Consider the following 112,057-nt stretch of genomic DNA (forward strand, 5'->3'; position numbering starts at 1 on the left):
GCGGGCGAGGGGGCGGGGACAAAGCGATCGAGCTGCATCGCCAGCAGCAGGGTCGCTGCCGTCAGCGCCGGACCGGAGATCGCACGCCATCCGAACCGCATGGACCTGTCTCGCTCCTCCCGAAAGAGGTAAGGCCGCAACACTGGCTGATTGTTGCGTGACTGCGATGCGATTTCGTGCGGCGTGCTTAAGGCGCGCTTGCGTGCAAGCGTAAGGCTTTCGGATGATTTTAAAGCATGATCCGGAAAAGTGTGAAGCGGTTTTCCGAAAAGATGCTCAAACAATAACCTAAAGCGCGATGACGATTCATCCTAATCGCATCGCGCTTTAGACCATGTGCGCGCGCTGCTGCAGCGTCGGCGCATGCAGCGTCGACGTGCCCGTGCCCTTGCGCGTGCCGACGATGATCAGCAGCGAGGCCGCGACCAGGATGGCCGCAGTCAGGGTGATTGCAACGACTACCACAGGTGATTTCATCGACGTCCTGTCGCGATGCCGGTCGGCGCGGGCCGCACGGCGCCCTGAAGGCTGGTCCAGGATGAAACGGGAATCAGACCGGCAGGCCCATCGCCATGGTCGCCTTGGTCGACAACACCGTCAGGGTGACGATCAGGCACAGCGAAAGCGCGGCGACGGCGAGCGAAGCCGCGACCGCATGGGTGAGCCGGGAAGACGCGACGGTAGCGGATGGGCTCTGAAACCCCGCTGTGCCGGACGCCCGCATCATGGTCTAAATCCTTCAACACGCGAGCGAATCACCCGCGACTTTCCAGAATTTCCCAGTTTCAACCGGCAACATTGCGGCGGCGACCGCGCCGAAAGTGGCGGGATTGCGGCAAAGGCGGCCCTTATGCCCGCTATTCGCCGCGGACGCGCCTCAGGCGCTCGCGGCGATGCTGGCGGGGTCGTCGATGTCGGCCGGGCGCCAGTCCATGGTCACGAAGCCGGGCGCGGCTTCGACGCGTTTGAGCCAGTCCCGGATCGCCGGGAAGGCCTGGAGGTCGAAGTCGCAGCGGTCGGCGAGGTGGGTGTAGCCGTACAGCGCGATGTCGGCGACCGTGAGCTGGCGCGCGGCGAAATAGGAATTGGTCTTGAGGTGATTCTCCATCACCTGGAGCGCGCCATAGCCGCGCTCCATCCAGTCCTCCAGCGAATGGGTCTGCAGGTCGCGGCCGCCCTTGACCAGCGACAGCCAGAAATAGGCCGCGCCGATGTTCGGCTCGAGCGCGTGCTGCTCGAAGAACATCCATTGCAGCGCCTCGGCGCGGTCGATGCGGTTTTCCGGCGCGAGCGGCGTGCCGACGGCAACGTACCAGAGGATGGCGTTGGACTCGGCGAGATAGCGGTCCTCGCCGACCTCGAGCAGCGGCACCTGCCCCGACGGGTTCTTGGACAGGAAATCCGGCGTGCGGCTCTCGCCGCGCAGAATGTCCACCTCCACTGCTTCGTAAGGCAGGTTGAGCAGCGCCAGCGCAAGGCGGACCTTGTAGCTGTTGCCCGAGCGTTGCATCGAATAGAGCTTGTACATTCTGGCGTTCGAAATCCGAGGACGAGAAGACGCGGCGCCCGTTGCCCCGCGAGGCGGTTAAACAATGATGCCGATGCGAATCCGCCGCAAGTGCCGGCCGATAGAAAAACTCGAAAACCCTACCGCACTGCAATGGAGGGGAAGATCATTTTCGCGACGATGCAGTTCAGTTCACATGTACGTCAATCTGCGGACACATCGCTCTACGTAGGCTACCGCATAGACGATCGAGATTAGGACGCCAGTGTTTCCGCATCGTCATGGCCGGGCTTGACCCGGCCATCCACGTCTCACTTGGCGCACGAAGAACGTGGATGCCCGGGACAAGCCCGGGCATGACGACGAGCGGTTTCCTGGAGACGTGCACCATCCAGAATTGCTCCGAGGACAGGCCTTGTCGGATATGAGCAATTCCGGAGGCAAAAGTTACGGAATATTGCGGGAAACCGCGCCTCGCAGCGCTCCAAATCGTAAACTTTTCCGGGATCGGGCCGAAGTTTCTTGCGGCCCAGCGGCACACGTTTTAGGGTGGCTCATTCCCACAATCAGAGTCGTGAGGCGAAGGGCTTCACGACGCTCGCCAGGAGATGATGATGTCCTTCCTTGCCGCTGCGCTCGACCGTGTGAAGCCGTCCGCGACCATCGCGGTCACGGATAAAGCACGCGCGCTGAAAGCGGCGGGCCGCAACGTCATCGGCCTCGGTGCCGGCGAGCCCGACTTCGACACGCCCGCCAACATCAAGCTGGCGGCGATCCGCGCCATCGAGGCCGGCAAGACCAAGTACACCGCGGTCGACGGCATTCCCGAGCTGAAGGAAGCCATCATCGCGAAATTTCAGCGCGAGAACGGCGTCGCCTACAAGCCGAACCAGATCATCGTCGGCACCGGCGGCAAGCAGGTGCTCTACAACGCGTTGATGGCGACCATCAATCCGGGCGACGAGGTGATCATTCCCGCGCCCTATTGGGTCAGCTATCCCGAGATGGTCGCGCTCGCGGGCGGTGAGCCGGTGCCGGTGGTCTGTACCGCCGCGACCGGCTTCAAGCTCCAGGCCGAGGCGCTCGAGCGCGCGATCACGCCGAAGACCAAATGGGTCATCCTGTGCTCGCCGTCGAACCCGACCGGAGCTGCCTACACGCGTTCGGAACTGAAAGCGCTCACCGACGTGCTGGTGAAGCATCCCCACGTCTGGGTGATGACCGACGACATGTACGAGCATCTCGTCTATGACGACTTCCAGTTCACCACGGTCGCGCAGGTCGAGCCGAAACTCTACGACCGCACGCTCACCGTGAACGGCGTCTCGAAGGCCTATTGCATGACCGGCTGGCGCATCGGCTACGCCGGCGGTCCCGCGCAGCTCATCAAGGCGATGTCGACGATCCAGTCGCAGTCGACCTCGAACCCGTCGTCGATCGCACAGTGGGCCGCGGTCGAGGCGCTGAACGGTCCGCAGGACTTCATCCCCGCCAACAACAAGGTGTTCAAGGAGCGGCGCGACCTCGTCGTCTCCATGCTCAATCAGGCCAAGGGAATCGAGTGCCCGCGTCCCGAAGGCGCGTTCTACGTCTATCCGTCGTGCGCCGGCACGATCGGCAAGACCGCGCCGTCGGGCAAGGTGATCGCCAATGACGAGGACTTCGTCACCGAGCTCCTGGAGACCGAAGGGGTCGCCGTGGTGCAGGGGTCGGCCTTCGGCCTTGGACCGGCGTTCCGCATATCCTACGCGACCAAGACCTCGGACCTCGAAGACGCCTGCAAGCGCATCCAGCGCTTCTGCGGCAATCTGCGGTAAGACGGTCGCGACAAGAATCGGAAAGGCCCGCTTCGGCGGGCCTTTTTTGTTGTTTTTCGATAAGAGGAGTCGGATGGACTTTTTGTTTCTGGTCGGCGTTGTGCCCGGCCCCTAACCCGGATCACATCTGCGATGTGATCCGACCTCTCCCCGCGGAAGAGCGGGGAGAGGTTAAGCAAGGCCGGCGACGTTGCATTGTGAGGGACGCACGGCTCTCTCACTCCCTCGCCCCGTTCTTACGGGGAGAGGGTGGGGTGAGGGGTCTCTCCGCAAGTTCGATTCTAAACGCGCGCGAGCTGGCACGGCCGCGGCTCTTGTGGCATAGACCCGCAACACGGGTGGGGCGCTCTCTCTGCTCGCATCACATTTTTCGCCGGAGACTTTCATGCGCCGTTCGTTCCTCTTCGCCGGACTCACCGCTGCCAGCCTCATCGCGTCCGTCGTGAACACCGGCGCGCAGCAGCGGATGGCGCGGGTCGGCGTGCTCGAATGCCGCGGCGGCGCCAGCGTCGGCTTCATCGTGGGGTCGGTGACTCATCTCGGCTGCGTGCTGCGCGCCGACGGCTTGCCCGACGACCGCTACGTCGCGACCATCCGTAAAGTGGGCCTCGACATCGGCATCACCCAGGAGACGGCTTTGGCCTGGGGTGTGTTCGCGCCGGTCGACCGGCTCGGCCCCGGCGACCTCTCCGGCAATTACGTCGGCGCGCAGGGCAGCGCCTCGGTCGGTGTGGGCTTGGGGGGCAACGTGCTGGTCGGCGGCTCCAACAATTCGATCGCGCTGCAGCCGCTGAGCGTGCAGGGCCAGGTCGGCCTCAACATCGCCGCCGGCCTCGAGAGCCTGGAACTCCGTCCGGGCCGTTGAGATATACGGGCGAAGCTCTCTCCTTACCTCTCCCTTCGGGAGGGGTGGAACACCGAGCCTGCAGTCCGTGGAATTATAAGACTTGATCCAACTGACGACGCACCGCAGCGACGTTTGATGCTTGCCAAATCTCGGGGAGGGGCAGAGCATCGGCGTTTGCCGACCCAATCACGGGCCGAGCTCCACACCAAGGAGGCGGCGAAATGGGACAAGACGTCAGAAGTCCCCGAGGTCCACGGTGCATCGCGCTGGTGGGCCCTTTCCAAAGCGGTAAAACCACACTTCTGGAAGCAATATTGGCGCGAACGGGTGTAATCCCGCGCGCCGGCAGCGTCGATGCCGGAACGTCCGTCGGCGACGCCACGCCCGAGGCCCGTCATCACAAAATGACCGTCGGCCTCACTGCCGCCACCACGAGTTTCATGGGCGACAGCTACACCTTCCTCGATTGTCCCGGTTCCGTCGAGTTTGCCCACGACATGCGCGCCGCGTTGCCGGCGGTCGACGCCGCAATCGTGGTCTGCGAGGCCGACGAGAAGAAGCTGCCGCAGCTTCAGATCATCCTGCGCGAGCTGGAAGAGCTGAAGATTCCGCGTTTCCTATTCCTCAACAAGATCGACCGCGCCAGCCAGCGCATCCGTGAGACGCTGGCGATGCTGCAGCCCGCCTCGCGCGTGCCGCTGGTGTTGCGCCAGATCCCGATCTGGAAGGGCGAGCTGATCGAGGGCTTCGTCGATCTCGCACTGGAGCGCGCCTTCATCTATCGCGAGCACAAGGCCTCCGAGGTGATCGCGCTCGAAGGCGGCAATCTCGATCGCGAGAAGGAAGCCCGCTTCTCGATGCTGGAGAAGCTCGCCGATCACGACGATGCGCTGATGGAGCAGCTGCTCGAGGACATCCAGCCGCCGCGCGATGCCGTCTTCGACGATCTCGCCCGCGAACTGCGGGAAGGGCTGATTTGCCCGGTGCTGCTGGGCGCCGCCGTGCGCGAAAACGGCGTGTTGCGCCTGATGAAGGCGTTGCGTCACGAGGCGCCCGGCGTTGCGGAGACCGCAAAACGTCTTGGCGTACCCGAGACCAGGGACGCGCTCGGCTATGTCTTCAAGACGCTGCATTCGCAGCACGGCGGAAAGTTGTCGCTGACGCGGCTGCTCGCCGGCCATCTCGACGACGGCGCCACGCTGCAATCCTCATCCGGCGGTGCCGGGCGCATCTCCGGCATCCTCGCCGTCAACGGCGCCTACGACACCAAGCGCGCCTCGGCCGAAGCCGGCGAGACCGTGGCCCTCGCCAAGCTTGATCCGGTCAAGACCGGTGACACGGTTTCGAGCGGCAAGACGGCGCCCGCGGCATTGATCACGATCGAGCCGACGCCGCCGGTGCTCGCGATCTCGGTCGCGGCCACCGACCGCAAGGACGACGTCAAGCTCGGCCAGGCGCTGACGCGCCTGCATGAGGAGGATCCCTCGCTCATGATCGTGCAGAACGCCAAGACTCACGACACTGTGCTGTGGGGCCAGGGCGAGATGCATCTGCGCGTCGCCAGCGAGCGCTTGCGCGACCGCTTCGGCGTCAAGATCACCTCGCATCCGCCTGCGATCGGCTATCAGGAGACCATCCGCAAGCCGATCACCCAGCGCGGCCGTCACAAGAAGCAGTCCGGCGGCCACGGCCAGTTCGGCGATGTCGTGCTCGACATCACGCCGCTGCCGCGCGGCGACGGCTTCAAGTTCGCCGAGAAGGTGGTGGGCGGCGCGGTGCCGCGCAACTACATCCCGGCGGTGGAGGAGGGCGTCGTCGATGGATTGGCGCGCGGTCCGCTCGGCTTCCCCGTCACCGACGTGCAGGTGACGCTGACCGACGGCTCCTATCACAGCGTCGATAGCTCCGATCTCGCCTTCCGCACGGCCGCGCGGGTCGGGCTCAACGAAGGCCTGCCGCAATGCCAGCCGGTGCTGCTGGAGCCGATCCACATGGTCGAGATCGTCTGCCCGACCGACGCCACTGCCAAGATCAACGCGATCCTGTCGGCGCGGCGCGGCCAGATTCTCGGCTTCGACACCCGCGAGGGCTGGACCGGCTGGGACTGTGTCCGTGCCATGATGCCGGAAGCGGAGATCGGTGAGCTGATCGTGGAGCTGCGCTCGGCCACCGCCGGCGCCGGCAGCTTCACGCGCCAGTTCGACCACATGGCCGAAGTCACCGGCCGCGCCGCCGACCAGATCATCGCCGCACATCAGCACGCGGCGTGATCGGGTAGGCGATCTCGTGCCCCGGACGCAGCGCAGCGCTCCTTCAGCGGTGCGCTGCAGAGCCGGGGCCCACGTATCAGCGTGCTCGGAATTTCTGGGTCCCGGCTCTGCGCAGCAACGCCAAGAGCGTTGCAGCGCGTCCGGGACACGAGATTCTCGTATGCCACCGCACCACACTCCGTCATTGCGAGCGCAGCGAAGCAATCCAGAAATCCCTCTGCGGAAAGATTCTGGATTTGCTTCGCTACGCTCGCAATGACGGAGGCTATGGACGACGCCTCCCTTGCTTTCGCCACCGTATGATCTATTTTACATCATTGTATATGTTCCAGATATCACTTATAACTGCTCGTAAGTGAGGCCAAGGTGATCACCTCGTTCCAGATGCGGGCAGCCCGCGCGTTGCTCGGCATCGACCAGAAAACCCTGGCCGAGCTCGCCGGCGTGTCGCTGCCGACCATCCAGCGGATGGAGGCCTCCACCGGCAATGTTCGTGGCGTGGTCGAGACCTTGATCAAGGTGGTCGAGGCGTTCGACCGGGCCGGCGTCGAGTTGATCGGCGAGCAGGCCCGCAGCGACAGCGGCGGACGTGGCGTTCGCTTGAAGGAGCCGGGGCCGCCGCGCCGTGTCGGAGCATGATCGCGCGTTGATCGTGCCCGGGATCAAGATGGGCTAGCGCATCGTCGCACCTTAGGACGCACGATGCTTCGGAGCATTGTGGGGCCAGCGGAGCACTTTGCTGACATGAGCATCACGAGCGATCAGGCAGGCCGGCTGCACCAGCTGCGTCAGCCGACCTTTGCCGAACTGTATCTGCCGAAGCTCGTCACCGTCTTTCGCGAAGGCTACGGCCTTGCGGATTTCCGCGCCGACGTCTTCGCCGGCCTCACGGTCGCGATCGTCGCGCTGCCGCTGTCGATGGCGATCGCGATTGCCTCGGGCGTGACGCCGGACCGCGGCCTCTACACCGCCGTCGCCGGCGGCTTCATCGCCTCCTTGCTCGGCGGCAGCCGGTTCCAGATCGGCGGCCCTGCCGGTGCCTTCATCGTTCTGGTCGCGGCGACCGCGGAGCGGCACGGCGTCGATGGCGTCATTCTCGCCACCATGATGGCCGGCCTGCTCCTGATCGCCGCGGGCCTGCTGCGCGTCGGCACCTACATCAAGTTCATTCCCTATCCTGTCACCGTCGGCTTCACCGCCGGCATCGCCGTCATCATCTTTGCCAGCCAGCTCCGCGATCTCTCCGGCATCACGCTCGTGGGCAAGGAGCCCAGCGAGTTCGTGCCCAAGCTCGTCGCGCTCGCCGGCGGCCTCAACACGATCAATCCGTCCGCCGTCGCGGTCGCCCTGGTCAGCATCGGCATTATCGCCGCCTTGCGCCGCTGGCGGCCGTCCTGGCCCGGGATCCTGATCGCGGTCGTGTTTGCAGCCGTCGCCAGCGCGGTGCTGTCGTTGCCGGTCGAGACCATCGGCTCGCGCTTCGGCGGCATCCCGCGCGAATTGCCCTCGCCGGCGCTGCCCGCATTCTCGCTGGAGAAGGCAAGGGCGGTGCTGCCGGATGCGATCGCCTTTGCGTTGCTGGCGGCGATCGAATCGCTGCTGTCGGCGGTGGTGGCCGACGGCATGACCGGCCGCCGTCATCGCTCCAATTGCGAGCTGGTGGCGCAAGGTGCGGCCAATATCGGCTCGGCGCTGTTCGGCGGCATCTGCGTCACCGGGCTGATCGCGCGCACCGCGACCAACATCCGCGCCGGCGCGCGCGGGCCGCTCGCGGGCATGCTGCATTCGGTGTTCCTGCTGCTGTTCATGCTGGTCGCGGCCCCGCTCGCGAGCTACATCCCTCTGGCTGCGCTCGCCGCGGTGCTGGTGGTGGTGGCCTGGACCATGGCGGAGAAGCATGAATTCGCAACTCTGCTGCGCTCGTCATGGGGCGATGCCGTGGTGCTGCTCGCGACCTTCCTGCTCACGATCTTTCGCGATCTCACCGAGGGCATCCTGGTCGGCTTCGCGCTCGGCGCGGTGCTGTTCATCCATCGCATGGCGGAGATGACCGGCATCGAGGAGCGCTCGCCGCTGGTTGCGGATGATCGCCCCGACGACGGCAACGGCGACCGTGTGCGTTACGATCCCGCGCTTGCGGTCGACCGCGACGTGCTGGTCTATCGCATCACCGGCGCGTTCTTCTTCGGCGCGGCCTCGGCGATCGGCGGCGTGCTCGACGGCATTGCCGACCGGCGCAAGGCCTTCGTGGTCGATTTCGCCGCGGTGCCGTTCCTGGATTCGACCGCGGCCAACGTGATCGGCCGCGTCGCCGCCAAGGCGCACCGCCAGGGCATCAGGCTGTTCATCACCGGGGCCTCGCCCGCGGTCCGCCGCGCGCTGCTCACCCATGGCGTCACGCCGCCGCGCGCGCGTTACCGCACGAGCCTCGAGCGCGCCATCGCCGACATCAAGGGCCGGGCCGCCGACGAGACCGCTGCGAGCTGACCGCGCGCGCTTGACAGAGCGGGCGCGACGCGAAATGGATCGCCTCGGAAACGACCCGAGGGAAAGATGACCGCGCCCAAGCCCCCTGCAGCCTGTCTGATCGGATGGCCGGCCGCGCATTCGCGCTCGCCGCTGATCCACCATCACTGGCTGCGCACGCTCGGCATCGAGGGCGGCTATGTCATCGAGGCGGTGCCGCCCGAGGATTTGCGCGATTTCGTGCTGCGGCTGTCGCTGCGCGGCTTCGTCGGTGCCAACGTCACCATCCCGCATAAGGAAGCCGTGCTGGCGCTGTCGACGCCCGACGCGCGCGCCAGGGCCGTCGGCGCCGCGAACACGCTGTGGTTCGCCAACGGCGAGCTGCGCTCAACCAACACCGATGTCGAAGGCTTCATCAACAATCTCGACGCCAGCGCGCCCGGCTGGGACATGGCCGAGGCTGCGCTGGTGCTGGGCGCCGGCGGCTCCTCGCGCGCGGTCGTGTTCGGCCTCCTGGAACGCGGCATCAGCTGCGTGCATGTCGCCAATCGCTCCATGGCGCGGGCCGAGACGCTGGCACAACAGTTCGGATCGAACGTGCATCCGCTGCCGTGGGACGCGATCGGCGACGTGCTGCCGCGCGCAAAGCTTCTCGTGAACACGACCTCGCTCGGCATGCATGGCCAGCCGTCACTCGACGTCGACCTCGCGCGTCTGCCGCAAGACGCGGTCGTCGCCGACCTCGTCTACGTTCCCCTGGTGACGCCGCTGCTCGCCGCAGCGACGGCGCGCGGCCTGAAGACCGCCGATGGGCTCGGCATGCTGCTGCATCAGGCGGTGCGCGGCTTCGAGCTGTGGTTCGGGCGGCGGCCCGAGGTCACCGCCGAGCTGCGCGCATTGGTCGAAGCCGATCTCACGAAGACTTGAGAGGGGCGCGGCGAATAGCACACCATCTCTGGAGTTCTACGTCGTGGGACAATCGGAGACCGCCATGCCTGTTCAACGTGCAACTTTCACACGCCCCCTGATCGCCGTCGCGATGGTGGTCGTCTCGACCTACTGCGCCTTCGCCCAGAGAGCGCCGGTGCCGACGCGCGTGCGCGGCACCATCGAAAGCGTCAATGGCGACACCATGCAGGTCAAGTCGCGCAGCGGTGAAGAGCTCAAGCTTCGCCTCGCCTCCGACGTGAACGTGTCGGGCGTTACCAAGATCTCGCTCGCCGACATCAAGCCGGGCTCGTTCATCGGCGCCACCACCGTGCCGGGACCGGATGGCAGCCAGAACGCCCTCGAGGTGCACGTGTTTCCGGAAAGCATGCGCGGCACCGGCGAAGGCTCGCGACCTTGGGACCTCAAGCCCAACTCCAGCATGACCAATGCGACCGTCGCGGAGAGCGTCGTCGGCAATGACGGTCACACGCTGCTGGTCAAGTACAAGGACGGCGAGAAGAAGGTGTTCGTCGCCGACGACACGCCGGTCGTGACCTTCGTGCCCGGCGACAAATCCGAGCTGAAGCCCGGCGCCAAGGTCATCGCCTTCATGAAGCAATTGCCCGACGGCTCGTTCGAGACCAACCGCGTCAGCGTCGGCCGCGACGGCCTGACGCCGCCGATGTGAGGGGCTGTGAGACGCGCACCTGACGCCTGAAATGCCGCCGTCGTCCCGGACAAGCGTCAGCGCAGGTCCGGGACCCATAACCACAGGGAAAAGTTGTTGCGCGAAGCAGGCCACTCCGAGCCCCCATAGCCACACCCTTCTGTGGCTATGGGTCCCGGATCGGCGCGCGCTTTGGGCGCGCTTGTCCGGGACGACAGTGATTATTGCTGCGGCATCCCGGCAGACGCACTCACACCGCAATCACGTGATCGTCGATCTCGTCCACCCGGTTGACGCCGCACAGGCCCATCGTGGTGAGCAGCTCCTTCTGGATGATGTCGATCGCCTTGGCGACGCCGGCCTGGCCGCCGGCACCGAGGCCATAGGCATAGGCGCGGCCGATCATGCACGACTTTGCGCCGAGCGCCAGCGCGCGCATCACGTCCTGGCCGGAGCGGATGCCGCCGTCGAACATGATCTCCATCCTGTCGCCCACCGCGTCCGCGATCTCGGGCAGGACCTCGATCGAGGACGGCGCGCCGTCGAGCTGGCGGCCGCCGTGGTTGGAGACCACCAGCGCCTGCGCGCCGGTCTTGGCGGCTTCCTCGGCGTCCTCGACGTCGAGGATGCCCTTGATGATCAGCTTGCCCGGCCAGATGCTGCGGACCCACTCGACGTCCTTCCAGTTCAAGGAGGTGTCGAACTGCGAGGCCGTCCATTCGGCGAGGCGGTTGAGATCTTCAGTGTTCTTCACGTGGCCGGCGATATTGCCGAAGGTGCGGCGCTTGCCCTGCAGCACGCCGGAGACCCAGGCGGGCTTGCTGGCGAAGTCCAGCAGCTTCGACAGCGACCATTCCGGTGGCACCGTCATGCCGTTCTTGATGTCGGCGTGGCGCTGGCCGATCACCTGCAGGTCGACCGTGAGCACCAGCGCGCTGCACTTGGCGGCCATCGCGCGCTGGATCAATTCCTTGATGAAGCCGCGGTCCTTCATGACGTAGAGCTGGAACCAGAACGGCTTCTCGACACTGGCGGCGATGTCCTCGATCGAGCAGATCGACATGGTCGATTGCGTGAACGGGATGCCGGCGGCCTGCGCGGCGCGGCAGGCGTGGATCTCGCCGTCGCCGTGCTGCATGCCGAGCAGGCCGACCGGCGCGAGGATCAGCGGCATCGTCGACGGCTCGCCGAGGATCGTGGTCGAGGTGTCGCGCTTGGAGACGTCGACCAGGATGCGCTGGCGGAACTTGATCGCCTGCATGTCCTCGCGGTTGGCGCGCAGCGTCTCCTCGGCGTAGGAGCCGCGGTCGCAATAGTCGAAGAATGCCTTCGGCACGCGGCGCCGATGCAGCGTGCGAAGATCGTCGATACAGGTAATATGCTTCATGTCGTTTCCCCGGCCCGTCACGTATCAAACAGTCTTGCATCGGAAGATTTCGGGGTCATCTAGCATGGTTGGATGCACAGCCAAATCGTTTGCAGAACGTTTTGGAAGGAGAGTGCCAAGGAGAGCGCCATGACGAAGCCGCACGCAGGACCTTCGCCGGAAGAGATCAAGGAGAAGCATGATCTCGAGGAGGCGCTGGAAGAGGGACTTGAGGAGACCTTCCCGGGCTCCGATCCCGTCAATGTCACCCAGCCGGCGCCGAGCCGCGCGGACGGCCATGTGAAGCGCTCGGATTAAGGCGAGTTCCACCCCTTTTCGCTGGTCACGCCGGAATTGCAATGGTAACAATGTGTTATCGGGGGCGGTCGCGGCGCCGGTTCCGTAATGATTCATCATATTTTTTGAAGCCAAGTTAGCCGCGATAGCTTTATAAGACCTCGGCAAATCAGGGATGCGGGTCCCGTTGGGGCAGCCCGTGGTTGTAGAGGGGAGTCCCTGGTTGTTGCTTGGGGGACGATATGAGCCGCAAATATTTCGGGACGGACGGGATTAGGGGCCGCGCCAACGGACTGATCACGCCGGAGCTCGCGCTCAAGGTCGGCCAGGCCGCGGGCCTTGCGTTTCAGCGCGGCGACCACCGCCACCGCGTCGTGATCGGCAAGGACACCCGTTTGTCCGGCTACATGATCGAATACGCCATGGTCGCAGGCTTCACCTCGGTCGGTATGGACGTGCTGCTGGTCGGCCCGATGCCGACGCCGGCGGTCGCGATGCTGACCAAGTCGATGCGCGCCGATCTCGGCGTGATGATCTCGGCCTCGCACAATCTGTTCGAGGACAACGGCATCAAGCTGTTCGGCCCGCAGGGCTTCAAGCTCTCCGACGATGTCGAGCGGCAGATCGAGCAGCTGCTCGACGAATCCCTCGACAAGCGGCTCGCCCAGAGCGCGAGCCTCGGCCGCGCCCGCCGCATCGACGGCGTGCATGACCGCTACATCGAATTCGCCAAGCGCACGCTGCCGCGCGACCTTTCGCTCGAGGGCCTGCGCGTCGTGATCGATTGCGCCAACGGCGCCGCCTACAAGGTGGTGCCCGAGGCGCTGTGGGAATTGGGCGCCGACGTGGTGCCGATCGGCGTCGAGCCCGACGGCTTCAACATCAACAAGGATTGCGGCTCGACCTCGCCGGAGGCGCTGTCGAAGAAGGTGCGCGAGATGCGCGCCGACATCGGCATTGCGCTGGACGGCGACGCCGATCGCGTCATCCTGGTCGACGAGCGCGGCCATGTCGTCGACGGCGACCAGCTGCTCGCGGTGATCGCGCAGAGCTGGAAGGAGGACGGACGCCTTTCGCGTCCCGGCATCGTCGCCACCGTGATGTCCAATCTCGGGCTGGAGCGCTTCCTGCAAGGGCAGGGCCTCGAGCTCGTGCGCACGCCGGTCGGCGACCGCTACGTGCTCGAGCAGATGCTGAACGGCGGCTACAATCTCGGCGGCGAGCAGTCCGGCCACATCATCCTGTCCGACTACGCCACGACCGGCGACGGTTTTGTCGCCGCATTGCAGGTGCTCGCCGTGGTGCAGAAGCTGCGCCGCCCGGTGTCCGAGGTCTGCCACCGCTTCGATCCGCTGCCGCAGATCCTCAAGAACGTCCGCCACAAGGGCGGCAAGCCGCTCGATGATTCCGACGTCAAGTCGGCGATCTCCGACGGCGAGAAGCGCCTCAACGGCCACGGCCGCCTCTTGATCCGCTCCTCCGGCACCGAGCCCGTGATCCGCGTCATGGGCGAAGGCGAGGACCGTCACCTCGTCGAGGACGTCGTCGACACCATTGTTTCGGCATTGGGGCAGGCCGCGGCTTGAGTCCTTCCTTCTCCCCTTGCGGGAGAAGGTGGCGCGAAGCGCCGGATGAGGGGTTCTATCCGCTCGCAACACAGCTCGTGAGGATAGAAACCCCTCACCCGTCTCGCCGCTAATGCGGCGAGCCACCCTCTCCCACAAGGGGAGAGGGTAAGAGGCGCATCCCAGCCATTTGCGATTGACGCTGGTCCCACCGTCGCTTGCGTCGTAATCAGCACCTCGCGGCAATCTGCCGCGCCGGATTGCCGCCTTGAACAAGCCTGTCGTCGTCTCAGAGGAAACGCTGACCGAGCCCGTCGTCGTCGCCGAATTGGCGCCGGCCGCCGCCAAGGGGCCGGCCTATATCGTGCTCGCCGGCATCAGCGTCTCGCACTTCCTCAACGACACCATGCAGTCGCTGATCGCCTCGGTGTACCCGATCCTGAAGGACGCCTACGCGCTCGACTTCGCGCAGATCGGCATGATCACGCTGGCATTCCAGTTCACGGCCTCGCTGCTGCAGCCGGTGGTCGGGCACTACACCGACAAGAAGGCGCAGCCCTATTCGCTCGCGGTCGGCATGGCCTCGACCTTCTTCGGCCTGCTGCTGCTTAGCGTCGCGCACCAATATCTCGTCATCCTCGTCGCCGCCGCGCTGGTCGGCCTCGGCTCGGCGGTGTTTCACCCGGAATCGGCGCGCATCGCGCGGCTCGCCTCGGGCGGACGCTACGGCTTTGCGCAATCGGTGTTCCAGCTCGGCGGCAGCTTCGGCACCTCGATGGGGCCGGTGCTCGCCGCGTTGATCGTGGTGCCGTTCGGGCAGGGCAGCATCGCCTGGTTCTCCTCGATCGCGTTTCTCGCCATCCTGATTCTCTGGCGCATCGGGCGCTGGTACGCGCCGCAGATCGCGACGAAGAAAGCGGCGCCCGTCCACACCCAGCCCGGTGCGCCGAGCTCGCGCCGTGTCGCGGTAGCGCTCGCAGTGCTCGTCGTGCTGTTGTTCTCCAAGCAGCTCTACGTCTCGAGCCTGTCGAGCTATTACATCTTCTACCTGATCGACCGTTTCGGCGTCTCGACGCAGGCAGCCCAGATCTATCTCTTCGTCTTTCTCGCGGCGAACGCCGTGGGTGCGTTTCTCGGCGGTCCGCTGGGCGACCGCTTCGGCCGCAAGATCGTGATCTGGATCTCGATCCTCGGCGCGCTGCCGTTCACGCTGGCGCTGCCCTATGCCGGGCTCGTTGCGAGCGCGGTGCTCAGCGTCGCCATCGGCCTGATCATCTCCTCGACGACGTCGTCGATCATCGTGTTTGCGCAGGAGCTGGTGCCGCACCGCTTCGGCATGATCTCCGGCGTGTTCTTCGGCGTCGCCTTCGGCATCGGGGGCCTGGGCGCGGCCGTGCTCGGCAAGCTCGCCGACCACACCTCGATCGAGTTCGTCTACCAGGTCTGCGCCTGGCTGCCGGCGATCGGGCTGCTCGCGGTGTTCCTGCCCAAGCTGCCGCGAAACGCGCGTTAACGCATCCTCTCTTGCCGCGTTGCGGCTTCACACATCGTTAGGGAATGCGGCGCCGATGTCGCATTTGGCGCGGCATTTTTGCAACGCTCGCACGGCGCGCGCGTGTAGGGTGAGAAAAAATCAACCTTAAAAATTAGGGTTAAGTGGCGCTTAAACATTTGCTGGCATCGTCCCCCCGTGAGTTTCCAGAACGTGAGGCGCTCGTATTCAGCCTCACCGGCCATAAGGACGAAGCCAATGCGTAGCGTTAAGTCTCTCCTTGCCGCGGGTGCGGCAACCCTGATCTCGTCGATGGCGTTCGCCGCCGATATGCCGATCGCCGCCCCCCCTCCGATGTACGCGCCGCCGGCTCCGCCCGCCGACTTCGGCGGCTGGTATCTGCGCGGCGACATCGGCATGACCAACCAGAGCGCGAAGCGCATCGAGAGCGCCCTGCCGGCCGGGTACTCGAAGACGACGGAAGGCCTCGGCTTCGACTCCTCGCCGCTGTTCGGCCTCGGCGTCGGCTATCGCTTCAACAACTGGTTCCGCGCCGACGTCATCGGCCAGTACCGGGGCAAGGCCAATTTGCACGGTAGCGACAATGTCGTGGGACCCGGCTTCGTCGGCGTCAACAACTACAGCGGCAGCAAGTCCGAGTGGCTCGTGATGGCCAACGCCTATGTCGACCTCGGCACCTGGTGGTGCGTCACTCCGTTCATCGGCGCGGGCGTCGGCGGCTCCTACAACAAGCTCAGCGGCTTCCGCGACGACGGCGTGTCCTACAGCCCGCTGCTCAACAACAGCGTCGCCTACTTTGCCGACAACGGAAAGTGGAACCTCGCCTGGGCCGCTCACGCCGGTCTTGCCTACAAGGTCAATCCCGGCTTCACCGTCGAACTGGCCTACAGCTACATGAACCTCGGCGATGCCGCGCCCGGCAACTACCGTTTGTTCGACAACAGCGCTTCCGGCCCGACCTCGATCAAGGTCAGGGACATCACCTCACACGACGTCAAGCTCGGCGTGCGCTGGGATCTCAACAGCCCGCCGGCCTACGTGCCGCCGCCGCTGGTCACCAAGGGCTGATCGCAACCTGATCGGTTAGGACTCCTTAACGGCGCGGGATCATCCCGCGCCGTTTTGCTTTGCGTATTTTTCATGGCGAGGTGCGGCGAAGGCGCCTGGCGCAACCATTGGTTAAGGTTAACAGGCGATGATCATCGCAACAGTTCGAGTCCGATGGAGCGTGGTGATGCGTAGGCTGGTGTTGGCAGCGGCGATGTTGGGGACGGTGTCTGCCGCGCAAGCGGCCGACATGCCGGACCTGCCCGTGCTGCGCGGCGGCTTCGCCGACGGTCTGTCGAAGACCTCCGTCAATTGGAATGGCTTCTATGTCGGCGGTCATGGCGGTTATACCGCAGATGCCACGGATTTCAGTCAGAGCGTGGTCGGACTGACCAACTACATCTTCCGCGACAGCGTACTCCAGGGGCCGACCTCGACGTGGTCGCTGCTGAACAAGACCAACACTCAAAGCACCAATTTCGGTGGCTTCGTCGGCCGCAACTGGCAATGGTATGATGCCGTTCTCAGTCTCGAGGGCACTTACAGCTACTTCAACGATATGGCGACATTGACGTCAGGAACCAACTCGCTCGTCATCGTCAACCCGCCTGGTGAGGTGCGGGCGCCCGGCGTCACCAACAACTATGCCGTCACGCTGACGGGTGCCGCGGCGGCACAGGTCAAAGACATGGTGACGCTCCGCGGCCGCGTGGGTTGGGACGGCGGCAGCTTCATGCCTTATGCCTTCATGGGCGCTGCCGTCGGGCGAATGGACGTGTCGCGCACCGTGACCAGCAGCGTCTCGATGCGACAGGACACGACGACGACGGATTTCTTCGGCAACACCACGACGATACTTGGAACGTGGGGCCCGGTTCCTGCGCAGTCGGGCACGCAAGGTCAGCACAGGACCAACACGTACGCAGTGGGTTGGACCGCCGGCCTCGGGCTCGAATACTGCGTTTGGGACGGCTTGTTCGCCCGCATCGAATACGAATATGTGAGATTCTCGCCCGTCATGAACACGCAGGTGACGTTGAACAACGCGCGCCTCGGCGTCGGCTACAAGTTCTGAGCCGTCCGCTTCCTGTTGACAGCTGCGCTTCGTCCTGATGCTCTCTCGTTCCGAAAGCGGGGCGGCAGCGATGAAGATCTACGGCGACAGCAATTCCGGCAATTGTCTCAAGGTGAAGTGGGTCTGCGACAAGCTCGCTGTGCCCTACCAGTGGATCGAGATCGACACCCGCAAGGGCGAGACGCGCACGCCGCAATTCCTGAAGATGAACGGCGCCGGCCAGGTGCCGACCGTCGCATTCGACGACGGCCGTACGCTGGCGCAGTCCAACGCCATCATCCGCTATGTCGCCCGCGACAGCGTGCTGGTTCCGCGCGACGCCTTCACGGCGGCCAAGATGGACGAATGGCTGTTCTGGGAGCAGTACAGCCACGAGCCTTATATCGCCGTGTGCCGCTTCCTCATGGTCTATCTCGGCAAGGATGCCTCCGAGCTCGATCCTGAAAAGGTCAAGCGCGGCTATGCGGCGCTCGACCGCATGGAGCAGCATCTCGCCGCCAGCCGCTTGTTCGCCGGCGAGGAGGTGTCGCTCGCCGACGTGTCGCTGCTCGCCTATACGCGCCTCGCGCATGAAGGTGGCTTCGACCTCGGTCGTTATGCCTCCGTCCGCCGCTGGATCGGCGACGTCGAAGCGTTTCTCGGCCTTCCGCCGGCGCGCTGAGGTGCGGAGTCGCCTGACATGAATGCCGAAGCCGTCTCTATCCGTCCCGCGCGCCGCGAGGACGTCGTCGCGATCGTGGCGATGCTCGCCGACGATCATCTCGGCCGCGCGCGCGAGCGCGTGGAGGATCCGTTGCCGTCCTCCTATTACGACGCATTCGCGCGGATCGCGCGCGATCCGAATCTGACGCTGGTGGTTGCCGAGAGTGAGGGCAGGGTGGTCGGCTGCCTGCAACTCGCGATTCTGCCGGGCCTGAGCTCGCAGGGCGGATCCCGCGGACTGCTCGAGGACGTTCGCGTTGCCACCGAGTGTCGCAGCCGCGGCATCGGCGAGCAATTGGTGCAATGGGCCGTGACGGAAGCAAAGGCGCGCGGCTGCAATCTGGTCGAGTTGCTCACGCATCAGACGCGCGTCGATGCGCAGCGCTTCTACAAGCGGCTCGGCTTTGCGGCGAGTCACGTCGGCATGACTGTCCGCTTTTGAGGCAGCGCGACGCGAGCGCTTCGCAGCCGGCGAAAAGCGGGCTTTTCATTCGGTCGTGTTAAGAGCCGGTAAACTACCGCTCCGTCGTTCACATTGATGAAGGAACGAAGGGTGCTACGGGGGCATCTGACACCGGGCTCGCTCGGTTCGGGACATTTCAATGACAAGCTATTCGATGATCAAGGTCGGCAACGACTACGTCGTGCAGGCCAATGACAAATGCATTTTGAAGGTCGGAAGCCGCCGCAAGGCGGCGCAATTGATCAGCGATGCCACGGACTTGCTGAACGCGCTCACTGTTGTCGAATCCCCTGATATTGCACCGGAAGCGCCATCACTGGCGCGTGAGGCCCCGGAACTTCCTTGACGGACCTTCCCGATTCCCGTATCAGCCGCGGCGGGACACCTCCCCCCAACGGGAGGCTTACTATCTGGAAGGGTAGATCATGACTGTAGCGAAGCCCGCTTCGCGGCCGACCGTGCCGCATTTCTCCTCCGGCCCCTGCGCCAAGCGCCCCGGCTGGAACGCCCAAAATCTCAAGGACGCAGCTCTCGGCCGCTCGCATCGCGCGAAGATCGGCAAGGCCAAGCTCAAGCTAGCGATCGACCTGACGCGCGAAGTGCTTGAGGTCCCCTCCGATTACCGCATTGGCATCGTGCCGGCCTCCGATACCGGCGCGGTCGAGATGGCGCTGTGGTCGCTGCTTGGCGCACGGCCGGTCACCACGCTCGCCTGGGAATCCTTCGGCGAGGGCTGGGTCAGCGACATCGTCAAGGAATTGAAGCTCAAGGACGTCACCAAGCTCAATGCGGGCTACGGTGAGATCCCCGATCTGTCGAAGGTCGATCCCAAGAGCGACGTCGTCTTCACCTGGAACGGCACCACGTCGGGCGTGCGCGTTCCGAACGCGGACTGGATCAGCGCGAGCCGCGAAGGCCTGACCATCTGCGATGCGACCTCCGCCGCATTTGCGCAGGCGCTCGACTGGGCCAAGCTCGACGTCGTCACCTTCTCCTGGCAGAAGGCGCTCGGCGGCGAGGCCGCGCATGGCATGCTGATCCTATCGCCCCGCGCGGTGGAGCGGCTCGAAACCTACAAGCCGGCCTGGCCGCTGCCGAAGATCTTCCGCATGACCAAGGGCGGCAAGCTCAACGAAGGCATCTTCGTCGGCGAGACCATCAACACGCCGTCGATGCTCTGCGTCGAGGATTATCTCGATGCGCTGAACTGGGCCAAGTCGATCGGCGGTCTCAAGGCGCTGATCGCGCGCGCCGATGCCAACACCAAGGTGCTGGCGGACTGGAAGGGGAAGACGCCCTGGATCGACTTCCTCGCCAAGGACGCTTCGATCCGCTCCAACACCTCGGTGTGCCTGAAGTTCACCGATCCCGCGATCACCTCGCTCTCCGAGGACGCGCAGGCGGAGTTCAGCAAGAAGCTGGTGGCCCTCGTCGAGAAGGAAGGCGCGGGCTACGACTTCGCCTATTACCGCGACGCGCCGGCCGGCCTGCGCATCTGGTGCGGCGCCACGGTGGAAGCAAAGGACGTCGAGCTGCTGACGCAGTGGATCGACTGGGCCTTCGCCGAGACCAAGGCCACGCTCGCGAAGGCGGCGTAAGCAAACCTAATCCTCGTCATGGCCGGGCTTGACCCGGCCATCCATCAATCAAGAGAGATGGATCCGCGGGTCAAGACCGCGGATGACGTGCCGTAAATGCAGCACGCACAACGGATCATCCCATGACCAAACCCAAAGTTCTCATTTCCGACGCGCTCTCGCCCGCTGCCGTGCAGATCTTCAGGGATCGCGGCGTCGAGGTCGACTTCCAGCCCAATCTCGGCAAGGACAAGGACAAGCTGGCCGAGATCATCGGCAATTACGACGGCCTTGCGATCCGCTCCGCGACCAAGGCGACCGCCAAGATCCTCGAGAAGGCGGCCAGGCTGAAGGTGATCGGCCGCGCCGGCATCGGCGTCGACAATGTCGAGATCCCGGCCGCGACGGCCAAGGGCATCATCGTGATGAACACGCCGTTCGGCAATTCGATCACGACCGCCGAGCACGCCATCACCCTGATGCTCGCGCTCGCCCGCGAGATCCCGCAGGCCGATGCCTCGACGCAGGCCGGCAAGTGGGAGAAGAACCGCTTCATGGGCGTGGAGATCACCGGCAAGGTGCTGGGCGTCGTCGGCTGCGGCAATATCGGCTCGATCGTCGCCGACCGCGCGCTCGGCCTGCGCATGAAGGTGATCGCGTTCGACCCGTTCCTGTCGCCGGAGCGCGCCAAGGACATCGGCGTCGAGAAGGTCGATCTCGACGATCTGCTCAGGCGCGCCGACTTCATCACGCTGCACACGCCGCTGACCGAGAAGACCAAGAACATCATCGACGCGGCCGCGATCGCCAAGATGAAGAAGGGCGTGCGCCTGATCAATTGCGCCCGCGGCGGTCTCGTCGACGAGCAGGCGGTGGTCGATGCGCTCAACGCCAAGCACATTGCCGGCGCCGCCTTCGACGTCTTCGTCGAGGAGCCCGCGACCAAGAGCGTGCTGTTCGGCCATCCCAACGTGATCTGCACGCCGCATCTCGGCGCCTCCACCACCGAGGCTCAGGAGAACGTCGCGCTGCAGGTTGCCGAGCAGATGTCGGATTACCTGCTCACCGGCGCGATCTCGAACGCGGTCAACTTCCCCTCGATCACGGCGGAAGAAGCGCCGAAGCTGAAACCGTTCATCGCGCTCGCCGAGAAGCTCGGCTCGTTCGCCGGCCAGCTCACCGAGAGCGGCATCCTCAAGGTCGAGATCACCTATGAGGGCCACGTCGCCGAGATGAAGATCAAGGCGATCACCTCCGCGGTGCTGTCGGGCCTGCTGCGGCCCATGCTGGGCGAGGTCAACGTCGTGTCCGCGCCGGTCGTCGCCAAGGAGCGCGGCATGGTGGTGGACGAGATCGTCCGCGCCGCGCAGAGCGATTATGAGAGCCTGATCACCGTCACGGTCACCACCGAGCGGCAGGAGCGGTCGGTCTCGGGCACCGTCTATGCAGACGGCAAGCCGCGCCTCGTCGACATCAAGGGCATCCGCGTCGACGCCGAGTTCGGCAAGTCGATGATCTACGTCACCAACGAGGACAAGCCGGGCTTCATCGGCAAGTTCGCGGGGCTTCTGGGCGACGCCAAGATCAACATCGCGACCTTCCATCTCGGCCGGGTCGCTCCGGGCAGCGATGCCATTGCGCTGGTCGAGGTCGACGGTGTGGTGCCGGCCGACGTGCTCGCCAAGGTGCAGGCCCTGCCGCAGGTCAAGCAGGCCAAGGCGCTGACGTTCTGAGCGGCTCCCACCGGCGTCATGGCCGGGCATAGCAGTCCGAAGGACGGCGTCGCTTCCGCTCGCCTATGACCCGGCCATCCACGTCTTGCCGCTCGGCGCGAAGAACGTGGATGCCCGGCCCTTCGCCGCGCCGAAGCGGCTTCGGCCGCGCAGGCGGGACAAGCCCGGGCATGACGTGTGGATAGAGCGGGCGCGCACGCCCCGGAATGACGATCATCATATCATATATTCCGACACGCGGAACAACGCCGTCTCCATCGCGGGAGGCGGCGTTTTCATTTTCCCCACCCCCAATCTTTGTGTACCAATGGCGTCAGGACGCTCCGTTCCAAATCGTTCGACAAGGGAGAAAACAATGCGTGAAGCCGTCATCGTTTCCTATGCGCGCACGGGCCTGGCGAAATCCGGCCGCGGCGGGTTCAACATCACGCCGCCGATGTCGCTCGCGGCCCACGCCATTCATCACGCGGTGGACCGCGCCGGCGTCGAGAAGGACTATGTCGAGGACTGCTATCTCGGCAATTGCGCCCATGGGGCGCCGAACATCGGCCGCCAGGCCGCGCTGCTCGCGGGGCTGCCGAAGACCACCGCCGGCGTGTCGGTGAACCGCTTCTGCTCGTCGGGCCTGCAGACCATCGCGATGGCCGCCAACTCGATCCGCTCCGACGGCGCCGATTGCATCGTCGCCGGCGGCGTCGAGAGCATCTCGATTCCCGGCGGCGGCACGCCGAAGGAATCGGTCGATCCGGAACTGCTCAAGGTCGCCCCCGACATCTTCATGGCGATGATCGACACCGCCGACATCGTCGCCGAGCGCTACAAGCTCAGCCGTGAATATCAGGACGAGTTCTCGCTGGAATCGCAGCGCCGCATGGCCGCGGCCCAGCAGGCGAACAAGTTCAAGGACGAGATCGTCCCGATGAAGACCAAGATGAAGGTCGTCGACAAGCAGACCAAGGCCGAGTCGATCGTGGACTACACCGTCGATCGCGACGAATGCAATCGTCCCGAAACGACGATGGAAGGATTGGCAAAACTCGAGCCGGTGAAGGGCCCCGGCAAGTTCGTCACCGCCGGCAATGCCAGCCAGCTCTCCGACGGCGCCGCCGCGGTGGTGCTGATGGAAGCCAAGGACGCCGAGAAGCGCGGCCTCAAGCCGCTCGGCCGCTTCGTCGCCTGGGCAACCGCCGGCTGCGAGCCGGACGAGATGGGCATCGGCCCGGTGTTCGCGATTCCGAAGCTCCTGAAGCGCACCGGCCTCAAGATCGACGACATCGATCTGTGGGAGCTCAACGAGGCCTTCGCCAGCCAGTGCCTGTATTGCCGCGACCAGCTCGGCATCGATCCCGCCAAGTACAACGTCAACGGCGGCTCGATCGCGATCGGCCATCCCTTCGGCATGACCGGCGCCCGTCTCACCGGCCACCTCTTGCAGGAAGGCGCCCGCCGCAAGGCCAAGTGGGGCGTGGTGACGATGTGCATCGGCGGCGGCCAGGGCGGCGCCGGCCTGTTCGAGATCTATCACTAAAGGCCCAAGTCTCGCGCAGACAAGGAAGCACGGCGCTGGTGAAGCGCCGTGCTTCTTTTTTGGAACTGTGCCTGTGCACGTCACCGTGCACAGCGGCGAGCATTGTAGCGAAATACACGTATTAATACGTGCCCGCAAATTAACGGAAGCTTTCACCGAATATCGCTTCATCAATGGCATCGCTCACCACCAGCTTGGTTCACGATGCGGCTCCTCTCCCTGCGACTCACTCACAAGATCACCGCGATCGGCGTCATTGGCGTCATCGGCGTCGTCCTGATCGGCGGCATTCACCTCTACGGCGAGCGGAGGATGGGCGTCTATCGCGACGCGGCCGAGGATGCGCGCACCGTGTTCGAGCTGAACAACAGGATCGCGGTCGAGCTGCTCGAGGCGCGCCGCGCCGAGAAGGATTTTCTGCTGCGCAGCGATCCGGCCAGGGCGCAGCGACAGGTCGAGATCAGCCGGCAGGTGGCGCTCGACATCGAGACGCTCCGCGGCAAGATCGCAGCGCTCGGCCAGCCCGAGCTGGCGCACAAGATCGACGCGATGAATGCGTCGCTGAAGACCTATCAGGCCCGCTTCGCCGCGGTGGTCGAGGAACGGCAGCGGCTCGGCCTCGACGAGAAGTCCGGGCTCGAAGGCCGCCTGCGCGCTTCCGTCCACGGCATCGAGAGCCAGGTCGACCAGTTCCAGTATTCCGAGCTCAAGGTCATCATGCTGATGATGCGCCGGCATGAGAAGGATTTCATGCTGCGTCGGAACGCCAGATATGGCGAGGAGATGAAGAAGCGCGCGTCCGAATTTGCCGCAGGCCTCGACGCGGCAGCCATTGCCGACGGCGCCAAGGCCGAGCTGCGCCAGAAGCTCGCCGATTATCAGCGCGACTTCTCCGCCTGGATGGAGACCGCGCTGAAGCTGGCGGCCGAATCGAAGGCGATGTCCGAGGCCTTCGCGTCGGTCGAGCCCGTGATCGAGCAGGTCTCGACATCGGTTGACCGCATCCGCGCCGATGCCGACCGTCTCAACGAGGCCGAGCGCACCAGCATCCAGTTCTGGATTTCGGTGGCGATCGCGTTGATTGCGACGGGCGTGCTCGGCCTCGGCATCTTCATCGGACGTTCGGTCTCGAGGCCTTTGACCGCGATGCGCGCGGCGATGATCGAGCTTGCCAACGGCAATTTCGCCATCGTTCTTCCCGGCCTCGGCCGGCCCGACGAGATCGGCGAGATCGCGCAAGCCGTCGAGACATTCAAGATCAACGCCGAGCGGAAGGCGCAGGAGGAGGCCGAAGAGAAGATCAGGCAGGACAAGCTCGCCGCCGAGCGCCGCCGCGCCGACATGATCAGGATGGCGGACGATTTCGAAGGCGCGATCGGCGAGATCGTCGAGACCGTGTCGTCGGCGGCCAATGAGCTCGAGGCGTCGGCGACGTCGCTGACCACGACCGCCAGCCGCTCGACCGAGCTTGCCACGCTGGTCGAGGCGGCGTCCGAGGAAGCGGCGACCAACGTGCAGTCGGTGGCGTCCGCCGCCGAGGAGCTGACCGCCTCCGTGAACGAGATCAGCCGCCAGGTGCAGGCCTCCGCGCGCATGGCGGGCGAGGCCGTCACCCAGGCCGGGCAGACCAATGACCGCGTCAGCGAATTGTCCAAGGCGGCCGCGCGCATCGGCGACGTGGTCGAGCTCATCAACGCCATCGCCGGCCAGACCAATCTCTTGGCGCTGAACGCCACCATCGAGGCCGCGCGTGCGGGCGAAGCCGGACGCGGCTTTGCCGTGGTGGCCTCGGAAGTGAAGGCGCTGGCCGAGCAGACCGCGAAGGCGACCGGCGACATCGGTCAGCAGATCTCGAGCATCCAGGTCGCGACGCAAGATTCCGTCGGTGCGATCAAGACCATCGGCGGCACCATCGAGCGTCTGTCCGAAATCTCCTCCACCATCGCGGCCGCGGTGGAAGAGCAGGGCGCCGCGACCAGCGAGATCTCGCGCAACGTCCAAAGCGCCGCCGCCGGCACCACGCAGGTCAGCGCCAACATCTCCAGCGTGCGCCAGGGCGCGACCGAGACGGGATCCGCCTCCTCGCAGGTGCTGTCCGCGGCGCAATCGCTGTCGAACGACAGCAGCCGGCTGAAGATCGAGGTGAGCAGGTTCCTGGAGACGGTGCGGGCGGCGTGAGCCCCCGCCGTCGTTCCGGGGCGTCGCGAAGCGACGATCCCGGAATCCATTGCACCACCATTGATGCGGATCGATGGATTCCGGGCTCGCGCCAAGAGGCGCGCCCCGGAATGACGGCTTGAGCGTGCCGCGCCCTACGCCCCCGCCAGCGCTGGCGCGAGCACCACCTCGATCAGCGTGCCGTGGCCGGCGCTCTTGATGTTGAACCGGGCGCGGTTGGCTTCGACCAGCGCTTTGGTCAGCGACAGGCTCAGCGCCGAGCTGTCGGCGGCATCGCCCGGCGGCGGCGTGCGGAACGGCTCCATCGCGGCGGCGACTTCGCGCTCGGAAAGGCCATGGCCGGTGTCGCGGATGCGCAGCGCAATCTCGCCGCGATCGGTCAGCGCGGTCGAGACGATGACCTGGCCGCCGGCGCTGGCGAGCCGGATCGAGTTCGAGATCAGGTTCATGGTGATCTGCCGCATCGCGCGCGCGTCGACGCTCACCTGCGGCAGCGCATGGGCGAGCGAGGTGCGGATGATGATGCGCTCGCGGTTGGCCTGCGGCTGCATCACCGTCACGCAGGCCTCGACCAAATCGTTCAGGTTCAAATTCGCGAAATTCAGGTCGAGCTTGCCGGTCTCGATCCGCGACAGCTCCAGGAGGTCGTCGATGATGGCGATGACACGCTCGCCGGAAGCGCGGATGTCCTTCATGTATTCGCCGTAGCGCTCGTTGCCGAGCGCGCCGAAGCGCTCGGAGATCATCACCTCGGCAAAGCCGATGATGGCGTTGAGCGGCGTGCGGATCTCGTGGCTGATCCGCGCCAGCATGTCGGCCTTGGCGTTCGCCGCGCCGTCGACGAGGCGGCGGGCCTTCGTCAATTCGCTCTCGCCCTTCTTCGCGTGCGAGAGATCGCGGAACACGGCGAAGAAGTTCGGCCCGTCGGGGCGGGTGCGGCCCATGATCATCGCAAGCGGAATGACGCCGCCCTTCTTCTCGCGGCCCAGCACCTCGCGGCCGTGATCGAGCAGGCTGGAGATGTCCTGGCTCTTCAGGCTTTCCAGATAATCCGCGACGATCTGCTGGCTCTCGGGGGCGAACAGCGTCAGCAAATTCTGCTGCAGCAGCGCCTCGCCGTCATAGCCGAACAGCGCCTCCGCGCTGCGGTTACAGGCGTGGATGTTGCCTTCGGCGTCGAACATCACGATGCCCTCGGCCGTGGTGTCGAGGATGGCGGCGAGATCCTCGGCATCGGCATCGCCGGCCGCGGGCTCCGCGTCCGCGGCGTCAGGCTCTGCGGCCACCACGGTCTCTGCGACGGCAGCCGCCGCGATCGGCGCCGCCTGCGGCAGCGCGCAGATCAGCGCATGCGCGCTGTCGCCGTCCCACTCGATCGTGTGCAGATGCGCTTCCGTCGCGGGCGGCGGCGTTTCGCCGTTCGCGATTGTCGCGCTGATCGTCACAGGCGTGCCGCCTTGCGTGGTGCTGCTGGCCGCCGACACGCCCGGCTCGACATAGAGCGCATCCAGCCCGCCGGCATGCTCCAGCGCGTTCAGGCCGTCATAGCCCATGCGCGCGAGGAAGGCGGGATTGGCGTAGAGCAGGCGGTCGAGCCGGTAGATCAGGATGCCCGTCGGCAACAGGTCGAGCAGCGTGCGGTCGCGCGCGCTCATCCCGCGCGGCGGCGGTGCGGGCTCGGTCAGCCATTCGGCGGCGGCCTGCGGCGGCTCCGGCTCCGGTGCTTCGGCGCTGGTCTCCGCCACTGGTCCGGCCGCGTCGGTCGTGATGGTCTCGCGCTCGCGTTCGAGCCGCTCGGACAATTGCCGCGCGAGCTCGTTGAACGCGCTGTTCTCGACCGGCGTCAACGTCGGCGGCCGCGTATCGCCGGCGACGCGGAACGGCACGACATTGGGAGGCGTTTCCACGGGCGTGTCCAGTTGGGTTGGGTGTGAAGTCTCGCTTGTGGGCTCTGGCAGGTCGGGTTCGGCTTGCGGTTCAGGCTCGGCTTGCGGCTCAGGCTCGGATGGCGCGATCGGCGGTGCCTCTGCTTCGCCCTCCGCCTCAGCTTCCGCCGCCGCTTCAGGCTCGGGCTCCGCATCGAACGCGACGGCCTCAGTGGAGCGATCCTGTGCCGGCGGCTCGACGAGCAGCTCGAAGCGCCTGAGCGCCTCGAGCCGGTTGAGCGCGTCGAGATCGCGGCAGACGCCGAAGCCGCGGAAGCCGGCGAATTCACGGTTGTGGTCGTAGACCGGCAGGCCCGCGAGCTCGACCGGAATGTGCTCGCCGCCGTCGGCCGGCCAGTTCACTGTGATGCCGGCCCAGGTATCCTTGCTTTCCAGCGCCTTCGCCACGCGGCCCTCGGGATCGAGCGAGAATTCCGCGGCGATCTCGCGCCAGGGGCGGCCGAAGCCGGCGGCCGTGTGCGTGCCGATCAGGCGGATGAATTCATCGGAGCCGAGCACAAAGCGGCCCTCTTCATCCATCTGCCAGAGGAAGCGCAGCGGATGCTGACGCGGTGCGGGCGGCTCTGGGTGGCTAGAAGAGTCCTGGCCCGAAGTCGGCTCGACCATGCCCGCATTGATCGGCGCGGGCTGCGGCGACACAATGGCTTGCGGCTGGTTTTCAACCGGAGTTTTGGCCGCCGCGGGGACGACCGGCTCCGGCGTCGGCGCAATCGTCTCGGCGGGCGGTTCGGCCGGCTCAGTGAATGCGTCGAACAGCGCAATCGCAGACGGTGCCTCGTCTGGCGCAGGCTGTGCGTCCTCCGGCACCGCGGCCGGAGGCTGCGCGGGCGTGACGTCGGGCGCGGCCTCGTGCGCCGCCGTGGAGGCGGCCGGCTCGATCAGCGCGACCAGGCCGATATCGGCGCCGCTGCCGACCCGCTGCAGAACCATCTGGCCGATGCCGATCGGCGTCGCAGCGCGGCCGGTTGCCAGCGCATCGCTGCGGGCGCGGTCGAGCCCGGCCTCGAGCAGATCGCGGAAGCCGAGCAGGGGGCGCGCGGCCTCGCTCGCGCCGACGAACAGCCCGTCCGGCGCGAACGCCGCCATCGGCACCTTCGCGCCGGCGACCAGCCGATGCAGCCGCTCGACCAGCGGCATGGTGCGCAGCGTCGGGTCCATCGCGATGACCAGCACCGCATGGCCGCCGTCGGCAAAGTCGAGCCGCGCGCAAGCACAGGTCATCAGCGCCCCTAACCGGGCGCCGAAGCCGCGCAGCCGCTGCAGCCGCATTGCGCCGTTCGCCGGCAGCTGGGGGGCGAGCCTGACGATTTGGCGGCGATGGCTGTCGGCGGGGCCGAACACCTTGTCCGCAAGGCCGGCGCTGTTGGCCGCGCCGAACAGTTTTGCGCCGACCGGATTGGCCCACAGCACGCGCGCGCCGTCGGTCGACCATAGCCAGGCCGGCAGGGCAGAGGTCGCATGCACGGCCAGCCGCGGATCGCCCACCCCTCGCAACTGGAAATCCGAACGCGTCATCAGGCCGGCTGCATCTCACGCTTCACGAGTGGCGGCTGCCGGGAATGACAGCCTTAAGAAAGGGTTAGTATCGCCCGGAAGCCGCGACCAGGTCCACGGCCCAAAGCCCGCGATGGATTCCCAAGCGGCGATAACCTTAATCCCGCCAACCCCGCAAGCCGAGCCGACGTTGCATCCAAGGGATTCAAGGCGTGGGCGCTTGCGAAGAGACGCAGGGCTCGCGGCATCTACGGCGCCCATCCTCCCCTGGAGGGCCCGGGACGAGCGTAGCTCGCCCGTGGATCGGTTCGCACGCAGCGAAGCGGAGAGCGAACCGAGGTGGGGTGACAGTCTCTCCCCACAGGCGGTCCCCGAGCGGAGAGATCACCCCACCCGGCTCGCGCTGCGCGCGATCGACCTACGGGCGAGCTACGCTCGTCCCGGACCCCTCGAGGGGAGGGTAAGAGCGCGTGGGTTGCCGGGCGCATCCCACTACCTCACCCCCGGTTCCCCCGCCTGGGAACCTCATCCTCCCCGAGATTAAATTTCGCATCGCACCCCTCTGCCGCGTTGCGATGCACAATGTTGACATGATAGGCAGCCATAATTCTGGCGCTGGGCGAGCCATCACCTTTGTTTCGCGTTTCCAGTCTTCGTACCCGCTCAATGCGCAGGGCCCATGGTCGGGGCCGGCGGGCGCGCCAGAAAGGCTCACTCCATTTTTTCAATTAGCGTGAGGGACCAACATGACAGGTGCGACTGATCCGTTTTCTGCCTCGATCATCCCGTTCGAGGTTCCCGAGCAGGTGCGTGCGTTCGCCGAGAAGGGCGCGGCGCAGGCCCGCGAGAACTACGCCAAGTTCAAGGACGCCGCCGAGACCCACAACGGCACCGTCGAGGCCGTGTTCACCTGCGCTTCCAAGGGCGCGAGCGAGTACACCGCCAAGCTGGTCGAGTTCATGAAGGCCAATTCGAGCGCCCAGCTCGACTTCGCCCAGCAGCTGTTCGGCGCCAAGTCACCGACTGAAGCGATGGAGCTGTGGACCGGCCACGCCCGCAAGCAGCTCGAGACCTACCAGGCCCAGGCCAAGGAGCTGGTCGAGCTCACCCAGCGCGTCGCCAACGAGACCGCCGAGCCGATCAAAGCCAGCGCCTCGAAGTACTATCCGTCCGCCGCCTGAGCGGAGCGGTTCGGTGTGAGATGCGAAACCCGGGCCCGAAAGGCCCGGGTTTTTTCTTCGCCTCTCCCGCTTCCCCATGTGGAAATCCAAGAATGGTCGTCATCCCCGGGCTTGTCCCGCCTGCGCGGCCGAAGCGCTTCGGCGCGGCGAAGGCCCGGGCATCCACGTTCTAGGTGCCCCGGGCAGAAGCCGTGGATGGCCGGGACAAGCCTGGCCATGACGATGTGGAGACGAAGCGCCATAACCGCGTCATATGCGGCCGCGCTAGCGGCACAGGGGAGCGCAACTCTCCGAGCCCGCCACCCCGCCCGATTTCCCCGCACCGACGATGATTTCACCCGGTTTTTCACCCCATTGCGGCCTTGCCAAACCGGGCCGTTGCACCTAGTTTCCGCCCCGTCCAGCCCCCTCAGGCATCAAGCCTTTTCAGGCAGCCCAAGGCGCGGCTCGCAAGGATGCAGTTGTAGCTCAGTTGGTTAGAGCGCCTGTCTGTGGAACAGGAGGTCGGTGGTTCGAGCCCACCCAACTGTACCAACACAGTTGAATTGTCCTGCAATCCCGGCATCTTACTGATGGACCTCACGTATTTGCGCCGCCTAAAATACAAAAGGCGTCACAAATGGCATTGCGGATGGCTGCGTTAACTCGTGCTTCGGATGGGCGATGGTTTGCCCGCAAAGGCATCCCCGAGGATGTTCGTGTCGAGTACCAGCGCCTCTACGGCGTCAAACGTGAGGCTCACCTCAAGCTGCCTGCGGACACTCCTTGGCACGAGGCAAAGACGCGCAAGGCCGAGTGGGAAGCGGAGGTAGAGACGCGCATTGCCACGCTGCGAGCCCAGCGCAATGGCAAGGGCCAGCCACTCACCAAGCTCAACGCAATCGCGCTCGCTGGTCGATGGTACAATTGGTTTGTCGCCCAGTACGAGAATGATCCCGGCCCTGCGAAGGTCTGGCGGGAGTTGAGCGACCTGTTCGTATGGGAAGTAATCGCTCCCGAGGCACCCGACAGTTACGAGGAGGACCCAAGGTCTGATCCTCATTGGGATTGGGCCAAGGAGCCTGAAGTACGCGAAGCGGTGCGACCCCGGGTCGCCGAGCAGGCGCGGGTCGCGACCTTTCTGGCCAGCGAAGGCATCGCCCTGAACGCTACAGCGTATGCGCTCTTTGTGGATGCTGTCAGCGACAACCTCTTGCCCGCGTTCGCGGTGCTGGAGAAGCGCGCGAATGGCGACTACTCACGCGATGAAAACCCCAGCACTTTCCCAGAGTTCAAAGATGGTCCCGCGCGGCCTTCCGGCGTGAGCTGTTGGGAATTGTTTGAGGCGTTCGTGCTTGCGGTCAAACCGGCTCCTAAGACGGTGAGCCGATGGCGCTCGGTGTTCCTCGAAATGCAACGCGAGTTTGCCGAAGTGGGAGCCGATGGCATCACCGAGGATGCTGCCCGCAGATGGGTGCACGGACTGATCAATGAAGAGCGAGCTGCGATCACCGTGCGCGAGATTTGGCTGTCTGCCTCACGTCGCGTATTTGGTTGGGCGCGTGAGCACAAACGCATTCGGCAAAATCCCTTCAAGGAGGTGAAGGTAGACGTTCCTCGCAGGGTGCAGACCAGAGAAGATGGACGCAGTTTTACTGCTGCCGAAGCGAGCATCATTTTGAAAGCGAGCCTTTCATACGAAAAGCCCACCACCCCCACGGAGAGAACGCGCCGATGGGTGCCGTGGTTATGCGCCTACTCCGGCGCGAGACCGGGCGAGATCACTCAGTTGCGCGGCAGCGACATCGAAGACCGCAACGGCCTTCTCGTGATGAAGCTGACGCCAGAAGCTGGAACTATAAAAACGAGTAAGGCGCGTGTTGTGCCGCTTCACGAGCATATCATCGCTCAAGGTTTCATGGAGATGGTGAAGCGGATCGGGAAGGGGGCGCTGTTCTACAATGACAGTTCTCCTCAGCGGGTGAGCACTGATCCTCTCAAACCTTCGCGGGACCGTGCTGACACCGCGCGCGCACACTTGGGAACGTGGGTGCGTGGACTTGGCGTCGATGATCCTGAGCTCAGCCCGAACCATGCTTGGCGACACACGTTCAAGCGGATTGCTGATGAGATTGGGATGCCCGAGAAAATGAACGATGCGATCACGGGACACACGCAAGCCACCGAGGGCCGGAAGTATGGAGCGCCCACTGTAGTCACAATGGCTGCTGCGCTCGCGAAATTCCCGCGCTACAAGCTGGATTGATCTCCGCTGAACGACGCGCGTTTGCCCTTGCGGCGAGCAGATTGACAACGCGCCGCTCTGACGCTCCGACGACCATGCACAAGGCGGACGAAGTCTAAGGAGGTGGGAAGGTCGCGTTTGGGACTGCTCAAACCACAGAAAACAAGATGTCTATGCTATACTGCGTGCGCTCTCAGGGAGAGGGGGACGTAGGCCATGTTGCACATCAAGACTACTCGCGGATGGCGCCTATTGCACAAACGGCACTATGAGATTGCGAAGTATTGGCGAGAGAAGGGCTGGGGGGTCGAGGAAAAGGTCGCCAGGTTAAAAGACTCAGACTTTTGGGTTAGTGAGCGCAGCTACGATTATTGGGATGTGAAGACCCGCCTTGTCTATGGCGCAAGACAACGAGCTAAGAAATTTTCCATTGAGTTCAGCATCAGTCTTACGGATTTCGAGATTCCAGATGTTTGCCCCCTCCGTCGCGTTCCTTTCAAAGTCGGCACAGGGCAGCACACCGACGACTCCCCCACGCTGGATCGTAAAGATCCTCGCCTTGGCTATGTGGAGGGAAATGTCTGGGTCATTTCACACAAGGCAAATCGGCTCAAGGGGGACTTCACGCCAAATGAGTTGAGGACATTCTGCGAAAATGCGTTGGACTTGGATTGGGTCACTTGGACCAGCGACGATGATGATGCCTTCCGGCGGCAGGACGCGGAATGGAAGCGCAAAATGAATGAGAAGCACAAACCGAGATGGTGGGCTCTCTGGGGGCGCCCGAAATCGGAGGGTGAGCTAACTCCCGTTTCCGCAACAATTCAGGAAAACGGCCGCACCTAAGGCTCCGATGGAAAACCTCGGGTGCGGCTTGGCATTCTTACGCAACTTTCACGAGGTAGCCTTTGGTGGCGGAACCTCGCCCCTCAACCTTGTAGAGCACTCCCAATTCACGAAGTGCGGCTGATAGGTTGCTGGCGACTTTCGCAAGGTCTTCCTTGAGCCTTCCGAACTGTCTGCCGGTCAGCGATAGCTGAGTGCGAACATACGACAGAGGCGTTTGCCCCGGCTCGCGTGTCCGCATCAGCTCGATGACGGCTTGAGCGACGGAGTTGCTGCGCGGTGCATAGACCTTGGGGCCATCAGGCTCAAAGTCCCACGCAACCTGCTTCAGGCCGGGCATGTTGGTGTGGATGTCTCTTAGGATGGCGTCTCCACGCCAGTCCTTCGGTAGGACAATGTACACGTCCGCCTCCGTGCATCGCCCCTCAGCATCGGTCACACGCCTGATGCAAATGCGGTTGATGGCTTGGATCACGGATGCCGAGACGTCCTTCTGAGAGATGACAGCCAAGATGTTCTCGTGTTCGCCGTGGCGGGGAGCCTTGAGCCACGAGGCATCCTTTGGCCCGTCGATGGCGAACACGTTGTTGATCGGCCGCGTCGGATCTTGCCAGTAGAGCCCGAAGATCACAGCCGCGTTGCAATGTTGCCAATCATTCTTCCCGTCCACAGCGCCCCAGTAGCCGACGTGCAACGGCAGTTCTTTTGTGCTGTATGTGCCAGCCAGGTCTTTCGCGCACTTGTGGACGCACAGGAACACCTCTCTTCCCTCTGGCAGTTGCTTTCGCAGTTCAGCGGCAAGGCGGGGCAGGCGTGTATGCTTCGTCTTCTCCATCTTGGTTTTGCCCATGCCCGAGGCCGTGCGCGCGACGTGCAGTGTCACGTTTTCGTAGTTGCGGATGCCGCGAGGTACATCGGCGATCATGACACCTCCGCCCAGTAGCTCGTACGTTACGTTGGAGCGAGCTGTGGCATCCAGCACCAGAACTCCCGGCAGGCCTTTGGGAATGATGTAACGAGCAGAATTGAGAGTGTGTTGAGCACCGCTGCGGTGATAGTAGGCGAACTCTTCCAGCATGACCTGCACCGCCTCAAGCACGGTTGACACGTTGTGTGCAGCATCCTCAGCGAAGAGGTCAGGATCGAACTCGACGGAGCCCAAGGCCTCGTGGAGAGCTTCAATCTCCGAGGCGTGCTCGGGGGAGCCCTGAGCCCACAGAGGCACCGTCTGCGCATCGCCGCGAGCGTGCTCTTGTTCCCTCTTGTCGAGGTAGCCCTGCAGTTTTGTCAGTATGTTGATGGCACCTCCGAATTTGTCTCTGTCCTCGTGCGGGATCGCTCGCAACACCAATTCAATGTCCTTGCTGCTGATCCGATGGTGGCTAACTGAGTTCAACAAAGCCTCGTCCACCACAACGAGATGGCGCTTGCCTCCAGCCCACGAGTAGAACGAGTTCCAACGCTCCTCTGAGCCCGCCCCGAAGGACCAGCAGGCGCGCATGAAGGCGGCGTGGGTGATCACCAGAATGTCCGCGTCCGCCATTTCGTGGGCCTTGAGCTTACCCTCGGTGTGACTAGTGACCGCTACGGTATGTCCAGCGATTGCGTTGATCTTCTGCACCAAGCTTTCAGCATCCTTGATAAGCCGGGTGACGATCAGAGCGCCGATTGGTGTCCCTTCGCCCTTTGCGTTGGCCTCCGCTTGGAGAGCTGCGTAAACACAGGTGCCCTCGGTCTTACCCGAGCCGGTCGGTAGGGGAAGCACCACAGAAGGCTTGAATAGACTGTCACTCGCATTGTTGATGATCAGTTCTCTGGACCTGCCCTCGAAGACGCACCAAGCCTCCTTGAGGGTCGGTGTGGCTGGCATGTTGCCGTCGGAGATTTCGGACCAGTGTTGAACCATACGGTTCAGGAAGATTTGCGACGGCACGAGAGCAAGCCCGTGCTGGTCGATAGAGGTCTGCAAAGCAGAATTGTCCTTGAATTGAACACGACCCCTCATCCGGCCAAAGGACGGTCAGGAAGTGTCATGTTTGATGATTGTTAAGACCTCCCCCTTTTTCTCCTAAGAGAACAAACAAGGTGGAGCTTGAGGGGGAGATTGGAGTGTGAGAAAGTTGACGGTGAAAAGCTCGAACCGCAGCGGTCTCGGAGCCTGCCTTGTGGGCCATAGGGAGCCCGGAGGGTTCGTTTGAGCGTCTTGGTGCGGCATCAGCCATCACCCATCAAGAACGCCTCAATGGAGTCCCCTGAGCCCTTACCGGGTATGTCGTGGTTTGGGTTGTTTGTTGGTGTTACTCTAAGGCGTCCAGAAGCTCAGAAGTCGTCAGCTATAGGATGTGGTCCGCAAGAGAACACCTAAAAGTAGAGATAAGTTGATCTCGGTATACGGCGTTCCGCTCTCGTGCAGGCCAGCAGGCTTCCGGCCACCAACCTGTCGGTCGCCCAAGGCTCACCAGAGGCTTCCAAGGTCTCCCAATGTGCCTCTGGTGCTCGCCCTGCGCGGTTGGTGCCGCTCGCGCCTGCTCAGTCGCCCGAGGCGATAAGCGTGTTCAGAAAGTCTTCAGGCCTATCCCCCAAAATCGCCTCTTTGCTGGTTGGCTTGGCCTTGGTGTACGTGAGGACGATGTTGGCGGCTTGAGCTTTCACTCGTGGGGTCGATGGTCCGACAGCGAGCACGAAGGCTTCCCGCAGGGCACCCTCGGCCTTTCCTTCGTCAGTAGGCGGCACGAAGATCCCACCGTCGCTGTTGTTAGCAACCTGGCGGGGCAGGTCAGGCAGTTCACCTTTCGCCTTCAGGCCTTGGATGAACCTATCGGCAAGTTCGTTTGCTCGTGCCCACAGGTGTTCCGCTTCGGCGCGGCGCATCCCATCGGGCACACCGTATCTGTAGAACTTGGTCGGGTCGGCCTTCGCAGCCGCGATCCGCGCTTGATCCCGACGCTTCATGTTCTCGCGAAACTCAGGAGTAGCCCAGAGTTCCTTGAGGCGCGCCGATGTAGCTTGAGTGGCCCTCGGGGCGCCCTTGCCCCGTGCAGACTTCTTTCGTGGGCGAGATTTGGTCGTGGTTGTCATTACTCTTTTTGATTTCTGCATTGGTTGCTTAGTGCAGGGTTTCGCTCGGGTCGCGCCCGATAAGGTGCGAGAAGAAATCGCGAAGCGCGGTTTCGTAGCCAGCCTGCCATTCGTTCTCGGCGGGATCGCACTCGCAGAGTTCAAGCTCCCCGTAGAGCCAATCGAGTGCTTCATCCCAGTTCAGTTCTTCTTGCTCGAAGTCGGTGTCGTTCATCGGAAGTGTCATTTGAGTTCCTTGCGTAGTCGCGTTGTGGTGGGACAGGAATTTCCGCCTCGTGCCGTTTTTGGGGCTTTGAGCGCGCGTTCTCGTCAGAGAGGACGGAGTAATGGCCGAAAAGCTGTCTATCTTATTGATTTGCCAGCATTCGCTGAAAACATTAGTGGACTTAACAAAACGGGCGCCATAGTACCTTCCACTATGAAGTCTTTTCCTTCCGACAATGCGGTGTTCCATGATGAACACGCGGCGCGGGCCGCTGTAGAAGCCTTGAGGTGGCCAGACGGCCCTGTCTGCCCGCACTGTCACGCGAAGGCGCAGAGCTTCGAAATTGGGGGAGAGAAGCAATCCCATCGCGCTGGGCTGCGTCATTGCCGAGAATGTCGCCGACAATTCACGGCCACTGTTGGCACCGCGCTCGAACGGACTCGAGTGTCTTACGTGAACTGGATGCGCTTGGCTTACGTTCTTAGTCAGAGCAACGGTCGCAACCTGAGTGTGCCCGAGGTGGCTGAGGCGCTCGACGTGCCTTACAAAACCGCCGCCCGCATGTTGGAGCGCGTGGCCGATACGCTGGTCACTTACAAGGGATCGCTGGACAAGAGAAGGTTTGGGCCGCCAGTCACTGAGTTCGTCGTGAAAGCTCGGGGGCCTCAACCTCGACTTAGATTTCCGAAGCACCCCAGCAACGCGAAGCACAGAGCGGATGTGGGGCAAAGATACGTACGATGGAAGGAGCGGTTGAAGCTGGACGCAGCGGCTACACCCATGCCGACCGGCGTTCTTCGTTCGAAGGACAAGGCTTCGGTGTCACAGGAAAATCTGGATAGGGTCGAGAGGCTGCTCATGGTGGTTTTAAATGCTGACCACACCGAAGCCAAAGCGGCCAGGAAGAAACGGAGTGGATGGGAGTGGGGGCGGCGACGTTTCCAAAAGGTCCGCATCCGTCGTCCAAATAGTGCAAGATACGTAAATGGCTAACTCCTTCGGCGTCCCCTTCGAGAAATGGAGAGCCGTGACCAGAGAAGGACTGATTGCAGTTCAAGCATGCTGCTGCGATAAGTCTGGCGGCGGCTTGCCCCTTGAAGCCGAACAGTTTGAAGTCAGGGTGGCCGGGTTGGTCAAATTAGGATCCATCGCGTTGGGAGAGGCTCATTTTGGGAGCCTCAAGCGTAGACTACCAGCCGTGCCCGCCGAAGCAGAATGCCAGCGCACCGAATGCCGCAGCGGCCATGGGTGCCTCGAATGACACCGCGACGGCCGTGAACAAGGCAAAGAAAGCCTTAGTTGTCATTGGTTTTCTTGCTTGGCTGCGTTGCCGACCGCGCGCCCCGAAGCCCGAGCTAACATCAGCTTGATTGCTGTTGGGGCGTACGGCTTACCTGTTTTTGTGGAATGTCCTGCTTCGGCGAGCGCTGCAGAGATTTCCCTTAGAGACCGTTTGCCCCCCTTGGGCCTTGCGCGTGCCAGCGTGCGAGCAAGCTCAACTGTCTCAGGACGCTCTTCACCGATGGACTTTCGCCCTTCCACCTTCACCCCCAAGCGCCGCTTGCGGTCCCGAGCGCCCTTCAGCTTCGCCACCAGCATGGCCTTCTCAAATTCTGAGATGGCTCCGAGCACCTGTCTGATAAGCCGCGCGGTTGGGGTGTCGTCCAGGAACGACGTTGGGCTATCAGCGGCGATCAAGTCGAAGCCCCGGGCCTTCAGCATCGCGAAGCCGACCTCTTGAACCATCAGGTCGCGCGCGAAGCGATTGGCGGTCTCAACGATAATGGTCTTGGTGCCGTTTGCCTCTAATGCCTCAAGCATCTCAGCGAACCCGGGGCGGGTATCTATGGGATCAGAGCCTTTCACCGCTTCATCATGGTAGACGCCCGCCAGTTCGATCCCGGCGCGCTTGGCGAACCCTTCGATGGCTTGGAGCTGCCTACGGCCGCTATCCTTGTCCTCTCCAATGTTCGCCGCTGAGGACGTCCTTAGATAAGCGAATGCCTTGATAGATTTCGCTGATTTTACCATACTTTGCCGCCATTTGTCGTATCTTATTCCTGAGAAATAGATACAATCTCGTCGCAAAGCAACGCGCGTTTGAGAATCCCAGCGATTCGTTTTTGCATGAGCAAGTGGTCGGCGGCCCGCCCATAGTCACTTCGGGTAAGGCTGTTTAACGGGTTGTTGCAAGCCGCAGTTGTAACGTATCTAAACGAAACGATTCACCTGTAGGGGCGAGCATGGTGCGACTGCCAGCAAAGGCCGAAGCTAATCCGACGAAGGCATTCTTCGTCAGAATGATTACCCGAGACATCTCTTTGGCCGACTGCATCTTGGACCTGATTGACAACAGCGTTGATGCTGCGTGGCAATCAAAGGGGGGGAGACCGAACTCCTACTCCAACAAAACCAAATTGACGGAGTTTCACATCGATATTGTCGCCACCGCCCTGAAATTCACCATTCGGGACAACTGCGGCGGGATCACTCTGGATAACGCAGCCAAGTACGCCTTCACCTTCGGTAGGAGCGATGAGGTCGAGCACGACCCCTACAGCATTGGTGTCTATGGGATCGGCATGAAGCGCGCCGTTTTCAAACTGGGTACCAAGATCATCATTCGAAGCACCTACGAGGTGGCCAAGGCTAAGTCCAAAAAGGAGTCCTTCCATGTGCCGATTGACGTCTCAAAATGGTTGGCTTCAAAAACATGGGACTTCGACCTTGAGACTGATCCAGGATTGGAAGAGCCCGGTATCGAAATCTCGGTGAGCAAACTCAACGAGAGCACGTCTCGCTCATTTGGCAGCCCGGAATTCTTGCGAGACCTGCGGCGAACGGTCGCTCGCGACTACGCCCTTCATCTTCATCGAGGCCTTCGCATCAAGATCAACGGGGAAGACGTCAAGGGGTGGGACATCGAGTTGCGACAATCCAAGAATTTTCAGCCCCTGCGCCATTCGTTTAAGGATCGCGACAGCGGGGTGGACGTGGAAATCGTCGCTGGTATGGCTGCTCCGCCGCCCGAAAGTTCAGAACCGGACGATGTAAAGGACCGCGATACGCGATCAGGCTGGTATGTTGTCTGCAATGGGCGCATCGTTGTCGCTGGCGACAAGACTGTGGTCACCGGGTGGGGAAGCTCAGGTTGGCCGAAATGGCATCCTCAGTACGAGGGGTTTATCGGGCTGATATTTTTCACCTCGGAGGATGCCCAAGCGTTGCCGCTCACCACGACCAAGCGAAGCGTCGACAGCTCGTCGGCCATCTATCAGAGCGTAATGCCAACGATGCGAGACATCTCGAAAGAATGGATCGCATACACGAATGCTCGAAAGCAAATGACAGACCAAGCAAAGCAAATGGAGGACGCGGCGGAGCCCGTTCCGATTTATGAAATCTCACGGAATGCAGCCATCAAGTTTCCTACGTTGGTAGGAAAGACGAAAGTGAAGCCGGCCAACATCTCGTATCCAGTCGAGAAGCGTCGTGCTGAAAAATTGGCCGATGCCCTCGGTGACATCAATATGACTTACCGAGACATTGGGCTGCGGTCTTTCGAGTACACATACTCTGAGTTTGTCGGCAAAGACTGATGGCCACATTCAGCCTCGTTAATTACAGCCTAAGAACCAATAAGAGCATTCAGCGGAGCCTCGTTTTTGAAGGGGCTCGGTCGCTCAAGACCGGCCTTAAGCTGAGTCGAATTGGCTACATTGGGTTCGGATCGCTTTGGTTCACAGACTTCTTGACCGCGCATAAAACGCTCGGCATCCGCGAGATGTTCTCTATGGAGATGGACAAGATTGGCTTCGCCCGCGCGAAGTTCAATCGCCCCTTCCATACAATCGACGTTCGCCACGGTAGCTGCTCCGAGCTACTTCCGAAGTTCCTTGCGTCACCGGAAGGCAAGGCGCGACCGTGGCTGCTCTGGCTCGACTACGACAAGGGTTTGGATGAAGAAATCGTCGACGATTTGAGGCGGGTAGTCGAGGACGCGCCTGAAAACTCCATCTTGGTTGTAACGGCTAATTGCAAGTTAGGGCGTCCCAATGGGCGTGCCACTCGACTGAAGTCATTATTAGGCGGTGTTGTGCCGGACGAGCTGTCGACGGATCAATGCCAAGACGACAAGATTGCCGATACTCTACTCGCAATCCTGACCGACTTCCTAACTTCCTCCGCTGCGGCTGTTGCCCGCCCCGGTGGCTTTCTCCCAGCATTCCGAATCGCCTATCAAGATGGAACGCCAATGATCACGTTCGGCGGCATACTTCCGTCGAAGCAGAATGCGGAAGCCGCAAAGAAGATTGTTGGAAGCAGGGCCTGGACGGGAATTGTCTCTCGACCAATAGCTCTTCCTCCACTTACTCTCCGAGAAGCGGCAATCCTTCAGGCTCAACTTCCGCGAAAGCGTCCGCTGCGGAAGACGGACATCCGTGCACTTGGTTTCGATCTTGAAACGGAGCATGTACGGTCGTTCGAGAAGTTTTATCGCTATTACCCGTTTTTCGCGCAAGTTTCGGTTTGATTGCAGTGAAGGCAGCTCTGAACGTTCTTGACCTCTTTTCAGGATGTGGCGGGTTTTCCCTTGGTGCTCACCAAGCAGGCTTCAACGTCGCTATGGCTGTGGACGTTGACCCCATCCTCACCTCTTCCTTTCGAACCAATTTCCCCCGAACGCCGCTTGTTCTTCATGACATTGCCCAGTTGTCGGGCCGGGACGTTCTGAACGAGGTTGGACGGATCGATGGTGTTTTTGGAGGCCCCCCCTGTCAGGCGTTCAGCGCTATTGGACATAAACGCGCTGATGACCCTCGTCGTGAGCTCTTGGTCCATTTTTTCCGCGTGGTCTCAGAGATCAGACCGGCCTTCTTCGTGGCTGAAAATGTGCAAGGACTTCAACTTGAGTCCGCTCAAAAGACGCTGAACATGGGGTTGGACTATGTTCGGCGGCACTATCGCATTCTTGGTCCGATCCTGTTGAATGCAGCGGACTACGGTGCGGCCACCAAGAGGCCCCGCTTGTTCATCATCGGTATCGACCCCGACCGATGCGACGCGGTGTCGAGCGAGCAGTTTGAACTGGTCAAGAGAACGCCCGCCACCGTGCGTCAGGCAATCGGCGACTTGGAGAACGCGTCATTTGTAGAAAACTCCGGTGGGTTTGACTATTGGCGCATAAATCGGCCGGGAAGACCCGCTCGCTACGCGGAGGGGCTCAGGGCTCCGACACGAGAATTCACTGGCCACATGCACACGACGCACACAAAAGAGGTACGGAGGCGCTTCTCAAAGGTAAAACAAGGCGAGATTGACCGCGTGGGGCGTCATCCGCGCTTGTCATGGGAAGGCCAATGTCCAACCTTGAGAGCCGGGACGGGTAATGATAGGGGGTCATATCAGGCGGTTCGTCCCCTTCATCCAACGGAACATCGGGTCATTACAGTTCGAGAGGCTGCCCGGCTGCAGGGTTTCCCAGATACCTTCAAGTTTCATCCGACAACGTGGCATAGCTTCAGAATGATCGGAAATAGCGTCTCTCCGATCATGGCTCGTTCGATTTTCGACGCGATGGCCTCCGCCATGGGAAGGGTTCCTACAGGTCTCGCTGCAGAGTAGCCCATGGACCACATCACTCCGGCTCGTCGTTCTTGGCTTATGTCGAGGGTGAAGAGTCGAAACACCGGCCCGGAACTTCGGGTCAGGAAAGTGGCTCACGCGTTGGGCTATAGGTTCACGCTCCACAGCTCTTCATTGCCAGGAAAGCCCGACCTTACCTTCCCAAGACTTCGTTCCGTGATTTTTGTTCATGGGTGTTTCTGGCACCGGCATCAATCATGCTCGAAGGCTTCTATGCCAAATAGCCGCCCAGAGTTTTGGGCCGCTAAATTTAAACGAAACGTCGAGCGGGATACACGGGTTCGATCAGAGCTGCGTAGGCGCGGCTGGCGAGTATGTGTTGTCTGGGAATGTGAGACGAAGAAGCCCGCGGTGTTGCGCAGCAAAGTTCGTCGCTTTTTGAGCCGGTCCGAGGCCGGGGCGTCCGCTTCTTCTAAGGTAGCTGCTTCGCGTTCGAAGTTCGCTTGCGAAAATACAAAAACCAACTACAAAGGCCGATCCCGGCGCAAGAAAATCGTCAGTGAAATCAAAAGGTAAATAGCTGGTTGCTGGTACCCACCCAACTGTACCAGCGCCTGACGTGATAGAGCCAGCCTCCAAGATCATTGGCCATAAGTCCAAGGTATTCCGCTTGGGCAAGGCGCGAACGTCTGTTGTGCGAATTTGAGCATAAGCTCGGGCCGCGGTTTCGCGTGGGCCTAGGCGGTGGCAGCCCTCGTGTTGGGGGCTAATCCAAGCGGACTTTGGTTCTCGCCAGCCTAGCTGAACCGCATTTTTTAAGGTGGGTATTCACACTGCAATCTAGATCGCAGCAGTCGCCCTACCTTCCTCAATTTCAAACACATCAATGCCCAGCAGCTGCTGCGAGCGTTCGTTGAACTTCGTTAAACGCCGGGCGAGCGATTGCACCGTACATTGTATTTTACTAGCGATGACGTCGAACGATTCTCCGGATCCCCCAAAATGTAAGCTCAGCATCGCGAGATCGTCCAACTCAGCTGAGTCCGGAAACAAGCCAGCGAAACCAGAGACCTCCAGCCTCTTAGCTACATTCGTCCGTTGCTTCAGTTGTTGACCGGGTAAAGCAATCTGAAGGTAGGTTGAAACCGTCAGATCTCTTGCCTGCCCCATAATGAGATCATTCACTACGTGAAGATCGCCGGCATCCCATCCGCTTGCAAATGGACTTTCAGTATAAGCTTGGGCCGACGCTTCTATTAGTTCGAGTGATGGCAGGTCGTCGAACAGCGACACCAGATCTGGGTCGTTCCATTGGTCGCCGAAGATTGGTTTGACCGCAACTAATCCGGTCATGCCGAGAACAACTATGGCGGTTTTGCTGCCGTCGTAGGTTCGTACAAGTTCGACGGAGCCCGGAAACTCTCCGGTGTCAGAGAGTTCCGTAAGAGGACACGTCAGCAGCTCGCCGCCTGTTTTCGAATCGGTGACGGAAGCTAGGCGAGTTCCCTCATTCGCTACTATGTTCACGCGGATCATCCCAAGACGCAAAATCAATCGGTGCTTAAGGAACTTTGGCACGAAAAAATTCAAGCTATCAGCGGCGGTACGAAGTCCTGCCATAAGCTCGAACTGGGCTACCGACCCCGTTCGCCGTTTCTGATTGCCGAGACCTTCGATCACATGTCGCGCATTCTTTGCGGGGCGCCTGTAAAGATCGTCCCACATGTCCTGAAATCGCTCCATGTATGCGCCGATCGTGTTCTGAACGTCGATTATATTGCGATCGTCGATGCGCAATAATAGGTCAGCTATCTCGATATCGGAGAACCAGTAGCCATTCATCACAAGCAAGAAAATATCGGTGGCAGAGAATCCCGGATTTGCCTTTCTCAAGACGAGATATGCTCTCTTTGCCGCGAGATAGCCGAGTAAGTACGGGGGGCCCGAGTTGCCAAGCAAGGGCTGTCGCAATAACCGCACTTTCTGTTCGACCCAATATTCTTGCGTCCGAGAGCCCTTCAGGTACTCGTTAATTCGGACATCATGAGCCTTTTTGGCCCTCTCGATCAGAGAGCCGTCGTTGTCGCAGCTTTGGAGGCTGGCGAGTAGGCCTTCACTCGACTTTTGAAAGAGAAACAGCGACCAAAGGTGAAGCATGGTGTGTGAGGCGATCGGCCCGCTCGCCCACTGCGCATCATGCTCCGCAAACAGGGCTAGACCCTCGACAAGTGGCTCGATCGTCATCTCGAAGAATCGAAGAACGATATCATCTCGCTGGCCTAGCCAAAGTTCTGAGCCGTCGCTAGGGGGAATACCGATAGACGCTCTCGCGCAAACCGACGTAGCCAAGGCTGCCCGAGCATTGCCGACGTGACTGGCAAACGAACCGTGATGCGTAACTTCATGCAGAAAAAAGCGTAGTCCTTGGACGGAAAGCGGAAGATCGCCGGGTGACTTTAATTTAAGAAACTCGCGGAGTTCGATACGGCCGAATGAGATCTGGTTTGTGACTGGATCGGTAAAGTTCGATATCTGGCCCCGTTCAAGTGAAACCAATGTTCGCGGGCCCAACCGATAGATGGCAGCATTAGAGAATTTTCTTTGCTCGGAAACTCCTGGATACTCTTCGGACCCAGGATTCTCTGCATCGGTCATCGTCACAGTCCTTTGAGTTGCCACCGTCCCAGTTCGTTCTTCACCGCGAATCCGCGAGCCGGCTCACGCAAAATCGAAAAGCTATCAAGAATCTCTTCAGTCGATCCCGCGCCGAGAGGCTTTTGCAGATACTTGTCTATCTCTGAGCTTGTGGCATCCCCGAGTTGACGAAGTGCCGCGATGACAGCGAACTGATCGTCGGTCAACTTGTAGCCCTTGGCAACGATTTCGGTGTAGGCTTTATAGAGACCGTGTATCCCATCGGTGATCGCAGCTATGCCAGCCGGAGTGCCAACTCCTGCGAAACCCGCGACGAGCTTTGTTACGGTCTTCAATAACGAGAGGAACGTTTCCAAGCTAAGTAATACATCGTTACGGATAACAAATCGCCCGACTAGTGCCGGTTGAAGCTGGCGCGGCAAAACTGCGCCTGATGAACTCTCTTCAACTAAGTTTGCTTTTTTACTCAACGCTGCAATGATTTCATCGGGCAAGTCACTCGCTTTCGAGAGGGTCGCCGCCGCGATGCTCAAAGCCTCGCTTTTAGAATCATAAACAATATCGCTCATCGCAGCCTCGGACGAATAGATTGAAAATTGAGATGGCAAAATTTACCCGTGACAGTTGAAATTAGCAAAAATGGTTCGATTTGCAATAGATAGACAATACTCAAACTCTGATTTCAGCATTTGGTCTATGCGTGTGCGATCAGAACACTGGCAAAGGCCAAATCTGTGCATTGGACTGCACCCCTGAAGTGAGACACGATAATTACAGAGACAGGCATTTCGAGGATGACCTGTGGCAGGACGAGGGAATCCGACGGCTTACAAAATCAAGGCGATCAAGCGGGTCGAGCGGTGAGAAGGCGTGCTCCCCATGGCTCGCGAACGTGGAATCTCCCGCAAGAGTCTCCATTCGCTCCCCTGAACGCTCATATCCAAGCCGCGCGATCGAATTGTGGGCCTGCGTTCGGCTGGACATTCGCCATTAAAGTAGCCTTTTCAGACACAGCAACATGTTAGCGGAGGTTCTCCGTGGAACATCGGGGCGTAAGCTTCTCGGTCGTTCAGATGAGCTACCCGGCTAGTTGGAAGTGGACTGTCGGAAAGGGCCGAACAGTGTCGGTCGGTGTCTGTGCGACGAGGCTCGACGCGATCCGCCAGGCTCAGACCTTCATCGACGCGATCATGGACTGGGCTGCCTAGGCTAAAGTCAAAATGCTCGCCGTCGATTGGTTATGCCGAGCACCGTAAACCCGGCAGCTGAGTTTCTGTCGGCGCGGCGCTACCTCCCCCGGCATTACGGTGACAGTGCACCAAACCCCGATTTCGTAGGGCGTTCATTACACCACTGGCGAAGCACAAATTTTCTGCACTGTCACGTAACTGTAGCTGCCTCACGTCTGGGACAACGTCCCGAGATCAGCCAACATCAGACAACCTTTGGAGCCTGAGAAAATGATCTCAGCCGACTACTGCCGGCTTATGGCCCGCTACAACACTTGGCAGAACGCCTCTTTGGTAGCTGCCGCCGACCGGCTGACCCACGAGGATCGCTGGAAGGATCGGGGGGCGTTCTTCCAGTCGATTGCAGCTACGTTGAACCATCTCTATTGGGCTGATGCCTTGATACTGGAGCGGCTGAAAGGTAACGCGCGTCCGGAGGAAACCATCAAGCACTCCCTCGCAAATCCCTCGGATTGGGAGGCCTTCAAGGCGCTCCGCTTGCAACGGAACGAGGAAATCGAAGCGTGGTCAGCGCGATTGCGCGACGCGGACCTGAACGGGATGCTTTTCTGGTACCCTGGGGACGGTTCAACTCGAATCGAGAAGCCAAAGACGCTCGTTGCTATTCAACTCTTCAATCACCAGACCCACCATCGAGGTCAGGTCCACGCGATGTTGACGGCCGCGGGTGCAGCCCCGGAGCCGACTGACATTCATCTTCTGGCGTAACGCGAGGACGCTTCGATTCATCCCATTGCGCGTCAGGAGATCATCGCCTTGATCTGCGCCGTATCCGCAAACTCGACCAGCTCCGCGATCTTGCCATCCTGAAATGTGAACAGGTCCACGATCTCGGTGCTGACCGCTTTCCCGGTCGGGTGGTAGCGCACGGTGACGCGGGAGTGGACGGCGACGCGATCGCCGTCGACCAGCTCGGCGAGGATCTCGCGGCCTTCGAAGCCGAAGCCTTCGGTGAATTGATGGAAAGCTTCGCGCAGGGTCGGGTGGCCCTGCATGCGTCCTGTCAATTCGAGCGCGCCCTTGTCACCCATCAGGGTGAATGCGCCCTCTGGATGAAAGGCCGTCACCAGACTATCGGTGTCGCCGCCGTCGCGCGCTGCGTAGCCGGCCCTAATCAATGCGAGCATGTCTTCGCGGTTTGCCATGTGCCCCTCCCTGCAAGACGTATCGAGGCAGCCTAGCGACCTTTGCGTGCAAAGGCAAAGTGATTGCAATCGTGCTGCGATTGCTCAGCGTGGCGCGATCTAGGCCCGTTAGCTGGCTGTACAGCGACACCGCCTGAGCGCGCGTTTCGGCCCCTACGACCCCAGCTCGATGATCCGGCGCGCCATCCGCACATTGGCGTAGTCGATCATCTTGCCGTCCAGCGTCACCGCGCCTTGGCCCTGCGCCTCGGCTTGCTCCATGGCTTCGACGATCCGCCGCGCCTGGGCCAGCTCTTCGGCCGAGGGCGTGAACGCGCGCAGCGTCGGCTCGATCTGGTCGGGGTGGATCACCTGCTTGCCGTCAAAGCCCATCGCCGCGGCCTTTTGCGCGCTGGCCTCGGTCAGCCCAGCATCGCGGAACGCGCCGCAGGGGCCGTCGATCGCGCGCAGGCCGCAGGCGCGGGCGGCGACCAGCAGGCGCATCATCGGATAGGCGAACAGGTCGAGCGGCGCTGAGGCGTAGCCGCTTTGCGCGGAGCCGACGTGGCGGTAGCCATCCGGCGAGATGCCGATGTCGGAGGTACGGGCGCCGAGCGAGGCCGCGAGGTCGCCGACGCCGAGATGCAGTGCGGCCACGCTGTCGTGGCACGCGGCGAGGGCGTCGACATTGACGAGGCCGAGCGCGGTCTCGATCAGCAGCTCGAGCGTAACAGGCGCGGCCCGATCGGGCGCGGCCGCGTGCAGCTGACCGGCGATGGCAACGATGTCACTCAACCGCTCCGCCTTCGGCACGATCAAAGCATCCAGCCGGGGCAGGGCCGCCAAGCTGCGGATCTCCTCTGCGATGAACGGGCTGTCGACGGCATTGAGCCTGACCGCGACGTGCTTGCTGCCCCAGTCGAGCGAGGACAGCGCGCGGGCGGCTTCCGTCAGCGCAACGCCCTTCTCCGCGGGCGGCACGGCGTCTTCGAGGTCCATGAACACCGCGTCCGCCGATGATGCCGCCGCCTTGGCGACGACACGGGCGCGATGCGCGGGAACGGCGAGATAAGCCCGCGTCGGGCGCTGCGAGGCCATTCTCACGTTCCCTTAACGAGGCCAAGTTCGCCGAGGATCTTCTCGTTGTGCTCGCCGACATCAGGCACCGGATCCATCCGCGGCGTCACGCCGGGAATGGTGAGCGCGGGCAGGAAGCTCATCACCGGCCCGCACGGCGATCCCACGCTTCTCACCCGCGCGCGGGCATGCAGCTGCTCATGCTGCAGGAACGCCTCGACCGAGTTCAGGTGCGCATTCGCGATCGCGGCTTCGTCCAGCAGCCGCAGCACCTCCTCGCTGGTCATCGAGGCAAAGCGCCGCTCGATATGCGCTTGCAGCTCGTCGCGGTTCTGCATGCGCAGCGGATTGGTGCGGAAGCGCAGGTCGTCGGCGAAGTCGGGGTCGCCCAGCACGATGCGGCACAGCGACCGCCATTCCCGGTCGTTCTGGATGCCGAAGAAAATGGTGTTGCCGTCGCCGACGCGGAACGGGCCGTAAGGCGCGATCGTCGCATGCTTGGCGCCGGTGCGCGGCAGCGGCCGGCCCGTACTCTCGGTGTAGAAGGCGGGATAGCTCATCCAGTCCGTGATGGAATCGAACAGCGAGGCCTGGAACGCCGTGCCCTTGCCGGTCCGTTCGCGCCGATATAGCGCCATCAGCACGCCGTTGAGGATGTACATGCCGGTGGCGATATCGACGACGGAAAGCCCGACCTTGGCCGGCTCGGCCTCCGTGCCGTTGATGGCGAGCACGCCGGCCTCGCACTGCACCAGGAGATCATAGGCCTTCTTGTCGCTGTAGGGGCCATCAGTGCCATAGCCCGAGACGTCGCAGGCAATCAGGCGCGGAAATCTGCGCAGCAGCGAAGCGGCATCGAGGCCGAGTCGCTCCGCCGCGCCCGGCGCGAGGTTCTGGATGAACACGTCCGCCCGCGGCAGCAGGGCGTCGAGCACCTTGCGGCCCTCGGGACTCTTGATGTCGATCGCAAGGCTTTCCTTGGAACGGTTGGTCCAGACGAACTGGCTCGACATGCCGTTCATGACGTGATCGTAGTCGCGGCAGAAATCGCCGCTGCCCGGCCGCTCGATCTTGATCACCCGCGCGCCCCAATCGGCGAGATGCCGGCTCGCCAGCGGCGCCGCGATCGCCTGCTCCAGCGAAACCACCGTCACACCCGACAGCGGCAGCTCCGCTTCATTCCCCGTCATGTGATTGTCCTCCTCGTGTGCGCTTTTCGACCAGCGCAGGAGACAGGCCGGCCACCCCACGCGCATCTTCTTGAGGGTGACATGATGCCCCTGTTTTGCCCGACAAGTCAAATTTGGCTTCGAAAAATCCTAAAATTTGGCGACCTGAGTGTTTGCAATGACTTGGCTACTGTGCATGGGGTTGTTTTCGCACTTTTGGTTTGGGGCCGACAACGGCGCCTTCGTTTCGTTTCCCGGAACTGCCAAGGCCCCTGACCTGTTGCCGAGAGCGCACACGTGCCGGCTTTCGCACTTGCCCTCGGTTGCCAACGAACCGCCGTTCACCCACTATTCGCGCTGACTCGTGATGGGGGGGATCGATGCCGGCGTTTCGCTTCAAGTCCTTTGCAAAGCCCGTGGCCGTTGCAAGCCTCGCGCTTGCCCTGGCCATCCTGGCGCTGCCGCGCGCCGGTTTCGCCTACACCCAGGAGGAGCAGCAGGCCTGCACGCCGGACGCGATGCGGCTGTGCGGTGAGTTCGTCCCGAACGTCGATGCCATCACCGCCTGCATGATCAAGAAGAAGGCGCAGCTCTCGCCGCAATGCGCGGTGTTCTTCCGCCGCGGACCGGCGCCGCGCGAGCAGCGCGCCGGCAAGCCGACCCAGATCGCGCCCAAGGCTGCGAAGAAGACCGCCAAGCCGGCGCCGAAGAAGAAATCCAGCCAAGGCTGAGCGCCCAGCGACCAAAGCCGCGCCATCGCGCGCTTTCCTCGTTCCGGCCCTGACATCGGCTTCGCGACAGATTGCGGACTCGTTTTGTTCGCACGAGGCCGGAAGGCTTGCATCGATTGACGGGCGTGCGCCCCTGAAAAGAAAGCGCGCGGCAGGTTGCGCGGCAAGGTTGCATTCCGCTTTTGTCCCGCGCATTGCTCAAAAAACGCACAGACGCGCGCCCGAGCGGCATTTCGATGCGGCCCGTGTCTCCGTCCTGCGAAGCAGTGTGACTCAAAAGCCAACACGTCTTGTTATTTCGTGGCTGTCGCGCAGCTCCCGACAAATTTTTCTTTCACGAATCAGCGCGCTGATTCATTTTCGCGCCCTGGGGTCAATCTGGAGGCGGAAGGTATGAACGTCATTGTTTTCGCATCACGTAAAGGCGGTTCGGGCAAGAGTACCCTCGCCGCGCATCTCGCCGCGCAGATCAAGGCGAGCAAGCAGGTCATGCTGGTTGACGCCGATCCGCAGGGCTCCCTGACGCTGTGGCACAAGCTCCGCGGCACCAACGAGCCCCCGATCAAGGCTGCCGTCAACTCCGTCAGCGGCATCGTCTCCGCGGCCAAGCGCGACGGTTATGAATGGGTGTTGATCGACACGCCGCCGAACCTGTCGGCCGTCGTCGACGACGCGATCAAGAACGCCACCATGGTGGTCATCCCGGCGCGTCCCGGCGTGTTCGACGTCAACGCCGTGCAGGAAACCATCCAGATGTGTCGCGCCGCGCGCAAGCCCTACGCGGTCGTGCTCAACGGTGCCCCGGCCAAGCGCGACGAAGCCGAAAGCCCGATCGTGACCATCGCCCGCGAAGCACTGGCGAAATTCCGCGCTCCGGTGTGGGGCGGCCAGATCACCAATCGTTCGGATTTGTTGATGGCGCTCAGCCACGGCGAAGGCGCGCGCGAATATCAGGCCGAGAGCCGTGCGGCTCAGGAAATCGCAAGACTGTGGGCGGCGATCGAGCGTTCGGTGAAGGCTATCCGCGGCACCGCGTCGGCCTCCGGCGCAATGCACAAGCAGGCAGCTTAATTTTCATTGATTATGTCGAACGGCGAAAAACGCGCGGAAGTCCGCGCGTTTTGCGTTTCTGATTTCGCTCACGCTACCATCAGCATGTAGAACACGATGACCGGCGACAGAGTCAGGATCACCGACCAGATGCCGACGGCCCAGAGAATGTCCTCGGTGCTGAAGCCCTGCTGTTCGGCGTCGAAATGCGACGCCATTTCATTCTGACTATTCACAAACGCCCCCGCGATTTCTTCGCTTATGGACGTCAGTGATAGCAGCGATGTTTTAAGATCCGGATCGCATCTGCCCGTGCATTTTGAACACAGGTGCTACCACGGATTAACCATCCTGCGCGCGCAGCTTCAGCCGACCAGCCAGACGCGAAACAGCAGCACCGGCATCAGGCCGAGCATCACGGCCCAGAACCCGAACGACGAGACGACGAGAATTCCCTTCAAGAGATCGGCGGGCGCGAACTGGCTCGCGGCCGTAGGCCGGGTGCGATACCCCATGGTCATTTCCCCTTCGGTAACTTTGGACAGAACGATAGGCGCGATTGCGTAAACGAGACGTGGATACGGATTGCAGCAGCTGCGAAGGCCGTTGGGGCGCGGTTAACCAAACGGGCACGCTTCACCCTCTCCTCTTGTGGGAGAGGGTGGCTCGCCGCGGAGCGGCGAGACGGGTGAGGGGTCTGTCTCCACACAAACAGTCTTGCGCTTGGAGAAAACCCCTCATCCGGCGCTTCGCGCCACCTTCTCCCACAAGGGGAGAAGGAAGAGCAGCGTGCACGGAGAGAAAACTACGCCGCGATCGTCATCCGTCGCTCGATCTCGCGATCGATCGTTGCCGCGAGTTCGCTGCTCACTTCCACCATCGGCAGGCGCACCTCCGGGCTGTCGATCAGGCCGGATCGCCACAGCCAGTACTTCGCCGGCGCGGGGCTCGGCTCGGCGAACAACAGCCGCGTCAGCTCGGCGACCTCGTGCCAGCGCGCCAGCGCCGCATCGTGGTTGCCGCGCTTGTGCTCGCTATAGATTGCCGCAAACGTTGCGGTCTCGACATGGGCTGAGAGCACGATGCCGCCGTCGGCGCCGTCACTGAGTGCCTCGAAGAAATTGGCGTCCTCGCCGGTGAGCACGCGAAAGCCCTTCGGCCGGTCGCGCAAGAGCGCGATCGATTGCTCCCGGCTCGCGCCGCAATCCTTCAGGCCGACGATGTTCTTGTGCTCGGCAAGGCGCAGCATGGTCTGGTTGGTGATGTTGACGGCGCAGCGATAGGGAATGTTGTAGAGCGCGATCGGCCATGCGGCGTGGTCGGCGAGCGTCTCGAAATGCGCCAGCAGGCCGCGCTGCGACGGCCGCACATAATAGGGACTGGCGATCAGGTAACCGTCGATCGGCCAGTCCGCGGTCTCGTCGAGGCGCTCTTGCAGACGCGAGGTGTCCGCACCGGACAGTCCGAGGCAGATCGGCAAGTTGCGGCCGGCGGTCGCCATCTCCTCGCGCACCACGGCGACGAGACGTTCGAGCTCGGCCGCGCGCAGTGTCATGCCTTCACCGGAGGTCGCGCCCAGGATGAGGCCGTCGATGCCGTGCGCGCAATAGTGCCGGGTCAGCCGCCGCAGCGACCTCTCGTCCAGCGCGCCGTCCTGGAACGGCGTCACCAGCGGCAACCACAGCCCGTGCAATTGGTCTCGTAGTCCGGTCATGTTTCCATCTCCTTCTCGGGAAAAATGCCTGAGACGGAGGGCACATGAAAAAACCCCGTCCAGGCGGCGGGGTTTTCGGGATTGGCTCGCGATGACGAAGTCAGCTTAGCGCGCGCAATATTCCGAGGCCCCGGGATGGGGGCCCTTTTTCGAAACGATTGCGCACGACTTCGTGATCATGGGCGAATGATGCGGGGTATGCGCGGAACTGTCAACACACGCGGAGAGCGAAGCACATTTTGACGAAAAAAAGCCGGACCCGAGGGCCCGGCTTAGGTATTGGCCACGTGAGGCCGACACAATCACCTTCCAAGAGGGATTACTGAACTCCCGCGCCACTGGAGGAGGGGGACAAATGCGCAACGCGAAGGCTCAGCGTGCAAACATTATGGGCTTGCCGAGTGCCTTGCAGCAACAGCCGAGGCCGCATGTCAGTCATGCGGAAATCAGGACGGCCAGCGTTGCGCCTTGCTCACCACGAAGTCACGGAACACCTGCACGCGCGCGACCGTCTTCAACTCCTCGGGATAGACGAAGTAGGTGTCGAGCTGGATCGAGTCCGACTCGCCGAACAGCTGCACGAGCTTGCTCTGCTCCTCGACCAGGTAATCGGGCAGGGCGGCGATGCCGAGGCCCTGCGCGCAGGCGCGCACGAGACCGAGGATGTTGTTGACCTTGAAATAGGCCTCGCGCGGACCCGAGCCGTTGCGCCCGGCTTCGATCAGCCAGTTGCGGTTCTGCAGGTGCGGCGCGAAGTTGCCGTCCGAGAGCGTGATGATGCGGTGGGAGTCGAGCTCCTCCAGCGTGCGCGGCGTGCCGAAGCGCTTGATGTATTCCGGCGAGCAATAGGCGTGGAAGCCCATCGCGAACAGCTTGCGCTGGATCAGATCCGGCTGCGTCGGCTTGCGGGTGCGGATCGCGACGTCAGCCTCGCGCATCGACAGATCGAGCTCCTCGTCGGTGACGATCAGCGAGATGCGGATCTCCGGATAGAGCGCGGTGAACTCGCCGAGCCGCGGGATCAGCCAGTTGATGCCGACGCCGGGCGTGGTGGTGATCTTGAGATCGCCGCTCGGCCGTTCGCGGCTGTCGGTCAGCTTGGCGCGCGCCGCCTGCAGCTGCATGAACACGTCATGCGCCGTGCGGAACAACAGGTCGCCCTGCTCGGTAAGGATCAGGCCGCGGGCGTGGCGGTGGAACAGCGAGACCGAGAGCTCCTGCTCCAGCGCCGAGACCTGGCGCGACACCGCCGATTGCGACAGGCCAAGCTGCTCGCCCGCATGCGTGAAGCTGCCCGCTTCCGCTGCGGCGTGAAACACCTTCAGCTTGTCCCAGTCCATATCCGTAAATCCGTCGCGTGTTCGGGGCATGATTCTATTCCGCTGCCGCGCGCTCGCTGGCGCGAAGGGCCAAGAAACGTTCGGCTTCGAGTGCGGCCATGCAGCCGAGGCCGGCGGCCGTCACGGCCTGGCGATAGGTTTCGTCGGCGACGTCGCCGGCGGCGAACAGGCCGGGCATCGAGGTCGCGGTCGAGTTCGGGGCGACCTCGATATAGCCGGAGGGTTTCAGCTTGACCTGATCCTTGACCAGCTCGGTCGCGGGCGCATGCCCGATGGCGATGAAGATGCCGTCGGCCTTGACGTCCGTGAGCGCGCCGGTCTTGACGTTCTTGAGCCGGACATGAGTGACCTTGTTGGGGTTCTCGGTGCCGCAGATCTCGTCGACCGCGGCGTCCCAGATCACCTTGATCTTCGGATGCTTGAACAGGCGCTCCTGCAGGATGCGCTCGGCCCGGAAATGATCGCGACGATGCACGATCGTGACCTGCGAGGCATGGTTGGTGAGGTACAGGGCTTCCTCGACTGCGGTGTTACCGCCGCCGACCACGATCACCTCCTTGCCACGGTAGAAGAAGCCGTCGCAGGTGGCGCAGGCCGACACGCCGCCGCCCTGGAACTTGGCTTCCGACGGCAGCCCGAGCCAGCGCGCCTGCGCGCCGGTGGCCAGGATCACGGTCTCGGCGAGATAGACGTCGCCAGAGTCGCAGGTGAGGCGGAACGGCCGCTGCGCCGTCTCCAGCTTGGTCACCAGGTCGGAGACGATCTTGGTGCCGACATGGACCGCCTGCTTCTCCATCTGCTCCATCAGCCAGGGGCCCTGGATCACGTCGGCGAAGCCTGGATAGTTCTCGACGTCGGTCGTGATAGTGAGCTGGCCGCCGGGCTGGATGCCTTGGATCAGGATCGGCTCAAGCATCGCGCGCGCGGCGTAGATCGCGGCGGTGTAGCCAGCCGGGCCGGAGCCGATGATGACGACCTTTGCATGAACAGGAGCGGACATTTCGATGGACGCCTTTCACGGGGGATTTGCAGCGCGAGCGCGGAATGTGCCGGGAGGCGTAGCGGAGGCGCTGAAATATCAGAGCTAATCTAAGCAATCTGGCGAGCCATGCAAGAATTGCATTCCCTATCGGCGGATTTTTCCAACAGGGAACAAAAGTCGATTGCGCTGCACGCGCAATAAAATTGCGCCGGCGGTGCGGATTGGGCTATGAGGATTTCGACAAGTCCACCCAATACCGCCGCAAAGGCCAGGAGTTCCAATCACGTGTCGCGGAGCCTAGACGAGATCGACCTGAAAATTCTCACCGAGATTCAGGCCGACGGTCGAATCACCAATGTCGAACTGGCCAAGCGCGTCGGCATCTCGCCGCCCCCCTGTCTGCGCCGCGTCCGGGCGCTGGAGGAGGAGGGTTACATCCACGGCTATCGCGGCCTCCTGGACGCACGCAAGCTGGGCTTCGACGTGACCGTTTTCGCCTCCGTGCACCTGTCCAGCCAGGCCGAAGCGGATTTGCGCGCGTTCGAGGAGTTCGTCCGCGCCGAGCCCCTGGTGCGGGAATGCTGGATGCTGTCCGGCGAGGTCGATTTCATCCTGAAATGCGTCGCACCCGACATGGCGACCTTCCAGGATTTCGTCACGCATCTGACGGCGGCACCGCATGTCCGCAACGTGCGCACGTCATTGGTGCTGCACAATTCGAAGTACGAGGCGGCCGTGCCGCTCGAGGTGAAGGGACGACGGTAGGGTCTTCTCCCTCTCCCCGTTCTTACGGGGAGAGGTGAAGACCAGTCCACGGTCCTCTCCGTCATTGCGAGCGGAGCGAAGCAATCCAGTGTCTTTCCGCAGAGGCAGTCTGGATTGCTTCGCTCCGCTCGCAATGACGTGTGGTGAGAACGTGTGTCCGCCACAACTCCAGCAACACGCCAAAAAGGCCGCGCACTGCGCGGCCTTTTCGAAACGTCAGCAGACGCAGCGGCAAGTCCTTACCGCCACTCCACCTTGGTGATCTCGTACGCCTTGGCGCCGCCCGGCGTGTTGACCTCGACCGTGGCGCCCTTCTTCTTGCCGATCAATGCGCGCGCGAGCGGCGAGGTGATCGAGATCCGGCCCTTCTTGGCGTCCGCCTCGACCTCGCCGACGATCTGCCACACCGTCTTCTTCTCGGTGTCTTCATCGACCAGCGTCACGGTGGCGCCGAACTTGATGGTGTCGCCGGAGAGCTTGGAGATGTCGATGATGTCGGCGCGCGCGAGCTTGTCCTCGAGCTCGGCGATGCGACCCTCATTGTGCGACTGCTCTTCCTTCGCGGCATGATATTCCGCGTTCTCCGACAGGTCTCCGTGCGAGCGCGCCTCCGCGATATGCTCGATGATCCGCGGACGGTCCACGGACTGGCGCTGCTTCAATTCTTCCCCGAGCGCGACAAAGCCGGCCTGGGTCATCGGAACCTTTTCCATCGTCTCTCTCGTCCTTCGATCGTGCGCCCCAGAATGCGGATGGGCGCCGCAACCTTGATTCGTCAGTCCTCCAGAGCCCAAAGATGGGCTGCCGGACCTTGACAGATATGGGCTTTAGCGCCGGAACAGAACCAACACCTGGCCGGATCGGTTCCTCCGGCCATTGTGGCTTCATTGCCAATCACTTAGCGGAAGCTTCGCTGCCGCTAGCGATCAGGTTTCCGAAAAGTAGCTCTGCAGGGTACGAACCTCAAGGTCCCCACCCAAATAGGCGCGGATGCCCTGCGCGGCCGCCACGGCCCCGGAAAGAGTGGTGTAATATGGCACTTTATGCAAGAGGGCCGCGCGCCGCAGCGAGCGGCTGTCGGCCAGCGCCTGCGGGCCTTCGGTGGTGTTGAAGACGAGCTGGACGTCGCCATTGGTGATGGCATCGACGATGTGCGGCCGCCCCTCCAGCACCTTGTTCACCTTCTCGGTCGGGATGCCTTGATCGGTCAGGAAGCGCGCCGTGCCCGAGGTCGCCAGCACCTTGAAGCCGAGCGAATGCAATTCGCGCACGGCATCCGCGATGCGCGTCTTGTCGCTTTCGCGCACCGAGACGAACACAGTGCCCTTGCGCGGCACCCGCGTGCCGCCGCCGAGCTGACTCTTGGCGAAGGCGACCGCAAACGAGCGGTCGATTCCCATGACCTCGCCGGTCGAGCGCATCTCGGGGCCGAGCACAGTGTCGACGCCGGGGAAGCGTGCGAACGGGAAGACCGATTCCTTGACGCCGACGTGCTTGAGCGCCGCCTTCTTCAGCTTGAAATCGGCAAGCTTCTCGCCGGCCATGATGCGCGCGGCGATCTTGGCGACCGGCGTTCCGACCACCTTGGCGACGAACGGCACGGTGCGCGAGGCACGCGGATTGACCTCGAGCACGTAGATCTCGCCGTCCTTGATGGCGTATTGCACGTTCATCAGGCCAATGACGTCGAGGCCGAGCGCGAGTTCGCGGGTCTGCCGCTCCAGCTCCTCGATCATTTTCTCATCGAGCGAGTGCGGCGGCAGCGAGCAGGCGCTGTCGCCGGAATGGATGCCGGCTTCCTCGATGTGCTCCATGATGCCGACGATGAAAGTGTCCTTGCCGTCGCACAGGCAGTCGACGTCGATTTCCGTGGCGTCCGACAGATAGCGGTCGAACAGCAGCGGGTTCTTGCCGAGCACGGTGTTGATCTGCCCGGTCTTGTCGTTCGGATAGCGCGCCTTGACATCGGCCGGCACCAGCTCCGGCAGCGTGCCGAGCAGATAATCATTGAGCTGGTTCTCCTCGCGGATGATCTGCATCGCACGGCCGCCGAGCACGTAGGACGGGCGCACCACCAGCGGCAGGCCGAGATCGGCGGAGACGAGGCGGGCCTGCTCGACCGAATAGGCGATGCCGTTCTTCGGTTGCTTGAGGCGCAGCTTGTCGAGCACGCGCTTGAAGCGGTCGCGGTCCTCGGCGAGGTCGATGGCGTCGGGTGAGGTGCCGAGAATCGGCACTTCGGCGGCTTCCAGCGCACGCGCCAGCTTCAGCGGGGTCTGGCCGCCGAACTGCACGATCACGCCGTGCAGGGTGCCGTTGCTGCGCTCCTTGGCGATGATCTCCAGCACGTCCTCGGCGGTGAGCGGCTCGAAATAGAGCCGGTCGGCGGTGTCGTAGTCGGTCGACACCGTCTCCGGATTGCAGTTGATCATGATGGATTCGTAGCCGGCGTCATGCAGCGCGAAGCAGGCGTGACAGCAGCAATAGTCGAACTCGATGCCCTGGCCGATGCGGTTGGGACCGCCGCCGAGAATGATGACCTTCTTCTTGTCGGACGGCGCGCTCTCGTCCGCGGGCAGGCCGGCGAACGGCGCCTCATAGGTCGAGTACATGTAGGCGGTCGGCGAGGCGAACTCGGCCGCGCAGGTGTCGATGCGCTTGTACACCGGGTGGACGCCGAGCGCGTGGCGCTTGGCCTTGACTTCGGCCTCCGTCGTCTCGGCCAGCACGGCGAGCCGCGCGTCGGAGAAGCCCATGGCCTTCAGCGTGCGCATGCCGAAGGCATTGCCAGGCAGGCCGTTCTTCCTGACCTTCTCCTCCATCTCGACGATGCCACGCATCTCGGCGAGGAACCACGGATCGATCTTGCAGGAGTTGAAGATGTCCTCGTTCGACCAGCCGAGCCGCATGGCCTGGGCGACCTGGAGGATGCGGTTCGGCGTCGGAGTGCCGAGCGCGGCGCGGATCGCGTTCTTGTCGTCGTCGCGGCCGAGGCCCTCGATCTCGATCTCGTCGAGGCCGGTCAATCCCGTCTCGAGCCCGCGCAGCGCCTTTTGCAGGCTTTCCTGGAAGGTGCGGCCGATCGCCATGACCTCGCCGACCGATTTCATCGAGGTGGTCAGCGTGGTCGAGGCGCCCGGGAATTTCTCGAAGGCAAAACGCGGCACCTTGGTGACGACGTAGTCGATGGTCGGCTCGAATGACGCCGGCGTGGCACCGCCGGTGATGTCATTGGCGATCTCGTCGAGCGTGTAGCCGACCGCGAGCTTGGCGGCGACCTTGGCGATCGGAAAGCCGGTGGCTTTCGAGGCCAGCGCGGAGGAGCGCGACACGCGCGGATTCATCTCGATGACGACCATGCGGCCGTCTTCGGGATTGACGCCGAACTGAACGTTGGAGCCGCCGGTCTCGACCCCGATCTCGCGCAGCACCGCCAGCGAGGCGTCGCGCATGATCTGGTATTCCTTGTCGGTCAGCGTCAGCGCCGGCGCCACCGTGATGGAATCGCCGGTGTGCACGCCCATCGGATCGAGGTTCTCGATCGAGCAGACGATGATGCAATTGTCTTTCTTGTCGCGCACCACCTCCATCTCGTACTCTTTCCAGCCGAGCACGGACTCCTCGATCAGCACTTCGTTGGTGGGAGACGCGTCAAGGCCGCGCTCGATGATGTCGAGGAACTCTTCCTTGTTGTAGGCGATGCCGCCGCCGGTGCCACCCATCGTGAAGGAGGGGCGGATGATCGCGGGCAGGCCGATCTCGGACAGCGCCATCATGGCCTGGCCGAAGGCGTATTCCTGGTAGCGCTTGCGACGCTCGCTCTCGCCGAGCGTCCACTGCCGGTCGAGCTCTTCGAGCGCGGCGCCCGACAGCTTCTCGCGTTCGGCCTGGTACTTCTCGCGGAACGACTTCTTCAGCTCGGAGGCGTTGGCGAGCCGAGACTTCGGCGTCTCGAGCCCGATCTTGGTCATGGCCTCGCGGAAGAGCTGGCGGTCTTCCGCCTTGTCGATGGCATCGGCGGTGGCGCCGATCATCTCGACGTCGAACTTCTCCAGCGTGCCCTGGCGGCGCAGCGACAGCGCGCAGTTCAGCGCGGTCTGGCCACCCATGGTCGGCAGCAGCGCGAAGCCGCCGGGGACGACGTGACGTTCCTTCTCGATGATCTTGGCGACGATCTCGGGCGTGATCGGCTCGATATAGGTCGCATCCGCCAATTCCGGGTCGGTCATGATGGTGGCCGGGTTGGAATTGACGAGGACGATGCGATAGCCCTCTTCCTTCAGCGTCTTCACCGCCTGCGTGCCCGAATAGTCGAACTCGCAGGCCTGGCCGATCACGATGGGACCGGCGCCGATGATCAGGATGGTCGAGATGTCGGTTCGTTTGGGCATCACCGCTCACGGGCTGGGATCTGGGCACAAAAAAAGGGCGCGCTTGCCGCGCGTCCCCATTTGGCGAGAGCGCGGGGTCTCCCTCGCGCGCGGGTGGGTCTTAAACCAGTTTTTGGAGCGGCGAAACCCCGAAAAACGCCCATCAACCGCCAATTTTCAGGGGTTTGACGGTGCGTTGCCGGCATCGTCGGGGCGGGCGGGCAGTCCGTCTCCGCTTCCGCTATGCTCCAGCTACGCCGGACACGCTTCGCCCCTTCGGGTCTTGCGTGGCTGCGCCACGCGTAGCCCCGCAGGGGCGAAGCGTGGAGACCCGGCCTGGATTTGAACCAGGATGAAGAGCGATGCACCGCCCCCGCGTAGACATTTCCGCCACCGGGCCATCAGGATTATTCCCGATCGGCGTGCGCCAGGCCACCTCAGCTGATCGTTATGCTTAACGGACCAGAGGCGGCCTCGCGATGAAGGTCATGCGCCAGCGGTTGTGCCCGATATTGCTGTGGGCGCGCTGGACCGCGAAGCCCGCCGCCTTCAGCTTGGCCGTGATCTCGTCCTCGCTGTAGCGCTGCAGTCCGATCTTCGAGCGCAGCTGGCGATAATCCGACAGCGCGGTGCTGATCAGCCCGATCAGCGCGTCCTTCAGAAATCCGTGACGCAGGCCGAACCCGAGCAGCGCCATCACGTCCCTGACCATGCCGACATTGGGCTGTAGAATGTCGCCCAGCACCAGCTTGCCGGAGGGTTTCAGGATGCGGCGGGTGTTCAATAGCGCCGCATCGAGCTCGTCCGGCGTCATGTATTGTGCGACCGAGTTCATCACGACGAGATCGATCGACTGATCCTGCATCTTGCGGACGTCCTCGAGCGAGCGGACGCGGATCTTGGTGTTTGGGGCAAACCGCGCGATCAGCCGGCCGCGCACGCCCGGCGCGGGCTCGGCCAGGATCAGCATGCCGCAGGCGGCCGCCACCTGGCTCGCCGACAGCGCTTCGCCGCAGGCATAGTCCAGCACCGTCGCATCGGGCGAGGGGATGTAGCCGATGATGTCCCGCGCAATGATCTGGAAGTGCAAGTCGCGATGCAGCTTGCTGACATAGATCGTATGCGTCGAGTCGTAATAATCGATCCAATCGTCCATTGGTATCCCGCCCAGGGGTTCCTATCTAGGAACCGCGCTGCCCACCTTGCGTTAGGGGTGCGGCGGCGCGCCGTCAATGTCCGCGTCCTAACAGGAAGGTCTCCCGTGAGCAAAACCAACAACAAGGTCTCGCCCGAACTCGATACCCCCACGGATCTGTCGCCCGACGGGGTCAAGAAAGTCTCTGAGGCGCTCAACGTGCTTCTGGCCGACGCGTTCGCGCTTTATCTGAAGACCAAGAATTTTCACTGGCACATCAGCGGGCGCCACTTCCGCGATTACCACCTGCTGCTCGACGAGCAGTCCGACCAGATCTTCGCCACCACCGACCAGCTCGCCGAGCGCGTCCGCAAGATCGGCGGCACCACGCTGAGGTCGATCGGCCAGGTCGCAAAGCTCCAGACCATCAAGGACAACAACGAGGACTACGTCCCGCCGCGCGAGATGCTGCGCGAGCTGATGCAGGACAACAAGCACGTCGCTGCCGCGATGCGCAAGGCGCACGACGTCTGCGACGAGGCCGGCGACGTCGCCAGCGCCAGCATTTTGGAGAACTTCATCGACGAGACCGAGCGCCGCACCTGGTTCCTGTTTGAAGCGACGAGGCAGGAGGGCGGCAACGAGGCGTAACGGGATGCGTAGGGTGGGTTAGCCTCACAGAAGCGCGAAGCGCATCTGCAAGGCGTAACCCACCACTGTCTCTGTCCGCGGAAACAGAAGAGGTGGATTACGCCTTTGGCTAACCTACCCTACTGCACCACGCTTGTGGCTACCGCCACAGCCGCATCAGCGCGCCGTCCTTTCCCGTTACGGGATCAGCGGGCGGCAGCGCCACTTGCGGAATCGTCTTCAGCGCTTTCGCATGGTTCTCCGGCGTTGCGCGCGTGATCTCCATTTTTGCGCCTGGCGGATAGGCGCCGATCACGCAAAAATCATCGCTCGCCTTGATGCATTGATGTCCGGTGCCGGCGGGCAGGATCGCAACGTCGCCGGCCTTGATCTGAAGCTCCTGGCCGTGATCGCCGCCGAAACGCACGCGGGCGCTGCCGCGCGCGACGCCGAGCACCTCATGCACCGTCGCATGATAATGCAGATAATCGTAGACGCCGTTGCGCCACGTCCCGCCCCAGCCGTTCGCTTCGAACAGATTCTCGATGGTCTCTTCCGGGCGCTTTGGGTCGAGCTTCACCGCGCCCTGGTAGACCAGGAACGGAAGGATGTTGTTCGGCACGAGCCCGTCATCCTCGAAAACAATGGCGAGCGGCTCGGCCTTGTCGCGGACGACGGACATGGCTGTGCTCCTGCGCAAGAATAGCAGGGATCAACCAAACGCGTGCGGCGACGTTCCTCGTTCCACCGTCATTCCGGGGCGACGCGCAGCGTCGAGCTATGATGCGCAATTGCGCATCAGAGAATCCATCGCGCTGCAAAGTCTGTTGCCAGATGGATTCCGGGCTCGCGCTACGCGCGCCCCGGAATGACGAAAAAGTCCCGGCGAGCCCGGACTTTTGTGGTGAAGTATCCGTGGAGAACGCGCCTTACGCCCTCTTCCTCTGCCGCATCAGGTCGGCGAAGCGCTGGAACAGGTAATGCGAGTCGCGCGGGCCGGGTGAGGCCTCGGGATGGTATTGCACGGAGAATACCGGCTTGCCGTCGAGCTGGATGCCGCAATTGGATCCATCAAACAAGGAAATGTGGGTCTGCGTCGCGCCCTTCGGCAGCGTCGTCTCGTCCACGGCAAAGCCGTGGTTCATCGAGGTGATCTCGACCTTGCCGGTGGTCTCGTCCTTCACGGGGTGATTCGCCCCGTGATGGCCCTGATGCATCTTCTTGGTCTTGGCGCCGACGGCAAGGCCCAGCATCTGGTGGCCGAGGCAGATGCCGAAGGTCGGCGTGCCCGACTTGATCACGTCGCGGATCACGGGCACCGCATATTTGCCGGTCGCAGCCGGATCGCCCGGACCGTTGGACAGGAACACGCCGTCCGGCTTCATTGCCAGGATGTCTTCGGCCGGGGTCGTCGCCGGCACCACCGTCACCTTGCAGCCGACGCCGGCGAGCAGGCGCAGGATGTTGCGCTTGATGCCGTAGTCGATGGCGACGACGTTGAACTCGGGCTTGTCCTGGCGGCCGAAGCCCTTGTCCCAGGCCCAGGGTGTCTCGTCCCAGGTGAAGCGCTGGCCGCTCGTCACCATCGGCACGAGGTCCATGCCTTCGAGCCCCGGCCACTCGCGCGCCTCTTCCTTGAGGCCGTGCAAATCGAACTCGCCAGACTTCGAGTGCGCGATCACGGCGTTGGGCATGCCCTTGGAGCGGATCAGCGCGGTCAGCGCGCGGGTGTCGATGCCGGAGAGGCCGATGATGCCGCGGGCCTTGAGCCAGGCATCGAGATGCTTGGTGGCGCGGTAGTTCGAGGGATTGGTGATCGCGGTGCGCAGGATCACGCCGCGCGCGCCGGGCGTCGCGGCCATGTTCACCGTCTCGATGTCGTCCTCATTGGTGCCGACATTGCCGATATGCGGGAAGGTGAAGGTGATGAGCTGGCCGGCATAGGAGGGATCGGTCAGGATCTCCTCATAGCCGGTCATTGCGGTGTTGAAGCAGACCTCGCCGACGGCGTGGCCCTCGGCGCCGAGACCAAAGCCCTCCAGCACCGTGCCGTCGGCAAGCACGAGGAGCGCGGTCGGTTTGTGGTCCGGCCAGGCGGGATCGTTGTCATGTTGTGTCATGAGCCCGCTTCATAAGCCCCCCGCGTGTGCACGTCAAAGCGAGAGAGGGCCGATTCACATGCGTTTTTGCATATTTGACAGGCCTCCTCCCACCCTTAAGCTCGGACGCACAATTTCCGGCAATTTCCTGGGCTTGCGAGGCAATAATGGACCAGACCACCCCCATTGTGCTGGTTCCGGGGCTGGCGTCCTCGGCCCGGATCTATGCGCCCGTGATCCCTGCGCTCTGGCGTTTCGGGCCGGTGACTGTCGCCAACCACATCCGCGACGACAGCATGGTTGCGATCGCCCGCCGCATCCTCGCCGAGGCGCCGCCGCGCTTCGCCCTCGCCGGCCATTCCATGGGTGGCTACATCGCCTTCGAGATCATGCGCCAGGCCAGCGAGCGCGTGACAAAACTCGCGCTGATCAACACGCAGGCGCGGCCCGACTCGCCGGAGGCCACCGCGCGCCGCCGCGCTCAGATGGAGCGCGCCAGACGCGGCGAGCTGCGCGCCGTGCGCGAGGAGAGTTTTCCGGAGCTCGTGCATCCGTCGCGGCGCGACGATGCCGAGATTCTCAGGCTCGTGCATGCGCAGGACGAGGACGTCGGCGTCGAAGGCTATCTGCGGCAGCAGACCGCGATCATCGCACGGGTGGATTCGCGCTCCTTGCTGGCGACGATCACATGCCCGACGCTGGTGCTGACGGGCGATGCCGACAACACCATCCCCAACGCCTTCTCCAAGGAGATGGCCGAAGGCATCGCCGGCGCCAGGCTCGTGATTCTCGATCGCTGCGGGCACCTGCCGCAAGCCGAACAGCCGGAGGCGACGGTTCAGGCGCTGACCGAATGGCTGGGGAGCTAGGTTGTGCGACGGCCGCAAAGGGCCTAGATCAGGCGTTTATATCGAAGGGATCACGATGATGCTGCGCGACGACATCAACAATGCGGTCAAGGAGGCCATGAAGGCCAAGGACGAGCGCAAGCTGTCCACGCTGCGCATGGTCAACTCGACCATCAAGAACGCCGACATCGACGCGCGCGGCAGCGGCAAGCCGCCGTTGTCGGACGCTGACATACTCGCGGTGCTGCAGAAGATGATCAAGCAGCGTCAGGAGGCGGTCGAGCTCTACGACAAGGGCGGCCGCGCCGAGCTTGCCGCGCAGGAGCGCGAGGAGATCGCGGTGATCTCGGCGTATCTGCCGAAGCAGATGTCCGATGACGACGTGAAGAAGGCGATCGCGGATGCGATTGCCGAGACCGGCGCTGCCGGCATGAAGGACATGGGCAAGGTGATCGCCGTGCTGCGCGCGAAGTACGCAGGGCAAATGGATTTCGGCAAGGCGTCTGGTCTCGTGAAGGCAGCGCTGTCGGGCTAGCTTCTTCCCCTCTCCCCTTGTGGGAGAGGGTGGCTCGCCGCGTAGCGGCGAGACGGGTGAGGGGTCTTTCTCCGCGAGCGATCCTCTCCCAGTAGTTCACGCGGATAGAGACCCCTCATCCGGCGCTTCGCGCCCCCTTCTCCCACAAGGGGAGAAGGGGCACCTTTGATGCCGCATAGGTTCGGTCTACTCTCCCGGCAGAAACAAATCGGGAGCAACCGATGACCGCCATCAATCCATTTCGCATCGCCATCGGCGACGACGTCCTCGCCGACCTGAAGTCACGCCTCGCCCGCACGCGCTGGCCGGAGGCCGAGCTGGTCGACGACTGGAGCCAGGGCGCGCCGCTGAAATGGATCCAGGAGATCTGCACCTATTGGGCCAACGCGTATGACTGGCGCTCGCGCGAGGCAAAGCTCAATCGCTTTGCGCAGTTCACCACCGAGATCGACGGCCTCGACATCCACTTCATTCATGCGCGCTCGAAAGAAGCCAACGCGCTTCCGTTGATCATCACCCATGGCTGGCCCGGGTCGATCGTCGAGTTCCAGAAGGTGATCGCGCCGCTCACCGATCCCGCCGCGCATGGCGGCAATCCCGCCGACGCCTTTCACGTGATCTGCCCCTCGCTGCCGGGCTTCGGCTTCTCGGCCAAGCCAAGGACCACCGGCTGGGGCGTCGATCGCATTGCCGCGACCTGGGGCAAGCTGATGGACCGCCTGGGCTACGCGCGCTACGGCGCGCAAGGCGGCGACTGGGGCTCGGCGGTGACGACCTCGCTCGGCGCGCAGGACGCTGAGCATTGCGCCGGCATCCACATCACGCTCGCCTTCAACGCGGCGCCGAAGATCGAGAGCGAGCCGACGCCAGAGGAGAAGCGGGCGCTGGTCGGCCTCAAGCATTATGTCGATCTCGATTCCGGCTATTCCAAGCAGCAATCGACGCGGCCGCAGACGCTCGGCTATGGCCTGACCGATTCGCCGAGCGGGCAGGCCGCGTGGATCCTGGAAAAATTCTGGGCCTGGACCGATTGCAATGGCCACCCCGAGAACATCTTCAGCAAGGACGAGCTGCTCGACAACGTCATGCTCTATTGGGCGACGCAGACGGCGACCTCGTCGGCGCGGCTCTATTGGGAGAGCTTTGGCAAGCGCCGCACCACGCCGGTGGTGAAGGTGCCGACGGGCGTCGCGGTGTTTCCGAAGGAGATCATCACGCCGGTGCGGCGCTGGATGGAGCCGAACTTCCATGCCATCACACATTGGAGCGAGATGGAGAAGGGCGGTCACTTCGCGGCATTCGAGCAGCCGGAGCTGTTCGTGCAGGATGTCCGGAAGTTTTTTGCGACGGTGCGGTAGCCTCCGCCGTCATTCCGGGGCGACGCGCCAGCGTCGAACCCGGAATCCATCAAGCGGCGTTTCCTGTGGCCCGATGGATTCCGGGCTCGCCCTTCGGGCGCCCCGGAATGACGGCGAGGGACTTGTCCCGTGCGCCCGCGGCCCTAGACTGAACGATAATAAGACACCGGAAACGACCATACCATGCTGACCGAAGCCGCAACCTACGACGAACTCTATCGCAATTTCCGTTGGGATATCCCCGCGCGCTTCAACATCGCGGAAGCGTGCTGCGATCGCCATGCCGACGGCACCGGCCGGCTTGCGCTGATCTATGTCGACGACACCGGCGCCACCAGCCGCACCACCTTCGACGAGATCGCGGAGATGTCGCGCCGCTTCGCCAGTGTGCTGAAGGCGGACGGGCTGGTCCGCGGCGACCGCGTCGCGGTGTTCCTGTCGCAGTCGGTGGAATTGCCGATCGTGCATATGGCGGCGTTTCGCTCGGCCCTGATCTCGATCCCGCTGTTCGCCCTGTTCGGCGAGGACGCGCTGGAATTCCGTCTGTCGAATTCGCAAGCCAAGGCGATCGTCACCGACGAAGCCGGCTGGGAAAAGCTGTCCAAGATCCGCGACCGCCTGCCGGAGCTGAGGAACGTCTACATCGTCGGCGCGCGCGTGCCCGCCGGCACGACATCGTTCTGGGATGCGGTGAAGGCCGCTTCGCCCGACTTTACGCGCGCGGACACCTCGGCCGACGATCCCGCCCTGATCATCTACACCTCCGGCACGACGGGTAACCCGAAGGGCGCGCTGCATGCGCATCGTGTCGTGCTCGGCCATCTGCCGAACGTGGAGATGTGCCACAACTTCTTGCCCAAGCCCAGCGATCTCATGTGGACGCCGGCGGATTGGGCCTGGATCGGCGGGCTCATCAACGGCCTGCTCGCGTTCTGGTACCACGGCATTCCCCTGGTCGGCCATCGCGCGCGGAAATTCGAGCCGCAGGCGGCGATGCAGATGATGGCCGATCTTGCCGTCCGCAACGTCTTCCTGCCGCCGACGGCGCTGAAGCTGATGCGGCAGGCCGGCGTCAAGCATTCCGGCGTCAAGCTGCGCAGCATCTTCACCGGCGGCGAATCGCTCGGGGGTGAATTGCTCGGCTGGGTGCGCGAGACGTTTGGTGTCGACGCGCATGAGGTGTTCGGCCAGACCGAGTGCAACCTCGTGATCGGCAGCAACGCGAACCTGTTTCCGATCCGCCCGGGTTCGATGGGCAAGGCGACGCCGGGCTTCGATGTCCGCATCGTCAACGACAAGGGCGAGGAATTGCCGCGGGGGCAGCGCGGCATCATCGGCGTGCGCCAGCCGTGCCCCGTCACCATGCTCGAATATTGGCGCAATCCGGAGGCGACCGCGAAGAAATATGCCGGCGACTTCCTGCTCACCGGCGATCTCGGAGTGCAGGACGAGGACGGCTATTTCTGGTACGTCAGCCGCGAGGACGACGTCATCACCACCGCCGGCTATCGCGTCGGCCCCTCCGAGATCGAGCACACGCTGATGAAACATCCGTCGGTGGCCATGGCTGCGGTGGTCGGCATTCCCGATCCGATCCGCACCGAATCGATCAAGGCCTGGATCGTGCTGCGTCCGGGCTTTGCCGGCAGCGACACGCTCGCGCGCGAGATTCAGGACTTCGTCAAGGTGCAGCTCGCCGCGCACGAATATCCGCGCTTCGTCGAATTCACGGAGACGCTGCCGATGACGGCAACAGGCAAGGTGCTGCGCCGCGAGCTGCGGGCCAAAGGCTGACTTCTTACAAGGGCTAGCTTCCGACCATGGCAAAGACGTCTCAAGCCGCGGGGCTTCACCGCGCCTCGCTTGCAAAGCTGCACGAGCTCGATACGGCGCTGGAGCTCATGTATTACGGCTGGCGCGGCATGACGCTTGAGGCCGACGCATATCTGGCCAAGCAGGGCCTGTCGCGTCCGCACCATCGCATCCTCTACGTTGTGGCGCGCCGGCCCGACATCGCCATCGGCGCGCTGATCGAGATCCTCGGCATTTCCAAGCAGGCCCTCAACCGGCCGCTCAATCTGCTGCTGGAGCGCAAGCTCCTGACCTCGAAGCGGGCGCCGGAGCAGCACCGCTCGAAATTGCTGCGCCTGACGGAAGCGGGGCGGCGCATCGAGCAACGGGCCTCGGACCACGAGCGCCAGGTCCTGCGCGAGGCGTTCGCGCGCGCCGGGGCGAGCGGTGCGGCCGGATGGATCGGCGTGATGGAGGCGATCGCCGACAACAACTGACCTAAATCTCAAGTCAACATAGTTGACATGAGGCGCGCGCTTTGCCACCTTCCGGGCCACAAGCCGAAGGGAGGATCCGTGTCGTGAGCGGACAGGCAATGGACCGCGCGGCCGCTGCAAGCTTCGTCGCGGCATGGTGCGCGAACTGGTGCAAAGTGGACATCGACGCGGTCGTCGCCCATTTCGCCGACGATGCGCAGATGCGCAGCCCTCTCGCGCTCACCCTGACGGGGTCTCCGACCGTCACCGGCGCTGAGAACATTCGCGCCTACTGGCGGAAAGCCTACGGCCACATCGAAAGTGCCGACCTGAAGATCCTGGATTGGAGCTGGGACGAGGCGATCGCGCGACTGACGGTGTGGTGGCAGTTGGGCGATACGCGCGCCAGCGAGTTCATGGATTTCGACGATGCGGGCCGTGTGGTGCGCAGCGAAGCCTTCTACGGGAAATGACCATGCGATTTTCGGATATCGTCCTGCTTCTCAACACGCTCTGGTTCGTGGGCGCGTTCATCCAGTTCAGCATCGCGCAAACCAACACGTTGAAGATCCTGCTGCCGCGAGAGGAGCGCAGCAATCCGATCGCGCCGACCCTTGCAGCGAGCGTCGCGTTTCTCGGCGGCATGAATCTGCCGATCGGGCTCTTGTCGCTCTATCTTCTGGCCGCCCGTCCGTCCTTCTTCCAACCGGTCGAAGCGCAGCTCGCGCTGTTCCTGTTCTTTGCCGCCTGCCATTTCAGCCAGTTCGCCTATAACGTCCCGGTGCTGATGCGCGGCGGCCGCGTCGGGGTGGCCTATTGGCCGGTGTTGAAGGGCCCGATGCTCCGGATCTTCGTGATCGATGCGGCTCTGTTCGCCGCTAATCTCGCAGTGGCGCTGCAGCTCACCGTCGCGTCCTGATCTAGCGCGGCGGCTCCGAGAGGGCCGCGCGCAGCATCGCGGCGAGCTCCTTGCGCCGGAACGGCTTGGTCAGAATGCGCGCGTCGATCCCGTCGGGCGTCTTGACCGGATCCTGGCTGTAGCCGGACGTGAAGAGCACCTTGAGGCCAGGCCGCAGTTGAACGGCCTGCCTCGCCAGCTCCGGCCCGAACATGCCGCCGGGCATCACGACGTCGGTGAACAGCAGCTGGATGTCCGCGGACTGGCGCAGCACGTCCAGCGCCGCGGGTCCGTTTGCCGTCGTGATGACGCGGTAGCCGAGCGCCTTCAGCTCGTTCTCGACATAGGCGCGCACCATGTCGTCGTCCTCGACGACGAGGATCGTTTCGTATCCCTCGGGTGCGGCGACACGCGCTGCCGGTGACGGCTCCTCGCTCGACGACGTCGGCAGGCGAGGAAAGAACAGCCTGACCACGCTGCCTTGACCCGGTTCGGACTGCATCTGCACGAGTCCGCCGGATTGTTGCGCAAATCCGTAGACCATGCTGAGGCCAAGGCCGGTGCCCTTGCCGACCTCCTTGGTGGTGAAGAACGGCTCGAACGCGCGCTGCAACACCTCGCTGCTCATGCCGGACCCGGTATCCTTCACGGCCAGCATGACGTAGTCGCCGGGCCGCGGCTCGCCGTTGACGTCGAGGTCGGATTCACCGAGCGATGCATTCCGCACCTCGACCATCAGCTTGCCGCCGTCAGGCATCGCGTCGCGCGCGTTGAGCACGAGGTTGAGCACGGCCGTCGCCAATTGGCCGGGATCGACGCTGGCGAGCCAGAGATCCGGCGCGAACGTGAAGCTGGATTCGATGTGCTCGCCCAGGGTCCGCTGCAGAAGCTGCTTCATGCCGGTCACCTGCTCGGCGATGTCGATCTCGCGCGGCCGCAGCGGCTGCTTGCGCGCGAAGGCGAGCAGGCTCCGCGTCAGGTCGGATCCCCGCTCGGCGGCGGTCGCAATGTCGTCGGCGATCCGGTGCAATTCCTCGTTGCCCGCAAGCCTGTCGGCGAGGTGCTCGGAATTGCCGAGAATGACGGTCAGGAGATTGTTGAAATCGTGCGCCACGCCGCCCGTGAGCTGGCCCATGGCTTCCATCTTCTGCGACTGGCTGAGCTTGTGGCTGAGATCGGCGATGGCGGCGCGCTGCTGCTCGAGCGATTCGGCCGTGCTGTTGAGCAGCGTCATCAACCCGCCGAGCTCGCCCCCCGGGTGGGGCTCCGGAATGCGCGCGCTGAGATCGCCGTGCCCCAGGCTCTTCGCCATGGCAGCGAGCCGCCCGACCTGCCGTCCGATGCTCACCGTCGTGAGGATCCAGAGGCCGGCGAGGAGCAGCAGCGAGGCCACCGCCAGGATCGCCATGTCCTCGTAAAGCCGGCGGTTCGCTGCCGCGATCAGTCCGTCCTTGGACCGCCCCACCAAGATATAGAGTCCGGCCTTGCGGATCGCGGGCGAACGGGCAACGCCCCAGATCTGCGTGCGGCCGTCGCGATCGGCGATCTCCCGGAATGGTTCGCCGTCGGGATCTGCCGCGAAGCGGAACAGGTCGGAGCCCGCAATGGAGCCGCCGATGGGTACGCTCCAGCCGCCGCGCTTGGGGGCGGCCAGGACCGTGCCCTTGGCGTCGACGAGCAGGATGTCCTTCTCGGCGAGCAGCCGCTTGTCGTGAAACTCCGCGAACTTGTTCAGGTTGAAGGACGCCAGCAGCACGAATTTCAGCGCGCCTGTATCCGATCGCACCGGATAGGCGATCTGCAGCACCGACAGCCCGGTGAGGCGGCCGAACACCGGTTCCACCGCGACGAGGCCGTGAAGAGTCTGGACCTCTTTGAAATAGCCGCGGTCGTTCAGGTCGAGCGTGCGGTTGGTCCGCAGCGAGTCGCAGAACAGCCTGCCGTCGGGATCGATGGTCAGGATACCCGTGAACTGCGGATATTCCTCGCGGACATCCGACAGAAACGCCGAGCATGCCGCCTTGTCGCGCGTGTCGAGGTCGCGGGCGCGGGCGAGCCCGTAATGAAGCTGGGCAGTCCCCTGGATCTTCTCGCCGAGATCGCTGGCGATGTCGTCGGCGGATGCGGCGAGATTGGCCAGCGCCGCGTCGATCTCGCTCGTCCGGTTCTGCACGAAGCGCAGCCCGACCAGAATCGCCGGCACAAGCATGGCCGCGATGACGAGGATAAGTAACCGGGTACGCAGGCTCATCGGTGGGCGATCGGCTCTCGGGCGACGGTATTCGGAGGTGCAATTTGCGGCACGATCATCTGCCCCGTCCATAGCGGTCGGTGCAAAAATCGCGCGAAAGGCTAACGATTTCGCCGTGCGAGCATCGTCCCTTCGCTGCTACCCTTCGCGCCGGCCGGCTTCAAGTTGCGCCGCCGCGCGGCGGCGCTAATATCGCGGCATGCGCGCGACGAAGATCGCGCCGATGTGCGGAGGAAGCTGATGTCCATCTCGGGCAAGGTCGATCCGGTGGTGCGTCCAGTGGCGGCGGTCGACATCGCCGAGGCGCTGGTCGAGGGCCTCCGCGATTTCCAGGCGCTGCCGCTCTACGGTCTCTGCTTCGGCGCGCTCTATGCCGCCGGCGGCATCGTCATCATGCTCTGTCTCACTGCCTTCGGCATGGTCTACCTGGTCTATCCCCTCGCTGCCGGTTTTGCGCTGATCGGACCGTTCGTTGCGATCGGCCTCTACGAAGTCAGCCGGCGCCGTGAGCGCGGCGAGCCGGTCTCGTTCGCTGCGATCTGGTCCGCGATCCGCTCGCGCAGCGAGATCGGCTGGATGGCCTTCGTGACGTTGTTCGTGTTCGTGGTCTGGATGTACCAGGTGCGGCTCCTGATCGCGCTGCTGCTCGGCCTCAACGCCTCGTTCTCGAGCTTGCAGGAATTCATGACGGTGGTGCTGACGACCAGCGAGGGCCTGCTGTTCCTGGCCATCGGCAATGCGGTCGGGGCCGTGCTGTCGCTGATCCTGTTCTCGCTGACCGTGGTGTCGTTCCCGCTGCTGCTCGATCGCGAGGTCGATTTCGTCACGGCCATGGTGACGAGCGTGCGCGCGGTGGTGACGAGCCCGCTGCCGATGATCGGTTGGGCCGCATTGATCGTGATGCTGCTGATCATCTCGGCGCTGCCCTATTTTCTCGGGCTGGTGGTCACGCTGCCGGTGCTCGGGCATGCGACATGGCACCTGTACCGCCGGTTGGTGGCGCCGGTGTAGGCCGTCGCCCCCGCCTAGTGCGCGGCTGCGCACGGGGGCGGGGGCCCATAACCCCAGGGAGAAGTTGGGGCGCGAAGTCGTAACCACGAGTCTTCGCCAAACTTCATCCTGTGGTTATGGGTCCCGGGCTCGCGCTTCGCGCGCCCCGGGACGACAGCGGAGATTGCCTCGCTCAAGGCACCTTGATCCCCATCGCCTTCAGCGCCTCCAGCAACCGCACCGGCGGGGACATCTCGATATGCGGCGCCTTGCCGGTCTCCAGCAGGCTCTTCAATCCGGAGAGGATCGCGGGCCAGCCGGTGCGGCCGCCGGAAAGGATGTCGTCGCTGAGCTCGCGGTCGTGGCGTTGGCTCAGGGTGAGGCGGACGGCTTCGCCGGCCTGCTCGATCTCGTAGGTGACGATGGTGGTGCCGAGCTTTTCCACGAGGTCCGGCCAATTGACGTTCCAGCTCACCGTGAGCCTCCTCGGCGGATCGTATTCGAACACTTCGCCGCGGATGTGCTCGGAGCCGTCGGGCGCGTGCACGACGAAACTGCCGCCGAGCTTCGGCTCCATCTCCACCGCAAAGCCGGAAAAATATTTCCGGCTGAACTCGGCGGACGTCAGCGCCTCCCACACCTTCTCGGGCGTCGAGGCGATGTAGATGGTGTAGACGGTCAGCGGCTTGAATTGATCGAGGTTCATCGTGCATCAAATCCTTCGTTGAGCGGACTCACTCGTCGCCGTTCTCCAACTGACGTTTCAGCTCGTTGAGCGCGGCGAGCTTGCTGCGTTCGAACTTCCTGATCCAACGTTCGCCGATCTGATGGATCGGCACCGGGTTGAGGTAGTGCAGCTTCTCGCGTCCATGCCTGATGGTGGTGATGAGGTTCGCTTCCTCCAGGATGGCAAGGTGCTTGGTGACGGCCTGTCGTGTCATCGCAAGCCCCTCGCAGAGCTCGTTCAGTGTCTGGCCGTTTCTGGCGTGAAGCCTGTCGAGCAGCGAACGTCGCGAGCTATCCGCGAGCGCCTTGAAGACCTCATCCATGGCGGCGATAATAGGCAACTAAATGGTTGCATGTCAAGGCGGCGTGGAACGGCTCACGCGACTTCCGTTCCAGCTTCGGCCATGCATTAATGCGCCCGAACCGCAGCGAGTCCCTCCCATGATGTCCATGCAAGCCTACCTCGCCTTCGTCGCCGCCTGCATTGCGCTGGCGCTGCTGCCGGGGCCGATCGTCACCCTCGTCATCGCCAATGGCCTGCGCCACGGCACGCGTGCGGCGCTCATCAACGTGGCCGGCGCGCAGGCCGGGCTTGCCATCGTCATCGGCATCGTTGCGATCGGCCTGACCTCGCTGATGGCGACCATGGGCTATTGGTTCGACTGGGTGCGCTTTGCCGGCGCCGCATATCTGATCTGGCTCGGCATCAAGCTGATCTGGGAGCCGGTCGAAGGCGTCGACGTCGACGCGCCGCCTCCGCCGCCGCGCGGCGGCTTCTTCCTGCAGGGATTCCTGGTGCTGCTGTCGAACCCCAAGGTGCTGGTGTTCTTCGGCGCTTTCATCCCGCAGTTCATGGACATGAGCCAGCCGCATTTCCCGCAGGTTGCGCTGCTGGGTGCCACCTTCATGGTGACGGCGGTGATGACCGATGCGCTCTACGCGATTGCCGCGGGGCGCGCCCGAAAATTCTTCTCGGCGCGGCGCACGCGGATGGTGTCGCGCATCTCAGGCGGCTTCATGATCGGCGGCGGCATCTGGCTGGCACTGACGCGGGCGAAGTGACCGCTTAACTCATTCCCTGCTCGCGCAGCGTGGCGTCGATCTCGCGCAGGATCCGCGCCAGCCGCTCGGCCCATTGCTGCTGGCCGCTCTCCTCGGCGATCAGGTCCTGGCGGATCTCGATGCCGGTGTTGACGAGGCCGCGCCCCTCGCCGTGGATTGGAATCGTGTAGTCGGTCATGTCGCTCACCGCATAAGGCTGGTTGTCGCCGACGACGAGCGCGCTCTCGGCCCGCAAATGCTGCAGCATCAGCCGCGGCAGCACGGTGTCGCGGTGATAGAGCGTGCCGATGTGCCAGGGCCGCGGCTGGCCGTAATAGACCGGCGTGAAGCTGTGCAGCGCCACCAGCACTGTCGGCCTGCCCGCCCTGATGCGCGCATCGATCGCAGCGCTAATCCGGCGGTGATAGGGATCGAAGATCTCGCGCCGGCGCATCTCCTTGGCCGCGGCCGACAGATCCTCATTGCCGGGGATGGCGGTCGCCTCGGATATCATGGGAATCGAGCTTGCGACGCCGGGCGGGCGGTTGCAGTCGATCACCAGGCGCGAATAACGCTGCGCGATCAGATGCGCATCGAGCATCGCGGCGAGCCGCTCGGCGACGCCGGCGATGCCGATATCCCAGGCGATGTGCCTGACGAGATCGGTGTCCGCGACGCCGAGATCGCCGAGCGCGCGCGGCAGCACCCGTCCGTAATGGTCCGCGGTGAGCAGGAACGGCGATGTCCCCGCCGCATTCACCTCATGCACGGGCGGAATGTCGCCCTCGCCGAGCAGCTGGTCGGTCAATTCGGCCGTGTCCAAAGCCATCCTGATTTGCCTATGGAATGACAAACTGTGTAAACGGAGTAGCGGTATCGCACCGATGCCGCAACGTTGGAACGGCATGAGCTTGGATAGACTTTTCGTTTACGGCACCCTGACGCGCGGCTTCGACCACCCGATGGCGCGGCTGCTCGCGGCCCATGCGGAATTCATCAGTGAAGCCACCTGCCGCGGCCGGCTCGTTCTGGTGGAGCACTATCCGGGATTGCTGCTCTCCGAGACGCCGTCGGACATCGTCCATGGTGAGCTGTTTCAGCTGCGCGTGCCGGACGAGCTCCTGCGCGAGCTCGACATGTACGAGGCCTGCGGTGAGGGCTATCCGGAGCCGACCGAATATCTGCGGCAGATGGTGGAGGTGACGTTGCCCGACGGCGCCAGCGAAAAGGCGTGGACCTACGTCTACAATTGGCCCGTCACCGATCTGCCGATCATCGAGTCCGGGCGCTTCCTCGATCGCTAGGCCGACAGCACTTCCTTCACCACGCGCACGTCGACCTCGCGCTCGACGTAAGTCCACTCCTCGGTCCGCCGCAGCATCGCCACAAGCTCCTCGAACAGCGAGGCGTGCGCGGGGGCGAATTCGAACCAGGTCAGGAAGTCGAAGGGGCCGCCGAGGTCGCGGCAATGATAGAGCTGGCGCGCGATCGCGGGCAGAAAACGAAGACTGCTCGCAATGTGGTGCGACTTGTCCTCGAAAATCTTGCGGCGCTCTTCCTGGGTCAGCTCCCACCAGGCCTGCGACTTGCGGATCGGGATCAGCGCCGCGCTGGTGGCCTCCAGCCGGCCGAGGCCGGCCTGCACGGCGACGAGCTGCTGCTTCTCGGCCCGCTCGGTGTAGCGCAGGCTGCTGGCGACGCCGACCAGCCGCCAGGCATTGCGCGAGGGCACCAGCGGCAACGAGACGGCCTCGCTGTCGGTCACCGACAGCGCCGGCACGAAGGGCAGGGACTCGCCAGTCACAGGCGAGAGCGAGGTCACCCGCCAACCCCCGGTCTGGCCGCCCCGAAAGGTCCTGAACATGGCGGTATGGAAGCGTGGAACCGGGCGCGGTTCAAGTGGCTCGTCATTCCGGGGCGCGCGAAGCGCGAGCCCGGAATCCATTTCTCCCAGCATTCCAGTGGCTCGATGGATTCCGGGCTCGCCCCTTCGGGGCGCCCCGGAATGACGGAGAGGGCTGTGAACAGCGCGGATAAGCCCGACAAACCTGGCCTTTGACCGGGCCGTCCCTATATCCCTGATCCTTCGCCCGACTCAAACGCTCGGCTAAACTCGCCCCATGCGCTTCACGCCCCAGTTCCTCGACGAGCTTCGTGCCCGGCTTTCGGTCTCCGAGGTCGTGGGCAAGCGCGTCAAGCTGAAGAAGGCCGGGCGCGAGTGGAAGGGGCTGTCGCCGTTCCAGCAGGAGAAGACGCCGTCCTTCTACGTCAACGACCAGAAGGGTTTTTATCACGACTTCTCCTCGGGCAAGCACGGCGACATCATCACCTTCGTGATGGAGACCGACGGCCTGCCGTTCGCGGAAGCCGTGGAGCGGCTCGCCAATATGGCGGGCCTGCCGCTGCCGGCGGTGACGCCCAACGCCGCGCGCGAGGAGCAGCGGCGGCGCTCGCTGCATGACGTGATGGATCTCGCGGCGAAATTCTTCGCCGAGACGCTGGCCTCGCGCGTCGGCGCGAAAGCGCGCGGCTATCTCGCCGATCGCGCCATTTCGCCGGCGACGCAATTGCAGTTCCGCCTCGGCTATGCCCCGCCCGATCGGTTCGCGCTGAAGGAGCATCTCGGCAAGCTCGGAATCTCCGTCGAGGACATGATCGAGACCGGTCTGCTGATCGGCGGCGACGACATCCCCGTTCCTTACGACCGCTTCCGTGATCGCGTGATGTTTCCGATCACCGATCTGCGCGGCCGCGTCATCGCCTTCGGCGGGCGCGCGCTGGAGAAGGACGTTCCGGCCAAATACCTGAATTCGCCGGAGACGCCGCTCTTCCACAAGGGCGACAATCTCTACAACCACCAGACCGCGCGCAAAGCCACCCATGACGGCAGCCCGCTGATCGTGGTCGAAGGCTATGTCGACGTCATCGCCATGGTCACCGCGGGCTTTGCCGGCAGCGTCGCGCCGCTCGGCACCGCGCTCACCGAAAGCCAGCTCGCGCTGCTGTGGAAGATGGCGGACGAGCCGATCCTCTGCTTCGACGGCGACCGCGCGGGGCAGAAGGCGGCCTATCGCGCCGCCGATCTCGCGCTGCCCTTCCTCGCACCCGGCAAGAGTCTTCGCTTCGCGCTGCTGCCGGAAGGGCAGGATCCCGACGATCTCGTGCGCTCGGGCGGGCGCGGCGCGATCGAGGAGGTCATCGGCGCTGCCCGTCCGCTCGCCGACATGATCTGGTCGCGCGAGCTCGAGGGCGGCAATTTCGCCACGCCCGAACGACGCGCCGCGCTGGAGGCGCGCATCAGGGAGCTCACGAACGGCATCCGCGATGAGGTGGTGCGGCGCTATTATCGCGACGAATTCGTCGAGCGCCTGCAGCGCACCTTCGCGCCCGAAGGCGGGCGCGGCTTTGGCGGCCGGGGCAATTTCCGCCCCGGTGGCGGCCGGCCGTTTCAGCCGCGGGGCGGGGCGAATCGATTCGGCGGACAAGGGTTCGGCGGCCGCCGTGGCGCCCCGGGTCCGGCCCCGCTGCCCTCCGGGCCCTACCAGGCCGCGAGCCCGCAGCTGGCGGCAAGCCCGATCCTGCGGGGCCAGCGCAGCGCCATCTCCCGCCGGGAGGCGCTGATCCTGCAATGCCTGATCAACCACCCCTGGCTGCTGCACGAGCATCTGGAGGAGGTCGCCGCTCTGGAGCTTGCCCATCCCGAGGCCCACAAGCTCCGGGCCGGCATCATCGCCGCCTTCGCCAACGACCATCACCACTCGCCGGACCCCGGCGAGCAGGCCGAAAAGATGCGCGGCGACCTCGAAAAGGGCGGATTTTCTCAAACTCTTCAAAGGGTTGAGAATGTCATCACGACCCAGGCGGTGTGGGCCGCCCGCGAGGGCGCGGCGCGGGACGACGTTCTTGCCACCTGGCACCAGCTGGTTGCCTTGCATCGGCAATGGCATTCACTACTTAGAGAGCTGAAAGACGCCGAGCTGGCCTTGGGGGAGGATCCCAGCGAGGCCAATTTGGCGTGGCTGCGTGACGTCAAGGCTCGGATAGGTGAAGTCGACGGTACCGAGGCCCTGATCGAGGGTTTTGGCGAGCTGTCGGGCCGGCTCCAGAAGAGCATGTGATGAAAGAAACATGCGGACGGCCACGGCTGGAACCGCTAAAAGACTCGCCAAATCCTAGGTTTGGCGGCAAAAACAGGGTTAATCGAGGCTTAACGGTCTTGTAGCACTTTGGCCCAGAGGCGGCCGCAGGCATAACAGACGCGTCAGGAATGAATCCGCGCAATCGCTGTTGGCACTACACCTGCATCCGCCGCGACAAAGAGGCTGACGAAGCGTTAGGCAATTCCGGCGAGAGAAAGTTGGGGGTGGCGAGAGGTTTGTGCGCCGCCCTTTCCGTGTCGAGAGCTGCCGAAGCGAGAGCGTCGAGCAACAGGTTCATGTGAATTCACGCGAAGGCGCGGCGCGTCTCGCATGAAGCGCGTTTAGGAGCAATGGATGGCCACCAAGGCAAAGACGCTGCAGGCGAAGGACAAGGAAAAAGACGACAAGGCAGCGGATGCGCCGGAGAAGGATTCCCAGGACGCGCCCTCGCCCTTGCTCGACCTGTCCGACGCGGCCGTGAAGAAGATGATCAAGCAGGCCAAGAAGCGCGGCTTCGTGACCTTCGATCAGCTCAACGAAGTCTTGCCGTCCGACCAGACCTCGCCCGAACAGATCGAGGACATCATGTCGATGCTCTCGGACATGGGCATCAACGTCACCGAAGCCGACGACACCGAAGGCGAGGAAGAGAAGGACGAGGGCGACGACGAGACCGATAACGAGCTCGTCGAGGTCACCCAGAAGGCCGTCACCGAGGTCAAGAAGAGCGAGCCGGGCGAGCGCACCGACGATCCCGTGCGCATGTATCTGCGCGAGATGGGCACGGTCGAGCTGCTCTCCCGCGAAGGCGAAATCGCGATCGCCAAGCGCATCGAGGCCGGCCGCGAGGCGATGATCGCGGGTCTCTGCGAAAGCCCGCTGACCTTCCAGGCCATCATCATCTGGCGCGACGAGCTCAACGAAGGCAAGATCTTCCTCCGCGACATCATCGATCTCGAAGCCACCTATGCCGGCCCGGATGCCAAGGGCGGCATGAACGCCGCGATGATCGCAGGACCCAATGGCGAGGGCGGCGAAGCCTCGGCCGAGGGCGGCGAAGCCACCGCGTCCGCCGCTGCGCCCGCGCATGTCGCGCCGCCTGCCGCGCCCCCGTCGCCGACGCCGTTCCGCGCCGCGCCCGCGGCCGCCCCCGAGGGCGAGGAGAAGGATCCGGGCGAGGCCGCCGCCGAGTCCGACATGGACGACGACGAGTTCGAGAACCAGATGTCGCTCGCGGCGATCGAGGCCGAGCTCAAGCCGAAGGTGGTCGAGATCTTCGATCGCATCGCCGACAGCTACAAGAAGCTGCGCAAGCTTCAGGAGCAGGACATCCAGAACCAGCTCCAGAACGAGTCGCTCTCGCCGCACCAGGAGCGCAAGTACAAGAAGCTGAAGGACGAGATCATCGTCGAGGTGAAGTCGCTGCGCCTCAACCAGGCCCGCATCGACAGCCTTGTCGAGCAGCTCTACGACATCAACAAGCGCCTCGTCTCGCATGAGGGCCGCCTGATGCGCCTTGCCGACAGCCACGGCGTCGCGCGCGAGGATTTCCTGCGCAACTATACCGGCTCGGAGCTCGATCCGCGCTGGCTCAACCGCGTCTCGAAACTCTCGGCCAAGGGCTGGAAGAACTTCGTCCACCACGAGAAGGACCGCATCAAGGACCTCCGCCACGAGGTGCATCAGCTCGCCGCGCTGACTGGCCTTGAGATCGTCGAGTTCCGCAAGATCGTGCACTCCGTGCAGAAGGGCGAGCGCGAGGCCCGCCAGGCCAAGAAGGAGATGGTGGAAGCCAACCTCCGCCTCGTGATCTCGATCGCCAAGAAGTACACCAACCGCGGCCTGCAATTCCTCGACCTGATCCAGGAAGGCAACATCGGCCTGATGAAGGCGGTCGACAAGTTCGAGTACCGCCGCGGCTACAAGTTCTCGACCTACGCCACCTGGTGGATTCGGCAGGCGATCACCCGCTCGATCGCAGACCAGGCGCGCACCATCCGCATCCCCGTGCACATGATCGAGACGATCAACAAGATCGTGCGCACGTCCCGCCAGATGCTCAACGAGATCGGCCGCGAGCCGACCCCGGAGGAGCTCGCCGAAAAGCTCGGCATGCCCTTGGAGAAGGTGCGCAAGGTCCTCAAGATCGCCAAGGAGCCGCTGTCGCTGGAGACGCCCGTCGGTGACGAAGAGGATTCGCATCTCGGCGATTTCATCGAGGACAAGAACGCGATCCTGCCCATCGACGCCGCGATCCAGTCCAACCTCCGCGAGACCACCACGCGCGTGCTCGCCTCGCTCACCCCGCGCGAAGAGCGCGTGCTGCGCATGCGCTTCGGCATCGGCATGAACACCGATCACACGCTGGAAGAGGTGGGTCAGCAGTTCTCGGTGACGCGCGAGCGTATCCGCCAGATCGAGGCGAAGGCGCTGAGGAAGCTGAAGCATCCGTCGAGGAGCCGGAAGCTGCGGAGCTTTTTGGATAATTGATCCGATTTCAATCAGAACGAAAACGGCGGGCCAACAGCCCGCCGTTTTTCTTTGACCCGGCTCTCGCCCCGTCATTGCGAGGAGCGCTTGCGACGAAGCAATCCACCAGGCGATTGCCCTACCCATGTCCGATTCCATTCCAACAGCAACAAAAGTGCGGACGGTGCCCGACTTCCGAGATGGGCCGAAAGCGGAAGTGCCGGTCCGGGGGGCGACTTTCCTTCTTCAAAGTGCGGGATTTCGATGCAGGTAGATCTTCTCGACTACCTTCACGCCAGCTTTGTTCAGCAGGTGGAAGGTTCGAGGCTACGCAGATAACCAGCTCAGTTCGATATGTTCACGTGAGACGTTCGACCGACCCATGGTGTGTCGGCGAGATCGGCTAAGCGGCCACGCTGCTATTTTGTGATCCGCCGGGTTGATGCGACAGTTCTGGTCGGCGCTATCGGCGATATTGAGAACGTCAGCCAAGTGTTCCAGCCAGCCGGCCGATTCTCCGCAGCGAACTCGCCATATCCCTTCAGATTCAAATACCCCTGCATATCGCCTACCGGAAATAGAAAGCCAATCTGCGGACCAACTGCGAAGACTCGGGACCGAAAGCCGCCTAGGGCGGGATGCTGGCCAAAGTCATCAGTTATCTGCTGATAGGCATAACCAACGAGGCCGACGAAAGTTTGCTTTGACAGAAACTGTGAGGCTCCCCAGTCAACGTGAAGATCGATGCCGTTCTGGTACTGCGTATCCGGATTCTTGAAATTGTAGGTGAGGCCCGCCACCGCGGAAAACTCGTGGCCAGTTTGCGGATTGAAGTAGGTGTAGCCGGCGCCGCCGTCGATGGCGCCATGCCCGATGCCGAGATTGGCGAGACGGGACGAACTGTAAGCGCCGACGGGAACATCTCCGGTTACGTAGGTCATGAAGTTATGGACGCCTGCATTCCACTTGAGCGTCGCCTGCGGGTAGAGATCCCCGACTGACGTGATCGAGTCGCCGAAGCTGCCCGTGCGCGTCACGGCCAGGGGGCCGACAGTTGCGGTGAGCGTTCCTGCTAGATCAGCGCTCGATCGTCCGAACAGTCCTGTCACTCCGATGGCCAGTTGCCCGCCCAGCACGGGGGTTGCGAACGTGTATGTAGGATTGAGCAGGACGAGATCCCCCCGCCCATTCAGACGCAAGTTCAGATCGACGTTTACTGTTGCGGGGATTCTGCCGACGTGAATTTCCCTTGCGGCAGCCGCGGTGCCGAATGCACTTACGCTGGTGTGGTAGTAGACCGCTGCCATTGACCAGCCGGGGGCTTGAGGGGTGGCGGCAAGGCTGCTGAAGCGGCCAGGGAGCCAGTAGGAAACGCCACCTTCGTCGGCGTAAGCCGTGGCAGCAGGCACCGACAGCGTCATGACTGCCGAGGCAATGGCTGCATTCCTGAACGCAGAAGAGAGAGACGGCTTTGTCGCGCTCCGTCCAACGCGCTGTTTTCCTTTTCCAAGGTGAAGTGCCGACATCATGGCCTCCTGCATCGCGAATGCCGTGTCATTCGGCCCAGAAAACCCAAAGCGAGTACAGCGTGCTGTGGGGCATCTGGGAGCGGCCTAGCAATCATGCCGGCGCATGCGCGCCGGCATGATTGCCTGCTCTAGGCTCCGACTTTTCTGGCGGCCGGGACCGTCCATGTGCCGTTGATGATCGAGGGGTCCGTCTCCTGGGGCCAGTACATACGCAACATGAGGATGAAATCTCCCTCAGGCGCAGGTAGCCAGTTCGACTCCTTCTCTTTGCCGGGAGAGTCCTTCTGGATGTACAGATCAGTTGATCCGTCCGGATTCTCCTTCAAGTCTTCCCGAGCGCTGACGGAGTACCTGTTGAGCGGGTTCTTCACGAAGAAATAGCCGCTGTCGTACATCGTAAGCGACCAGAATCCCTCCGCTGGAGGCAAGTGACCTTTCGGAAATCGCATCACGTACTTGTTCGCGCCGCTGTACTTGTGACCGTCGGCGTCTTTTTGCGAGGTCGGATAGACGGCATCCTGCGGCCGGTTGGCACCAAGCCCGATCGCGGTTACCAAAGCCCGCATCAAATAGTCGGTGCCGTAGATGCCGGTCTTGGTCGTGAACGCGAACCCATTCTCGTCTTTGATGGCCTTGTTGATTTTGAACTGCAGCATGATCCGGTCGAACGACACCTCCGGCAGGCGCCTCAGAAAGTCTGCCTTCAGCTTACTCTCATCAAAATCCTGCCCTGGGACGATGCCGATGCGGGCAAACTTCGCAAGTTGAGGCGCGTCCGCGGCGTATGGCGGATTAGTCTTCATCAGCTCGCAAAGCAGCTTGAAGTATGAGACCGCGTCCATGCGATTGACCTGCTCGCGGACCGCCGTCTTCATATCGATTGTTGGATCCACCTTCCCGGGGGCGGGCGTGTAGGCTTTGCCATAAGCGCTGAGCGGAACGAGCTTGCATTCGTCTTGCAACTTGTGCACCGCAGCGTAATCGTCCGCCGTGCCGGTGCAATAGATGCGGCCGAGCAGCCACACGATATTGGTGGCCGACTTGTACTCCTTGACACCCGCCGGCAGCGTGCCCTTCCAACCCGGCCCCGTGATCGCGTAGGTCTGCGCCCCGGTGCCGGTGGTGCGCTTACCTGGCACGTGAAACACGGTGGTCCAGCCGTCCAGCATCGGCATCAGGAAATAGCGGCCCTTCATGTCCGGAATGCTGAGTATCCAGGGCTCCTTTCCGACGTCGAAGAAGGATGTCGTGTACAAGGTGTCGGCATTCGGTGCCGTCACATCCCTGAAGGTGGCGTCGGGATACTGGCGCAGCTTGATGATATGTCCCATCGGACCGCGCGTGCCGACGGGCTCGGCGACATTCGTGATGATCCGCCGGGTCATCTCCATCGTCACCAGCGGGTAGCCAAAGATGTAGGCGTCGCTGGCCAGCCAGAAATCCTCCAGGCCTTGTCCCACTCCGAAAAATGAATCCTGGGCAAGAGCCGGTCGTGTGGCGGCGGCTCCCGCGAGCAGCCCCATTCCGCCAAATGCAAGGGATCGACGGGTGATGTTCATCGCTAATCTCCTTCCTATAGAAAACCAGTCACGTGGATTCGCAGTTCACGCCTTTGCAACGGAGCCACTCGGGCGAACGGCTCAATAGCAGGGCGGATAGGGGTAGTAGCCGCAGCGCGGTGAGTAATAGGGATACGCCGCAGCCCCGGCCACAGCAGCGGCTCCTGCCACGGCAGCGCCGCGGTAGAACGCTCCGCGCCAGGCGGTGCGGCGAGCGACGCCGGCGAAAGACAACGGCGTCAACGGACGGCCAATGATATCGATAAAGACAGATGCCGGCCCGTCCGCCCCGGCGAGATCACCTTCGAGGATATCGACGTCGAACGTCAGCTTATCACCTTCAAGCTTGGGGGATTTCAACACGACGACGGCATCCAACACCGACGATCCGTCTTTCTTGAATCCTGACACCGTGGCGTTGGGCGGGTCTTTAGCGAAGTTGTCGCTGCCATGGCCCCAGTCCTCGACAATCCGGGAGGTCAGATCATGCCCGGCGGCACGAACGGGTCGGTCGGCAAACACAATCGCATTCGGAGAAACGCCGCTTAGCACCAGCTTACCCTCTTTCAGGCTCACCCCGCGCGAGTTGAGGACAAAAAGCGATGGGACCACTTCCGGCTTGGCCTGACCAATCGATTTCTCAAGCGGAATGTGCGGCTTGGGTTCGGCCGAAGATTGAGCAAGGAGCTTGTGCGGAATTACCACTAAGCCAGCGGCGCAGACCGCGATCAAGGCCAGGCGGATTGTCATAGCGGTCTTCTCCTTTGCAGGCTGGTTGTTTTCCTCGAGCAGCACGTGAGCAATTCGAAAGCGATAAACCGTCGCTAGTGCCGGCGGCATCTCTGCATTTCGCGCCAAATCACGCGGCGCGTCTTGCCATTTCGCGCCAATCGTCAGGAATCATTCAGCGGCTAGTAGTGCGAGAACGTCGGCGGACAAGCGACCGATCATGCTCGCGGCCACGTTGCTGTCTCCGATAAACGATAGGTTGAATTTTCATCAAACGCACGAAAGCACGGCTGAAGCTGCTCGCGTTCGTGTATCCGAGAAATTCTGCAATATCCGACAAGCGCTTACTCGTATTGGCCAGCAGGCGGCACGCAATCTCTAGTCGGACTTCGTCGAGCATCTTGCTGTGGCTCGTGCCCATGCGTTCGAGATGACGCTGCAATGTGCGCCCACTAATTCTGAGCGCATGCGCTGTGCTATCAAGGGTTGCGTCACCGTGCCGCAGTGATGCAACGATGGCGGCGCGGACCGCCGTGGATGAAGGCAAGCGGACGGCTCTCATCGTTTGGCGGCAGGCCTGAAGCCCATGCTCCCACAGTGAAAAATCAGTCCATGGGACTAGGGGAAGCTGAAAGGCCCATCTGGCCATCGGGCGCCAAAACTTTCGTCGAATGGAATGAGGTGGGACTGAGATCCTCTGGAGGCATTGCCAGACGACAAAAACAAGCAAAGAGCCTTGCAGTCCTGATAATCTAAGCGCGTGACAGGCGTCAGCTCTCCCCGGGTAGGGAGCTGTCGTCCTGCGACGCCGCTCGTGCGCTGAATTTTAGTGATCGAGACGCACCAATGCCAAAGATTCATTTGACGCGTTGTCAGCACCTCAGTCCATTCGCTGACATTTTGAATAATCTCGGCGCGCCAACCGCTTCGTTATTGGAAAAATATCGGTTGCCCGCTTCTCTGGAGGAAAAAGCCGATCATTACGTGCCGATCTTACCTGCGATCGAATTTGCGGAGTTTGCCAGCCGGTCGCAAGGTATCGAGGATTTCGGATTCCACGCTGCCAAGTCGCTCAATTTCGCGCACCTTAGTGAGAAGACCAGGTATCTAATCAGTCATTCCCCGACTTTGCTCGTCGCGCTGCACCAGGCCTGTAGATTGGCTTCGCTCGAAGATTCAAACTTGAGCAACTGGGTGGAGCGCCACGGCGACCATGTTCGCTATTGCAGCAAGCTAGCCGGCACTGCCGGACTTCAGCATCTCGAGCATTCACAATGGCTTCAGAACGTTTTCCCGATTTACATCGTCCGGCAATTCGCCGGTCCGGACTGGGCACCGGCAACTATCGCCTTTGAGGCACGATACACGCCGGGTCCGGCATGTCGGTCTTTCTGGCCGACGTCCCGCTTCCTGTCTGGTCAAGAAGCCTCGTGGATCGACGTACCTGTTTCATTGCTGGGCCTTCCTAACAGATTGGATCAAGCTCCTTCACATCCGAAGAGCGATCTTGTCGAACATTCGAACTTTGACTTCATCCACGCACTTAAGCTGATGCTTCCATCCTACATTGACGAGCGGCCTCCGGCGCTGGCGGAAGTCGCGGAGATGGCGGGGGTCAGCGCACGCAGCCTTCAACGCAAGCTATCTCGCGCCGGGATGACATATTCGCGGCTGTTGGATACCGTGAGGTTTGAAAATGCCAGAAAGCTTTTGCGCGATACGGATTCCAAGATCATCGACATTGCGTTTGCTTCGGGCTACGCAGATCCCGCCCATTTTACCCGTGCATTCCGCCGGGTTGCAGGCGTGACGCCCGGCCAATTCCGCGAGCAATGGAGGCCTCGATAGTCGAGTTGCCATTCGCTGCATCCTGTCCGCTTCGGGTCAATGCGAAGAACTCAAGTTGAGCAAATCAGGTCTGCTCTGCCGCCCATCCCCACAGACGTATCTGGGTTGCTTCGCTGCGCTCGCAATGACGGGGATAGGGCCGAACCCTGCTTCTTCTTCGCCTCCTTTCAATCCGCTCGATCTCCAGCGCCGACCTCCCGCTCTTTTACGCGACTCTTGATGCTGCTCCCAATGAGGTTGCGCCCGGCTCGTCGCCGTCGAGGCTGCCGCGCAATTCGGCGGGCCGAGGTCGGGTCGTCCTTCTTTGTGCCTTTGTATCGGCAGCTTCAGCCGAAGGCGTTCATCTGGCTTTCTCTCGGACTATAATTCCGACGAGAAAGGCTCATTGATGCCACCCCACCTCACCGTCTACTACAACACCCGCTGCCCCGTCTGCGACGCCGGCATTGACTGGCAGCGCAACAAGCTGCTGGCGCTGGTGCGCGCGGGCACCGTCGAGTTCAGGGACATCAACGAGCAGCCTGATGCACTGGCGCACTTTGGCGCTTCGCTCGACGACATCAGGCGGCGCCTACACGCGACGGATGAGGCCGGGCGGCTCGTCGTCGGCGCTGATGTCGCGATTGCGCTGTGGCGGTTGACGCCGGGGCAGGGGTGGCTTGCGGCGCTATCAGGCAATCGCGTGGCGCTGCCGATCACGCGGTTTGCCTATGACCGGTTTGCCGATCTGCTATTTGCCTGGAATAAATGGAGCGGGCGCTGGTGAACGCCCCGCTGTGCCCGCCTACTTCTTCTTCGCTCCCACCCGCTCGATCCGCTTGATCTCCAGCGCCGGGCGGCCGCTCTTTTCCGCGATCTCGCGGTCCTGTTCCATGATGAAGTTGCGGGCGGGTTCGTCGCCGTCGAGGCCGCCGAGCAGTTCGGAAGGGACGCGGCGGTTGGAGCGTTGGGAATCGTCTTCGTAGACGACGTTGAAGAAGGCGAATTCGCCTTTGGGGTTGGTTCCGGGTTTTTTGGCCATGGCGGCTTGTCCTCGATCAGGACGCCGCAGTCAAATGACTTTCGGGATTGTGACCTTCGCGATCGTCGCCACGCCCTTCAATAAACGGCGGGCCGAAGCCCGCCGTTTATCTTTTCAGCGTCGCCCGGGGCTGGCAGGGCGACAACCTAAAATAGAAGGCTATAGAAGGCGCGCCGCGATGGCAAGGTAAATCGTCGCGCGACGATGTCGCAGCAGGCGCATCAGATATGCAGTTGATGGATATCGCGATTTCCCACAATTTCGAAAATCAGATGCTTTGGATCCTCGAAGTACTTTGTTCATCTTGCTGCGCTCTCGGAAGGCCACGAGAGCGCGCGGGCGTCAGCGTCTGGAGTCTTGCGATGTTGGCACCATACCACTGTTTTGCCCGACGGTCAACGTTGATTCGGAAAAATCGCAAAGATCACATCAAGACTTCTACTGTGCATGGGGTTGTTTTTGCGGTTTTGTTTCGGCGCCGACGCGCACGCTTCGCGCTGCGCGCCTCAATCCCGCCGGCGGTGCACCAGCTCCTGCACGGCGAGCCGCGATCCCCGTCCGCCGCCTTTGTTGCTACGCTCCTTGCGTCCCTGCGCCATGATCGCGCTGCCCATCGCGGCCGAGCCGAAGGTGATGAGGAAGGAAGCGAGCAGCAGCACGAGCGCAATGGCAGGTGCGCGGTCGGCGAAGATCAGCTCCCGCAGATGCCCGGGATTGAGCCAGAGCAGGCCGCCGACCAATAGCACGGCGGCGCAGGCGCCGATCGCGAGATTGATGGCGAGCAGGCGAAATAGCGGGATGCGGAGGAGCGAGCGGGTTGATGGAGGCTGCTGGCGATTGGGCATGGCGATGACGTTCCCCTCACGCCGCCGGCGCGGCGCGCGCGGCCTGCTGTCGCTCCATCATGGTCTGCCACAACGTCGCGATGCTCTGTTGCGTCTGCGGCGCGATCAGGCAATGGCCCTCATTGTCGAAGCCGCAGAACCGCACGGAAGCGTCCTTCTTCACCTCGGTTAGCGCCTGGTTGATCATCTCGAGACACGTCATGACCTCGCTGACGTCCGAGAGGCGCGTGTGATGCAGGAGGTCCATCAGGCGGAACGTCATCACCGCGGGGCGGCCGAAGCTGATGCCGGGGCGGCCGAGCTCGAACAGCACGTTCACGGCCGGAAGCGCGCCGCGGATGTGCTCGAGCACGCCGGCCATGTCTTCCACGCTGCAGGCGACGAGGTGGGGGACTTGCGGCGGCGCGGCCGCCGGCGTCCGTGGCGCAAGGCCGAGCGCGGCGATCACCTCCTGCTCGATCCATTGCCGCACTGGTGCTGGCGCATTGCGGATCTGCTCGGCGCTCAAGGTTATTCCGGTCATGTGTGGTTCTCCTGCTCGGCTCAGTCTAGAAAGCACGGCGTGAGACGGTTTGATGCGGATCAAGCCTTGTGCTTTGACGCTCACGGCGTTCCCGGGCATGATCCGCGCGCTGCTTCGCACTGGAATTCTCTGGGGGATTGCTCCACATGCCGAGACTGCTTCTCGCTGCCGCCTTCATCTTGTCTTTGGCCGGCGGATCGGCGCAGGCCGCCCGCTGCGGCGGCGACTTCAACGGCTTCATCGCCAGCATGGCGCAGGAGGCTCAGGCCGCCGGCGTCTCGGCGAGCGTGACCAATGCGGCGCTCGGCGGCGTTGCGCCCGACCCTGCGGTTCTCGCCTTCGACCGGCGCCAGCGCTACACCTTCAACAAGACCTTCGAGCAGTACGTCTCGACCCGGGTCGGCCCCGGCCGCATCAATGGCGGGCGCGCGATGCTGCAGCGGCATGCCGCGCTGCTCTCGCGCGTCGAGCAGAAGTTCGGCGTGCCCCGTTATATCCTGGTCGCGATCTGGGGGCTGGAGAGCGATTTCGGCAAGGGCGACACCGGCAAGCTGCCGGTGGTCCGCACGCTGGCGACGCTCGCGCATGATTGCCGCCGCACCGATCTGTTCCAGGGCGAGCTGCTGGCCGCGCTCAAGATCGTGCAGCGCGGTGACCTGCAGCTGCGCGACATGATCGGCGCCTATGCCGGCGAGATCGGCCAGACCCAGTTCCTGCCATCGTCCTACATCAAGTACGGCGTCGATTTCGACGGCGACGGCCATGTCGATCTCCGCCACAGCATCCCCGACGTGCTCGCCTCGACCGCGAACCTCCTGCACACGAGCGGCTTCAAGATGGGCCAGCCTTATGGCGAGGGAACGCCGAACTTCGAGGCGATGCGCGAGTGGAACAGGGCGGTGGTGTACCGCAAGACCATCGGCTATTTCGCCGATCGGCTGATGGGGCAGTGACCACATCCTCGGTGTCATCACCCGCGAAGGCGGGTGATCCAGTATTCCAGAGACGGCGCGGCTAGAGCCGAGAAGCCACGGCGTACTGGATTCCCCGCCTTCGCGGGGAATGACAGCGGTGGGTGTGGAGGCCGTTGCGCTCCTGGCTACTTTTCTATCCCCTTCGCCAGCCGCCGCTGCAGCGGCGCCCAATAGGTTCCCGGACGGAAGCGCTGCAGCAGGTCCATGAAGCGGGCGTCGTTGCCGATCAGGATGCGCGGCTCGTTCCGCTCGATGCCCCTGATGATGCGCAGTGCCGCGTCCTTCGGCGAGGTCTTCGCCGCGTTCTCGAACCGCTCGATCGATTGCGCGCGGCGGGCATTGTCGGTGACGCCGACGCCGGTGCGGGCGTTGCGCGCGATCGCGGTGGCGATGCCGCCGGGATGCACGACCGACAGCTTCACCGCGCTGCCCGCGACGCTGAGCTCGTGCCGGACGCTCTCCGAGAAGCCGCGCACCGCGAACTTCGCCGCGGCATAGGCCGATTGGCCCGGCGGGGCGATGATGCCGAAGATCGAGGAGAGGTTGACGATGTGGGCCTCACTCATCGTCTTCAGGTGCGGCAGGAAGGCGCGTGTGCCGTGCACCACGCCCCAAAAATTGATGTCGAACAGCCAGTCCATCTGGGCCTGGTCGATCTCCTCGAACGTGCCCATCAGCGCAACGCCGGCATTGTTGACGACGATGCCGAGGGAAGGATGCGCGGCGACCGCCTCGCTTGCGAACTGCGCGATGTCGCTCGGCTGGCCGACGTCGACGCGATGCAGGCTGACCTTGCGCGCTGTTCCGATCTCCGCCGCGAGCGCCTTCAATCCACCCTCGTCGCGATCGGCCAGTGCGAGGTCGCAGCCGCGTTGCGCGAGCTCGATCGCCAGCGCCCGGCCGATGCCGCTCGCGGCTCCCGTGATGGCGGCGGCGCCCCGAATCGTCGTCATGAGTTCCCCCGTCAAGTCCCCGATGATGGAACTATGAATTACTTTTTTTTGAAATGAAACCGAACCCACGTCCGCCTGGGTTTTTAACATCCGTTATGAGGGCATGCATTGGGAGCCGCCGATGGGACAAGCGACGCCATTACGCGCGACAGCGCTGATCGTTGAAGACGACGCCATGCAGCGGGAGATGCTTTGCGTCCTCCTGGAGGAGAGCGGCTACCAGGTCATCCAGTGCGAAAGCGCCGAGGCCGCCGAGCGCGTGCTCGACAAGAACGCCGGCGCGCTCTGCCTGATGCTGACCGACGTCCAGCTGGCCGGCCGCATGAACGGCGTCGAGCTCGCGCATGTCGCCAAGGACCGCAATCCGAAGCTCGACGTCGTCGTCACCTCGGGCCGGCCCTTGAAGCAGGCCCTGCCCGACGGCGCCAAGTTCTGGGCCAAGCCCTGGGCGCCGCTCGACGTGCTGCGCGAGGCCGAGATCGCTCAGCTGTCCTGACGCGCCCGCTTTCTCGCAGCGCGCTGCGGTGATAAGGTCGGCCCATGACCTGGTCCTTCCTGCTCACCTCGCTCATCGTCGTCGCTTCCCCCGGCACCGGCGTGCTCTACACGCTCGCTGCGGCGCTGACCCGCGGTTCGCGCGCCAGCGTGGCGGCCGCCTTCGGCTGCACGCTCGGCATCGTGCCGCACATGGCGGCGGCGATGCTCGGTCTTGCCGCCGTGCTCCACACCAGCGCGCTCGCCTTCGCCGCGCTGAAATGGTGCGGCGTCGCCTATCTGCTCTACATGTCCTGGCAGGCGCTGCGCGAGACCGGGGCGCTGGCGGTTGGCGGCGACATCCGCGAGCGGTCGAGCAGCCGCGTCATCGTCACCGGCTTCCTGATCAACATCCTCAATCCAAAACTGTCGATCTTCTTCCTCGCCTTCCTGCCGCAATTCGTCGCGGCGGACGAGGCCCATGTGCTGGCGCGCATGCTGGAATTGAGCGGCGCCTTCATGGTGATGACCTTCGCGGTGTTCGTCCTCTACGGCTTCTGCGCCGCCGCGGTGCGCGAGCGCGTCATCTCCCGCCCGGCCGTCATGGCCTGGCTGCGCCGCTCCTTTGCCGCCGGCTTCGCCGCGCTCGGCGCCAAGCTGGCGTTGTCGGAGCGATAGCTTCTTCTTTACCTCTCGAAAGGTCTCGTCATGCCCGGGCTTGTCCCGGGATCCACGCTCTTCGGACTGTGCGGCAAGGCGTGGATGGCCGGGACAAGCCCGGCCATGACGCTGTTAGAGCGGGTACACTTCGAACTCTCGCACAATAAAAAAGCGGGCCTTGCGCCCGCCACCTTCGATCGACCCGACGCCCGGGCGGAGCTCACTCCACCCGGGCAAAGAAACAGAAGCCTCGTTACTTCTTCTTCGCCTTCTTGGCCTTTTTCGCCTTCTTCTTCGCCGCCTTCTTCGCTTTCTTAGCCATAGTATCCTCTCAAGGGTTAATGGTGGAACGCGACACGAGGGTGCTCGGCGGAGGGCCAGCCTCGCAACATCCTCGACGACAAACTCAGCAGATTCGGAGCCGGCTGCCCCGCGTCGTCACATCCGTGTCATCCTGTTATCCACAGCTCAGATGCACTTTCGGGTGATTTTTGGCGCGAATCCGCTCCACGCGTCAGCACGGCCATCGGCCGCGACAGCCTTAACGATCCGGCAATAGCCGCGTGCCGTTCATGAATCCAAAACCAAGGGCGCGTTTTCGCGAGCCGCAGTGAGACTCCATTAAGCGCAACCATCGCATTGTCTTCCGCAAGAAAACGGGGATGGGTCATGGACGGACGGCTGCCGGGATCGGGGGGCGGGACGCTGCGCGTGCTGTACGCGTCATGCTGAACGTACCGACATTGTGGACGGTCTTCGTCGTCAACTTCCTGGCGCTCGGCGTGATCTGGGCCTACGTGACGCGTTCCTATCCGAATTTCGCGGCTGCGCGGTTCTGGATGGCATCGGCCTTCGTCGGTGCCGCCGGCGCGATGACGGCCTTGATCCGTCTGTTCGTCGCCTCTCCGCTGCCGCTGCTGCTCGGCGCCGGCGGTGTCATCGCTGCGAGCTGCCTTGCCGCCATGGGAATTCAGCGCTTCTACGACCGGCCGGTCTCGTGGCGCCTGATGACCGCGACAGGGTGCTTGAGCCTTGCCGGCGTCGTGCTCTTCATGGTTGGATTCGAGCACATGCAATTGCGCATGCTGAGCTACACGCTCGGTCAGGCCCTGCCGCTGGTGCTGGCGCTGCGTCTGTTGTTGTCGCCGGAAGGCCGCGTCAGTCCGGGCGCCAAGCTGTCCGGCATCGTCATCCTCAGCATCATTGCGATTCTGCTCTCGCGCACCGCGGGCAATCTGCTTGGCTATGATCTCTCGGCGCGCGCCGGCGGCCAGGCCCATGCGATCATGGTGCTCGGGCTGCTGTTCCTGTCGATGACCCTTAATTTCGGCTTCCTGCTGATGGCGATGGACAGCTTGCGAGGCGAGGTCGCCGACCTCGCGTTGCTCGACGATCTCACCGGCGTTGCCAACCGGCGGCATCTCTTGCAGCGCCTGACCGAGGAATGCGCCCGTTCGGAGCGCAGCGGTGAGCCGTTCTCGCTGCTGGTGATCGACCTCGACGGCTTCAAGACCATCAACGATACCCATGGCCACGCCGCCGGCGATGCCTGCCTCAAGCACTTCACCTTGATGGCGCAGACGCGCTTGCGGCCCGGTGACATGCTCGCCCGCACCGGCGGCGACGAGTTCTGCATCGTGCTGCCGTCCTCGTCCCTGCGCGAGGCGGCCGCGATCGCCCGCCGCGTGCTCGAGGTCTGCCGTCAGGATGCCGCCAGCTGCAGCGGCCGCGACATTCCGATCGCGATCTCGATCGGGGTTGCCGAGTGGGACCGCGGCATCGGGCAATTCCCGGACCGCCTGATGGCCAATGCCGACCACGCCCTCTATGCCGCCAAGAAGAACGGCAAGAACGATTTTGCGGTCTATGACCCCGCCCCGCCGCTATCGCCCGAGTCTGTCGGGACGGTGAGGACATTCGCGTAAAGCCTGTTAGGCTTGGGTCGCATTGGACCCCGCATGATGATATTTCGCCTGCTCGCGGCCGCGTTAGCCGCTCTCCTTCCGATCGTCCCCGCCGCTGCTGCGGATGCCGAACTCGCCAGGCTCGCGCGCGCCTCCGGCACGCCCGACATCCCCGGCTTGAAGATCGTCTGGCTGGCGCCGTGGGGCGAGGTCCGCAACGCAAAACCCTGGCGCAACATCATCGTGCACCAGACCGAGGGACCGGCGGGCTCGGCCCGCGGCGGCGCGCAGGCGCAGGCGAAGAACCCGACGCGGCGCGGCGTCACGGTCTGGGTCGAGACCGACGGCACGGTCTATTGGGCGGTCGCCGAGAACCTCGTGCCGACCCACGGCGACGGCGCCAACCGCAACGACAACAAGTACATCGACAACCGTCCGACCTACCGCCAGGTGGTGCGCGACAATTCGATCGGCGTCGAGTTCGCCGGCAATTATCCCGACGTGACGGCGGGGCCGACGGAGGCACAGGTCGCGGCGTGGAAGATCCTCGTGAAAGTGCTGCGCGCGCGCTACGACATCCCGCTCGAGCGGGTCTACGCGCACAACTGGATCGACTACAAGGACGCCCGCTATTGCGAAGGCTGCACGCTCGCGACGATGGCAAGGCAATGGGGGGAGTAGGCGGTGTGCCCACACGCACCGCTATCGGGCGCAGTTCGCATCCCACCAACAAAAAGCCGGCGTTGCCGCCGGCTTTTCGTCTCTTTCGATCCGCCAATCTCTGGCGCTGAGCCGCCGCGCTTAATGCGCGGCTTCCAGCGCGGCCTGTTCGGCCTTTGCGATCGTGCCCTTGACCGCGGACTGCACCTTCTCGAAGGCGCGGACCTCGATCTGGCGGACGCGCTCGCGCGACACGCCGAACTCGGCAGCAAGGTCTTCCAGCGTCATCGGCTCATCGGCGAGGCGGCGGGCCTCGAAGATGCGGCGTTCGCGCGGGTTGAGCACGCCCATGGCGCCGTTCAGCGCGTCACGGCGGTGATCATACTCCTCGTGCTCCGCCATCATGGCTTCCTGGTTGGGCGTGTTGTCGACCAGCCAGTCCTGCCATTCGCCGGCTTCGCCATCGTCGCGGATCGGTGCGTTGAGTGACGCATCGCCGCCGAGGCGGCGGTTCATGTCGATCACGTCCTGATCGGTGACGCCGAGGCGCTTGGCGATCAACTTGACTTGGTCGGGGCGGAGATCGCCTTCGTCCAGCGCGTTGATCTTGCTCTTCGCCTTGCGCAGGTTGAAGAACAGCTTCTTCTGGTTCGCGGTGGTGCCCATCTTCACGAGCGACCACGAACGGAGGATGTACTCTTGAATCGACGCCTTGATCCACCACATGGCGTAGGTGGCGAGACGGAACCCCTTCTCGGGTTCGAATCGCTTCACCGCCTGCATCAGGCCGACATTGCCTTCCGAGACGACCTCGGAGATCGGCAGGCCGTAGCCGCGATAGCCCATGGCGATCTTGGCCACGAGGCGGAGATGGCTGGTGACGAGTTGGTGTGCCGCGTCGCGATCGTCATGCTCACGCCAACGCTTGGCGAGCATGTACTCCTCCTGCGGTTCCAGCATCGGGAATTTGCGGATCTCGGCGAGGTAGCGAGAAAGGCCGGATTCTCCATTGAGGACCGGCAAAGCAGCGGTACGGGCCATAGTGCGCCCTCCAAAAGGTTCAGGCCCCCGATAGCGGCGGGCCAGGCAGACGACCGCTGTGTTAAAGCCGGCCGTAGCTGCGATGTTCCGCGTTGGTCATTTCAACGCAGACGCAATATACCCCATCGGGGGTCAAAAAGGGAAGGATTGCTGACGTCACGTCCCCGTGTGGCAGCTATAACTTTTTGTAATGTAAAGGCTTTCTGAAGCGGCCTGCGTCATAGCGCCGCCTTGAGCGCACGTTCCAGGAGAAGCAAATCCTCCGGCAAAGGCGCCTCCCAGTGCAGTAATTCTCCCGTCCTCGGGTGCTCCAATACCAGCAGGTAAGCATGTAAGGCCTGCCGCCCCAGCGCCGCCAAAGCTGCCTGCGACTCGGGGCCGAGCTGGTTGGCCTTGGTCTTGAAATGCGGGCCATAGACGGCATCGCCCATCAGCGGGTGGCCAATATGGGCGAGATGGACGCGGATCTGATGGGTGCGGCCGGTCTCGAGCTCGCAGGCGAGCAGGGCGGCGACGCCCTTGCCGTCGCGTCCATGAAAGCTCTCCAGGATTTCCCAATGCGTCACCGCCTCGCGGCCACCCTGGCGCACGGCCATCTTCTCGCGTGCATGCGGATGCCGGTCGATCGGCGCCTCGACGGTGCCGCGGTGCCGGTTCGGCACGCCCCAGGCGAATGCCATGTAGCCGCGCCGCATCGCGCCGGTGCGGCCGTGATCGGCGAATTGCGCCGTCAATGAAGCGTGGGCGAGATCGTTCTTGGCAACCACCATCAGCCCCGTCGTGTCCTTGTCGAGCCGGTGCACGATCCCGGGCCGGCGCACTCCGCCGATGCCGGAGAGCGAGGCGCCGCAATGGGCGATCAGCGCATTCACCAAGGTGCCGGTCTCGTGGCCGGCCGCGGGGTGCACGACGAGGCCCTTGGGCTTGTTGAGGACGACGATGTCGTCGTCCTCGAACACGATATCGACGGCGATGTCCTCCCCCTTGGGCTCGGCGGGCGCCGCTTCCGGCACGTCGATTATGATCGTATCGCCGGATGCGACGTGATAAGCGGGGTCGCGGACCGCGGAGGCCTTCAGGTGCACTGCGCCCGCCAGGATCAGGGCTTTCAGCCTCGATCGCGACAGCTCCGGCAGGCGCGCCGCCAGCACGCGGTCGAGCCGGGCCGAGCCCTCGGAGCCTTCGACCACAACCTCCAACCTTTGCGCTGACCCAGGGCTTTCCATGACGACGTCTGACACCGCTGTTCCCGAACCGACCCCCGAGCAGGCCGCGCTGTTCGCGCGGGTGCGGCGGATGATGCTGATCGCGGGGTTGACCACGGCGCTGGCGTTCTGCGCCGTGCTGATCGCGGTGGGCTACCGCCTTTTCAAGTCTGAGGGAAGGGCGGTCGAAGCGGCAAGCGATGTCACTGCCACCCTGCCCAAGGGCGCCAGAATCGTCTCGACCGGGGTCGCCGGCGACCGCCTCGTAGTGACGCTGGATCTCGGCGGAATCATCGAGATCCGCACCTTCGATGCCCATACCCTGAAGTCGACCGGACGGCTGAAATTCGCCAATGAGCCGTAAAACGCCCCTCGGGGTCCTTGCGGCGGACAAATTTCGAGGCTATTGGCTAGCCCTCACGCTCCCTTCGTCTAGCGGTTAGGACGCGGCCCTCTCAAGGCTGAAACAGGGGTTCGATTCCCCTAGGGAGCGCCAGCTGATCCTAAGCCATTGAAAACCTGCACACTCTAGGCGACCATGTCAGCCTGGAGAGACCGCCCTGTTGCACTTTGCCTCACAAGGTGGTCCGCAAATGGTGCTCGCGGTCGTGACATGGCTATCCTGATCCCGAGTCTCGGCTTCGCGCGCTTCGACAGCCGTGGTGAGCTACGACTGGCGGAACGATTGAAGGACTTCCTCGAGGAGAACGCCGTCGTTTGGCACAACCTGCCTGTCGGGCCTCGCAACCGGCATCCGGACTTCATCATCATTCATCCCGCGAACGGCCTGCTCGTGCTCGAGGTGAAGGATTGGCGCCTGGAGACGATCGTGTCGGCCGACAAGACGAAGGTCGAGCTGCTGACCAGCCGTGGTGAGGTGCGGGAAAGCAATCCGCTGGAGCAGGCTCGCAAATATACATTCGAGGTCGTGCGCACGCTGGAGCGCGACGGGCAATTGTTGTTTCCGCCGGGACATCGCCTCGCGGGCCGGTCCATCGTTCCGTTCGGCTTCGGGGCCGTGTTCACTAACATCACCCGCAAGCAGTTCGATCAGACCGATCTCAAGGAGGTGTTCTCCGAGCATCTCTGCCTGTTCAAGGACGAGATGACCGAGGGCGCGGACCCCGAGGAATTCCGATCGAGATTGTGGCGCATGGTTCATCCGTGTCTCGAAGAGCCGCTGTCCATGCCGCAATTCGACCGCATGCGCGCGCTGCTGTTTCCGGAGGTTCGGATACGACAGATTGCCCTGCCTCTGGACGATGCGCCTCGCGCCGATTCTTCGGATCGGACGCTCGCGGTCATGGACCTTCATCAGGAGCAGTTCGCGCGCAGCCTGGGCGAGGGGCATCGCATCATTCGCGGCGTCGCCGGATCTGGCAAGACCCTGATCCTCGCTTTTCGCGCCGAGTATCTGGCACGTGCGGCGGCAAAGCCGGTGCTGATCCTGTGTTACGCCAACGGCATCGCCGGCCGGCTTGAAGATGCCATGCAGAGCAGGGGCGTTGAGGACCGCGTTCAGGTTCTCACCTTCCACTCGTGGTGCTACCGGATGCTGCGGACGTACGGGATTGCCGCCCCATCCGAGCGAGACTATCCGGACTACGCGGAGCGCCTGGCTGCGAGCGTTTCAGAGGTCGTGAAGGCGGTCGATCACGGCCATATCCCGGCGGAGCAGTACGACGCGGTCCTGATCGACGAGGCGCACGACTTCGAACCGCAATGGCTCGCGCTTGCGGCCAAGATGGTGAACCCGCGCACCAAGGCGCTGATGGTCGTCTACGACGATATCCAGGCTATCTATAAGGGGCGTGAACGGCCGGTCTGGAGCCAGCTCGGCATTGAAGCAAAGGGCAGAACGACCGTACTGAAGGTGAACTATCGCAACACCGCCCAAATCGTTGCCTTCGCGAGACGCTTCGCCGCGGACGTCATCGGCGCTCCCGGCATCACGGCCGACGACGAGCACGCCATCCTGCTGCCCGAAGATGCGGGTCGGCAGGGACTGGAGCCGGATGTGCGGCGGTGCGTGAGCATCGAGGCGGAAGCTCACTGCGTTGCCGAGTGGTTTCTCGACCGTAAGAAAGCCGGCTACGAGTGGTCGCAGATGGCGTGTCTCTACCCGGAGCACTGGATCGGCGGACGGGTTGCGCAGATTCTCGCCGGGCATGGTGCGCCGATCGACATCGCCAAGGACAATCGCAACCGGGTTTCGGTCAAGCGGGTCGCCGTGCGATTCCTGAGCATGCACAGCGCGAAAGGGCTGGAGTTTCCCTGCGTCGCCATCGCCGGCTTGGGCCTGCTCGGCCGCCACGGCGAGACCGTCGAGGAATGTGTCCGGCTGACCTATGTCGGGGTGACCCGGGCAACTCACGAGGCGCTCCTGACGTATTCGAGCGAGTCGGCATTGGTGCAGCGCTTGATCGCGTAGCCCGACGCCGCGCAGGCGCTCTTTCACGCGGTAGTGCAGTCGATCGAGCGGAGGATCGCCCGCTGCACGTCCGCATTCGAAAGAAACACATCGTGGTAGGTTGCGCGTCGCAGCGTCATCGATGATGACGTGATCGAGTGAACGGGCCTTGCATCCATTCCGGCGCAACTTGCATTCACTCCGGCGCAAAATGAGCCGCATCGCGTCGTCGCTTCTGCGCCGCGCGATAGTTGCACCACGAGCGCATGACTCGGGCTCCCACTCAACCCTATTCGGGGGGATCGCGAGAGGAGCCGTGGCCATACGTTTTGGCGGTAACTTCAGTGATGCGCCGAAACGCTTCTGACGGTCTCGGTGAGCATGTCACCCGATGAGGAATGGCTGACGTCACCCAGGCTGATGATGCCGACCATCCGCTTGCTCTTGTTGATCACCGGCAGCCTGCGGACCTGCAGCTTCTCCATATGATGCATCGCCTTGGCGAGGTCATCGTCCTCGCGGCAGCAATGGATGCCCTCGGTCATCACGTCACGTGCCGTCGCGCGGCCGGCATCGAAGCTGTGGCTCGCGAGTCCTTTGCAGACGATGTCGCGGTCGGTCACCATTCCGACCAGCTTGTCATCCTCGCCAATCGGAATGCAGCCGATGTCATGTGCCCGCATCAGTTTGGCAATCTCGGTGATTGGGGTGTCGGGGCTGACCCAGTCGACACCCTTGTGCATCACGTCTTTGACTTTCATGGCGAGCCTCCGTTCGTGGGTTTCAAGTGCGTTGATGCAGCGGCACCCCCATCTTCCGAACTCCGACCAGACAAAGCGCAGACACTTTCGCCGCCACCCTGCGGAACGGTATGACGGCGAACTTGCGGCTAGAGTTCCCGCCCAGGGCCGCAAGGACAATGGGCGGCGCACAGGTCCTCAGTCATGCGCGCTGAAGCGGCCGTGCGGTGCGTTGGCCGTCAGGCGCGCAAACTGCGCGTGACCCATGTGAAGCAGCGTCTCATGATCGCCGGCTTCCATATAGATATCCGGCTGTGCCTCGAGGCTGTCGTCGACGATGATATCCAATCCGTAGCATTTGCCGACGGCAGGAACTGCACCGTGTGCACAGTCGCTGAACAGCCGATTGATCTCGGTTTCATTGGCCATGTGGACATTGTCGCCGAGGCTTGTCCTCAGGTCGGACAGGCGGAGGTGATGCGATGCGGGCAAGACGGCCAGCATGTATCCGCCGTCGCGCCGCAACACGATGCCCTTGGCGAGGCGGTCGCCGGAGATATGGCATGCCTGCGCCGTTCGGGCGGACGTCATGCTGAGTTCGTGCGGGATCACCTCGTACTGGATGTTCTCAGCGGCGAGGTATTTCTGGAGGGTGGGAGCAATGGCCATGGCATCACCTCCGATGCGGAATGGAAACCATCCACCGTGAGGCGATCCTGCAGACTCTCGCCGTTCGATGGGCGGCTGCCTGACTAGCTACCCAACATAGGTCTTCCATCCGCAAGCTGCAATGCAATTCCCCTCGGAGCCGCAACGGGTGTGGGCAGGAGCAGGCTTTTCGCGTGGCTCGGCGCTCTCCTACGCCGTCGTGCCGTCGATCGAGCGGCGGATCACCCGCTGCACTTCCGTATTCGACAGGAACAAATCGTGGTTGATGATGCCCCAGCCTTCCTGGGAGGCATCGACCACGCGCACACCGAGCCCTGCGATGGCGGCCTTCTCGGCCGCGCCGACGCGGGTCATGCCGCCGGCGAGCTGCCCCGACAGCGCCAGTGCACGATCGTTGGTCGAGGCGATCACCGTGATCTTGCCGGCGAGAGGGCCGATGCGCTGGATCGCCGACGAGAACACGTCCATGTCGATGTCGGGCGCGGCAAACACCACCGCGCCAATCTTGCTCGTCACCGTGTCGCCGTATCTCCCATGGAGCTGGCGCAGGCTTTCGAGGGTCAGCATGGTTCCCATGCTGTGGGCGACGATGTGCACGCGCCCCGCCCCCGGCGCCGACACCAGGGCAGAGAGCACGCGCTCGAAATTGTCGCGCGACCACATCGCGCTGTCGCGGTCATAGGCGTAGTCGAACAGTCCTGCCTTGGAAGGCCAGGAGAACGCCATGGTCCGGCCGCGGAACTTGATCCCATCGGAAAGGTGGGCTGCATCCAGCACCGCCGTCTCGAATGTCTGCTTGAAACCGTGCACATAGATCAGCACGTCCCCGCCGCCGGCCTGCGCAGCGAGATCGCCGGCGTCGGCCGGGACCGGCTCGATCCGGTCGAGACGCCAGTTCTCGAGTCCGACCGAGGCGAGGGAAAGCCGGCTCTCGTCCGGCGCCGTCAGCTTCGCCCGCGCGACCGTCATGCTCGTCGCACGCTCCGGCCCGAACCAGGGTTTTGCGCGGCCGCCGTTCACGGGCTTGCGTGTGGTGACGACAAGCAACGTCGGATCGACGGAGAGCGAGGAGGCGTCGAAGCGCGCGCCGGTCGCACCGAGGCCAGCGCATCCGCCAAGCGCCAGCGCGCTACCCGTCGACAGGAGACCGCCGATGAGAGCGCGGCGCGACATGGAATGATTTGTTTGGAGAAGACGTCGACCTATCACTGGGAACCCATGGGAACTTTGCCCCCGACAGCCGCCCCATCTGCTCTCTGAATGACAATGGGGGCGAGATCGCGGCGGAGCCGCCTCGCGCATGTCGTGGCCTTCAAGTGAATGGCGGGTCAGTCGACGATCTCGATTGCCTGAATCTCGCACCAATCGCGCAATGCCCGCTCCCTCGCCTTGTTGCGGTAGTCATGCCAAGCATCGATCGCTCCCCGTCGGGAGAGCAGGCCCTTGAACTTCTGATAGGCGCCGCGTTTGCTGAAAATATAGCGAACGTCGTCCAGATCGTTCGGCAGGAACTCGCGGACGAAGGCAATCACGAGAGGCTTGCCGAGGTCGAGGTCTCGTGAGTTCGGGATCTGCAAGTATTTGGTCTCGTCCTCGATATCGTCAGGCAGTTCGTCGTCCTCGAGCTCCTGGAGGTCGTCCTGATCGAACTGGTAGTAGATCTTTCCTGTCTGCCTGCAGACGAAGGTGCGGCACTCCACAACGCCGCTGATGTCGGCGAACTCAAAAGCCTGGAGGATGTCTCCGAATTTCACGCGCATTGGACACCTTGCCAATGGACCGACGCCGCAATGTCTGCAATCGGCCCGAACAGTATAAGCGGATCGTCCTTCGAGGCAATGAACCCTCGCCGTGTCCAGAAGGCAACTGCCCCGGCGTCGACGGCAGAACACACCGATCCGCTGTCAACCCCTCCCGCCAAAAATATTCCACTTTACCGAAATTCGGATTTGTCGTATGTGTCGGCCATTCCAGCCCACCAAGGGGCGGTCGTACGTCGTTTCGAGCGCGGGCTGGAAGTTGCGGTGGACGCGGGCGGCGTTAAAGGCGGAGCTTGCGCGTGCAGGGCGAGATGAACCTCGTGAGCATGCGGGACCCGCGAAGACGAACGGCGCCCCTGCGTACGGCGAAACCGTGTGGTCCTGGCCGTCGTTGCTACGGTCGAGCCTTGGCGAAGACGTCATCGCGTCAACCGGCGCGGTGCCGTGACTTTTGCGGAGGTGAGGGAGGCCAGAAGGAACTCGGCTCCCGGGAGAGCGCGGCATAGGCCGTCAAACCATCGCGCAGGGAAGGCCTGGTTTCGGCTGCCCTGTGTCTCCCCTGTGCACTGCGTGTGCATTCGTTCAGCGCAGGGGTCTTATGGGTGCCAGCTGGCGCCCGGTCTTCCCTGCGCCCTTTCCTTGAGGGGTGTGTGAAGCGGAGCATAGCTCGGGCGGATCAAGCCGCGAGAACGCGAGGGTATGCCGATTGGATCGGCGGATTGACGCAGCGGCATTGTTGGGCTCCGGTCCGATACACTTCCTGCGTTCACCGGCCTCACTTGCAAGCATGCTGCATCGGCATCAGTGGTGGTGGTCGTTCTCACGAGAATATGCACTATGCGCGCCGATGCGCCTCCGAAGCTGCTGCCGGGCCTTCGGAAATTCTGGCAATTTGCTTTTCGGAGTGACGAGATGAGCGGTTTGGTGGTCTCTGGCGGCCGGGTGGTGGATCCCGCGAGCGGGATGGACGCCGTTGGGGATGTGGCGGTCGTGGACGGCAAGATCGCCGCCGTCGGCACGGGCCTCGGCGGCGCCGAGCGGGTGATCGACGCCACCGGCCTCGTGGTGGCGCCCGGCTTCATCGATCTGCATGCCCATGGCCAGTCGATCCCGGCCGATCGCATGCAGGCGTTCGACGGCGTCACGACCACCCTCGATCTCGAGGCCGGCGTGCTGCCGGTCGGGTCCTGGTATGAGCGCCAGGCGCGAAAGGGCCGCGTGCTGAATTATGGCGCGGCCACTAACTGGGCCTTTGCCCGCATCGGCGCGATGACGGGCTCCAACGCGGAGAGCTCGCTGGAAGCGTTCGGCAACGCCATGCGCGACCGCCGTTGGATGGACAATGTCGCAACCGATGCGGAGGTCTCGGGCATTCTCGAGCGTCTGGCCCGCGGCCTCAACGAGGGCGGTATCGGCATCGGCATCCTCAACGCCTATGCGCCCGGCGCCGGCGTGCAGGAGCTGACCGCAGTGTGCCAGCTGGCCGCGAAGCAGGACGTCCCCACCTTCACCCATGTCGCCTTCATGTCGCGCATCGATCCCGAGAGCGCAGTGGAAGCCTATATCCGCCTGATCGGCTATGCCGGCGCCACCGGCGCGCACATGCACATCTGCCATTTCAACTCGTCGAGCAAGACCGACGTCGAGCGTTGCCGCGTGCTGATCGAGAAGGCGCAAGGACAGGGCCTGCCGATCACGGTCGAGGCTTATCCTTACGGCACCGGCTCGACCGTGCTGGCCGCGGCCTTCTTCAGTGATCCCCAGTTCGTCGAGCGCAACGGCACCGGTTACGATTCCGTGCAGCGCGTCACCGACGGCTACCGCTTCCATGACCGCGAGGAGCTCTTGAAGGCGCAGGCCGAGGAGCCGTCCTCGCTGGTGCTCTGGCACATTCTCGACACCGAGAACAATGCGCACCACCGCGACCTGCTCGATATGTCGGTGCTGTATCCCGGCGGCGCGATCGCCTCCGACGCGATGCCGTGGACGCTGTCGGACGGCTCAACCTACACCGGCGATGCCTGGCCGCTGCCGGATGATGCGACCTCGCATCCGCGCTCGGCCGGCTGCTTCACGAAGTTCATCCGTGAATGGGTGCGCGAGCGCAAAGCCGTGTCGTTGCTGGAAGGCGTGCGCAAATGCGCGCTGATCCCGGCGGAGATCCTCTCGCAGAGCACGCCGGCGATGCGCAGCAAGGGCCGGCTCGCCAAGGACGCGGATGCCGACATCGTCGTGTTCGACTACGAGAAGCTCTCGGACCGTGCGACCTTCACCGCGATGAACCGGCCCTCTGAGGGCGTCCGGCATCTGGTCGTCAGCGGCCAGGTGCTGATCAGCGACGGCATGCTCGATGTGACCGCGCGGCCGGGCAGGCCCGTGCGCCGCCCAATCGTCGAGGGCTGATCCATGGCGGTCCCCATTCTCCTGGTGACGGGCTTCTTGGGGGCCGGCAAGACCACGGTCGTCAACCATCTGCTGGCGCATGCGGAGGGGCGGCGGATCGCTGCCGTCGTCAACGATTTCGGCGCCATCAACATCGATGCGGAGCTGATCGCGGGCGCGAGCGACGGCGTGGTCAGCCTTGCCAATGGCTGCATCTGCTGCTCGCTCGAGGGCGATCTGCTCCGCACGCTTTCGACGCTGCTGCGGCGTGATCCCAAGCCCGATTGTATCGTCATCGAGACCAGTGGCGTTGCCGATCCCGCTGACATCGTGCGCAACCTGATGGACCCCGTGATCCTGCGCGAGGCGCAGCTGGAGACGGTGCTTTGCGTGTTGGACGCAGGGACACCGCCTTCGGCTCTGGACGACGCGCTGATGCGGTCGCAGCTGCGCGTCGCCGATATCGTGGCATTGAGCAAGCTGGATCTGGCGGGCGCGGGCGCGGGGGTGCGGATGCGTGACGCCATCCGCGCCCAGCGCGTGCCCGCGGTGGTGGTCGAGGCACAGCACGGCGAGATTCCGCCCGCGCTGCTGTTTCCCGCCGGTGCCGACCGCGCTCCGGCGCCGCGCGAGGTGGGACCGAAACGGCCGGCGGAGGAGCGCTTCGAGGCACTGAGCTGGACCTCGGATAAGCCGGTCTCGCTGCCGCGCCTGCAGCAGGCCATCAGCCGCCTTGCGCCGAAGCTGGCGCGCGCCAAGGGCCTGTTCGAGACGCTCGAGCAGCCCGGCCGCACGATGGTGTTTCAGTTCGCCGCCGGCCGCGCGACCCTGGCGCCTGGCGATGCGCCGACACCGGGCGCGGCGCGGACGCGCATCGTCTTCATTGCCGAGCTTGGCATGCTCTCGAAGGCGGAGCTCGATGAAGTCATGGAGGCGTGCGTTGCCGGCGGCTGAGGTGAGGGGTAGGGTCAACCGCTTCCGCCATTAGCCACCACCTCTCCTCTTGCCGAGTCGATCCGAGGCCGAACTATGCCGCCAAATATGCCACTCGCCCCCGCTGATGCCGCCTCGCGCCGCGCTGCCAAGCCGGCCATCGTCTATCCGGCCGGGACGATGCCCGGGCCGGATATGGCTACGCTCGAAGCAGCCCGCCGTGCTGCGGTCAAGACGCACGAGCTTGTCGTGCCGCCACGCGATGCCCGTGCCTTTCGCGTGGCGCGCGGCCAATTCTTCCGCATCGTCAGCATCGAAGGCCCGCAGGTCGGCGACCTCAATCTCTGGAACGCGGACGATCTCTCCGAGCGCTTCTTCAGCGGCAAGACGCGGGCGCTCCATGGTACGCATGTCGGCATCGGTGACCGGCTCTGGAGCAATATGCCCTATCTTCGGCCGATGGCGACCATCAGCCACGATACGCTTGGCTGGTACGGCTTCGACGCCGACGGTGCCGGCATTCACGATGTGATTGGCACGCGCTGCGATCCCTATACAAATCTCCTGCTGAACGGCACGGCCTACGATTTTTGCTGCCACTCCAATCTGTCCCGCGCCCTCGCCATCGAATTGAAGGCGGATCCGGCTGCAGTGGAGCATCATGTCCACGACGTGCTCAACGTCTTCATGTGCACCGGCTTCACCAGGGACGCGCATCAATATTTCATGAAGGCAAGTCCGGTCCGCCCCGGCGACTTCATCGAGCTCTTCGCGGAGATCGACCTGCTCGGCGCGCTGTCGGCCTGTCCGGGTGGAGACTGCAGCGCAACCCATTCCAGCGATGCCGCGGCATGCCATCCGCTCAAGATCGAAATCTTCGAGCCGGATCGAACGGCCCTGAAAGGCTGGACCTGGCCTACCCCGAGCGCGTATCACCGTCACCACGGTGCGTATGCGGGACGCTGAATCTCAGTCTTCGACCGGCAATCCGTCGCCGTGCACCTCACGCGAACTGCGCGATGCCGTGACCGACGGACCAGTTCTCCTTGGGCGCGTCGAGCACGTTGACGAACACGTCCTCGGGCCTGATCCCCGGGTTCTCGCCGAGCAGGTCGGCGATCCGACGATACAGCGCTTTCTTCTGCTCGGCCGTACGCGAGGCGAACACGGTGATCTGGATCAGCAGGGCGTCTTCGCTGCGCTCGACGCCGTAGGCATTGCCGCAGCGGAAGTTGGCCGGCTCATGCTCGGTGATGGCCATGAACGCATCGCCTTCGGGCACGTTCAGGGCCTCGCGCATCGCGCGGTAAAGTCCGTCCAGAATCGCCTGCCGGTAGCTTTGCGGCTTACCGGCGCGCATCGAAATGTGGAGGAGAGGCATCACGCGGCCCTTTGCATGCGGCCCCGGCCGACACGGCGATGTGAACGCCGCCGGCTCGGCCAATTGAGAAAAACGGACTATTAATCTCGATCAGTTTTTGACACGATGTCGAGAAAGCATGTTCTTGACGGCATGTCAAATACTTTGCGGAGCCAAGCTTGAGACCGCGCGAGTTCGATCATGACGAGGTCCTGCGCATTGCGTTCGATCAGTTCTGGCGCAAGGGCGTGCGCGGCACCTCGCTGTCCGACATTGCGCGCGATGCGGCGGTCCAGCGCGGGAGTCTCTACAATGCCTTCGGCAGCAAGGAGGCGCTATTCCTGCAGGCCTATGAACGCTACGCGGGGGATTATCTCGCCAAGCTGCAAAAGGCACTCGGGGCAGGTTCCTTGCGCAAGCGCCTCACCGCGTTCTTCGATCTGACCATCACCAATTTCCGTTCGGGCACACCGCCGCGCGGCTGCCCGACGACGCGCGGGCTGATGGAGCTCGGCGGCGCCGAAGGCGAGGGGCTCGACGACAACGCGCGCCAGGCTTTTGCGAACCTGATCTCGCGCATCACCGCACTGCTTCAGGACACGTTGGCCGCTGGCGCGGCGCGGGGCGAGTTCGACGGCAATCCCGCGGCTGCGGCGCTGCAGATCGTCACCGTGACGCGCGGCCTCGCCGTGCTCGAGCGTGCCTTCGGGGACGAGCCCCAATTGCGCAAGATCGCCGCGCACACGATCGATCTCGTGCTCGGCAGGAATGGCGGATAGGTGTCAGCACAGCGCGAGCGCGTTGACCGCGCGTGTCGCCGCATCCTCCTTGCCGGAGCCAACGACCCGGCCAACGATGGATTCGAGCTCGCCCGGCTGCTTGCGGCGCGCGGCGGCGAGCAGCCGCATCAATTCTGCCTCGTCCTTGGAAAGTCGCCTGCAGGACGGCGGCATGAAGCAAAGCTCGCAGGGCCGGCCGCTGCGCAGGATTCGGACGAGGGCTGCGGCCCGCGCGACCAGCAGCGGGCTGTCGGCAATGCCGGGCGCTTCCTCGGCAAAGCGATAGGCCGCTTCCCAGCAATCCGATGCGCCGGTCGCATAGGCCGCTCCGATGAAGCGGAGCAGCGCCAGCGCGAGGCGGGAAAAATCATCGTAGCTGTCGATGTCCGGCCGGGTCGCAAACGCGTCTTGGAGTGGACAGAGCAGCGGCTCGCCCGCGTCCGACGTCGGCGCAGAATCGCAATTGGCCAGCATCGTGAACGATCGCGTCAATGCAACGTCGCGCTGCCGACGAACCAGCTCTTCATCGCCGAAATTCCGTCATGCGCGACAGAAGGCTCGTGCCGGTCGGGCAGGACGAGGCCGGCCATGCGGAAGATCGTCGCAAGCCCCAGGACCGGCGCGAGCGCCCAATCGGCGCCGATCGGCGGCAGCCAGCGCTCGAACTGCTCGCGCGCGACATCGACGCGGTCCTGCTGGGCCGCGGCAATCGCGCGCAAGATTCCGCGCTCGCTGTCGGACATGCGCGGACAGGTGGGGCAGTGCACTTCGATCGCGGTATGCGCGGTGCAGGCAAAGATCTCGATGATGGAATCCAGCGACAGCACGGCATCGCCGACGCGAAAATGGTCGTACACCTGCTGGATATCGGCCGCCGTCGGCACGGCGCTTCCGCTACGAGCCTTCGCCCGGAATCCCCAAATGAAGAGCCGCTCCGCTGCGCTCAGCGCAGCAAGGTCGACGGGCCTCGTAGATGTCGATCGATGCATTGTGCCTCTGGCCTCCGGCTGCGCTCACGCCAGCGCTGGCGCGGATGATCTGCGCCGATCGTTCTGCCAGAGAGCTCTCCAAGTCAACGCGCGGAGAGGCGATGTCGAGGTGTTCTAGATTGGAAGATTTCGTATCTCGGATGAGGTCGGTCTCGCTTGTTTCGTGGCCATACGAGCGTGTCGGCATCGCTCTCCGCGAAATTCCGGGGTTTCGGGAACCCGGATGCCTTAAAGCTTTGCTAAGGGACACGGGATAATCTGGCATATCAGCCCTTCCAATTCCTGTGAGCACCGATGATTTTCTCCCGCATCAGTTTCAAGCTGGTCCTGATTGTCGGCATCAGCCTCCTCGGCATGATCGCGCTGGCCCCGATCGCCCTTTCCACCCTGCGCGCGCAGATGGTCGCCGACCGCCAGGCCAAGACGCAGCACATGGTCGATATCGGCTATGGCATCCTGGCGCATTTCCAGAAGCTCGAGAGCGAAGGAAAGCTCTCGCGCGAGCAGGCGCAGGCCGGCGCCATGGCTGAAATCAAGAGCCTGCGCTACGACAAGGTCGAGTATTTCTGGATCAACGACATGACCCCCAAGATGGTCATGCATCCGATCAGGCCCGAGCTCGACGGCAAGGATCTCTCCGGGATGAAGGATCCCGCCGGCAATGCGCTGTTCATGGGCTTCGTTGACGTCGTCAACAAGCAGGGTGCGGGCTTCTACGGCTACCTCTGGCCGAAGCCCGGCTTCGACCAGCCGGTCGGGAAAATCTCCTATGTGAAGGGCTTTGCGCCCTGGGGCTGGATCATCGGCACCGGCATCTATCTGGACGACGTCGATGCCGCCTTCCGCCAGAACGCGATGACCTTCGCCTATATTTGTCTCGCTGTGCTGGTCGTGGTGCTCGGCGCCTCCTTCCTGATCGGCCGCAGCGTCACCCGGCCGCTGGCCCGGATCACCACGCTGACCGAGCGCCTTGCCGCCGGCGACAGCGCCTTCGACGTGCCCTACACCGACCGCCGCGACGAGGTCGGCGGCCTCGCCAAGGCGCTCGCCGTGTTCAAGGACAATGCATCGGCGGTGAGCCGGATGCATGCCGAGCAGCAGGAGCTGAAGCAGAAGGCAGACGAGGAGAAACGCAAGACCATGACCGATCTCGCCGGCAAGTTCGAGGCGAGCGTCCAGGCCGTCGTTCGCGACGTGTTCGACGAGGCCCGCGCGATGCAGCAGGCCGCGCAGGGCATGTCGGAAACCGCGAACAAGGCGAGCGACCGTGCGAGCTTCGTCGCCACCGCGTGCCAGCAGGCCTCGAGCAACGTGCAGACGGTGGCCTCCGCCGCGGGCGAATTGTCAGCCTCGATCGCCGAGATCAGTCAGCGCGTGGCACAGGCCGCGACAGTGGCCGACAAGGCCGCCGCCGACGGCCAGCGCACCAACGATACCGTGCAGGGCCTTGCCGCCGCCGCGCACAAGATCGGCGAGGTCATCGACCTCATCAACCAGATCGCCTCGCAGACCAATCTGCTCGCGCTCAACGCCACCATCGAGGCGGCGCGCGCGGGCGAGGCCGGCAAGGGCTTTGCGGTGGTCGCGAGCGAAGTGAAGTCGCTGGCGAGCCAGACCGCGAAGGCGACCGACGAGATCGGCGCGCAGATCACCGCGATCCAGGCCGAGACCAATCAGGTCGTCGGCAACATCGAGAGCATCCGCGCCACCATCATGGAGGTCAACGAGATCTCCTCGTCGATCGCCGCCGCGGTCGAGGAGCAGGGCGCCGCGACGAAGGCGATCGCGCACAGCGTGCAGGAGGCGGCCTCCGGCACCGACCAGGTCTCGCACAACATCTCCGGCGTCACCGATGCGACCGCCGAGACCGGACAGGCCGCCGGCCTCGTGCTGCAATCGAGCGGCAGGCTGACGCACAAGCTGCAATCACTGCAGGACGAGGTCAGCGCCTTCGTTGCGGGCGTGCGGGCGGCTTAGTATGACGGGAGGATGGGCCAGAACTCCGATCGACGCGCGCGCATCCTCCTGATCAATCCGAACAGCAACGAGGCGACCACCACGATGATGGTGGCGATCGCAAGGTCCGCTGCCGCCGATGGTTTCGACATCGTCGGCGCCACGGCAACGCGTGCGCCCACAATGATCGTCTCGGCGGACGCGCTGGAGGCGGCTGCGCTGGAGGTCGAGGAGATCGCGCGTCTCCGTGGCGGCGAGTGCGACGGCGTCATCGTGTCGGCATTCGGTGATCCCGGTCTCGCCGGGATCAAGGCGGCGATGAAGCTGCCCGCCGTCGGCATCGGCGAATCCGCGATGCTGGAAGCCGCCGGGAACGGTCGCCGGTTCGGCGTGGCGACCACGACGCCGTTGCTGAAAGCGAAGATCGATGCAT

The 112,057-nt window shown here is 63.4% G+C and carries 104 protein-coding genes and 2 tRNA genes (1 of these 106 cut by a window edge); 60 read left to right on the top strand and 46 right to left on the bottom strand.

Translation table 11 applies throughout. The features are described 5' to 3' along the window. Window positions 1-327 precede the first annotated feature (327 nt). From I6F21_RS21145 to I6F21_RS21155, 3 genes are all read right to left on the bottom strand, one after another. Complete coding sequence (locus tag I6F21_RS21145) at window positions 328-477, bottom strand: hypothetical protein (RefSeq protein WP_036009463.1); 150 nt, start codon at window positions 475-477, stop codon at window positions 328-330. Window positions 478-550: 73 nt separating this feature from the next. Then, window positions 551-727 carry a hypothetical protein gene (locus I6F21_RS21150; protein ID WP_162832045.1) on the bottom strand — a complete coding sequence of 59 codons (177 nt, stop codon included), beginning with the start codon at window positions 725-727 and terminating at the stop codon, window positions 551-553. Between the two features lie 150 nt (window positions 728-877). After that, window positions 878-1,528, bottom strand: coding sequence for a glutathione S-transferase family protein (locus tag I6F21_RS21155; RefSeq protein ID WP_025032208.1), 651 nt, complete (start codon window positions 1,526-1,528; stop codon window positions 878-880). Window positions 1,529-2,121: 593 nt separating this feature from the next. On the opposite strand from I6F21_RS21155, the gene I6F21_RS21160 reads away from it, so the two are divergent. The 7 genes from I6F21_RS21160 to I6F21_RS21190 all read left to right on the top strand — a co-directional run bounded on the left by I6F21_RS21160 (window position 2,122) and on the right by I6F21_RS21190 (window position 10,525). Continuing rightward, window positions 2,122-3,324, top strand: coding sequence for a pyridoxal phosphate-dependent aminotransferase (locus I6F21_RS21160; protein WP_036009490.1), 1,203 nt, complete (start codon window positions 2,122-2,124; stop codon window positions 3,322-3,324). Between the two features lie 385 nt (window positions 3,325-3,709). Further along, the gene (locus I6F21_RS21165) at window positions 3,710-4,189 is read left to right on the top strand and encodes a DUF992 domain-containing protein (protein ID WP_036009480.1); all 480 of its coding nucleotides are present in this window, start codon (window positions 3,710-3,712) and stop codon (window positions 4,187-4,189) included. A gap of 203 nt (window positions 4,190-4,392) precedes the next feature. Then, on the top strand, window positions 4,393-6,441 hold the full coding sequence (locus I6F21_RS21170; protein ID WP_225142225.1) for an elongation factor G: 2,049 nt from the start codon (window positions 4,393-4,395) through the stop codon (window positions 6,439-6,441). A 366-nt stretch (window positions 6,442-6,807) separates the two neighbouring features. Beyond that, complete coding sequence (locus I6F21_RS21175) at window positions 6,808-7,080, top strand: helix-turn-helix transcriptional regulator (RefSeq protein ID WP_008566993.1); 273 nt, start codon at window positions 6,808-6,810, stop codon at window positions 7,078-7,080. A 105-nt stretch (window positions 7,081-7,185) separates the two neighbouring features. Then, the gene (locus I6F21_RS21180) at window positions 7,186-8,928 is read left to right on the top strand and encodes a SulP family inorganic anion transporter (RefSeq protein WP_225142223.1); all 1,743 of its coding nucleotides are present in this window, start codon (window positions 7,186-7,188) and stop codon (window positions 8,926-8,928) included. A 66-nt stretch (window positions 8,929-8,994) separates the two neighbouring features. Then, entirely contained in the window at window positions 8,995-9,834 is an 840-nt protein-coding gene (locus tag I6F21_RS21185) for a shikimate dehydrogenase (RefSeq protein WP_225142221.1), read from the top strand. Between the two features lie 64 nt (window positions 9,835-9,898). After that, window positions 9,899-10,525, top strand: a complete 627-nt coding sequence (locus I6F21_RS21190; RefSeq protein ID WP_225142219.1) for a hypothetical protein — start codon at window positions 9,899-9,901, stop codon at window positions 10,523-10,525. A 229-nt stretch (window positions 10,526-10,754) separates the two neighbouring features. Here I6F21_RS21190 and I6F21_RS21195 read toward each other — a convergent pair whose 3' ends face one another. Next, window positions 10,755-11,891, bottom strand: coding sequence for an alpha-hydroxy acid oxidase (locus I6F21_RS21195; RefSeq protein WP_036009502.1), 1,137 nt, complete (start codon window positions 11,889-11,891; stop codon window positions 10,755-10,757). Between the two features lie 129 nt (window positions 11,892-12,020). Here I6F21_RS21195 and I6F21_RS21200 point away from each other — a divergent pair, with 129 nt between their 5' ends. The 12 genes from I6F21_RS21200 to I6F21_RS21255 all read left to right on the top strand — a co-directional run bounded on the left by I6F21_RS21200 (window position 12,021) and on the right by I6F21_RS21255 (window position 25,548). Further along, a complete protein-coding gene (locus tag I6F21_RS21200) occupies window positions 12,021-12,188 on the top strand; it encodes a hypothetical protein (RefSeq protein ID WP_167361667.1) in 168 nt (55 codons plus the stop codon). A gap of 221 nt (window positions 12,189-12,409) precedes the next feature. Then, window positions 12,410-13,753, top strand: coding sequence for a phosphoglucosamine mutase (glmM, locus tag I6F21_RS21205; RefSeq protein ID WP_036009507.1), 1,344 nt, complete (start codon window positions 12,410-12,412; stop codon window positions 13,751-13,753). 247 nt (window positions 13,754-14,000) lie between these two features. After that, on the top strand, window positions 14,001-15,245 hold the full coding sequence (locus I6F21_RS21210) for an MFS transporter (protein ID WP_275945382.1): 1,245 nt from the start codon (window positions 14,001-14,003) through the stop codon (window positions 15,243-15,245). Window positions 15,246-15,482: 237 nt separating this feature from the next. After that, complete coding sequence (locus I6F21_RS21215) at window positions 15,483-16,313, top strand: outer membrane beta-barrel protein (RefSeq protein ID WP_036009511.1); 831 nt, start codon at window positions 15,483-15,485, stop codon at window positions 16,311-16,313. 166 nt (window positions 16,314-16,479) lie between these two features. Continuing rightward, window positions 16,480-17,367: an outer membrane beta-barrel protein gene (locus tag I6F21_RS21220; protein ID WP_036009512.1), complete on the top strand. Its 888-nt coding sequence runs from the start codon at window positions 16,480-16,482 to the stop codon at window positions 17,365-17,367. A 70-nt stretch (window positions 17,368-17,437) separates the two neighbouring features. Continuing rightward, window positions 17,438-18,028, top strand: coding sequence for a glutathione S-transferase family protein (locus I6F21_RS21225; protein ID WP_036009513.1), 591 nt, complete (start codon window positions 17,438-17,440; stop codon window positions 18,026-18,028). Between the two features lie 18 nt (window positions 18,029-18,046). After that, the gene (locus I6F21_RS21230; protein ID WP_225142218.1) at window positions 18,047-18,511 is read left to right on the top strand and encodes a GNAT family N-acetyltransferase; all 465 of its coding nucleotides are present in this window, start codon (window positions 18,047-18,049) and stop codon (window positions 18,509-18,511) included. Between the two features lie 160 nt (window positions 18,512-18,671). Then, a complete protein-coding gene (locus I6F21_RS21235; protein WP_036009515.1) occupies window positions 18,672-18,878 on the top strand; it encodes a hypothetical protein in 207 nt (68 codons plus the stop codon). A gap of 79 nt (window positions 18,879-18,957) precedes the next feature. Further along, complete coding sequence (locus I6F21_RS21240; RefSeq protein ID WP_225142216.1) at window positions 18,958-20,130, top strand: phosphoserine transaminase; 1,173 nt, start codon at window positions 18,958-18,960, stop codon at window positions 20,128-20,130. A 122-nt stretch (window positions 20,131-20,252) separates the two neighbouring features. Next, window positions 20,253-21,842, top strand: a complete 1,590-nt coding sequence (serA, locus tag I6F21_RS21245) for a phosphoglycerate dehydrogenase (protein ID WP_036030940.1) — start codon at window positions 20,253-20,255, stop codon at window positions 21,840-21,842. Between the two features lie 355 nt (window positions 21,843-22,197). After that, entirely contained in the window at window positions 22,198-23,370 is a 1,173-nt protein-coding gene (locus tag I6F21_RS21250; RefSeq protein WP_036030944.1) for an acetyl-CoA C-acyltransferase, read from the top strand. Between the two features lie 204 nt (window positions 23,371-23,574). Then, the gene (locus I6F21_RS21255; RefSeq protein ID WP_225142214.1) at window positions 23,575-25,548 is read left to right on the top strand and encodes a methyl-accepting chemotaxis protein; all 1,974 of its coding nucleotides are present in this window, start codon (window positions 23,575-23,577) and stop codon (window positions 25,546-25,548) included. Window positions 25,549-25,682: 134 nt separating this feature from the next. On the opposite strand, the gene I6F21_RS21260 is transcribed toward I6F21_RS21255, so the two are convergent. Then, window positions 25,683-29,009: a PAS domain S-box protein gene (locus I6F21_RS21260; RefSeq protein ID WP_225142212.1), complete on the bottom strand. Its 3,327-nt coding sequence runs from the start codon at window positions 29,007-29,009 to the stop codon at window positions 25,683-25,685. Window positions 29,010-29,734: 725 nt separating this feature from the next. On the opposite strand from I6F21_RS21260, the gene I6F21_RS21265 reads away from it, so the two are divergent. From I6F21_RS21265 to I6F21_RS21280, 4 genes are all read left to right on the top strand, one after another. Next, window positions 29,735-30,169, top strand: coding sequence for a phasin (locus tag I6F21_RS21265; protein ID WP_109145285.1), 435 nt, complete (start codon window positions 29,735-29,737; stop codon window positions 30,167-30,169). 457 nt (window positions 30,170-30,626) lie between these two features. After that, window positions 30,627-30,703, top strand: a tRNA-His gene (locus I6F21_RS21270). 85 nt (window positions 30,704-30,788) lie between these two features. Further along, window positions 30,789-32,414, top strand: a complete 1,626-nt coding sequence (locus tag I6F21_RS21275; protein WP_225183396.1) for a tyrosine-type recombinase/integrase — start codon at window positions 30,789-30,791, stop codon at window positions 32,412-32,414. 195 nt (window positions 32,415-32,609) lie between these two features. Beyond that, window positions 32,610-33,239: a hypothetical protein gene (locus tag I6F21_RS21280; RefSeq protein ID WP_225183397.1), complete on the top strand. Its 630-nt coding sequence runs from the start codon at window positions 32,610-32,612 to the stop codon at window positions 33,237-33,239. Window positions 33,240-33,276: 37 nt separating this feature from the next. Here I6F21_RS21280 and I6F21_RS21285 read toward each other — a convergent pair whose 3' ends face one another. From I6F21_RS21285 to I6F21_RS21305, 4 genes are all read right to left on the bottom strand, one after another. Continuing rightward, on the bottom strand, window positions 33,277-35,208 hold the full coding sequence (locus I6F21_RS21285) for a DEAD/DEAH box helicase (RefSeq protein WP_225183398.1): 1,932 nt from the start codon (window positions 35,206-35,208) through the stop codon (window positions 33,277-33,279). 560 nt (window positions 35,209-35,768) lie between these two features. Beyond that, window positions 35,769-36,191: a hypothetical protein gene (locus I6F21_RS21290; RefSeq protein ID WP_225183399.1), complete on the bottom strand. Its 423-nt coding sequence runs from the start codon at window positions 36,189-36,191 to the stop codon at window positions 35,769-35,771. Window positions 36,192-36,345: 154 nt separating this feature from the next. Beyond that, window positions 36,346-36,906 carry a hypothetical protein gene (locus tag I6F21_RS21295; protein WP_225183415.1) on the bottom strand — a complete coding sequence of 187 codons (561 nt, stop codon included), beginning with the start codon at window positions 36,904-36,906 and terminating at the stop codon, window positions 36,346-36,348. Between the two features lie 918 nt (window positions 36,907-37,824). Further along, window positions 37,825-38,553 (bottom strand): recombinase family protein, encoded by a 729-nt coding sequence (locus I6F21_RS21305; RefSeq protein WP_225183400.1) that lies wholly within the window; start codon window positions 38,551-38,553, stop codon window positions 37,825-37,827. 212 nt (window positions 38,554-38,765) lie between these two features. On the opposite strand from I6F21_RS21305, the gene I6F21_RS21310 reads away from it, so the two are divergent. From I6F21_RS21310 to vsr, 4 genes are read left to right on the top strand one after another with little or no spacing between them, the layout of a single operon-like run. Continuing rightward, entirely contained in the window at window positions 38,766-40,121 is a 1,356-nt protein-coding gene (locus I6F21_RS21310; RefSeq protein ID WP_225183401.1) for an ATP-binding protein, read from the top strand. Next, the gene (locus tag I6F21_RS21315) at window positions 40,121-41,056 is read left to right on the top strand and encodes an O-methyltransferase (protein ID WP_225183402.1); all 936 of its coding nucleotides are present in this window, start codon (window positions 40,121-40,123) and stop codon (window positions 41,054-41,056) included. Before I6F21_RS21310 ends, I6F21_RS21315 begins: the two co-directional genes overlap by 1 nt. Window positions 41,057-41,061: 5 nt before the next feature. Next, window positions 41,062-42,147: a DNA cytosine methyltransferase gene (locus I6F21_RS21320; RefSeq protein WP_225183403.1), complete on the top strand. Its 1,086-nt coding sequence runs from the start codon at window positions 41,062-41,064 to the stop codon at window positions 42,145-42,147. Window positions 42,148-42,150: 3 nt separating this feature from the next. After that, complete coding sequence (vsr, locus tag I6F21_RS21325; RefSeq protein ID WP_225183404.1) at window positions 42,151-42,684, top strand: DNA mismatch endonuclease Vsr; 534 nt, start codon at window positions 42,151-42,153, stop codon at window positions 42,682-42,684. Between the two features lie 264 nt (window positions 42,685-42,948). Here the strand turns inward: vsr and I6F21_RS21330 are convergent, their stop codons facing one another. Continuing rightward, complete coding sequence (locus tag I6F21_RS21330) at window positions 42,949-44,763, bottom strand: hypothetical protein (protein ID WP_225183405.1); 1,815 nt, start codon at window positions 44,761-44,763, stop codon at window positions 42,949-42,951. Window positions 44,764-44,765: 2 nt separating this feature from the next. Further along, a complete protein-coding gene (locus I6F21_RS21335; protein ID WP_225183406.1) occupies window positions 44,766-45,332 on the bottom strand; it encodes a hypothetical protein in 567 nt (188 codons plus the stop codon). Between the two features lie 891 nt (window positions 45,333-46,223). On the opposite strand from I6F21_RS21335, the gene I6F21_RS21340 reads away from it, so the two are divergent. Further along, the gene (locus tag I6F21_RS21340; RefSeq protein WP_225142210.1) at window positions 46,224-46,721 is read left to right on the top strand and encodes a DinB family protein; all 498 of its coding nucleotides are present in this window, start codon (window positions 46,224-46,226) and stop codon (window positions 46,719-46,721) included. 32 nt (window positions 46,722-46,753) lie between these two features. Here I6F21_RS21340 and I6F21_RS21345 read toward each other — a convergent pair whose 3' ends face one another. The 3 genes from I6F21_RS21345 to I6F21_RS21355 form a co-directional block, all read right to left on the bottom strand. Further along, entirely contained in the window at window positions 46,754-47,158 is a 405-nt protein-coding gene (locus I6F21_RS21345; RefSeq protein WP_225142209.1) for a nuclear transport factor 2 family protein, read from the bottom strand. Window positions 47,159-47,311: 153 nt separating this feature from the next. Beyond that, window positions 47,312-48,235, bottom strand: a complete 924-nt coding sequence (locus tag I6F21_RS21350; protein WP_225142208.1) for a CoA ester lyase — start codon at window positions 48,233-48,235, stop codon at window positions 47,312-47,314. Window positions 48,236-48,237: 2 nt separating this feature from the next. Next, the gene (locus I6F21_RS21355; RefSeq protein WP_225142201.1) at window positions 48,238-49,404 is read right to left on the bottom strand and encodes a CaiB/BaiF CoA-transferase family protein; all 1,167 of its coding nucleotides are present in this window, start codon (window positions 49,402-49,404) and stop codon (window positions 48,238-48,240) included. Between the two features lie 359 nt (window positions 49,405-49,763). On the opposite strand from I6F21_RS21355, the gene I6F21_RS21360 reads away from it, so the two are divergent. Both I6F21_RS21360 and I6F21_RS21365 read left to right on the top strand, forming a co-directional pair. Beyond that, entirely contained in the window at window positions 49,764-50,114 is a 351-nt protein-coding gene (locus I6F21_RS21360; RefSeq protein WP_225126779.1) for a hypothetical protein, read from the top strand. Between the two features lie 393 nt (window positions 50,115-50,507). After that, window positions 50,508-51,185 carry a ParA family protein gene (locus I6F21_RS21365; protein WP_025032179.1) on the top strand — a complete coding sequence of 226 codons (678 nt, stop codon included), beginning with the start codon at window positions 50,508-50,510 and terminating at the stop codon, window positions 51,183-51,185. Between the two features lie 68 nt (window positions 51,186-51,253). Here the strand turns inward: I6F21_RS21365 and I6F21_RS38855 are convergent, their stop codons facing one another. The 5 genes from I6F21_RS38855 to trxB form a co-directional block, all read right to left on the bottom strand. Beyond that, window positions 51,254-51,382, bottom strand: coding sequence for a hypothetical protein (locus I6F21_RS38855; protein ID WP_260345777.1), 129 nt, complete (start codon window positions 51,380-51,382; stop codon window positions 51,254-51,256). Between the two features lie 147 nt (window positions 51,383-51,529). Continuing rightward, window positions 51,530-51,679 (bottom strand): hypothetical protein, encoded by a 150-nt coding sequence (locus I6F21_RS21370; protein WP_167361666.1) that lies wholly within the window; start codon window positions 51,677-51,679, stop codon window positions 51,530-51,532. Between the two features lie 290 nt (window positions 51,680-51,969). Continuing rightward, complete coding sequence (locus I6F21_RS21375; protein WP_225142200.1) at window positions 51,970-52,878, bottom strand: 4-hydroxy-tetrahydrodipicolinate synthase; 909 nt, start codon at window positions 52,876-52,878, stop codon at window positions 51,970-51,972. Window positions 52,879-53,324: 446 nt separating this feature from the next. Beyond that, a complete protein-coding gene (locus I6F21_RS21380; protein WP_025032176.1) occupies window positions 53,325-54,248 on the bottom strand; it encodes a LysR family transcriptional regulator in 924 nt (307 codons plus the stop codon). Between the two features lie 4 nt (window positions 54,249-54,252). Further along, window positions 54,253-55,218, bottom strand: a complete 966-nt coding sequence (trxB, locus tag I6F21_RS21385; RefSeq protein WP_128264079.1) for a thioredoxin-disulfide reductase — start codon at window positions 55,216-55,218, stop codon at window positions 54,253-54,255. 267 nt (window positions 55,219-55,485) lie between these two features. Here trxB and I6F21_RS21390 point away from each other — a divergent pair, with 267 nt between their 5' ends. After that, the gene (locus I6F21_RS21390) at window positions 55,486-55,965 is read left to right on the top strand and encodes an Lrp/AsnC family transcriptional regulator (protein ID WP_080135441.1); all 480 of its coding nucleotides are present in this window, start codon (window positions 55,486-55,488) and stop codon (window positions 55,963-55,965) included. A gap of 239 nt (window positions 55,966-56,204) precedes the next feature. Here I6F21_RS21390 and greA read toward each other — a convergent pair whose 3' ends face one another. The 3 genes from greA to I6F21_RS21405 all read right to left on the bottom strand — a co-directional run bounded on the left by greA (window position 56,205) and on the right by I6F21_RS21405 (window position 61,491). Next, a complete protein-coding gene (greA, locus tag I6F21_RS21395; RefSeq protein WP_036009537.1) occupies window positions 56,205-56,678 on the bottom strand; it encodes a transcription elongation factor GreA in 474 nt (157 codons plus the stop codon). A 213-nt stretch (window positions 56,679-56,891) separates the two neighbouring features. Next, on the bottom strand, window positions 56,892-60,356 hold the full coding sequence (carB, locus tag I6F21_RS21400) for a carbamoyl-phosphate synthase large subunit (RefSeq protein WP_225142199.1): 3,465 nt from the start codon (window positions 60,354-60,356) through the stop codon (window positions 56,892-56,894). A gap of 433 nt (window positions 60,357-60,789) precedes the next feature. Then, window positions 60,790-61,491 carry a class I SAM-dependent methyltransferase gene (locus I6F21_RS21405; protein WP_036009540.1) on the bottom strand — a complete coding sequence of 234 codons (702 nt, stop codon included), beginning with the start codon at window positions 61,489-61,491 and terminating at the stop codon, window positions 60,790-60,792. Window positions 61,492-61,596: 105 nt separating this feature from the next. Here I6F21_RS21405 and I6F21_RS21410 point away from each other — a divergent pair, with 105 nt between their 5' ends. Beyond that, window positions 61,597-62,121, top strand: coding sequence for a DNA starvation/stationary phase protection protein (locus I6F21_RS21410; protein WP_057027720.1), 525 nt, complete (start codon window positions 61,597-61,599; stop codon window positions 62,119-62,121). Window positions 62,122-62,260: 139 nt separating this feature from the next. Here I6F21_RS21410 and I6F21_RS21415 read toward each other — a convergent pair whose 3' ends face one another. After that, complete coding sequence (locus tag I6F21_RS21415) at window positions 62,261-62,782, bottom strand: cupin domain-containing protein (protein ID WP_225114077.1); 522 nt, start codon at window positions 62,780-62,782, stop codon at window positions 62,261-62,263. Between the two features lie 247 nt (window positions 62,783-63,029). Further along, window positions 63,030-64,220, bottom strand: coding sequence for a glutamine-hydrolyzing carbamoyl-phosphate synthase small subunit (gene carA, locus I6F21_RS21420; RefSeq protein ID WP_225142198.1), 1,191 nt, complete (start codon window positions 64,218-64,220; stop codon window positions 63,030-63,032). Window positions 64,221-64,366: 146 nt separating this feature from the next. On the opposite strand from carA, the gene I6F21_RS21425 reads away from it, so the two are divergent. From I6F21_RS21425 to I6F21_RS21455, 7 genes are all read left to right on the top strand, one after another. Further along, entirely contained in the window at window positions 64,367-65,068 is a 702-nt protein-coding gene (locus I6F21_RS21425; protein WP_225114075.1) for an alpha/beta hydrolase, read from the top strand. 58 nt (window positions 65,069-65,126) lie between these two features. Continuing rightward, window positions 65,127-65,582 (top strand): GatB/YqeY domain-containing protein, encoded by a 456-nt coding sequence (locus I6F21_RS21430; RefSeq protein ID WP_036009550.1) that lies wholly within the window; start codon window positions 65,127-65,129, stop codon window positions 65,580-65,582. A 221-nt stretch (window positions 65,583-65,803) separates the two neighbouring features. Then, complete coding sequence (locus tag I6F21_RS21435) at window positions 65,804-66,940, top strand: epoxide hydrolase family protein (protein ID WP_225142197.1); 1,137 nt, start codon at window positions 65,804-65,806, stop codon at window positions 66,938-66,940. Between the two features lie 183 nt (window positions 66,941-67,123). Next, a complete protein-coding gene (locus tag I6F21_RS21440; protein WP_225142196.1) occupies window positions 67,124-68,734 on the top strand; it encodes an acyl-CoA synthetase in 1,611 nt (536 codons plus the stop codon). A 26-nt stretch (window positions 68,735-68,760) separates the two neighbouring features. After that, window positions 68,761-69,228 carry a MarR family transcriptional regulator gene (locus tag I6F21_RS21445; RefSeq protein WP_057027726.1) on the top strand — a complete coding sequence of 156 codons (468 nt, stop codon included), beginning with the start codon at window positions 68,761-68,763 and terminating at the stop codon, window positions 69,226-69,228. Window positions 69,229-69,311: 83 nt separating this feature from the next. Next, window positions 69,312-69,680, top strand: a complete 369-nt coding sequence (locus I6F21_RS21450) for a nuclear transport factor 2 family protein (protein WP_225183407.1) — start codon at window positions 69,312-69,314, stop codon at window positions 69,678-69,680. Window positions 69,681-69,682: 2 nt separating this feature from the next. After that, window positions 69,683-70,126 (top strand): hypothetical protein, encoded by a 444-nt coding sequence (locus I6F21_RS21455; protein WP_225142194.1) that lies wholly within the window; start codon window positions 69,683-69,685, stop codon window positions 70,124-70,126. 1 nt (window position 70,127) lies between these two features. On the opposite strand, the gene I6F21_RS21460 is transcribed toward I6F21_RS21455, so the two are convergent. Further along, window positions 70,128-72,356 carry an ATP-binding protein gene (locus I6F21_RS21460; protein ID WP_225142192.1) on the bottom strand — a complete coding sequence of 743 codons (2,229 nt, stop codon included), beginning with the start codon at window positions 72,354-72,356 and terminating at the stop codon, window positions 70,128-70,130. Between the two features lie 240 nt (window positions 72,357-72,596). On the opposite strand from I6F21_RS21460, the gene I6F21_RS21465 reads away from it, so the two are divergent. Continuing rightward, window positions 72,597-73,367, top strand: coding sequence for a DUF2189 domain-containing protein (locus I6F21_RS21465; protein WP_225142191.1), 771 nt, complete (start codon window positions 72,597-72,599; stop codon window positions 73,365-73,367). A gap of 172 nt (window positions 73,368-73,539) precedes the next feature. Here I6F21_RS21465 and I6F21_RS21470 read toward each other — a convergent pair whose 3' ends face one another. Further along, entirely contained in the window at window positions 73,540-74,052 is a 513-nt protein-coding gene (locus tag I6F21_RS21470; RefSeq protein WP_036009564.1) for an SRPBCC family protein, read from the bottom strand. A gap of 28 nt (window positions 74,053-74,080) precedes the next feature. Further along, window positions 74,081-74,395, bottom strand: coding sequence for a helix-turn-helix domain-containing protein (locus tag I6F21_RS21475; protein ID WP_036009566.1), 315 nt, complete (start codon window positions 74,393-74,395; stop codon window positions 74,081-74,083). Window positions 74,396-74,513: 118 nt separating this feature from the next. Here I6F21_RS21475 and I6F21_RS21480 point away from each other — a divergent pair, with 118 nt between their 5' ends. Further along, window positions 74,514-75,134, top strand: coding sequence for a LysE family translocator (locus tag I6F21_RS21480; protein ID WP_081494564.1), 621 nt, complete (start codon window positions 74,514-74,516; stop codon window positions 75,132-75,134). Between the two features lie 4 nt (window positions 75,135-75,138). Here I6F21_RS21480 and I6F21_RS21485 read toward each other — a convergent pair whose 3' ends face one another. Then, window positions 75,139-75,942: an N-formylglutamate amidohydrolase gene (locus tag I6F21_RS21485; protein ID WP_225142189.1), complete on the bottom strand. Its 804-nt coding sequence runs from the start codon at window positions 75,940-75,942 to the stop codon at window positions 75,139-75,141. Between the two features lie 76 nt (window positions 75,943-76,018). Here I6F21_RS21485 and I6F21_RS21490 point away from each other — a divergent pair, with 76 nt between their 5' ends. Further along, a complete protein-coding gene (locus I6F21_RS21490) occupies window positions 76,019-76,417 on the top strand; it encodes a gamma-glutamylcyclotransferase family protein (protein ID WP_225142187.1) in 399 nt (132 codons plus the stop codon). Here the strand turns inward: I6F21_RS21490 and I6F21_RS21495 are convergent. After that, window positions 76,414-76,977 (bottom strand): chlorite dismutase family protein, encoded by a 564-nt coding sequence (locus tag I6F21_RS21495; RefSeq protein WP_225142185.1) that lies wholly within the window; start codon window positions 76,975-76,977, stop codon window positions 76,414-76,416. The genes I6F21_RS21490 and I6F21_RS21495 overlap by 4 nt on opposite strands. A 256-nt stretch (window positions 76,978-77,233) precedes the next feature. On the opposite strand from I6F21_RS21495, the gene dnaG reads away from it, so the two are divergent. Together dnaG and rpoD are read left to right on the top strand one after the other, a co-directional pair. After that, window positions 77,234-79,231 (top strand): DNA primase, encoded by a 1,998-nt coding sequence (dnaG, locus tag I6F21_RS21500; RefSeq protein ID WP_225142183.1) that lies wholly within the window; start codon window positions 77,234-77,236, stop codon window positions 79,229-79,231. A gap of 375 nt (window positions 79,232-79,606) precedes the next feature. After that, on the top strand, window positions 79,607-81,742 hold the full coding sequence (gene rpoD / locus I6F21_RS21505) for an RNA polymerase sigma factor RpoD (RefSeq protein ID WP_036009578.1): 2,136 nt from the start codon (window positions 79,607-79,609) through the stop codon (window positions 81,740-81,742). 398 nt (window positions 81,743-82,140) lie between these two features. Here rpoD and I6F21_RS21510 read toward each other — a convergent pair whose 3' ends face one another. The 4 genes from I6F21_RS21510 to I6F21_RS38860 all read right to left on the bottom strand — a co-directional run bounded on the left by I6F21_RS21510 (window position 82,141) and on the right by I6F21_RS38860 (window position 86,187). Next, entirely contained in the window at window positions 82,141-83,142 is a 1,002-nt protein-coding gene (locus tag I6F21_RS21510; protein WP_225134899.1) for a transporter, read from the bottom strand. A gap of 236 nt (window positions 83,143-83,378) precedes the next feature. After that, window positions 83,379-84,809, bottom strand: a complete 1,431-nt coding sequence (locus I6F21_RS21515) for a DUF1254 domain-containing protein (RefSeq protein WP_036009581.1) — start codon at window positions 84,807-84,809, stop codon at window positions 83,379-83,381. Between the two features lie 81 nt (window positions 84,810-84,890). After that, entirely contained in the window at window positions 84,891-85,649 is a 759-nt protein-coding gene (locus tag I6F21_RS21520) for a hypothetical protein (protein WP_225134855.1), read from the bottom strand. 64 nt (window positions 85,650-85,713) lie between these two features. Then, window positions 85,714-86,187 carry an AraC family transcriptional regulator gene (locus I6F21_RS38860; protein ID WP_346656826.1) on the bottom strand — a complete coding sequence of 158 codons (474 nt, stop codon included), beginning with the start codon at window positions 86,185-86,187 and terminating at the stop codon, window positions 85,714-85,716. A gap of 197 nt (window positions 86,188-86,384) precedes the next feature. On the opposite strand from I6F21_RS38860, the gene I6F21_RS21530 reads away from it, so the two are divergent. Both I6F21_RS21530 and I6F21_RS21535 read left to right on the top strand, forming a co-directional pair. After that, window positions 86,385-87,386, top strand: coding sequence for an AraC family transcriptional regulator (locus I6F21_RS21530; protein WP_225142179.1), 1,002 nt, complete (start codon window positions 86,385-86,387; stop codon window positions 87,384-87,386). 388 nt (window positions 87,387-87,774) lie between these two features. Continuing rightward, a complete protein-coding gene (locus I6F21_RS21535) occupies window positions 87,775-88,152 on the top strand; it encodes a DCC1-like thiol-disulfide oxidoreductase family protein (RefSeq protein WP_225142178.1) in 378 nt (125 codons plus the stop codon). Between the two features lie 18 nt (window positions 88,153-88,170). Here the strand turns inward: I6F21_RS21535 and I6F21_RS21540 are convergent, their stop codons facing one another. The 3 genes from I6F21_RS21540 to I6F21_RS21550 all read right to left on the bottom strand — a co-directional run bounded on the left by I6F21_RS21540 (window position 88,171) and on the right by I6F21_RS21550 (window position 89,775). Then, a complete protein-coding gene (locus I6F21_RS21540) occupies window positions 88,171-88,407 on the bottom strand; it encodes a hypothetical protein (protein ID WP_036009587.1) in 237 nt (78 codons plus the stop codon). Between the two features lie 506 nt (window positions 88,408-88,913). Next, window positions 88,914-89,252: a hypothetical protein gene (locus I6F21_RS21545; RefSeq protein ID WP_225142176.1), complete on the bottom strand. Its 339-nt coding sequence runs from the start codon at window positions 89,250-89,252 to the stop codon at window positions 88,914-88,916. A 16-nt stretch (window positions 89,253-89,268) separates the two neighbouring features. Continuing rightward, a complete protein-coding gene (locus tag I6F21_RS21550; RefSeq protein ID WP_109145267.1) occupies window positions 89,269-89,775 on the bottom strand; it encodes a hypothetical protein in 507 nt (168 codons plus the stop codon). Between the two features lie 146 nt (window positions 89,776-89,921). On the opposite strand from I6F21_RS21550, the gene I6F21_RS21555 reads away from it, so the two are divergent. Continuing rightward, window positions 89,922-90,728: a lytic murein transglycosylase gene (locus I6F21_RS21555; protein ID WP_225142174.1), complete on the top strand. Its 807-nt coding sequence runs from the start codon at window positions 89,922-89,924 to the stop codon at window positions 90,726-90,728. A 146-nt stretch (window positions 90,729-90,874) separates the two neighbouring features. On the opposite strand, the gene I6F21_RS21560 is transcribed toward I6F21_RS21555, so the two are convergent. Then, the gene (locus I6F21_RS21560) at window positions 90,875-91,702 is read right to left on the bottom strand and encodes an SDR family NAD(P)-dependent oxidoreductase (protein WP_225142172.1); all 828 of its coding nucleotides are present in this window, start codon (window positions 91,700-91,702) and stop codon (window positions 90,875-90,877) included. 121 nt (window positions 91,703-91,823) lie between these two features. Here I6F21_RS21560 and I6F21_RS21565 point away from each other — a divergent pair, with 121 nt between their 5' ends. From I6F21_RS21565 to I6F21_RS21580, 4 genes are all read left to right on the top strand, one after another. Beyond that, window positions 91,824-92,198: a response regulator gene (locus I6F21_RS21565; RefSeq protein WP_036009616.1), complete on the top strand. Its 375-nt coding sequence runs from the start codon at window positions 91,824-91,826 to the stop codon at window positions 92,196-92,198. Window positions 92,199-92,242: 44 nt separating this feature from the next. Next, a complete protein-coding gene (locus tag I6F21_RS21570; RefSeq protein WP_225142169.1) occupies window positions 92,243-92,854 on the top strand; it encodes a LysE family translocator in 612 nt (203 codons plus the stop codon). 707 nt (window positions 92,855-93,561) lie between these two features. Then, complete coding sequence (locus tag I6F21_RS21575) at window positions 93,562-94,761, top strand: GGDEF domain-containing protein (protein ID WP_225142167.1); 1,200 nt, start codon at window positions 93,562-93,564, stop codon at window positions 94,759-94,761. A 33-nt stretch (window positions 94,762-94,794) separates the two neighbouring features. Further along, window positions 94,795-95,421 carry an N-acetylmuramoyl-L-alanine amidase gene (locus I6F21_RS21580; protein WP_225142166.1) on the top strand — a complete coding sequence of 209 codons (627 nt, stop codon included), beginning with the start codon at window positions 94,795-94,797 and terminating at the stop codon, window positions 95,419-95,421. 120 nt (window positions 95,422-95,541) lie between these two features. On the opposite strand, the gene rpoH is transcribed toward I6F21_RS21580, so the two are convergent. Beyond that, on the bottom strand, window positions 95,542-96,441 hold the full coding sequence (gene rpoH, locus I6F21_RS21585; protein ID WP_036009602.1) for an RNA polymerase sigma factor RpoH: 900 nt from the start codon (window positions 96,439-96,441) through the stop codon (window positions 95,542-95,544). Between the two features lie 218 nt (window positions 96,442-96,659). Continuing rightward, complete coding sequence (locus I6F21_RS21590) at window positions 96,660-97,667, bottom strand: RluA family pseudouridine synthase (protein WP_225142164.1); 1,008 nt, start codon at window positions 97,665-97,667, stop codon at window positions 96,660-96,662. On the opposite strand from I6F21_RS21590, the gene I6F21_RS21595 reads away from it, so the two are divergent. The 3 genes from I6F21_RS21595 to I6F21_RS21605 all read left to right on the top strand — a co-directional run bounded on the left by I6F21_RS21595 (window position 97,666) and on the right by I6F21_RS21605 (window position 100,077). Further along, window positions 97,666-98,010: a hypothetical protein gene (locus I6F21_RS21595; RefSeq protein WP_225142161.1), complete on the top strand. Its 345-nt coding sequence runs from the start codon at window positions 97,666-97,668 to the stop codon at window positions 98,008-98,010. The genes I6F21_RS21590 and I6F21_RS21595 overlap by 2 nt on opposite strands. Before the next feature lie 57 nt (window positions 98,011-98,067). Then, window positions 98,068-98,142 (top strand) — tRNA-Glu (locus I6F21_RS21600). Window positions 98,143-98,259: 117 nt separating this feature from the next. Continuing rightward, window positions 98,260-100,077, top strand: a complete 1,818-nt coding sequence (locus I6F21_RS21605; RefSeq protein WP_225142159.1) for an NERD domain-containing protein/DEAD/DEAH box helicase — start codon at window positions 98,260-98,262, stop codon at window positions 100,075-100,077. A 320-nt stretch (window positions 100,078-100,397) separates the two neighbouring features. Here I6F21_RS21605 and I6F21_RS21610 read toward each other — a convergent pair whose 3' ends face one another. The 4 genes from I6F21_RS21610 to I6F21_RS21625 all read right to left on the bottom strand — a co-directional run bounded on the left by I6F21_RS21610 (window position 100,398) and on the right by I6F21_RS21625 (window position 103,225). Further along, complete coding sequence (locus tag I6F21_RS21610; RefSeq protein WP_036009620.1) at window positions 100,398-100,817, bottom strand: CBS domain-containing protein; 420 nt, start codon at window positions 100,815-100,817, stop codon at window positions 100,398-100,400. 177 nt (window positions 100,818-100,994) lie between these two features. Further along, the gene (locus tag I6F21_RS21615; protein ID WP_036009608.1) at window positions 100,995-101,465 is read right to left on the bottom strand and encodes a YbaK/EbsC family protein; all 471 of its coding nucleotides are present in this window, start codon (window positions 101,463-101,465) and stop codon (window positions 100,995-100,997) included. 189 nt (window positions 101,466-101,654) lie between these two features. Beyond that, on the bottom strand, window positions 101,655-102,638 hold the full coding sequence (locus tag I6F21_RS21620) for an alpha/beta fold hydrolase (protein ID WP_051056989.1): 984 nt from the start codon (window positions 102,636-102,638) through the stop codon (window positions 101,655-101,657). A 155-nt stretch (window positions 102,639-102,793) separates the two neighbouring features. Beyond that, window positions 102,794-103,225 (bottom strand): hypothetical protein, encoded by a 432-nt coding sequence (locus tag I6F21_RS21625; protein WP_057027741.1) that lies wholly within the window; start codon window positions 103,223-103,225, stop codon window positions 102,794-102,796. An 837-nt stretch (window positions 103,226-104,062) separates the two neighbouring features. Between I6F21_RS21625 and I6F21_RS21630 the strand changes: the two genes are divergently transcribed. The 3 genes from I6F21_RS21630 to I6F21_RS21640 all read left to right on the top strand — a co-directional run bounded on the left by I6F21_RS21630 (window position 104,063) and on the right by I6F21_RS21640 (window position 107,506). Next, window positions 104,063-105,628 (top strand): amidohydrolase family protein, encoded by a 1,566-nt coding sequence (locus I6F21_RS21630; protein WP_275945381.1) that lies wholly within the window; start codon window positions 104,063-104,065, stop codon window positions 105,626-105,628. A 3-nt stretch (window positions 105,629-105,631) separates the two neighbouring features. Then, window positions 105,632-106,561, top strand: a complete 930-nt coding sequence (locus I6F21_RS21635) for a GTP-binding protein (RefSeq protein WP_225142157.1) — start codon at window positions 105,632-105,634, stop codon at window positions 106,559-106,561. A 75-nt stretch (window positions 106,562-106,636) separates the two neighbouring features. Further along, complete coding sequence (locus I6F21_RS21640; protein ID WP_225142155.1) at window positions 106,637-107,506, top strand: DUF1989 domain-containing protein; 870 nt, start codon at window positions 106,637-106,639, stop codon at window positions 107,504-107,506. Window positions 107,507-107,543: 37 nt separating this feature from the next. On the opposite strand, the gene I6F21_RS21645 is transcribed toward I6F21_RS21640, so the two are convergent. Further along, window positions 107,544-107,921 carry a tautomerase family protein gene (locus I6F21_RS21645; protein WP_109145972.1) on the bottom strand — a complete coding sequence of 126 codons (378 nt, stop codon included), beginning with the start codon at window positions 107,919-107,921 and terminating at the stop codon, window positions 107,544-107,546. A 158-nt stretch (window positions 107,922-108,079) separates the two neighbouring features. On the opposite strand from I6F21_RS21645, the gene I6F21_RS21650 reads away from it, so the two are divergent. Next, entirely contained in the window at window positions 108,080-108,679 is a 600-nt protein-coding gene (locus I6F21_RS21650) for a TetR/AcrR family transcriptional regulator (protein ID WP_036009632.1), read from the top strand. Window positions 108,680-108,682: 3 nt separating this feature from the next. Here the strand turns inward: I6F21_RS21650 and I6F21_RS21655 are convergent, their stop codons facing one another. Beyond that, on the bottom strand, window positions 108,683-109,153 hold the full coding sequence (locus I6F21_RS21655) for a hypothetical protein (RefSeq protein ID WP_225142242.1): 471 nt from the start codon (window positions 109,151-109,153) through the stop codon (window positions 108,683-108,685). Window positions 109,154-109,167: 14 nt separating this feature from the next. Continuing rightward, window positions 109,168-109,563 (bottom strand): hypothetical protein, encoded by a 396-nt coding sequence (locus tag I6F21_RS21660; protein WP_225142154.1) that lies wholly within the window; start codon window positions 109,561-109,563, stop codon window positions 109,168-109,170. A gap of 399 nt (window positions 109,564-109,962) precedes the next feature. On the opposite strand from I6F21_RS21660, the gene I6F21_RS21665 reads away from it, so the two are divergent. Together I6F21_RS21665 and I6F21_RS21670 are read left to right on the top strand one after the other, a co-directional pair. After that, the gene (locus I6F21_RS21665; protein WP_225142153.1) at window positions 109,963-111,645 is read left to right on the top strand and encodes a cache domain-containing protein; all 1,683 of its coding nucleotides are present in this window, start codon (window positions 109,963-109,965) and stop codon (window positions 111,643-111,645) included. 12 nt (window positions 111,646-111,657) lie between these two features. Beyond that, window positions 111,658-112,057, top strand: the 5' portion of a protein-coding gene (locus I6F21_RS21670) for an aspartate/glutamate racemase family protein (RefSeq protein WP_225142152.1). It continues 272 nt past the right edge of the window; only the first 400 of its 672 coding nucleotides appear in the window; the start codon lies at window positions 111,658-111,660; the stop codon falls past the right edge of the window.

The organism is Bradyrhizobium sp. NBAIM03 (assembly GCF_020194055.1).
Taxonomy (GTDB): domain Bacteria; phylum Pseudomonadota; class Alphaproteobacteria; order Rhizobiales; family Xanthobacteraceae; genus Bradyrhizobium; species Bradyrhizobium yuanmingense.

Bases quoted from the DNA above. Each gene is read 5' to 3' on its own strand.
- I6F21_RS21405 (WP_036009540.1), bottom strand. From the start codon at position 61,491: ATGGACGATTGGATCGATTATTACGACTCGACGCATACGATCTATGTC.
- I6F21_RS21290 (WP_225183399.1), bottom strand. From the start codon at position 36,191: ATGAAGCGTCGGGATCAAGCGCGGATCGCGGCTGCGAAGGCCGACCCG.
- I6F21_RS21495 (WP_225142185.1), bottom strand. From the start codon at position 76,977: ATGTTCAGGACCTTTCGGGGCGGCCAGACCGGGGGTTGGCGGGTGACC.
- I6F21_RS21665 (WP_225142153.1), top strand. From the start codon at position 109,963: ATGATTTTCTCCCGCATCAGTTTCAAGCTGGTCCTGATTGTCGGCATC.
- glmM (WP_036009507.1), top strand. From the start codon at position 12,410: ATGAGCCGCAAATATTTCGGGACGGACGGGATTAGGGGCCGCGCCAAC.
- I6F21_RS21620 (WP_051056989.1), bottom strand. From the start codon at position 102,638: ATGTCGCGCCGCGCTCTCATCGGCGGTCTCCTGTCGACGGGTAGCGCG.
- I6F21_RS21220 (WP_036009512.1), top strand. From the start codon at position 16,480: ATGCGTAGGCTGGTGTTGGCAGCGGCGATGTTGGGGACGGTGTCTGCC.
- I6F21_RS21530 (WP_225142179.1), top strand. From the start codon at position 86,385: ATGCCAAAGATTCATTTGACGCGTTGTCAGCACCTCAGTCCATTCGCT.
- trxB (WP_128264079.1), bottom strand. From the start codon at position 55,218: ATGTCCGCTCCTGTTCATGCAAAGGTCGTCATCATCGGCTCCGGCCCG.
- I6F21_RS21595 (WP_225142161.1), top strand. From the start codon at position 97,666: ATGACGACGTCTGACACCGCTGTTCCCGAACCGACCCCCGAGCAGGCC.
- I6F21_RS21305 (WP_225183400.1), bottom strand. From the start codon at position 38,553: ATGGTAAAATCAGCGAAATCTATCAAGGCATTCGCTTATCTAAGGACG.
- I6F21_RS21570 (WP_225142169.1), top strand. From the start codon at position 92,243: ATGACCTGGTCCTTCCTGCTCACCTCGCTCATCGTCGTCGCTTCCCCC.
- I6F21_RS21185 (WP_225142221.1), top strand. From the start codon at position 8,995: ATGACCGCGCCCAAGCCCCCTGCAGCCTGTCTGATCGGATGGCCGGCC.
- I6F21_RS21145 (WP_036009463.1), bottom strand. From the start codon at position 477: ATGAAATCACCTGTGGTAGTCGTTGCAATCACCCTGACTGCGGCCATC.
- I6F21_RS21190 (WP_225142219.1), top strand. From the start codon at position 9,899: ATGCCTGTTCAACGTGCAACTTTCACACGCCCCCTGATCGCCGTCGCG.
- I6F21_RS21440 (WP_225142196.1), top strand. From the start codon at position 67,124: ATGCTGACCGAAGCCGCAACCTACGACGAACTCTATCGCAATTTCCGT.
- I6F21_RS21560 (WP_225142172.1), bottom strand. From the start codon at position 91,702: ATGACGACGATTCGGGGCGCCGCCGCCATCACGGGAGCCGCGAGCGGC.
- I6F21_RS21605 (WP_225142159.1), top strand. From the start codon at position 98,260: ATGGCTATCCTGATCCCGAGTCTCGGCTTCGCGCGCTTCGACAGCCGT.
- I6F21_RS21355 (WP_225142201.1), bottom strand. From the start codon at position 49,404: ATGACGGGGAATGAAGCGGAGCTGCCGCTGTCGGGTGTGACGGTGGTT.
- I6F21_RS21260 (WP_225142212.1), bottom strand. From the start codon at position 29,009: ATGACGCGTTCGGATTTCCAGTTGCGAGGGGTGGGCGATCCGCGGCTG.
- I6F21_RS21340 (WP_225142210.1), top strand. From the start codon at position 46,224: ATGATCTCAGCCGACTACTGCCGGCTTATGGCCCGCTACAACACTTGG.
- I6F21_RS21415 (WP_225114077.1), bottom strand. From the start codon at position 62,782: ATGTCCGTCGTCCGCGACAAGGCCGAGCCGCTCGCCATTGTTTTCGAG.
- I6F21_RS21330 (WP_225183405.1), bottom strand. From the start codon at position 44,763: ATGACCGATGCAGAGAATCCTGGGTCCGAAGAGTATCCAGGAGTTTCC.
- I6F21_RS21200 (WP_167361667.1), top strand. From the start codon at position 12,021: ATGACGAAGCCGCACGCAGGACCTTCGCCGGAAGAGATCAAGGAGAAG.
- I6F21_RS21360 (WP_225126779.1), top strand. From the start codon at position 49,764: ATGCCGGCGTTTCGCTTCAAGTCCTTTGCAAAGCCCGTGGCCGTTGCA.
- I6F21_RS21465 (WP_225142191.1), top strand. From the start codon at position 72,597: ATGTCCATCTCGGGCAAGGTCGATCCGGTGGTGCGTCCAGTGGCGGCG.
- I6F21_RS21365 (WP_025032179.1), top strand. From the start codon at position 50,508: ATGAACGTCATTGTTTTCGCATCACGTAAAGGCGGTTCGGGCAAGAGT.
- I6F21_RS21425 (WP_225114075.1), top strand. From the start codon at position 64,367: ATGGACCAGACCACCCCCATTGTGCTGGTTCCGGGGCTGGCGTCCTCG.
- I6F21_RS21275 (WP_225183396.1), top strand. From the start codon at position 30,789: ATGGCATTGCGGATGGCTGCGTTAACTCGTGCTTCGGATGGGCGATGG.
- I6F21_RS21580 (WP_225142166.1), top strand. From the start codon at position 94,795: ATGATGATATTTCGCCTGCTCGCGGCCGCGTTAGCCGCTCTCCTTCCG.
- I6F21_RS21195 (WP_036009502.1), bottom strand. From the start codon at position 11,891: ATGAAGCATATTACCTGTATCGACGATCTTCGCACGCTGCATCGGCGC.
- I6F21_RS21155 (WP_025032208.1), bottom strand. From the start codon at position 1,528: ATGTACAAGCTCTATTCGATGCAACGCTCGGGCAACAGCTACAAGGTC.
- I6F21_RS21590 (WP_225142164.1), bottom strand. From the start codon at position 97,667: ATGGAAAGCCCTGGGTCAGCGCAAAGGTTGGAGGTTGTGGTCGAAGGC.
- I6F21_RS21520 (WP_225134855.1), bottom strand. From the start codon at position 85,649: ATGCCGCCGGCACTAGCGACGGTTTATCGCTTTCGAATTGCTCACGTG.
- I6F21_RS21165 (WP_036009480.1), top strand. From the start codon at position 3,710: ATGCGCCGTTCGTTCCTCTTCGCCGGACTCACCGCTGCCAGCCTCATC.
- I6F21_RS21170 (WP_225142225.1), top strand. From the start codon at position 4,393: ATGGGACAAGACGTCAGAAGTCCCCGAGGTCCACGGTGCATCGCGCTG.
- dnaG (WP_225142183.1), top strand. From the start codon at position 77,234: ATGCGCTTCACGCCCCAGTTCCTCGACGAGCTTCGTGCCCGGCTTTCG.
- I6F21_RS21615 (WP_036009608.1), bottom strand. From the start codon at position 101,465: ATGGCCATTGCTCCCACCCTCCAGAAATACCTCGCCGCTGAGAACATC.
- I6F21_RS21545 (WP_225142176.1), bottom strand. From the start codon at position 89,252: ATGCCCAATCGCCAGCAGCCTCCATCAACCCGCTCGCTCCTCCGCATC.
- I6F21_RS21280 (WP_225183397.1), top strand. From the start codon at position 32,610: ATGTTGCACATCAAGACTACTCGCGGATGGCGCCTATTGCACAAACGG.
- I6F21_RS21490 (WP_225142187.1), top strand. From the start codon at position 76,019: ATGAGCTTGGATAGACTTTTCGTTTACGGCACCCTGACGCGCGGCTTC.
- I6F21_RS38860 (WP_346656826.1), bottom strand. From the start codon at position 86,187: ATGGCCAGATGGGCCTTTCAGCTTCCCCTAGTCCCATGGACTGATTTT.
- I6F21_RS21550 (WP_109145267.1), bottom strand. From the start codon at position 89,775: ATGACCGGAATAACCTTGAGCGCCGAGCAGATCCGCAATGCGCCAGCA.
- I6F21_RS21380 (WP_025032176.1), bottom strand. From the start codon at position 54,248: ATGCCCCGAACACGCGACGGATTTACGGATATGGACTGGGACAAGCTG.
- I6F21_RS21575 (WP_225142167.1), top strand. From the start codon at position 93,562: ATGCTGAACGTACCGACATTGTGGACGGTCTTCGTCGTCAACTTCCTG.
- I6F21_RS21635 (WP_225142157.1), top strand. From the start codon at position 105,632: ATGGCGGTCCCCATTCTCCTGGTGACGGGCTTCTTGGGGGCCGGCAAG.
- I6F21_RS21310 (WP_225183401.1), top strand. From the start codon at position 38,766: ATGGTGCGACTGCCAGCAAAGGCCGAAGCTAATCCGACGAAGGCATTC.
- rpoH (WP_036009602.1), bottom strand. From the start codon at position 96,441: ATGGCCCGTACCGCTGCTTTGCCGGTCCTCAATGGAGAATCCGGCCTT.
- I6F21_RS21445 (WP_057027726.1), top strand. From the start codon at position 68,761: ATGGCAAAGACGTCTCAAGCCGCGGGGCTTCACCGCGCCTCGCTTGCA.
- I6F21_RS21470 (WP_036009564.1), bottom strand. From the start codon at position 74,052: ATGAACCTCGATCAATTCAAGCCGCTGACCGTCTACACCATCTACATC.
- carB (WP_225142199.1), bottom strand. From the start codon at position 60,356: ATGCCCAAACGAACCGACATCTCGACCATCCTGATCATCGGCGCCGGT.
- I6F21_RS21240 (WP_225142216.1), top strand. From the start codon at position 18,958: ATGACTGTAGCGAAGCCCGCTTCGCGGCCGACCGTGCCGCATTTCTCC.
- I6F21_RS21225 (WP_036009513.1), top strand. From the start codon at position 17,438: ATGAAGATCTACGGCGACAGCAATTCCGGCAATTGTCTCAAGGTGAAG.
- vsr (WP_225183404.1), top strand. From the start codon at position 42,151: ATGGACCACATCACTCCGGCTCGTCGTTCTTGGCTTATGTCGAGGGTG.
- greA (WP_036009537.1), bottom strand. From the start codon at position 56,678: ATGGAAAAGGTTCCGATGACCCAGGCCGGCTTTGTCGCGCTCGGGGAA.
- I6F21_RS21610 (WP_036009620.1), bottom strand. From the start codon at position 100,817: ATGAAAGTCAAAGACGTGATGCACAAGGGTGTCGACTGGGTCAGCCCC.
- I6F21_RS21430 (WP_036009550.1), top strand. From the start codon at position 65,127: ATGCTGCGCGACGACATCAACAATGCGGTCAAGGAGGCCATGAAGGCC.
- rpoD (WP_036009578.1), top strand. From the start codon at position 79,607: ATGGCCACCAAGGCAAAGACGCTGCAGGCGAAGGACAAGGAAAAAGAC.
- I6F21_RS21460 (WP_225142192.1), bottom strand. From the start codon at position 72,356: ATGAGCCTGCGTACCCGGTTACTTATCCTCGTCATCGCGGCCATGCTT.
- I6F21_RS21455 (WP_225142194.1), top strand. From the start codon at position 69,683: ATGCGATTTTCGGATATCGTCCTGCTTCTCAACACGCTCTGGTTCGTG.
- I6F21_RS21540 (WP_036009587.1), bottom strand. From the start codon at position 88,407: ATGGCCAAAAAACCCGGAACCAACCCCAAAGGCGAATTCGCCTTCTTC.
- I6F21_RS21255 (WP_225142214.1), top strand. From the start codon at position 23,575: ATGCGGCTCCTCTCCCTGCGACTCACTCACAAGATCACCGCGATCGGC.
- I6F21_RS21645 (WP_109145972.1), bottom strand. From the start codon at position 107,921: ATGCCTCTCCTCCACATTTCGATGCGCGCCGGTAAGCCGCAAAGCTAC.
- carA (WP_225142198.1), bottom strand. From the start codon at position 64,220: ATGACACAACATGACAACGATCCCGCCTGGCCGGACCACAAACCGACC.
- I6F21_RS21295 (WP_225183415.1), bottom strand. From the start codon at position 36,906: ATGACGCAGCCCAGCGCGATGGGATTGCTTCTCTCCCCCAATTTCGAA.
- I6F21_RS21150 (WP_162832045.1), bottom strand. From the start codon at position 727: ATGATGCGGGCGTCCGGCACAGCGGGGTTTCAGAGCCCATCCGCTACC.
- I6F21_RS21435 (WP_225142197.1), top strand. From the start codon at position 65,804: ATGACCGCCATCAATCCATTTCGCATCGCCATCGGCGACGACGTCCTC.
- I6F21_RS21315 (WP_225183402.1), top strand. From the start codon at position 40,121: ATGGCCACATTCAGCCTCGTTAATTACAGCCTAAGAACCAATAAGAGC.
- I6F21_RS21630 (WP_275945381.1), top strand. From the start codon at position 104,063: ATGCGCGCCGATGCGCCTCCGAAGCTGCTGCCGGGCCTTCGGAAATTC.
- I6F21_RS21215 (WP_036009511.1), top strand. From the start codon at position 15,483: ATGCGTAGCGTTAAGTCTCTCCTTGCCGCGGGTGCGGCAACCCTGATC.
- I6F21_RS21515 (WP_036009581.1), bottom strand. From the start codon at position 84,809: ATGAACATCACCCGTCGATCCCTTGCATTTGGCGGAATGGGGCTGCTC.
- I6F21_RS21265 (WP_109145285.1), top strand. From the start codon at position 29,735: ATGACAGGTGCGACTGATCCGTTTTCTGCCTCGATCATCCCGTTCGAG.
- I6F21_RS21555 (WP_225142174.1), top strand. From the start codon at position 89,922: ATGCCGAGACTGCTTCTCGCTGCCGCCTTCATCTTGTCTTTGGCCGGC.
- serA (WP_036030940.1), top strand. From the start codon at position 20,253: ATGACCAAACCCAAAGTTCTCATTTCCGACGCGCTCTCGCCCGCTGCC.
- I6F21_RS21535 (WP_225142178.1), top strand. From the start codon at position 87,775: ATGCCACCCCACCTCACCGTCTACTACAACACCCGCTGCCCCGTCTGC.
- I6F21_RS21235 (WP_036009515.1), top strand. From the start codon at position 18,672: ATGACAAGCTATTCGATGATCAAGGTCGGCAACGACTACGTCGTGCAG.
- I6F21_RS21655 (WP_225142242.1), bottom strand. From the start codon at position 109,153: ATGCTGGCCAATTGCGATTCTGCGCCGACGTCGGACGCGGGCGAGCCG.
- I6F21_RS21625 (WP_057027741.1), bottom strand. From the start codon at position 103,225: ATGCGCGTGAAATTCGGAGACATCCTCCAGGCTTTTGAGTTCGCCGAC.
- I6F21_RS21375 (WP_225142200.1), bottom strand. From the start codon at position 52,878: ATGACCGGACTACGAGACCAATTGCACGGGCTGTGGTTGCCGCTGGTG.
- I6F21_RS21510 (WP_225134899.1), bottom strand. From the start codon at position 83,142: ATGACGCTGTCGGTGCCTGCTGCCACGGCTTACGCCGACGAAGGTGGC.
- I6F21_RS21345 (WP_225142209.1), bottom strand. From the start codon at position 47,158: ATGGCAAACCGCGAAGACATGCTCGCATTGATTAGGGCCGGCTACGCA.
- I6F21_RS21565 (WP_036009616.1), top strand. From the start codon at position 91,824: ATGGGACAAGCGACGCCATTACGCGCGACAGCGCTGATCGTTGAAGAC.
- I6F21_RS21335 (WP_225183406.1), bottom strand. From the start codon at position 45,332: ATGAGCGATATTGTTTATGATTCTAAAAGCGAGGCTTTGAGCATCGCG.
- I6F21_RS38855 (WP_260345777.1), bottom strand. From the start codon at position 51,382: ATGGCGTCGCATTTCGACGCCGAACAGCAGGGCTTCAGCACCGAGGAC.
- I6F21_RS21230 (WP_225142218.1), top strand. From the start codon at position 18,047: ATGAATGCCGAAGCCGTCTCTATCCGTCCCGCGCGCCGCGAGGACGTC.
- I6F21_RS21480 (WP_081494564.1), top strand. From the start codon at position 74,514: ATGATGTCCATGCAAGCCTACCTCGCCTTCGTCGCCGCCTGCATTGCG.
- I6F21_RS21250 (WP_036030944.1), top strand. From the start codon at position 22,198: ATGCGTGAAGCCGTCATCGTTTCCTATGCGCGCACGGGCCTGGCGAAA.
- I6F21_RS21370 (WP_167361666.1), bottom strand. From the start codon at position 51,679: ATGGGGTATCGCACCCGGCCTACGGCCGCGAGCCAGTTCGCGCCCGCC.
- I6F21_RS21350 (WP_225142208.1), bottom strand. From the start codon at position 48,235: ATGGCCTCGCAGCGCCCGACGCGGGCTTATCTCGCCGTTCCCGCGCAT.
- I6F21_RS21475 (WP_036009566.1), bottom strand. From the start codon at position 74,395: ATGGATGAGGTCTTCAAGGCGCTCGCGGATAGCTCGCGACGTTCGCTG.
- I6F21_RS21485 (WP_225142189.1), bottom strand. From the start codon at position 75,942: ATGGCTTTGGACACGGCCGAATTGACCGACCAGCTGCTCGGCGAGGGC.
- I6F21_RS21180 (WP_225142223.1), top strand. From the start codon at position 7,186: ATGAGCATCACGAGCGATCAGGCAGGCCGGCTGCACCAGCTGCGTCAG.
- I6F21_RS21640 (WP_225142155.1), top strand. From the start codon at position 106,637: ATGCCGCCAAATATGCCACTCGCCCCCGCTGATGCCGCCTCGCGCCGC.
- I6F21_RS21160 (WP_036009490.1), top strand. From the start codon at position 2,122: ATGTCCTTCCTTGCCGCTGCGCTCGACCGTGTGAAGCCGTCCGCGACC.